Source organism: Streptomyces sp. OR43, from assembly GCF_008042275.1.
GTDB lineage: Bacteria > Actinomycetota > Actinomycetes > Streptomycetales > Streptomycetaceae > Streptomyces.
Map to the genome: position 1 here is coordinate 4,149,094 of NZ_RDBK01000043.1, position 113,033 is coordinate 4,262,126.

Annotated in this window: 103 protein-coding genes (1 of these 103 running past the window's edge); 44 read left to right on the plus strand and 59 right to left on the minus strand. The window is 72.4% G+C overall.

What is annotated here, in order from left to right; translation table 11 throughout:
- Window positions 1-417 (minus strand): response regulator (locus EAO72_RS37755; protein WP_261991766.1); only part of this gene is annotated, 417 nt, incomplete at its 3' end.
- A gap of 251 nt (window positions 418-668) precedes the next feature.
- Window positions 669-1,328, minus strand: a complete 660-nt coding sequence (locus EAO72_RS37760; RefSeq protein ID WP_148021498.1) for a DUF3000 domain-containing protein — start codon at window positions 1,326-1,328, stop codon at window positions 669-671.
- 92 nt (window positions 1,329-1,420) lie between these two features.
- On the opposite strand from EAO72_RS37760, the gene hemE reads away from it, so the two are divergent.
- The gene (gene hemE / locus EAO72_RS37765) at window positions 1,421-2,494 is read left to right on the plus strand and encodes a uroporphyrinogen decarboxylase (RefSeq protein ID WP_148021499.1); all 1,074 of its coding nucleotides are present in this window, start codon (window positions 1,421-1,423) and stop codon (window positions 2,492-2,494) included.
- Between the two features lie 22 nt (window positions 2,495-2,516).
- Here hemE and EAO72_RS37770 read toward each other — a convergent pair whose 3' ends face one another.
- On the minus strand, window positions 2,517-3,899 hold the full coding sequence (locus EAO72_RS37770; RefSeq protein WP_148021500.1) for an FAD-dependent oxidoreductase: 1,383 nt from the start codon (window positions 3,897-3,899) through the stop codon (window positions 2,517-2,519).
- Between the two features lie 84 nt (window positions 3,900-3,983).
- Entirely contained in the window at window positions 3,984-4,934 is a 951-nt protein-coding gene (locus EAO72_RS37775; protein WP_148021501.1) for a DUF4349 domain-containing protein, read from the minus strand.
- 127 nt (window positions 4,935-5,061) lie between these two features.
- Here EAO72_RS37775 and hemG point away from each other — a divergent pair, with 127 nt between their 5' ends.
- The gene (hemG, locus tag EAO72_RS37780; RefSeq protein ID WP_148021502.1) at window positions 5,062-6,561 is read left to right on the plus strand and encodes a protoporphyrinogen oxidase; all 1,500 of its coding nucleotides are present in this window, start codon (window positions 5,062-5,064) and stop codon (window positions 6,559-6,561) included.
- Window positions 6,562-6,565: 4 nt separating this feature from the next.
- A complete protein-coding gene (gene hemQ, locus EAO72_RS37785) occupies window positions 6,566-7,300 on the plus strand; it encodes a hydrogen peroxide-dependent heme synthase (RefSeq protein ID WP_148021503.1) in 735 nt (244 codons plus the stop codon).
- A 134-nt stretch (window positions 7,301-7,434) separates the two neighbouring features.
- Here hemQ and EAO72_RS37790 read toward each other — a convergent pair whose 3' ends face one another.
- The 5 genes from EAO72_RS37790 to EAO72_RS37810 form a co-directional block, all read right to left on the minus strand.
- Window positions 7,435-8,250, minus strand: coding sequence for a TIGR04222 domain-containing membrane protein (locus EAO72_RS37790; protein WP_148021504.1), 816 nt, complete (start codon window positions 8,248-8,250; stop codon window positions 7,435-7,437).
- A 64-nt stretch (window positions 8,251-8,314) separates the two neighbouring features.
- Window positions 8,315-9,346, minus strand: coding sequence for a TIGR04222 domain-containing membrane protein (locus EAO72_RS37795; protein WP_148021505.1), 1,032 nt, complete (start codon window positions 9,344-9,346; stop codon window positions 8,315-8,317).
- 6 nt (window positions 9,347-9,352) lie between these two features.
- A complete protein-coding gene (locus EAO72_RS37800) occupies window positions 9,353-10,768 on the minus strand; it encodes an MbnB/TglH/ChrH family RiPP precursor modification enzyme (protein WP_148021506.1) in 1,416 nt (471 codons plus the stop codon).
- A gap of 123 nt (window positions 10,769-10,891) precedes the next feature.
- Window positions 10,892-11,629 carry a DUF4142 domain-containing protein gene (locus EAO72_RS37805; RefSeq protein ID WP_148021507.1) on the minus strand — a complete coding sequence of 246 codons (738 nt, stop codon included), beginning with the start codon at window positions 11,627-11,629 and terminating at the stop codon, window positions 10,892-10,894.
- A gap of 186 nt (window positions 11,630-11,815) precedes the next feature.
- A complete protein-coding gene (locus EAO72_RS37810; protein ID WP_148021508.1) occupies window positions 11,816-12,562 on the minus strand; it encodes a peptidyl-tRNA hydrolase in 747 nt (248 codons plus the stop codon).
- Window positions 12,563-12,633: 71 nt separating this feature from the next.
- On the opposite strand from EAO72_RS37810, the gene EAO72_RS37815 reads away from it, so the two are divergent.
- Genes EAO72_RS37815 through EAO72_RS37830 form a run of 4 tightly spaced genes read left to right on the plus strand, consistent with a single transcriptional unit; the run spans window position 12,634 to window position 15,045 of the window.
- Complete coding sequence (locus tag EAO72_RS37815) at window positions 12,634-13,311, plus strand: AIM24 family protein (protein ID WP_148021509.1); 678 nt, start codon at window positions 12,634-12,636, stop codon at window positions 13,309-13,311.
- A 59-nt stretch (window positions 13,312-13,370) separates the two neighbouring features.
- Complete coding sequence (locus tag EAO72_RS37820) at window positions 13,371-14,171, plus strand: ATP-binding cassette domain-containing protein (RefSeq protein ID WP_148021510.1); 801 nt, start codon at window positions 13,371-13,373, stop codon at window positions 14,169-14,171.
- On the plus strand, window positions 14,168-14,839 hold the full coding sequence (locus EAO72_RS37825; protein ID WP_148021511.1) for an ABC transporter: 672 nt from the start codon (window positions 14,168-14,170) through the stop codon (window positions 14,837-14,839). The genes EAO72_RS37820 and EAO72_RS37825 overlap by 4 nt, the downstream gene beginning before the upstream one ends.
- Window positions 14,840-14,853: 14 nt before the next feature.
- Window positions 14,854-15,045 (plus strand): hypothetical protein, encoded by a 192-nt coding sequence (locus EAO72_RS37830; RefSeq protein WP_148021512.1) that lies wholly within the window; start codon window positions 14,854-14,856, stop codon window positions 15,043-15,045.
- Between the two features lie 16 nt (window positions 15,046-15,061).
- Here the strand turns inward: EAO72_RS37830 and EAO72_RS37835 are convergent, their stop codons facing one another.
- Window positions 15,062-15,925: a polysaccharide deacetylase family protein gene (locus EAO72_RS37835; RefSeq protein WP_187285424.1), complete on the minus strand. Its 864-nt coding sequence runs from the start codon at window positions 15,923-15,925 to the stop codon at window positions 15,062-15,064.
- A 213-nt stretch (window positions 15,926-16,138) separates the two neighbouring features.
- A complete protein-coding gene (locus tag EAO72_RS37840; protein WP_148021513.1) occupies window positions 16,139-17,512 on the minus strand; it encodes an alkaline phosphatase PhoX in 1,374 nt (457 codons plus the stop codon).
- A 1,162-nt stretch (window positions 17,513-18,674) separates the two neighbouring features.
- Here EAO72_RS37840 and EAO72_RS37855 point away from each other — a divergent pair.
- A complete protein-coding gene (locus EAO72_RS37855; RefSeq protein WP_148021514.1) occupies window positions 18,675-19,028 on the plus strand; it encodes a DoxX family protein in 354 nt (117 codons plus the stop codon).
- Window positions 19,029-19,139: 111 nt separating this feature from the next.
- On the opposite strand, the gene EAO72_RS37860 is transcribed toward EAO72_RS37855, so the two are convergent.
- Both EAO72_RS37860 and zapE read right to left on the minus strand, forming a co-directional pair.
- On the minus strand, window positions 19,140-19,565 hold the full coding sequence (locus EAO72_RS37860; protein ID WP_148021515.1) for an OsmC family protein: 426 nt from the start codon (window positions 19,563-19,565) through the stop codon (window positions 19,140-19,142).
- Window positions 19,566-19,649: 84 nt separating this feature from the next.
- Window positions 19,650-20,744, minus strand: a complete 1,095-nt coding sequence (gene zapE, locus EAO72_RS37865) for a cell division protein ZapE (protein ID WP_148021516.1) — start codon at window positions 20,742-20,744, stop codon at window positions 19,650-19,652.
- 35 nt (window positions 20,745-20,779) lie between these two features.
- Here zapE and EAO72_RS37870 point away from each other — a divergent pair, with 35 nt between their 5' ends.
- The 4 genes from EAO72_RS37870 (at window position 20,780) to msrB (ending at window position 23,996) form a co-directional block, all read left to right on the plus strand.
- On the plus strand, window positions 20,780-21,550 hold the full coding sequence (locus EAO72_RS37870; protein ID WP_148021517.1) for a pyrimidine reductase family protein: 771 nt from the start codon (window positions 20,780-20,782) through the stop codon (window positions 21,548-21,550).
- A gap of 143 nt (window positions 21,551-21,693) precedes the next feature.
- The gene (locus EAO72_RS37875; protein ID WP_148021518.1) at window positions 21,694-22,146 is read left to right on the plus strand and encodes an indole-3-glycerol phosphate synthase; all 453 of its coding nucleotides are present in this window, start codon (window positions 21,694-21,696) and stop codon (window positions 22,144-22,146) included.
- 40 nt (window positions 22,147-22,186) lie between these two features.
- On the plus strand, window positions 22,187-23,581 hold the full coding sequence (gene murC / locus EAO72_RS37880) for a UDP-N-acetylmuramate--L-alanine ligase (protein WP_148021519.1): 1,395 nt from the start codon (window positions 22,187-22,189) through the stop codon (window positions 23,579-23,581).
- A 10-nt stretch (window positions 23,582-23,591) separates the two neighbouring features.
- Window positions 23,592-23,996: a peptide-methionine (R)-S-oxide reductase MsrB gene (gene msrB / locus EAO72_RS37885; RefSeq protein ID WP_148021520.1), complete on the plus strand. Its 405-nt coding sequence runs from the start codon at window positions 23,592-23,594 to the stop codon at window positions 23,994-23,996.
- Window positions 23,997-24,028: 32 nt separating this feature from the next.
- Here msrB and EAO72_RS37890 read toward each other — a convergent pair whose 3' ends face one another.
- From EAO72_RS37890 to EAO72_RS37905, 4 genes are all read right to left on the minus strand, one after another.
- Window positions 24,029-24,490 (minus strand): hypothetical protein, encoded by a 462-nt coding sequence (locus tag EAO72_RS37890; RefSeq protein ID WP_148021521.1) that lies wholly within the window; start codon window positions 24,488-24,490, stop codon window positions 24,029-24,031.
- 98 nt (window positions 24,491-24,588) lie between these two features.
- Window positions 24,589-27,048 (minus strand): GTPase-associated protein 1-related protein, encoded by a 2,460-nt coding sequence (locus tag EAO72_RS37895; protein WP_148021522.1) that lies wholly within the window; start codon window positions 27,046-27,048, stop codon window positions 24,589-24,591.
- Window positions 27,049-27,370: 322 nt separating this feature from the next.
- Window positions 27,371-28,276 carry a hypothetical protein gene (locus EAO72_RS37900; protein ID WP_148021523.1) on the minus strand — a complete coding sequence of 302 codons (906 nt, stop codon included), beginning with the start codon at window positions 28,274-28,276 and terminating at the stop codon, window positions 27,371-27,373.
- Between the two features lie 12 nt (window positions 28,277-28,288).
- Window positions 28,289-30,115: a hypothetical protein gene (locus EAO72_RS37905; protein ID WP_148021524.1), complete on the minus strand. Its 1,827-nt coding sequence runs from the start codon at window positions 30,113-30,115 to the stop codon at window positions 28,289-28,291.
- A 411-nt stretch (window positions 30,116-30,526) separates the two neighbouring features.
- On the opposite strand from EAO72_RS37905, the gene EAO72_RS37910 reads away from it, so the two are divergent.
- Complete coding sequence (locus EAO72_RS37910; protein ID WP_148021525.1) at window positions 30,527-31,423, plus strand: LysR family transcriptional regulator; 897 nt, start codon at window positions 30,527-30,529, stop codon at window positions 31,421-31,423.
- A 54-nt stretch (window positions 31,424-31,477) separates the two neighbouring features.
- Here EAO72_RS37910 and EAO72_RS37915 read toward each other — a convergent pair whose 3' ends face one another.
- Window positions 31,478-32,458, minus strand: coding sequence for a helix-turn-helix transcriptional regulator (locus EAO72_RS37915; RefSeq protein ID WP_148021526.1), 981 nt, complete (start codon window positions 32,456-32,458; stop codon window positions 31,478-31,480).
- A gap of 281 nt (window positions 32,459-32,739) precedes the next feature.
- Here EAO72_RS37915 and EAO72_RS37920 point away from each other — a divergent pair, with 281 nt between their 5' ends.
- On the plus strand, window positions 32,740-35,757 hold the full coding sequence (locus tag EAO72_RS37920; RefSeq protein WP_261991767.1) for a S8 family serine peptidase: 3,018 nt from the start codon (window positions 32,740-32,742) through the stop codon (window positions 35,755-35,757).
- Window positions 35,758-35,833: 76 nt separating this feature from the next.
- Here the strand turns inward: EAO72_RS37920 and EAO72_RS37925 are convergent, their stop codons facing one another.
- The 4 genes from EAO72_RS37925 to EAO72_RS42330 all read right to left on the minus strand — a co-directional run bounded on the left by EAO72_RS37925 (window position 35,834) and on the right by EAO72_RS42330 (window position 38,224).
- Window positions 35,834-36,604, minus strand: a complete 771-nt coding sequence (locus EAO72_RS37925) for an SDR family oxidoreductase (RefSeq protein WP_148021527.1) — start codon at window positions 36,602-36,604, stop codon at window positions 35,834-35,836.
- Between the two features lie 242 nt (window positions 36,605-36,846).
- Complete coding sequence (locus EAO72_RS37930; protein ID WP_148021528.1) at window positions 36,847-37,257, minus strand: RidA family protein; 411 nt, start codon at window positions 37,255-37,257, stop codon at window positions 36,847-36,849.
- 86 nt (window positions 37,258-37,343) lie between these two features.
- Window positions 37,344-37,964, minus strand: coding sequence for an L-threonylcarbamoyladenylate synthase (locus EAO72_RS37935; protein ID WP_148021529.1), 621 nt, complete (start codon window positions 37,962-37,964; stop codon window positions 37,344-37,346).
- A 119-nt stretch (window positions 37,965-38,083) separates the two neighbouring features.
- The gene (locus EAO72_RS42330) at window positions 38,084-38,224 is read right to left on the minus strand and encodes a hypothetical protein (RefSeq protein ID WP_187285344.1); all 141 of its coding nucleotides are present in this window, start codon (window positions 38,222-38,224) and stop codon (window positions 38,084-38,086) included.
- Window positions 38,225-38,401: 177 nt separating this feature from the next.
- On the opposite strand from EAO72_RS42330, the gene EAO72_RS37940 reads away from it, so the two are divergent.
- Window positions 38,402-38,848 (plus strand): MarR family winged helix-turn-helix transcriptional regulator, encoded by a 447-nt coding sequence (locus EAO72_RS37940; protein WP_148021530.1) that lies wholly within the window; start codon window positions 38,402-38,404, stop codon window positions 38,846-38,848.
- A 124-nt stretch (window positions 38,849-38,972) separates the two neighbouring features.
- Here the strand turns inward: EAO72_RS37940 and EAO72_RS37945 are convergent, their stop codons facing one another.
- Window positions 38,973-40,964 (minus strand): RICIN domain-containing protein, encoded by a 1,992-nt coding sequence (locus EAO72_RS37945; protein ID WP_148021531.1) that lies wholly within the window; start codon window positions 40,962-40,964, stop codon window positions 38,973-38,975.
- A 257-nt stretch (window positions 40,965-41,221) separates the two neighbouring features.
- Here EAO72_RS37945 and EAO72_RS37950 point away from each other — a divergent pair, with 257 nt between their 5' ends.
- From EAO72_RS37950 to EAO72_RS37980, 7 genes are all read left to right on the plus strand, one after another.
- Window positions 41,222-41,992, plus strand: a complete 771-nt coding sequence (locus EAO72_RS37950) for a hypothetical protein (protein WP_315986329.1) — start codon at window positions 41,222-41,224, stop codon at window positions 41,990-41,992.
- Between the two features lie 16 nt (window positions 41,993-42,008).
- The gene (locus tag EAO72_RS37955) at window positions 42,009-44,153 is read left to right on the plus strand and encodes a bifunctional serine/threonine-protein kinase/ABC transporter substrate-binding protein (RefSeq protein WP_148021532.1); all 2,145 of its coding nucleotides are present in this window, start codon (window positions 42,009-42,011) and stop codon (window positions 44,151-44,153) included.
- Between the two features lie 6 nt (window positions 44,154-44,159).
- Window positions 44,160-46,262, plus strand: coding sequence for a bifunctional serine/threonine-protein kinase/ABC transporter substrate-binding protein (locus EAO72_RS37960; protein ID WP_148021533.1), 2,103 nt, complete (start codon window positions 44,160-44,162; stop codon window positions 46,260-46,262).
- A 72-nt stretch (window positions 46,263-46,334) separates the two neighbouring features.
- A complete protein-coding gene (locus EAO72_RS37965) occupies window positions 46,335-47,171 on the plus strand; it encodes an alpha/beta fold hydrolase (protein ID WP_148021534.1) in 837 nt (278 codons plus the stop codon).
- A gap of 839 nt (window positions 47,172-48,010) precedes the next feature.
- Window positions 48,011-49,039, plus strand: coding sequence for an L-threonine 3-dehydrogenase (tdh, locus tag EAO72_RS37970; RefSeq protein ID WP_148021535.1), 1,029 nt, complete (start codon window positions 48,011-48,013; stop codon window positions 49,037-49,039).
- A 42-nt stretch (window positions 49,040-49,081) separates the two neighbouring features.
- The gene (locus tag EAO72_RS37975; RefSeq protein WP_148021536.1) at window positions 49,082-50,275 is read left to right on the plus strand and encodes a glycine C-acetyltransferase; all 1,194 of its coding nucleotides are present in this window, start codon (window positions 49,082-49,084) and stop codon (window positions 50,273-50,275) included.
- A 49-nt stretch (window positions 50,276-50,324) separates the two neighbouring features.
- On the plus strand, window positions 50,325-51,245 hold the full coding sequence (locus EAO72_RS37980) for a LysR family transcriptional regulator (protein ID WP_148021537.1): 921 nt from the start codon (window positions 50,325-50,327) through the stop codon (window positions 51,243-51,245).
- 21 nt (window positions 51,246-51,266) lie between these two features.
- Here EAO72_RS37980 and EAO72_RS37985 read toward each other — a convergent pair whose 3' ends face one another.
- Window positions 51,267-53,858: an ABC transporter permease gene (locus tag EAO72_RS37985; RefSeq protein ID WP_148021538.1), complete on the minus strand. Its 2,592-nt coding sequence runs from the start codon at window positions 53,856-53,858 to the stop codon at window positions 51,267-51,269.
- A complete protein-coding gene (locus EAO72_RS37990) occupies window positions 53,855-54,565 on the minus strand; it encodes an ABC transporter ATP-binding protein (protein ID WP_261991768.1) in 711 nt (236 codons plus the stop codon). The genes EAO72_RS37985 and EAO72_RS37990 overlap by 4 nt, the downstream gene beginning before the upstream one ends.
- A gap of 169 nt (window positions 54,566-54,734) precedes the next feature.
- Between EAO72_RS37990 and EAO72_RS37995 the strand changes: the two genes are divergently transcribed.
- Entirely contained in the window at window positions 54,735-55,964 is a 1,230-nt protein-coding gene (locus EAO72_RS37995) for a sensor histidine kinase (RefSeq protein ID WP_148021540.1), read from the plus strand.
- Window positions 55,952-56,611: a LuxR C-terminal-related transcriptional regulator gene (locus EAO72_RS38000; RefSeq protein WP_148021541.1), complete on the plus strand. Its 660-nt coding sequence runs from the start codon at window positions 55,952-55,954 to the stop codon at window positions 56,609-56,611. Before EAO72_RS37995 ends, EAO72_RS38000 begins: the two co-directional genes overlap by 13 nt.
- Before the next feature lie 6 nt (window positions 56,612-56,617).
- Here EAO72_RS38000 and EAO72_RS38005 read toward each other — a convergent pair whose 3' ends face one another.
- Window positions 56,618-57,004 carry a VOC family protein gene (locus EAO72_RS38005; protein ID WP_148021542.1) on the minus strand — a complete coding sequence of 129 codons (387 nt, stop codon included), beginning with the start codon at window positions 57,002-57,004 and terminating at the stop codon, window positions 56,618-56,620.
- Window positions 57,005-57,061: 57 nt separating this feature from the next.
- On the opposite strand from EAO72_RS38005, the gene EAO72_RS38010 reads away from it, so the two are divergent.
- The gene (locus tag EAO72_RS38010; RefSeq protein ID WP_148021543.1) at window positions 57,062-57,703 is read left to right on the plus strand and encodes a nucleoside/nucleotide kinase family protein; all 642 of its coding nucleotides are present in this window, start codon (window positions 57,062-57,064) and stop codon (window positions 57,701-57,703) included.
- Between the two features lie 68 nt (window positions 57,704-57,771).
- Window positions 57,772-58,902 carry an aminopeptidase P family protein gene (locus tag EAO72_RS38015; protein ID WP_148021544.1) on the plus strand — a complete coding sequence of 377 codons (1,131 nt, stop codon included), beginning with the start codon at window positions 57,772-57,774 and terminating at the stop codon, window positions 58,900-58,902.
- Between the two features lie 10 nt (window positions 58,903-58,912).
- On the opposite strand, the gene treZ is transcribed toward EAO72_RS38015, so the two are convergent.
- Window positions 58,913-60,673, minus strand: a complete 1,761-nt coding sequence (gene treZ, locus EAO72_RS38020; RefSeq protein ID WP_148021545.1) for a malto-oligosyltrehalose trehalohydrolase — start codon at window positions 60,671-60,673, stop codon at window positions 58,913-58,915.
- Between the two features lie 225 nt (window positions 60,674-60,898).
- Window positions 60,899-61,834, minus strand: coding sequence for a GNAT family N-acetyltransferase (locus EAO72_RS38025; protein WP_187285428.1), 936 nt, complete (start codon window positions 61,832-61,834; stop codon window positions 60,899-60,901).
- Window positions 61,835-62,029: 195 nt separating this feature from the next.
- Here EAO72_RS38025 and EAO72_RS38030 point away from each other — a divergent pair, with 195 nt between their 5' ends.
- Both EAO72_RS38030 and EAO72_RS38035 read left to right on the plus strand, forming a co-directional pair.
- A complete protein-coding gene (locus tag EAO72_RS38030) occupies window positions 62,030-62,596 on the plus strand; it encodes a DUF1707 and FHA domain-containing protein (protein ID WP_148021547.1) in 567 nt (188 codons plus the stop codon).
- Window positions 62,597-62,967: 371 nt separating this feature from the next.
- Window positions 62,968-63,960, plus strand: coding sequence for a cytochrome P450 (locus EAO72_RS38035; protein WP_148021548.1), 993 nt, complete (start codon window positions 62,968-62,970; stop codon window positions 63,958-63,960).
- On the opposite strand, the gene treY is transcribed toward EAO72_RS38035, so the two are convergent.
- Window positions 63,950-66,331 (minus strand): malto-oligosyltrehalose synthase, encoded by a 2,382-nt coding sequence (gene treY, locus EAO72_RS38040; protein WP_148021549.1) that lies wholly within the window; start codon window positions 66,329-66,331, stop codon window positions 63,950-63,952. The two genes, EAO72_RS38035 and treY, sit on opposite strands and share 11 nt — an antisense overlap.
- 110 nt (window positions 66,332-66,441) lie before the next feature.
- Window positions 66,442-68,619, minus strand: coding sequence for a glycogen debranching protein GlgX (glgX, locus tag EAO72_RS38045; protein ID WP_148021550.1), 2,178 nt, complete (start codon window positions 68,617-68,619; stop codon window positions 66,442-66,444).
- 386 nt (window positions 68,620-69,005) lie between these two features.
- On the opposite strand from glgX, the gene EAO72_RS38050 reads away from it, so the two are divergent.
- A complete protein-coding gene (locus EAO72_RS38050) occupies window positions 69,006-70,238 on the plus strand; it encodes an SAV2148 family HEPN domain-containing protein (RefSeq protein ID WP_148021551.1) in 1,233 nt (410 codons plus the stop codon).
- A gap of 78 nt (window positions 70,239-70,316) precedes the next feature.
- Window positions 70,317-71,063, plus strand: a complete 747-nt coding sequence (locus tag EAO72_RS38055) for a 3'-5' exonuclease (RefSeq protein ID WP_148021552.1) — start codon at window positions 70,317-70,319, stop codon at window positions 71,061-71,063.
- 9 nt (window positions 71,064-71,072) lie between these two features.
- Here the strand turns inward: EAO72_RS38055 and EAO72_RS38060 are convergent, their stop codons facing one another.
- Complete coding sequence (locus EAO72_RS38060) at window positions 71,073-71,939, minus strand: phosphotransferase enzyme family protein (RefSeq protein WP_148021553.1); 867 nt, start codon at window positions 71,937-71,939, stop codon at window positions 71,073-71,075.
- A 126-nt stretch (window positions 71,940-72,065) separates the two neighbouring features.
- Here EAO72_RS38060 and EAO72_RS38065 point away from each other — a divergent pair, with 126 nt between their 5' ends.
- The 5 genes from EAO72_RS38065 to EAO72_RS38085 all read left to right on the plus strand — a co-directional run bounded on the left by EAO72_RS38065 (window position 72,066) and on the right by EAO72_RS38085 (window position 77,199).
- Entirely contained in the window at window positions 72,066-73,016 is a 951-nt protein-coding gene (locus EAO72_RS38065) for a carbohydrate ABC transporter permease (RefSeq protein ID WP_187285345.1), read from the plus strand.
- Window positions 73,013-73,852 carry a carbohydrate ABC transporter permease gene (locus EAO72_RS38070; RefSeq protein ID WP_148021554.1) on the plus strand — a complete coding sequence of 280 codons (840 nt, stop codon included), beginning with the start codon at window positions 73,013-73,015 and terminating at the stop codon, window positions 73,850-73,852. The genes EAO72_RS38065 and EAO72_RS38070 overlap by 4 nt, the downstream gene beginning before the upstream one ends.
- The gene (locus EAO72_RS38075; protein ID WP_148021555.1) at window positions 73,852-75,141 is read left to right on the plus strand and encodes an ABC transporter substrate-binding protein; all 1,290 of its coding nucleotides are present in this window, start codon (window positions 73,852-73,854) and stop codon (window positions 75,139-75,141) included. Before EAO72_RS38070 ends, EAO72_RS38075 begins: the two co-directional genes overlap by 1 nt.
- Window positions 75,142-75,389: 248 nt before the next feature.
- Window positions 75,390-76,592, plus strand: a complete 1,203-nt coding sequence (locus EAO72_RS38080) for a S8 family peptidase (RefSeq protein WP_148021556.1) — start codon at window positions 75,390-75,392, stop codon at window positions 76,590-76,592.
- A 208-nt stretch (window positions 76,593-76,800) separates the two neighbouring features.
- Window positions 76,801-77,199: a nuclear transport factor 2 family protein gene (locus tag EAO72_RS38085; RefSeq protein WP_148021557.1), complete on the plus strand. Its 399-nt coding sequence runs from the start codon at window positions 76,801-76,803 to the stop codon at window positions 77,197-77,199.
- A 12-nt stretch (window positions 77,200-77,211) separates the two neighbouring features.
- Here the strand turns inward: EAO72_RS38085 and EAO72_RS38090 are convergent, their stop codons facing one another.
- Together EAO72_RS38090 and EAO72_RS38095 are read right to left on the minus strand one after the other, a co-directional pair.
- Complete coding sequence (locus EAO72_RS38090) at window positions 77,212-78,042, minus strand: ABC transporter ATP-binding protein (RefSeq protein ID WP_148022272.1); 831 nt, start codon at window positions 78,040-78,042, stop codon at window positions 77,212-77,214.
- Window positions 78,043-78,062: 20 nt separating this feature from the next.
- Window positions 78,063-78,932, minus strand: a complete 870-nt coding sequence (locus EAO72_RS38095; protein ID WP_148021558.1) for an aldo/keto reductase — start codon at window positions 78,930-78,932, stop codon at window positions 78,063-78,065.
- A gap of 97 nt (window positions 78,933-79,029) precedes the next feature.
- On the opposite strand from EAO72_RS38095, the gene EAO72_RS38100 reads away from it, so the two are divergent.
- Entirely contained in the window at window positions 79,030-79,617 is a 588-nt protein-coding gene (locus EAO72_RS38100) for a TIGR03086 family metal-binding protein (RefSeq protein WP_148021559.1), read from the plus strand.
- A gap of 66 nt (window positions 79,618-79,683) precedes the next feature.
- Window positions 79,684-80,316 (plus strand): mycothiol-dependent nitroreductase Rv2466c family protein, encoded by a 633-nt coding sequence (locus EAO72_RS38105; protein WP_148021560.1) that lies wholly within the window; start codon window positions 79,684-79,686, stop codon window positions 80,314-80,316.
- Window positions 80,317-80,350: 34 nt separating this feature from the next.
- Here the strand turns inward: EAO72_RS38105 and EAO72_RS38110 are convergent, their stop codons facing one another.
- The 14 genes from EAO72_RS38110 to EAO72_RS38170 form a co-directional block, all read right to left on the minus strand.
- Window positions 80,351-81,109, minus strand: coding sequence for a sirohydrochlorin chelatase (locus tag EAO72_RS38110; protein WP_148021561.1), 759 nt, complete (start codon window positions 81,107-81,109; stop codon window positions 80,351-80,353).
- Window positions 81,110-81,116: 7 nt separating this feature from the next.
- Window positions 81,117-82,040, minus strand: a complete 924-nt coding sequence (locus tag EAO72_RS38115) for an ABC transporter permease (protein WP_148021562.1) — start codon at window positions 82,038-82,040, stop codon at window positions 81,117-81,119.
- On the minus strand, window positions 82,027-82,815 hold the full coding sequence (locus tag EAO72_RS38120; RefSeq protein ID WP_148021563.1) for an ABC transporter ATP-binding protein: 789 nt from the start codon (window positions 82,813-82,815) through the stop codon (window positions 82,027-82,029). The genes EAO72_RS38115 and EAO72_RS38120 overlap by 14 nt, the downstream gene beginning before the upstream one ends.
- Window positions 82,816-82,848: 33 nt before the next feature.
- The gene (locus EAO72_RS38125) at window positions 82,849-83,964 is read right to left on the minus strand and encodes an aliphatic sulfonate ABC transporter substrate-binding protein (RefSeq protein WP_148021564.1); all 1,116 of its coding nucleotides are present in this window, start codon (window positions 83,962-83,964) and stop codon (window positions 82,849-82,851) included.
- A gap of 243 nt (window positions 83,965-84,207) precedes the next feature.
- Window positions 84,208-85,551 carry a sulfate adenylyltransferase subunit 1 gene (locus EAO72_RS38130; protein WP_148021565.1) on the minus strand — a complete coding sequence of 448 codons (1,344 nt, stop codon included), beginning with the start codon at window positions 85,549-85,551 and terminating at the stop codon, window positions 84,208-84,210.
- 1 nt (window position 85,552) lies between these two features.
- The gene (cysD, locus tag EAO72_RS38135) at window positions 85,553-86,488 is read right to left on the minus strand and encodes a sulfate adenylyltransferase subunit CysD (protein ID WP_148021566.1); all 936 of its coding nucleotides are present in this window, start codon (window positions 86,486-86,488) and stop codon (window positions 85,553-85,555) included.
- Window positions 86,485-87,030, minus strand: coding sequence for an adenylyl-sulfate kinase (gene cysC / locus EAO72_RS38140; protein WP_401961581.1), 546 nt, complete (start codon window positions 87,028-87,030; stop codon window positions 86,485-86,487). Before cysC ends, cysD begins: the two co-directional genes overlap by 4 nt.
- A gap of 23 nt (window positions 87,031-87,053) precedes the next feature.
- Complete coding sequence (locus EAO72_RS38145) at window positions 87,054-87,770, minus strand: phosphoadenylyl-sulfate reductase (protein WP_148021568.1); 717 nt, start codon at window positions 87,768-87,770, stop codon at window positions 87,054-87,056.
- Window positions 87,767-87,946, minus strand: coding sequence for an IS1 family transposase (locus tag EAO72_RS38150; RefSeq protein WP_148021569.1), 180 nt, complete (start codon window positions 87,944-87,946; stop codon window positions 87,767-87,769). The genes EAO72_RS38145 and EAO72_RS38150 overlap by 4 nt, the downstream gene beginning before the upstream one ends.
- Window positions 87,943-89,640 (minus strand): nitrite/sulfite reductase, encoded by a 1,698-nt coding sequence (locus EAO72_RS38155; protein ID WP_148021570.1) that lies wholly within the window; start codon window positions 89,638-89,640, stop codon window positions 87,943-87,945. Before EAO72_RS38155 ends, EAO72_RS38150 begins: the two co-directional genes overlap by 4 nt.
- Before the next feature lie 114 nt (window positions 89,641-89,754).
- Window positions 89,755-89,838 (minus strand): putative leader peptide, encoded by an 84-nt coding sequence (locus EAO72_RS43900; protein ID WP_309486338.1) that lies wholly within the window; start codon window positions 89,836-89,838, stop codon window positions 89,755-89,757.
- 206 nt (window positions 89,839-90,044) lie between these two features.
- Window positions 90,045-90,653 (minus strand): GNAT family N-acetyltransferase, encoded by a 609-nt coding sequence (locus EAO72_RS38160; RefSeq protein WP_148021571.1) that lies wholly within the window; start codon window positions 90,651-90,653, stop codon window positions 90,045-90,047.
- An 81-nt stretch (window positions 90,654-90,734) separates the two neighbouring features.
- Window positions 90,735-91,925: a GAF domain-containing protein gene (locus EAO72_RS38165; protein ID WP_148021572.1), complete on the minus strand. Its 1,191-nt coding sequence runs from the start codon at window positions 91,923-91,925 to the stop codon at window positions 90,735-90,737.
- 352 nt (window positions 91,926-92,277) lie between these two features.
- A complete protein-coding gene (locus EAO72_RS38170) occupies window positions 92,278-93,915 on the minus strand; it encodes an acyl-CoA dehydrogenase family protein (protein WP_148021573.1) in 1,638 nt (545 codons plus the stop codon).
- 74 nt (window positions 93,916-93,989) lie between these two features.
- Between EAO72_RS38170 and EAO72_RS38175 the strand changes: the two genes are divergently transcribed.
- Together EAO72_RS38175 and EAO72_RS38180 are read left to right on the plus strand one after the other, a co-directional pair.
- Window positions 93,990-95,099 (plus strand): YihY/virulence factor BrkB family protein, encoded by a 1,110-nt coding sequence (locus tag EAO72_RS38175; protein WP_148022273.1) that lies wholly within the window; start codon window positions 93,990-93,992, stop codon window positions 95,097-95,099.
- A gap of 153 nt (window positions 95,100-95,252) precedes the next feature.
- Window positions 95,253-96,002: a helix-turn-helix domain-containing protein gene (locus tag EAO72_RS38180; protein WP_148021574.1), complete on the plus strand. Its 750-nt coding sequence runs from the start codon at window positions 95,253-95,255 to the stop codon at window positions 96,000-96,002.
- Between the two features lie 4 nt (window positions 96,003-96,006).
- On the opposite strand, the gene EAO72_RS38185 is transcribed toward EAO72_RS38180, so the two are convergent.
- The 4 genes from EAO72_RS38185 to EAO72_RS38200 all read right to left on the minus strand — a co-directional run bounded on the left by EAO72_RS38185 (window position 96,007) and on the right by EAO72_RS38200 (window position 99,864).
- Window positions 96,007-96,408, minus strand: a complete 402-nt coding sequence (locus tag EAO72_RS38185; protein WP_148021575.1) for a VOC family protein — start codon at window positions 96,406-96,408, stop codon at window positions 96,007-96,009.
- A 116-nt stretch (window positions 96,409-96,524) separates the two neighbouring features.
- Window positions 96,525-98,072 carry a 3-hydroxyacyl-CoA dehydrogenase gene (locus tag EAO72_RS38190; protein WP_148022274.1) on the minus strand — a complete coding sequence of 516 codons (1,548 nt, stop codon included), beginning with the start codon at window positions 98,070-98,072 and terminating at the stop codon, window positions 96,525-96,527.
- A 50-nt stretch (window positions 98,073-98,122) separates the two neighbouring features.
- Window positions 98,123-98,899 carry a CoA-transferase subunit beta gene (locus EAO72_RS38195; protein WP_148021576.1) on the minus strand — a complete coding sequence of 259 codons (777 nt, stop codon included), beginning with the start codon at window positions 98,897-98,899 and terminating at the stop codon, window positions 98,123-98,125.
- 47 nt (window positions 98,900-98,946) lie between these two features.
- Window positions 98,947-99,864: a CoA transferase subunit A gene (locus EAO72_RS38200; RefSeq protein ID WP_148022275.1), complete on the minus strand. Its 918-nt coding sequence runs from the start codon at window positions 99,862-99,864 to the stop codon at window positions 98,947-98,949.
- Between the two features lie 184 nt (window positions 99,865-100,048).
- Between EAO72_RS38200 and EAO72_RS38205 the strand changes: the two genes are divergently transcribed.
- A complete protein-coding gene (locus EAO72_RS38205) occupies window positions 100,049-100,951 on the plus strand; it encodes a LysR family transcriptional regulator (RefSeq protein WP_148021577.1) in 903 nt (300 codons plus the stop codon).
- 150 nt (window positions 100,952-101,101) lie between these two features.
- Entirely contained in the window at window positions 101,102-102,328 is a 1,227-nt protein-coding gene (locus EAO72_RS38210; protein WP_148021578.1) for an acetyl-CoA C-acetyltransferase, read from the plus strand.
- A 61-nt stretch (window positions 102,329-102,389) separates the two neighbouring features.
- Here EAO72_RS38210 and EAO72_RS38215 read toward each other — a convergent pair whose 3' ends face one another.
- From EAO72_RS38215 to EAO72_RS38230, 4 genes are all read right to left on the minus strand, one after another.
- Window positions 102,390-103,856 carry a sialate:H+ symport family MFS transporter gene (locus tag EAO72_RS38215; RefSeq protein WP_148021579.1) on the minus strand — a complete coding sequence of 489 codons (1,467 nt, stop codon included), beginning with the start codon at window positions 103,854-103,856 and terminating at the stop codon, window positions 102,390-102,392.
- 64 nt (window positions 103,857-103,920) lie between these two features.
- Entirely contained in the window at window positions 103,921-104,601 is a 681-nt protein-coding gene (locus EAO72_RS38220; RefSeq protein ID WP_148021580.1) for an N-acetylmannosamine-6-phosphate 2-epimerase, read from the minus strand.
- A complete protein-coding gene (locus EAO72_RS38225) occupies window positions 104,598-105,563 on the minus strand; it encodes an ROK family protein (RefSeq protein WP_148021581.1) in 966 nt (321 codons plus the stop codon). The genes EAO72_RS38220 and EAO72_RS38225 overlap by 4 nt, the downstream gene beginning before the upstream one ends.
- Complete coding sequence (locus EAO72_RS38230) at window positions 105,560-106,519, minus strand: dihydrodipicolinate synthase family protein (protein ID WP_148021582.1); 960 nt, start codon at window positions 106,517-106,519, stop codon at window positions 105,560-105,562. The genes EAO72_RS38225 and EAO72_RS38230 overlap by 4 nt, the downstream gene beginning before the upstream one ends.
- A gap of 149 nt (window positions 106,520-106,668) precedes the next feature.
- Here EAO72_RS38230 and EAO72_RS38235 point away from each other — a divergent pair, with 149 nt between their 5' ends.
- Entirely contained in the window at window positions 106,669-107,364 is a 696-nt protein-coding gene (locus EAO72_RS38235; protein ID WP_148021583.1) for a FadR/GntR family transcriptional regulator, read from the plus strand.
- A 184-nt stretch (window positions 107,365-107,548) separates the two neighbouring features.
- Here the strand turns inward: EAO72_RS38235 and EAO72_RS38240 are convergent, their stop codons facing one another.
- Window positions 107,549-108,139 carry a TetR/AcrR family transcriptional regulator gene (locus EAO72_RS38240; RefSeq protein ID WP_148021584.1) on the minus strand — a complete coding sequence of 197 codons (591 nt, stop codon included), beginning with the start codon at window positions 108,137-108,139 and terminating at the stop codon, window positions 107,549-107,551.
- A 116-nt stretch (window positions 108,140-108,255) separates the two neighbouring features.
- Between EAO72_RS38240 and EAO72_RS38245 the strand changes: the two genes are divergently transcribed.
- Together EAO72_RS38245 and EAO72_RS38250 are read left to right on the plus strand one after the other, a co-directional pair.
- Complete coding sequence (locus EAO72_RS38245) at window positions 108,256-109,380, plus strand: ABC transporter permease (RefSeq protein WP_148021585.1); 1,125 nt, start codon at window positions 108,256-108,258, stop codon at window positions 109,378-109,380.
- Window positions 109,377-110,060 (plus strand): ABC transporter ATP-binding protein, encoded by a 684-nt coding sequence (locus tag EAO72_RS38250; protein ID WP_148021586.1) that lies wholly within the window; start codon window positions 109,377-109,379, stop codon window positions 110,058-110,060. The genes EAO72_RS38245 and EAO72_RS38250 overlap by 4 nt, the downstream gene beginning before the upstream one ends.
- A 15-nt stretch (window positions 110,061-110,075) precedes the next feature.
- Here the strand turns inward: EAO72_RS38250 and EAO72_RS38255 are convergent, their stop codons facing one another.
- The 3 genes from EAO72_RS38255 to EAO72_RS38265 all read right to left on the minus strand — a co-directional run.
- Entirely contained in the window at window positions 110,076-111,257 is a 1,182-nt protein-coding gene (locus EAO72_RS38255; RefSeq protein ID WP_148021587.1) for an FAD-dependent monooxygenase, read from the minus strand.
- Between the two features lie 108 nt (window positions 111,258-111,365).
- A complete protein-coding gene (locus EAO72_RS38260; protein WP_148021588.1) occupies window positions 111,366-112,802 on the minus strand; it encodes an exo-alpha-sialidase in 1,437 nt (478 codons plus the stop codon).
- 65 nt (window positions 112,803-112,867) lie between these two features.
- A protein-coding gene (locus EAO72_RS38265; protein WP_148021589.1) for a GDSL-type esterase/lipase family protein crosses the window boundary here: on the minus strand, window positions 112,868-113,033 show its 3' end. The gene runs 1,118 nt beyond the window's last position; 166 of the gene's 1,284 nt are visible here — the last part of the coding sequence; its start codon lies off the right edge, out of view; it ends in the stop codon at window positions 112,868-112,870.

Consider the following 113,033-nt stretch of genomic DNA (forward strand, 5'->3'; position numbering starts at 1 on the left):
ACCGGAGGCGCGCTCGGCGTCCACGGCCACCGGGCCGGAGCCCGCGGCGAAGGCGGCGATCACCCGGGCGGCTACCGCGAACTGTCCGGCCGCGAGGGCGTTGCGCACCGCGCCGATGTCATCGGCGGCGGAGAGGGCGAGGCCGTTCGGCCAGCCGGCGGCTCGGGTTTCGGACAGCAGGGTCAGCCCGGAACCGTCGGGCAGGTGGACGTCGGCTACGCAGATGTCGCGCGGGTTGCCGACGCGGGGGCGGGCCTCCGCGATGGACGACGCCTCGATGACGTCACGTACTCCGAGTGCCCACAGATGGCGGGTGACGGTGGAACGGACGCGCGGGTCGGCCACGACGACCATGGCCGTCGGCTTGTTCGGGCGGTAGGCGACCAGGCTTGCGGGCTGCTCGAGGAGAACGGACACCAGGCCTCCTGGGGAGTGGCGGGACGGGCCGGCTCGGGGATGAAGCCGGGGCGAACCGTGCTTGAAGGGTCATTGACTCCTTCGGCAGCAGACCCCTGCTCCTTTAGAGGAAGATCACGATTTGGTGAGTAACAATTCGGGCAAATAGGACGCGCGATCGATTGTACGAAAAGAGAGCCGGTGGCTGTACGAGGTTTTGTGACGCAGCGTCACGGGGAACCTGGGGGCGGCGGGACGGGCAGGCGAGCGTCCTACGGAACCTGCGGGCCGCGCCGCTGCGGCAGCGTCACCACCGCCGCGTCCACCGGCTCCGAGGGCGGCAGACCGGCGATCTGGCACAGCAGGTCGCCCCACGCCATCAGATGCGCCGCCGTGTCCGGCACGCCGCCGCGGCCCTCGCGCGGGGTCCACGACGCCCGGATCTCGATCTGTGTCGCCGGACGCCGGCTCGCCAGCTCACCGAAGGAGTGCGAACTCGCCCGGGTGACCGTGCCGCCCGCCGCCCCGTACGACAGGCCGCGCGCCTCCAGCGCCCCGGTCAGCCAGGACCAGCACACCTCCGGTAGCAGCGGGTCGGCGGCCATCTCCGGCTCCAGCTCGGCGCGCACCAGCGTCACCAGCCGGAAATTGCCCTGCCAGGCCTCGTGCCCGGCCGGATCGTGGAGCAGGACGAGCCGGCCGTCGGCAAGATCGTCATCGCCGTCGACGACCGCCGCCTCCAGCGCGTACGCGTACGGGGCCAGACGCTTCGGTGGGCGTGTCGGCTCCACCTCCAGCTCGGCCCGCAGCCGCGCCGAGCGCAGCGCGTCCACCGCCGAACGGAACGCGGGCGGGACGGAACCACCCTCCGCACTGTCCGTGCCGTCAGCACCATCGGATTGATCGGAGAAGTGTCCCTGCGCCGGAGCCATGCGGGGAAGAGTAGGCGGAACCGGAGCCTCGCGCGCGGAAGGACACCCGTGCGGGGCAGGGCTCATTCCGCGCGCATGCGAAGATTCGGTGCGTGAGTGCCATTGACCGCCCCTCGGGCCACCAGACGAAGACCTCCGCCACCCACGACTCGGTGTTCCTGAAGGCGTGCCGCCGCGAACCCGTGCCGCACACGCCGGTCTGGTTCATGCGCCAGGCGGGGCGCTCGCTGCCCGAGTACCTGAAGGTGCGCGAAGGCATCCCGATGCTCGAGTCCTGCACGATGCCGGAGCTCGTCGCCGAGATCACGATGCAGCCCGTCCGCCGCCACAAGGTCGACGCCGCGGTCTACTACAGCGACATCGTCGTGCCGCTCAAGGCCATCGGCATCGACCTCGACATCAAGCCCGGCGTCGGACCGGTGATCGCCGAGCCGATCCGCACCCGCGCCGACCTCGCCCGGCTGCGCGACCTCACGCCCGAGGACGTCCCGTACGTCACCGAGGCCATCGGCCTGCTCACCGCCGAACTCGGGTCCACCCCGCTGATCGGATTCGCCGGCGCCCCGTTCACGCTCGCCAGCTACCTCGTGGAGGGCGGCCCGTCCCGCAACCACGAGCACACCAAGGCCCTGATGTACGGCGACCCGGAGCTCTGGGCCGACCTGCTCGACCGCCTCGCCGAGATCACCGGCGCCTTCCTCAAGGTCCAGATCGACGCCGGCGCCTCCGCCGTGCAGCTCTTCGACTCCTGGGTCGGCGCCCTGGCCCCCGCCGACTACCGCCGCTCGGTGCTGCCCGCCTCCGCGAAGGTCTTCGACGCCGTCGCGTCGTACGACGTCCCGCGCATCCACTTCGGTGTCGGCACGGGTGAACTGCTCGGGCTCATGGGCGAGGCCGGCGCGGACGTCGTCGGCGTCGACTGGCGGGTCCCGCTCGACGAGGCCGCGCGCCGCGTCGGCCCCGGCAAGGCGCTCCAGGGCAACCTGGACCCCGCCGTGCTGTTCGCCCCGACCGCCGCGGTGGAGGCCAAGACCCAGGAGGTACTGGACGCCGCCGCCGGTCTGGAGGGCCACATCTTCAACCTGGGCCACGGTGTGATGCCGAACATGGACCCGGACGCGCTGTCACGGCTCGTCGAGTACGTCCACACCAGCACCGCGCGCTGAACGACGGGAAGGCGGGCGCCGCTCAGGCGGTGCCCGCCTTCCGCAGCGCCGTCACCGTCTTGCGGGCCGCCACCAGGACGGGGTCCCAGACCGGGGAGAACGGCGGCGCGTAGCCCAGGTCGAGCGCCGTCATCTGCTCCACCGTCATCCCGGCGGTGAGCGCCACCGCCGCCACGTCCACCCGCTTCGCCGCACCCTCCCGGCCCACGATCTGCACGCCCAGCAGCCGGCCCGTGCGGTACTCCGCGAGCATCTTCACCGTCATGGCCCGTGCCCCCGGGTAGTAGCCCGCCCGGCCCGTCGACTCGATCGTCGCCGTGACGAAGCGCAGGCCGACCGCGCGGGCGTCCTTCTCACGCAGGCCCGTGCGGGCGATCTCCAGGTCGCAGACCTTGCTCACCGCCGTACCGACCACGCCCGGGAACGTCCCGTAGCCGCCGCCGACGTTGGACCCGATGATCTGGCCGTGCTTGTTGGCATGGGTGCCCAGGGCGATGTGGCGGGTGCGGCCCGCCACCAGGTCGAGGACCTCGACACAGTCGCCGCCCGCCCAGATGTTGTCGTGGCCCACGACCCGCATCGACAGATCGGTGAGCAGCCCGCCGTGCGGGCCGAGCGGCAGCCCGACCGCCCGGGCCAGCGTCGTCTCCGGCTCGACGCCGATGCCGAGCACCACCACGTCCGCCGGGTAGGACACGCCGGCCGCCTCCACGGCGGCGACCCGGCCGTCCGGCCCGGTACGGATCGCGGTGACCGCGGCCCCGTTCACCGTCGTGATCCCGAGCCCGTCCATCGCGTCGTGGACGAGGCGCCCCATGTCGGGGTCGAGCGTCGCCATCGGCTGCTCGCCGCGGTTGAGCACGGTCACCTCGAAGCCGTGCTTCAGCATCGCCTCGGCCATCTCGACGCCGATGTACCCGGCGCCGACGACGACCGCGCGCCGCCCGGTCGCCCGGTCCAGGGTGTCCAGCAGGGCCTGACCGTCGTCCAGGGTCTGCACACCGTGGACGCCGGGCGCGTCCACCCCGGGCAGGGCGGGCCGTACCGGGCGGGCGCCCGTCGCGATCACCAGCTTGTCGAAGCCGGTCCAGGAGGTCTCGCCCGACTCCCGGTCCAGGGCGCGCACCCGCTGCCCCGCGACATCGATCTCCGTCACCTCGGTGCGCATCCGCAGGTCGATGGCGCGGGCCCGGTGCTCCTCGGGGGTGCGGGCGATCAGGTCGTCCCGCCGCTCGACGTCGCCGCCGACCCAGTACGGGATGCCGCAGGCGGAGTACGAACTGAAATGGCCCCGCTCGAAGGCGGTGATGCTCAGCTCCTCCGGGCCCCTGAGCCGGCGCGCCTGCGAGGCGGCGGACATGCCCGCCGCGTCACCGCCGATGACCACCAGTCGTTCCGCCGCCATGCCAGGTCCCTTCGACGTCCCTGCGAAAGGCCTACGCTACGGCGCCGCCGGCCCCGGGGGCGCGGCGGCGCCCCCGGGGAACGCTCAGCCGCCCGCCGGCGGCCGCTGCCCCGCCTTTCCGCCCCGGCGACGCGGCAGACGCCGCCACAGGATCACCAGGACGGCCGCGACGGCCAGGAACGGGGCCGCGGCACCCACCGCCATCGCGAGCCACCGCAGCATCGTCAGGAAGGCGTGCCAGCCACCGCTCAGCGCGTCCACGAACCCCGGATCGTCGTTGTCGTCCTCGGGTGCCGACTCCGGCTCCATCAGATCGAGCGTGATCGTCGCCAGCGTCGTACGGTCCTTGAGCGAGGCCTGCTGGGCGAGCAGGGACTCCAGCGAGGCCTGACGGCTGCTCAGTTCGCCCTCCAGCGTGACGACATCGGCGAGCTTGTCGGCCCGGTCCATCAGCTTGCGCACCCGCGCCACGCTGGCGCGCTGGGTGGCGATCCGGCTCTCCACGTCGACGACCTGGTCGGTGACGTCCTTGGCGGCCGACGAGCGGGAGATCAGTTTCCCCGCCCCGGACAGCTCCCGCAGCACACCGTCGTACTCGGCCTGGGGCACGCGCAGGACGAGATGCGAGGAGTCGTGCGTGTCGTCCACCTGCTCGGTGGACTCGTTGGCGACCAGTCCGCCCGCGTTCTGCACGACCGTACGGGCGGCGGCCGCCGCTCTGGACGCGCTCTTCACCTCCACGGACAGGGAGGCGGTGCGGATGACGTGCGTGGCGGCCGCAGGATTCGGCTTCTTCGGCGTACCCGGCTCGGCCGCGCCCTCCTTGAGGTCCGCGGCCGCTTTCCCGGCGGAGGCATCCGACTTGTTCTGCGCGTCGGCGGAAAGGGCCCGCTCGTCGGACGAGGAGGCGCCGTCGCCGGCGCCGCAGCCGCTCAGCGCCAGGACGGCGGTGAGCAGCCCGGCGGCGAGCCCGGTGCGGGTGCGGGTGCGGCGGGCTGTGCGTCTGTGGGTACGGGTGATGGGTGCTGCCTGCATAACTGTCCCCCCAGGACGGGTGATTGATGGCTCCGGTTCGACGTACGAGGTGGTGGAACGGGTTTCGGGATACCGGTTTCGAAGCGGTCACGGTCAGGACTCGGACAGGGTTTGAGAGAGTGGGGGCATGCAGCGTTCAACACACCGTGCGGACAGGGCTCCCGGCCACGTCGTCGTCATCGGCGGCGGCATCGCCGGACTCGCGGCCGCCCACCGGCTCCTCGGCGCCGGTCTGGGGGTCACCCTCCTGGAGGCCACCGACCGGCTCGGCGGCAAGCTCATGACCGGTGAGGTCGCGGGCGTCCAGGTCGACCTCGGCGCCGAGTCGATGCTCGCCCGCCGGCCCGAGGCGGTCGCCCTGGCCCGTGCCGTCGGCCTCGGCGACCGGCTCCAGCCGCCCGCCACCGCCACCGCCGCGCTGTGGACGCGGGGCGCGCTGCGCCCCATGCCCAAGGGCCATGTGATGGGCGTACCGGGCGACCCGTCGGTCCTCGGTGAGGTGCTGTCGCCCGAGGGCCTCGCGCGCATCGCCCAGGAACGTGATCTGACCCCGACCGCCGTCGGGGACGACGTGGCCGTCGGCGCGTACGTGGCGGACCGGCTGGGCCGCGAGGTCGTGGACCGGCTGGTCGAGCCGCTCCTGGGCGGGGTGTACGCGGGCGACGCCTACCGGATCTCGATGCGCGCCGCCGTACCGCAGCTCTTCGAGGTCGCCCGGCAGGCGGGCTCCCTGCTCGACGGCGTCGCCCGGATCCAGGAGCAGGCCGCCGCCCGGCAGCAGACCGGACCGGTCTTCCAGGGGATCGCCGGCGGCCTCGGCACCCTGCCGGGCGCGGTGGCCGACGCGGTACGCGCCGGAGGCGGCGAGATCCTCACCGAGACCCCCGTGCTGGGCCTGACCCGTACCGCCGAAGGCTGGGACGTGCGCACGGACGCCCGGGTGATCACCGCCGACGGCATCGTCCTCGCCACCCCCGCCTGGTCCGCCTCCACCCTGCTCGCGGCGGAGTCGCCGGCCGCATCCGCCGAGCTCGCCGGCGTCGAGTACGCGTCGATGGCCCTGGTCACCATGGCCTTCCGGCGCTCCGACGTGACGGGCTCCAAGGCCTTCGACGGCCGCTCCGGCTTTCTCGTGCCCCCGGTCGACGGCCGCACCATCAAGGCCGCCACCTTCTCCACCCACAAGTGGCAGTGGGTCGCCGACGCGGCTCCGGACCTGTTCGTCCTGCGCACCTCGGTGGGCCGCTACGGCGAGGAGGACCATCTGCACCGCGAGGACGCCGAGCTGGTCGACGTGTCGCTGAGCGACCTCGCCGCGGCGACCGGACTGGGCGCGAAGCCCGTCGCCACCGAAGTCACCCGCTGGATCGGCGGACTGCCCCAGTACCCCGTGGGCCACCTCGGCCGCGTCGCCCGGATCCGCGAGGAGGTCGCGAAGATGCCCGCGCTGCGCGTCTGCGGCGCGGTCTACGACGGAGTCGGCATCCCCGCCTGCGTCGCGAGCGCGCACCGGGCCGCGGACGAGATCGCCCGGGACGTCGCGGGAGGGAGCGGCGGGGAGAACGACGGAGAGATCATCGCCACGGGGACCCTGGTTCAGGGCACACGGAGCGAGGCGGGACAATAGCCGTATGAGTGCTCCTGAGACTGTGACATCAAGCAAGGCCCCCAACGCCGGCAAGAAGGCGAAGGACCTCAACGACGTCGTCCGCTACACGCTGTGGTCCGTCTTCAAGCTGCGCGACGTGCTGCCCGCGGACACGGACCGCGCGGCGTACTCCGGCGAGGTCCAGGAGCTGTTCGACCAGCTCGCGGCCAAGGACATCACCGTGCGCGGCACCTACGACGTCTCCGGCCTGCGCGCCGACGCCGACGTCATGATCTGGTGGCACGCCGAGACGTCGGACGCGCTGCAGGAGGCGTACAACCTCTTCCGTCGCACCCGCCTCGGCAAGAGCCTCGACCCGGTCTGGTCGAACATGGCGCTGCACCGCCCCGCCGAGTTCAACAAGTCGCACGTCCCGGCGTTCCTCGCCGACGAGACGCCGCGCGACTACATCAGCGTGTACCCCTTCGTGCGCTCCTACGACTGGTACCTGCTGCCCGACGAGGACCGTCGCCGCATGCTCGCCGACCACGGCAAGATGGCCCGCGGCTTCCCCGACGTGCGTGCCAACACCGTGGCCTCCTTCTCCCTCGGCGACTACGAGTGGGTGCTGGCCTTCGAGGCCGACGAGCTGCACCGCATCGTCGACCTGATGCGTCACCTGCGGGCCTCCGAGGCGCGGATGCACGTCCGCGAAGAGGTCCCCTTCTACACCGGCCGGCGCAAGTCGGTCGCAGACCTGGTGGCCGGGCTCGCGTAGCGAGCGGGTTCCGACCACCCCAACCCGGAAGATCAGACGGCGGAACCCCCGGCACCCTGTGCCGGCCGCCGTTCCAGCGACACCGGGTTCGGCTCCCGGTGCGGCGCGCTTCCCGCGCGCCGCACCGGCGTCTTCTACGGCACGTTCCGCGTGCCCCGGCCGCCGAGCGCGGCCCGCAGCGCCGGGTCGGCCACCGCGCGCACGCCCCGCACGGCGACCGCCATCAGCACATCGCCCTCCGGGCCGCCCGCGGCGGCCGTGCGCCTGTCCAGCAGCCGCTGTCCGGCGGGGGAGGCCCAGGAGCTGTACGGATGCACCTCCATCCGGGCGATGGCCAGACAGCCCAAGGTCAGCACGAGCGGCAGCCCGAACCAGACGAGCACGGGTATCCCCGAGCCGCCCGGGCCCTCCTCCCGGCCGGGTGTGAGCAGTGCCGCGGTGCCCATCGCGGCCACCAGCAACGCGGCCCCGCGCACCGCCCGTACCGCCGACACGAGGTCCGTCCCCGCCCCGCCCGGCAGCGCCAGCCCCGCGGCGACCAGCCGGTCGGCGAGGGCGCGCACGGCGTCGGCCGCGGCCGCGGCAGCACGGACCGGCGGGATGGGGGACTGGCCCTGCGGGCCGATGGCCCGGATCACCGTGCGCTCCACGTCGTCGTGGCCGGCCGGGTCGACCACTGTCGCCCAGCCGGTGTGCGCGAGCAGCAGCCGGCGGCGCAGATGCATGGTGACGAGCGCGAGATCGGCGACCCGGTGCGGGCCGCCGGCCAGGAACGCGGTCTCGTACAGCGTGAGTTCAGGGCCGTCCGCCGCACGCCGAGGCTCGCGCGGCAGCGCGCCGCGCGGCAGCGCGCCGCGCGGCGGAGCCAGGCGGGCGGCAGCGAGGCAGAGCCGTACGCAGGAGACGGCTGCCGCACCCCATGCGACCAGCAGAAAAAGAACCCAGAGCATGCCGGAGTTCTATGCGAGCCGGGCCCGGAGCGCCAGAGGATTTCAGGATGCGGACGGCGACCGCTCAGGAACTGCTGCCGCAGCTGGACCCCGAACTGCCGCCGCAGCTCGATCCGGAACCGCAACTGGATCCCGAGCCGCAACTGGATCCGGAGCCGCAACTGGACCCGGACCCGCACCCGGAGCCCGACCCGCACCCGGAGCCGCKCCCGCCTCCGCCGCTGTTCCCGGCGGAGCTGCCGCAGCCGCCGTCGCCGGGGCTCGATCCCGCGCACCACACCGTGGGCACGAGCAGCAGCCCCGCGGAGTCGGACGCGTGGTGCGAGGGCGAGGGCATGGGCGGTCCCGCCGGCCGCATCCGCGCCGCCGTGACGAGATGCGCCCGCAGCGCCGGGTCGCGGAGTGCCCGCGGCCCGGCCGTGGCCACCAGATGGGCCGTTCCCGTCCCCTGCCCGTAGGCGATCCGGAACGCCGCCGCGGCTCTGCGGCCCGCCTTGGTGATCCGGGCGCGGGCGGCGCCCGCGACGACCAGCCCGACGACGGCCCCGCCGAGCAGCGCCGGGAGCACCTTGACGATGAACGGCGCCGGCGTCTCTCCGAGGCTGTCGGACGAGGTGAACTCGGCGATGGTCAGCGCGAAGCAGACCGGCAGGCCGAGCAGGCAGGTCACTGCCTGCGTCATGCCCCAGCGACGCCACGTCCGGTTCGCCCCGGGCACGTTCAGCAGACCGCGCGCGGCCAGGCCGTCCCCGACCTCCTGCACGGCGGGATGGCGCATCACGGCGTTCCGCAGGGTGTGCAGGGCGCCGCTCGGAGCGGCGGCCTGCTCATGGAGCACCGCCCGCTCCACCGGGTCGTGGGCGACCGGCCGCTGGACCGCGACGATCCCCGGACCGCCGACGAGCAGCCGGCCGTCCTCCAGCATCGCGGCGAGCGCGGTGTCCACCACGCGGCCGGGCCCGCCGTTCAGGAACGCCACCTCGGACAGGTCGTGGACGACTCCGTCCGTACGGGGCCGCGCGCGGCCGGCTCCCACGATCAGCAGCGTCGAGGAGACCACCACAGCCAGTGTCAGGACCAGGGCGAAAACGCTCATGCCCCGTCACCTCCCTGCGAGTACGGAACGGGCCGCCCGGACCAGCCGGGCGGTGCGGCGGGGTGGCCGGGGAGCCGTCCGGTCCTGCCACCAGTGGGTCAGCCGGCGGCGGGCCGCCTCGTCCGAGGGGCGGCCGGCGATGAGCAGCTGCTCGGCGAAGTCCAGGGCGTCGCGCCGGTATCCGGCGGACATCGGGCGGTTCCTGGCGTACGCGAGGAACGCGCCGCGGTAGGCGGGGCCGAGGATCCGCGCGAGTTCAGGGGCCACCTTGGCGACGACGTCGGCGCGCTTGGCGGCCAGGGCCCGGCTCTGGACGCCGAGCCGGCGGTGGTCGAAGCCCTCGGGGGCGGGGGTGCCCGCGACGAGGGCGGACAGCAGCGAGGTCTGCGCGACCGCGACCCCGTCACGCAGCGCCTCCGGGTCCCCGGGGCTGTGCGCCGGGGGCGTGGTCCTCGGCGCACGGCGGACGGACCGGGGCACGCCGCCCCCGCCCCCGGCCGTGTCCGTGGCCGGGTCGAGTGTGGCGGGGGCGGACCGGCGCGCGCCGTCCGGGTTCGTGTCGAGCGTCGCGGAGACGGACCTGCGCGCGCCGTCCCGGTCCGCTGCCGCGTCGAGCGTGGCGCGGATCGTGTTCAGTTCGCCCGCCAGCTCGGCGGCCGGCGGGAAGTCGTCGTCGCGCTCCAGCAGGACGCCGGGCGGCGCGATACGGGAGCGGAGCTCGGCGAGGACGTCGAGGACCGGAGCGGTGACCGGGTGGGCGTGGGTGTCGTGCCAGACGCCGTCCTTCTCCACGCCGCCCGCCACATGGACGTACGCGATGGCCTCCACGGGCAGTTCGTCGAGGGCCGTCGCCGGGTCCTCGCCCCGGTTCACGTGGTTCGTGTGCAGATTGGCCACGTCGATGAGCAGCCGCACCCCCGTGCGCTCGACCAGCTCCGCCAGGAACTGGCCCTCGGTCAGCTCCTCGTCGGGCCAGGAGATCAGCGCCGCGATGTTCTCCAGCGCCAGGGGCACCGGCAGCGAGTCCTGCGCCACGCGCACGTTCTCGCACAGCACGTCCAGCGCCGCCCAGGTACGCGGCACGGGCAGCAGGTGTCCCGCCTCCAGCACCGGCGACGCGGTGCGCGCCCCGCCGGCCCGGACGAACGCGATGTGCTCGGTCACCAGGGGCGTGCCCAGCGCAGTGGCCCGCGCCGCGAGACCGGCGAGCCGGCCGGGGTCGGGGCGGTCCGCGCCGCCGAGGCCCAGCGAGACCCCGTGCGGCACCACGGTGACGCCGCGCTCCCGCAGCCGTGCCAGGGAGGCGGGCAGATGATCGGCGCAGAGGTTCTCCGCGACCGCTTCCACCCAGTCGATCCCCGGCAGCGCCTCCACCGCGTCGGCGATCTCCGGCCGCCAGCCGATCCCGATTCCCAGCTCCATGGTGTCCCCCTTCGCCGCTCTGTGCAGGGGTCATGACCCCGCCGCACCGCGCTGAATCCGAAGAGGGGGACGTTCAGAGCTCGATTTGAGGTTCCCGCCGCGCTGCCGGGGCGGTGCGTTCTCTCAGGGCATCGGGGCCGTGGAGGGCCGTGAGGTGAACGACTGGTCCCCGGTCGGTGCCGCCGGAACCGGCTGCGGAAGGACCGAGCCGCGGGGCGCCGCCGGAGGGCCGGTCGGGCTGGCCGTGGCCGCTCCGGCCGCCTCGCGGGCCAGGGCGTCGAAGTCGACGAAGCCGGTGCCCTCCAGCATGGTGATGTGGTCGAGCACGGTCACGTTGGCATCGGTCGCCAGCTGCCGGATCAGCGTGTTGCGGGTGGTGTGCCGGACCTGGGCGATCAGCGCGAACACCTTGCCGTGCGCGTMGCGCAGCAGATTGGCGAACTTGCGCTCGTACTCCTGGCCGCTCGCCGCGGTCAGCTCCCGCAGCCAGCCCTGCTGCTGCTCGGTCGGCTGGTTCGGCAGCTCCACACCCAGCTTGGCGGCGACCTCACGCGCCCTGCGGTCCAGATCCGTGTGCCCGACGACCAGATGGTCCCCGGCCGCCTTGATCGCCTCGGTCGGCGCCCGCTCGATCGCCTGCTGCCCGGCGGGCAGCTCCCAGAGCCCGGCGAGGCGGACCTTCACCAGGAAGTCCCGGTCGGTCGCGGAGAGCGGACCCCACTGGGTCGAGGTGGACGACGCGTCGAGGTTGGCCTCCCCGGTGCCGGAGCGGTCGGCGTACGACCAGACCGGGTAGGCGAGGGCGCCGAGCGTGGCGACGAGCGCCGCGATGATGAGGGCCGTTCCGTTGATGCGTCGCACAGAGGATTCTCCCGGGCCGAGGCGTGACGGCGTCCAATCAACCGCCGTGGCAACGGCCGGGCGCTGACCGGCCGTTCAACCTACTGGGCAGTATCGCCAGTGCGACGGTGTCAGGAGGTACGTATCGGCGGACCGGGTTGTTCACGGCCGGGGGGAATCCATGAGGGCGGCGCGACCGCCCGTCCGTCAGCGGCGCAGGGCCGGATGGTCGGCGACCACCGTGCACGAGCCCGGAGCGATCTCGGTGAACCCCGCGTCCTGTACCACCGGCAGCCCGCTCACCGTGAGTTCCCGCCAGCGGTCCGCGTCAGGGGTGGCGACCGAGAGCGGGAAGCCCGCCTCGCGCCAGGCCTTGCGCTCCGTCTCCGACAGCTCCCACCAGGCGAGCTGGGCACCGTGCCCGGCCTGCGCCATCTCCTTGCCCGCGGACATGCCGAGCTCCGGGTTCAGCCAGAGGACCGGGCCTGTGAGGTCGGGTGCGGCCGGGGGCTCGGGGTCGTCCAGATCCGTGCCCGAGACCTGGAGCTTGGCGAGCTCCTTCGGCCAGCCGTCGAGCGGCACCGGCGGGTAGACCCGCACCTCCGCCTCATCGCCCGTGACCGTGATCCCGGGCAGCGCGGAGGCCTTCCGCCACTCCGCGCCGCGCGCCCGGCGCACCACCTTCCGGATCCGGGCGTCCTGCCAGTCGCGCATCACCCGCGCCCACTCGCCCTCGCCCGTCGACCGCTCGTCGGAGAGCATGACCAGTACCGCCCGGGCGGCCGTGCGCAGGGCGTCGGTACGGGCCGGGGGCGCCGCCTTCTCGATGTGCACCACCAACGGGAGGACGTACTGAGGCGCTTCGTCACGGTTTGTCCGCTCGGAACGGAAAGGGCTGTCCGCCGGCATGCCTGCGGGAACGGACGGGGACTCGGAGGTGTCGTGGCTGCTCACCCGTCCAGTCTGCCAGCCGCCCCGAAACGCGTTCTTGGCGGAATGAAACCCTCCGGGTGAGGATGCACCGCATGAAGAGCGATCTCTTTTCCAGCGAGCACATGGCACAGCAGGCCACCGCCCCCGGGATGACCTTGCAGAACGCCAAATCCATCAAGTACGCGGTCAACGGCGAGATGCACGCACGGCAGGGATCGATGATCGCCTTCCGGGGTGACCTCCAGTTCGAGCGCAAGGGCCAGGGCCTCGGCGGCATGCTCAAGCGTGCCGTCACCGGCGAGGGGCTGCCGCTGATGGCGGTGCGCGGCCAGGGCGAGGCATGGTTCGCGCACGAGGCGGCCAACTGCTTCATCGTGGAGATGGAGCAGGGCGACGTCCTCACCATCAACGGCCGCAACGTCCTGTGCTTCGACGCCACGCTCGCGTACGAGATCAAGACCGTGAAGGGCGCCGGGATGACCGGCGGCGGACTCTTCAACAGTGTCTTCACCGGCTACGGGAAGCTCGGCCTGATGTGTGAGGGCAATCCCATAGTGATCCCCGTCTCGCCTCAGCAGCCGGTCTGCGTCGACACGGACGCGGTCGTCGGCTGGAGCGCCCATCTGAACACGTCGCTGCACCGCTCGCAGAGCGTCGGCTCGATGCTGCGCGGCGGCTCGGGGGAGGCGGTCCAGCTGCGGCTGGAGGGCGAGGGGTTCGTGATCGTACGGCCCAGCGAACTCAAGACAGAGAAGGCGTCGTCCAACTGAGTACGGACGTCCTGCGACTGGACGCGGTCGGCCGGCGGTACGGCCTCGCCGGACCCTGGGTGCTGCGCGGGGTCGACCTCGCGCTGCCCGCCCGCTCCCTCGTCCGCGTCGAAGGGGCCAACGGCACCGGCAAATCCACCCTGTTGCGGCTCCTCGCCGGGATCGACGCCCCCACCGAGGGCCGGATCACGGGCGGCCGGCCGCGCACGGCGTACGTCCCCGAGCGGTTCCCGGCGGCGCTGCCCTTCACCGCCGCCGGCTACCTCGTCCATCTCGGCCGGATCCACGGACTGCGCCGGACCGAGGCGGCCGCGCGCGCCCAGGAGTGGCTGACCCGCTTCGGAGCCGCGGAACACGCCAGGACCCCGCTCGCGGAGCTGTCCAAGGGCACTGGTCAGAAGGTCGCCGTCGCCCAGGCGCTCCTGGCCGAGCCGGAGTTGCTGGTCCTGGACGAGGCATGGACCGGGCTGGACACCGCGGCGCGGGACGAACTGGACCGGGCCGTCGCGGCACGGGTGGCCGCGGGCTCCACCGTCGTCTACGTCGACCACGATCCGCACCGGCTCGCGGGCGCGGTCGGCATGACCCTCCGCGTCGAGGGCACGGGGCTGGTCGCGGCGCCCCCCGCGCCCGCCGGGACGACCGCCGGCCCCCGGGTCCGGATCGAGGTCACGGGTCCGCCCGGCGCCCCGCTCCCCGCCGGACTGCCCGGCGCGCCCGAGAAGACCGCCGCCGACGACGGAGGCGTGCGCCTCACCGTCGACGCCGGGCACTCGGACGCCTTGCTGAGCGCCCTGCTCACGGCCCGCCCGCCCTGGCACATCAACCACCTCTCCACCGCCCCCGACGAGGCGGCATGACCGCGCTGATCCGCTACCAGGCCGCCCTGCTGCTGCGCTCCCAGCGCTGGCTCGCGCCCGTGCTCCTGTACGCGGCCTTCCTCGGGGTCGGCGTCCGCTCGGGCCAGCCCGTGCTGGACTCGCTCGGTTACGCCGCGGCCGGGCTGCTCCCCGTCACCGCCTGGCTCGTGCGGGTCTGCGTCACCCAGGAACCGCCCGCCGCCCGGACGGTCGTCGCCGCGGCCGTGGGCGGGCAGCCGCGGGCCCACCTCTCCGCCCTGCTCGCCGCGTCGGGGTGCGCCGGACTCCTGGGCGCGGCCGCCACCGCGGTCGTGCTGCTGATCAGTGAGCCGGCGAGCACGGACCACACGGTCGACGTCCCGTTGCCGTCCGCCGGCCTCGCCGGACTGCTCGCCGCCGCCTGCTGCGTCCTGCTGGGAGCGGCCGTCGGGGCGCTGTGCGCCCGGCCCCTGCTGCACCGGCGCGGCTGGTCGATCGCCGCGACCGTGCTCGCGGCGCTGCTGGCCCTGGTGACGAGCGGGTCGCCCGCGAAGTTCGCGGTGACGGGGCTGGTCACCGGCTCGCACACCGGCACCGTCCACGTGCCGGTCCTCCCGCTCCTCGGCGCGGTGGCCGTCGCGACCGCGGCGGCCGCGCTCGCCTGCCGGCTCACGTCGGTGCGCGGCTGAGTAGGCTCGTCCGCATGAACGAACCCGCGCACGAGCCGTCCTGCGAAACGCCGGCCGTACCGACGCCCGGCACCGCCGAAGGCCCGCCGTACGCCGAGTGCGTGCTGTGCCGGAAGCCGACCGAATACGCCGAGTCGGTCAAGGGCATCACGCTCTGCCCGGTCTGCGCGTGGCAGGAGGCCCAGCGCACGGCCTGCTCCGGCTGACGTAGGCCGTTCGGTGTCAGCCGGCCATCAGCTCCGACACTCGCACGAAGCGGTACCCACGCTTCCGCAGCTCCGGAACCACCTGGTCCACCGCCTCGTCCGTGACCGGAGCCGCGCTGCGGGTGCAGTGCATGACGACCAGCGATCCGGGCCTCACCCCGTCCAGCACCTGCTGCGCCACCGCGTCCGCGTCCGTCGCGAAGGCATCACCGCTGACGACGTCCCACTGCACCGCGGTCACCTTCTCCGGCGCGAGCGCGCGCAGTGCGGCATCGTCGTAGCAGCCGCCGGGGAAGCGGAAGTACGGCACGACATTCCGGGCGCCGGTCTTCCGGATCGCTCCGAAGGCCCGCGCCACCTCGTCGTGGACCGCCCCCTCCTCCACGGTCGGCAGCCCGTAGCAGGGCGAGGTGAAGGCGTAGTGGCTGTACGAGTGGTTGGCGATCTCGAAGAGCGGGTCCGTGCCGATCGAGCGGGCCTGGGCCGGGTACTCCTCCGCCCACCGGCCGGTCATGAAGACGGTCGCCGGCACCTTCAGCCGGCGCAGCAGCGCGATCAGCCCGGGGTTGTCGAAGTGCTCACCCGCGGCCGCGCGCGGCCCCTCGTCGGCGGTCATGTCGGCGTCGAAGGTGAGCGCGACGACCTTGTCCGTACGGTTCGGCCCGCGCTCGAGGACGGGGGTGAGGCCGGCGGGGCCGGGTGCCATGGTGGGCGGCTTCTTCGAGGGCCGGGGCGTCGCCGATGGCACGTGGACCGGCGCGCGTGCGGCCGCGGTCGTACGGTCCGCATCCGCGCGCCGGTCACCGCGGGAGCCGTCCGAGGCCGCGCAGGCGACGAGCCCGCCACCGAGGACCGCTCCCAGGACGGCCATAGCCGTCATTTTCTGTACAAAGTTGGTCACTCACGGAAAATAGCCGATCATCCGACCGGGATCGGCCTGCGCCGTGAAGCGTTCGGCCGGGCGAGTGGCGCTCCGCGCCGCCGCACCGGCGCGCCCACGCCGGTCGGACCCGACCGCATCCACGTGCCGTCCGCATCGGAACGGGGTGCGCCGCCTCTGTGCTCAGCCGGCCGGTGCCGGAGCGTCAGCGCGTCAGCGCCACGGCCCCGTCACCGCGAACGTCGTCCCCGGCGTGTAGCAGTTGACGAACATCGTCTCCTGGTCCGGTGCGAACGTGACCCCGGCGAACTCGCCCCACTCCGGCTCCTCGGCCGTCCCGATGTTCTGCCGGCCGCGCGCCATCGCGTACACCTCGCCGCCCCGCGTCAGACCGAACACGTGCTGCGCCCCGCCGCCGTCCTCGCACACCATCAGTCCGCCGTCGGAGGCGAGACAGATGTTGTCCGGGGACTCGCCCGGCAGCTGGATGTCCGTGTCCGGTCCGAAGGCGATGACCAGGGTCAGCCGGCGCCGCTTCGGCTCGTACCGCCAGACCTGTCCGAAGTGGTCGGCGGCCGAGCCCTCCGCGCTGTGCGCGAAGCTGGAGACGAAGTAGACCGAGGAGCCGCCCCAGTAGCAGCCCTCCAGCTTCTGGCCGTGCGTGATGCCCTTGGGTCCGAAGTCCTGGAAGCGGATGGCTGTTTCGGCGGCCAGCGGATCCGGTACGGGAACCCACTCGATGCCCTCGAAGCTCGTCCCGGTCTCCTGGACCGCGGAGAGGTCGGGGACCCCCGGCACCCGCATGGCCTCCAGCCGGCCGCCGGCCCGCAGCGAGCCCGTGCCGCCGAGCGGCTTCTCCGGAAGGAAGCGGTAGAAGAGCCCGAACGGCTTCTCGAACGCGTCCTCGGTCTCGTACACGACGCCGCTGCGCGGATCGATCGCGATCGCCTCGTGCTGGAAACGGCCCATGGCGGTCAGCGGTACGGCGCCGGTACGGTGCGGATTCGCGCCGTCCACCTCGAAGATGAAGCCGTGGTCCTTGGTGTAGCCGTTGGTGCCGGCCTTGTCCTCGGTCTCCTCGCAGGTCAGCCAGGTGCCCCAGGGGGTACGGCCACCGGCGCAGTTGACCGCGGTGCCGGCGATGGCGACGCGTTCACCGAGGACGTGGTTGCGGCCGTCGAGTTCCAGGGCCGTACAGCCGCCCTTGCCCATCGGGTCGTAGGTGAGCCCCTTGACGGTCGGCACGGCGATCTTCCCGGTGACCCGGTTCTCGTGGTTGCGCACGAGGGTCACATGCCCGCGACGGCCGACGAACGCGGCCATGCCGTCGTGGTTGCTGGGGACCGGGCCCTCGCCGGAGCGGAGCGGGTCGCCCTCCCGGGACAGCACCCGGTAGCGGAAGCCCTTCGGGAGGTCGAGCAGTCCTCCCGGGTCGGGCACCAGCGGGCCGTAGCCCGCGTGACCGCGGGCGGCGGACGTGCCCGCGAAGAGTTCGGTGAAGGCACCGGTGAAGGCGATCGCGGCGGCTGCGCCGCTGGTGGCCAGGACCTGGCGGCGTGTCGCGAGAGGTCGGGACGCGGTTGACATGTGGCAACTCCCTGTTGGCGGACAGGTGACATGGCATTGTCAAAAGCAGGCCTGCCCGTTCGAGGCCTTCGGTGAACGTTGTCACGGCCGACTGGCCGGTCCTGCCCCGACGCTCCGGGGCAGAAGCAGACGGAAGGTCGATCCCGCGCCCGGCCGGGTGTCGAGTTCGAGCCGGCCCCGGTGCGCCTCGGCGATGCTGGAGGCGATGGACAGGCCGAGAGCCGGACCGGGCTCGGGGCCGCCCGCGCCCGTCATGGGCCGCCGACCGACCGGAACGCGGAGGGAATGGCTCGACCCGGTTGAGGCAGGAGGCGTGTGGAGGAGCGGCGGACATGCCAGTGCGGGTGCCAGGCCGGCCAGATCCTGGCCGGCCTGGGAGGCGGAGACCGGCCAGGATCTGGCCGGCCTGCGGAGGCGCAGACCGGCGCGAAGCAGGTGTCGGCCGCCTGCCGGGCGATGGCCCGTTGTGACCCGGCCGCCCCCGGGCGCGGTGGAGTGCTGGTCGCCGTGGCCACGACGGCCGCCCGCACCCCGCCGGGACCGCCGTCCGCACCGGCCTCGCGTACCTCCGCCGCCGCCGGCCGCACCGCAACCGCCGTCCCCGTCAACTGCCCACCTGCCACGTCCAAGGGCATGGCGGACCGCCGGCGCGTCCGGCAGGATGGAGCCCGTGCCGAAGCCACCCCGGAACCGATACAGCACCACCTGCGCCAGGGCCTGAGCGCCATGCCCGCGAGCGATGGCCGCAGACGGTCGCCCTCAGGGTCTGCTGCCGTGCAGGATTTGCTTACGTGGCAGCCGAATTGCCCGGCGGGCACAGCCTCCCGCTGTGTCGCCTGCGCTTGACCGGCGTGCTGCACGCCGGGGCTTCGCGCTCTGTCCGGCCGGCAACGACAGCTGCGAGGACAACATCCTTCCCAGCGGACTACCCGCCTGCTCCTCGGAGGGAGCCCTCGACCGCGAAGGCGACCGCTGCCTCACCGCGCTGTCCTCCTGACCGACGCCCCTGAAGAACCGCCCGGCAATCGTGACACCCGATCAGGGGCCCGAATCAAAGGAATGCCTGACGCACCACCCGGGGGAAGATGTCGCATTTCGCGGCACCGTCCTGTCCCACCAGGTCACACTCAACGACCGGAACCATGTCCCCGAAGGACTGACCATGATCCAGCCCTGGTGGCCGCTCGCCGGCCTCGCCGTCGTCCAGCTCGCCGACGCGGTGCTGTGCGTCAAACCAGCCGACTTCATCCGTGACTGCCTCCAGGACGTGGGGTTTCCCCGCCGGTTGTGGCCCCTCCTGCCCCTCATCAAGGCCTCCGCGGCGGCAGGACTCGTCGCAGGCATCTGGTTCACCCCGCTCGCGGTGCTGACCGGCGCCGCTCTGGTCTGCTACTTCCTGGTCGCGATCACCCTGCACGTTCGGGCCCGCGACCTGAGCCGCAATCTCTTCCTCAACGCGACCGGCATGCTCCTGCTCAGCGCTGCCACGTTCGCATTCACCCTCCAGGCAGCCTGAGCTCGCGTCAGCCCATCCACGCACTCCTGCGGGACTGTGCGATGGCCGGGGGCGGACAGCACCGCCCCCGGGCGGCAGGTGCCGGCCCGGGGGCGGTGGGGGAGAGGGCGGTCAGGCGAGCGAGGCGCTCAGCGTGATCGTCGTGCCCGTCAGCGCCTGGCTGACCGGGCAGTTCGCCTTCGCGTCCTCGGCCGCCTTGACGAAGCCCGCCTCGTCGAGACCCGGCACCTCGCCCTGGACGGTGAGGTGGATGCCCGTGATGCCGGTACCGGGCTGGAAGGTGACCTCGGCCTGGGTGTTCAGCCGGGTCGGCGGGGTGCCGGCCGTGGCGAGACCGTTGGAGAGCGCCATCGAGAAGCAGCTGGAGTGCGCCGCGGCGATCAGCTCCTCCGGGCTGGTCTTGCCGTTCGCCTTCTCCGCGCGGGACGGCCAGGAGACCGGGTACTCCCCGATCCCCGAGGAGTCGAGGGTGACGACACCCTTGCCCTCGATCAGGTTGCCTTCCCAGACCGTGTGCGCCTGACGCGTGGTAGCCATGCTGGTTCCCTTCAAACGGAATGCGCGGTTGTACGGGGGTGGCGAGGCACTCCGTCGTGCCTCCCCGGTGTTACGTCCCCGAACCTACTGCGCCACCATCCCCTTTGCGTCACGCGCCAGCGCCGTCAGCCGGGAGATTGCCCGGAAGTACTTCTTCCGGTACCCGCCGTTCAACATGTCCTCGCTGAACAGGCGGTCGAACGGCATCCCGGACGCGAGCACCGGAACCTCCCGGTCGTACAGCCGGTCCGCGAGCACCACGAGCCGCAGCGCGGTCGACTGGTCGGGCACCGGCTGCACCTCGGTGAGGCACACCGCCCGGACGCCGTCCGTCAGCGCGCCGTACCGGCTCGGATGGACGCGGGCCAGATGGTCGAGCAGCGCGGGGAAGTCGTCCAGGCTGGCGCCCTCGGTCGCGTACGCGGCCTTGGTGACCTGCTCCTCGGAGTACGGCGGCGGGGCGTCGGGCAGGCCGCGGTGGCGGTAGTCCTCGCCGTCGATGCGCAGCGGGCGGAAGTGGGAGGACAGGCCCTGGATCTCCCGCAGGAAGTCGGCCGCGGCGAACCGGCCTTCGCCGAGCTTGCCCGGCAGCGTGTTGGAGGTCGCGGCGAGCGCCACCCCCGCCTCGACCAGCCGGCTCAGCAGCGAGGAGACCAGCACGGTGTCGCCAGGGTCGTCGAGCTCGAACTCGTCGATGCACAGCAGCCGGTGGCCGCTCAGGGTCCGCACGGTCTGCTGGAAGCCCAGCGCGCCGACCAGGTTGGTCAGCTCCACGAAGGTGCCGAAGGCCTTCAGCGAGGGCGCCGCGGGCGTGGCGTGCCAGAGCGAGGCGAGCAGATGGGTCTTGCCGACGCCGTAGCCGCCGTCGAGATAGACCCCGCGCGGGCCGCTGGGCGCCACGGCCTTCCTGCCGCCGAACCACTTGCGCTTGCCGGCGCCCGTCGCGTGCGCCCCGCCCAGCCCGGCCGCGAAGTCGGAGAGGACCTTGACGGCCTCGGTCTGGCTCGGCTGGTTCGGGTCGGGGACGTAGGTGTCGAAACGCACCGAGTCGAAGCGCGGCGGCGGCACCATCTCGGCGACCAGACGGTCGGCGGGGACGTGCGGCTCGAGGGCGCACAGGGACAGCGGGGCCGTTTCGGCTATGGGGCTGGACCCCGGCACGGCGGTGGAGGAGGACACAACTCCCCAGCTTAGGGCGTGCCAGACTGCGGAACATGCGACGCCTGTTCCCTGTGACTGATCCGACAGCGGCCGACGACCCGGGCGAGTGGAGCCTGGACGCCCTCGCCGACGCCTACGCCTACCCCGGAGCGGACGGCCCCTGGCTGCGCGCCAACATGGTGTCGACCCTCGACGGCGCCGCCCAGCACGACGGCCGCTCGCAGCCGATCTCCTGCGACAGCGACATGCGGATCTTCGGGACCCTGAGGGGCCTGGCCGACGTGGTGATCGCGGGGGCCGGGACGGTACGGCTGGAGGGCTACCGTCCCGCCCGGGCCCGGGAGGCCTTCGCGGCGCGCCGGGAGGCCGCCGGACAGGGCCCCGCGCCGGCGGTGGCCGTGGTGAGCGGCAGCCTGGACCTGGACTTCTCGCTGCCGCTCTTCGTCTCGCCGCTGGTCCCGACGCTCGTGCTCACCGGCGCGGGCGCGCCGCCCGACCGGATCGAGACGGCCCGGAAGGCGGGCGCCGAGGTGGTGATCGCGGGGGAGGGATCACGGGTGGACCCCGCCCGTGCCGTGCGGGAGCTGGCCGACCGCGGGCACCGCCGGCTGCTGACGGAGGGCGGGCCCCGGCTGCTCGGGCAGTTCGTGGCGGCGGACGTGCTGGACGAGCTGTGCCTGACCCTGGCCCCCATGCTTACGGCCGGTGACGCGCAGCGGATCGCGGGAGGTCCGGCGGTGGCCGTGCCGGAACGATTCTCCCTGGCATCACTGCTGGAAGAGGCCGGTTTCCTGTTCGCTCGGTACCGTCGGATCCGACAATGAGCGGAATTTACCGTTCCGCTTAGCGTTCGGTGGGCAGAATGGATCTCGCAGACCCCGTGCGAGCACGGGGAAGGATGGTTTCCGCAGTGGCCGGCGACGGTCACTGAAGCAGAAGGGCCCCTGTGGTGTTCACCAGCGTTTTGATGATCGAGAAGCCCCTCACTTCCGAGGACGTCGAGTTCGTCACCACCCTGCACGGGGAGGAGCAGACCTCCTTCGTCGTGCTCATGCAGCCGCGTGGTGACCAGGCGGATGTGCTGTTGCGGGCCATCGACGACCTGGCGATGGGCGAACTGAAGGAAGCGGCCCGGGAGAGCGAGGAGCCGGAGGGCAAGAACGCCAGACAGTCCGCCGAACTCGCGCTCGAGGTGTCCCTGGAGGCCCTGCGCCAGGCCGGCTCGGAAGCCGTCGGACAGGTGATCGAGGACCACCCCCTGGACAAGCTCACGTCCGTCGTCGACGAGGCGGCGGCCGACGAGGTCATCGTCCTGACCGCGCCGCACTACGTGGAGGAGTTCTTCCACCGCGACTGGGCGTCCCGCGCCCGGCACAAGGTGGGCGTACCGGTGCTCAAGCTCTTCGCGCACAGCGAATAGGCTGGGAGCCCCTACCCGTACCACCCTGGGAGACACACGCATGGCACCCGGTATTCCTGCCGCCATGGAACGGCCGCACTTCATCGGCATCGGCGGCGCCGGAATGTCGGGCATCGCGAAGATCCTCACCCAGCGGGGCGCGAAGGTCGCGGGCAGCGACTCCAAGGAGTCCGCCACGGCCGAGGCGCTGCGCGCGCTGGGGGCGACCGTCCACATCGGGCACGCCGCCGGCCACCTGGCCGACGACGCGACCTGCGTGGTCGTCTCCAGCGCCATCCGCGCCGACAACCCGGAGCTGGTGCGGGCCGGGGAGCTCTCGGTCCCCGTCGTGCACCGCTCCGACGCGCTCGCCTCCCTCATGGAAGGGCTGCGGTCCATCGCTGTCGCGGGCACCCACGGCAAGACGACCACCACGTCGATGCTGGCCGTCGCCCTCAGCGAGCTGGGCCTCGACCCCTCGTACGCGATCGGCGGCGACCTCGCCGGACCCGGCACCAACGCCACGCACGGCGACGGCGCGATCTTCGTCGCCGAGGCCGACGAGAGCGACCGGAGCTTCCAGAAGTACGACCCCGAGGTCGCGATCGTCCTCAACGTCGAGCTTGACCACCACGCGAACTACGCCTCGATGGACGAGATCTACGACTCCTTCGAGACCTTCACCGGCAAGATCGTCCCCGACGGCACCCTGGTGATCTCCGCCGACCAGTCCGGCGCCGTCGAGCTCACCCGCCGGCTCCGCGACCTGTCCGCGCTCAAGGTCGTCACCTACGGCGAGTCCGAGACGGCGGACGTCCGCGTCCACAAGATCACCCCGCGCGGTCTGACCAGCGAGGTCACGGTCGTCCTGAACGGGAAGTACCTCACCTTCACCGTCTCCGTCCCCGGCCGCCACTACGCGCTGAACGCCGTGGCCGCCCTCGCCGCGGGCGTCGCCCTCGGCATCCCCGCGCACAACCTCGCCTCGGCCCTCGGCAAGTACACCGGGGTCAAGCGCCGCCTCCAGCTCAAGGGCGAGGCGGCCGGCGTCCAGGTCATCGACAGCTACGCCCACCACCCGACCGAGATGACGGCCGACCTCGAAGCGATGCGCGGCGCGGCCACCGACGCCCGCATCCTGGTCGTCTTCCAGCCCCATCTCTTCTCCCGCACCCAGGAGCTCGGCACCGAGATGGGCCAGGCCCTCGCGCTGGCCGACGCCTCCGTCGTCCTGGACATCTACCCGGCCCGCGAGGACCCGATCCCCGGCATCACGAGCACCCTGATCATCGACGCCGCGAAGGCCGCCGGCGCCGATGTCACCGCCGTGCACGACAAGGCGACGGTCCCCGAGGTCATCGCGGGAATGGCGAAGCCCGGCGACCTCGTTCTCACCATGGGGGCGGGCGACGTCACGGACATCGGCCCGCAGATCCTGGACCACCTGTCGAGCTGAGGGAGCCACCGTGCCGTACGACATCGAGAAGCCGGACGAGCAGTGGCGGGAGGAGCTGTCCCCCGCCGAGTACGCCGTCCTGCGCAAGGCGGGCACCGAGCCGGCCTTCGTCGGCGAGTACACCGACACCAAGACCACCGGCGTCTACTCCTGCCGCGCCTGTGACGCGGAGCTGTTCCGCTCCGACACGAAGTTCGAGTCGCACTGCGGCTGGCCGTCCTTCTACGACCCGAAGGACACGGACGCGGTCGAGCTGATCCAGGACCGCAGCCACGGCATGGTCCGCACCGAGGTCCGCTGCGCCCGCTGCGGCTCGCACCTGGGCCACGTCTTCGAGGGCGAGGGCTACCCGACCCCGACCGACCAGCGGTACTGCATCAACTCGATCTCGCTCCGGCTGACGCCGGACGCCTGAGAACCGGCCCGGAAGAGGACTGGCGCGCCGCGTCAGTCCTCTTCCGGCGTTTCCGGCTTCAGCAGCGGATGCACCACACCGGGGAAGACCCGGGCCCGCACGACCGACTCGGCCGAACCACCCTGGATCACCGTCTCCGCGACACCCCAGGGCCGGCCAGGCAACTGCACGATCAGCGTGTACGAGGCGGAGCAGCCCAGGCACTCGTACCGGTCGACCCACGTCTCCACGTCCGTGGCACTGCCCGGGTACCGCGCCACGTGCCGGTGCAGCGCGTGGCACCGCTCGCAACGCTCGCCCGGCTCGCACGTGCCCCCGCAGGGACACGGCACGTCGAGCGACTCGGCCGGACGCCAGCGCTGCGTGAGGACGGCCTCACGCGTGGCGCCCATGTCCTTCATCGCCTTGAGGTTGCGGGCGGCCACGTTGTACGACTCACCGGTCGCCGCCATCCGGTCGCGGATCACGTCCTTGCGCCCACGGTTCGTCGTCATCTGTTGCTCCTCCTGGGGTTCACGCAGCCCGCCAGGAGCCCATGAGATCGGTAAGGACCAAGGTACCCGGCGCACCGCGCCCCCGACGACTCGCGCGGTCAGCCCCGGCGCACACGGCCCGCGATCCGCCGGCTGATCCGCCCCAGGGCGCCCCGGCCCCGTCGGTTCCAGTCGTGGAAGGCCTCCGCCCGACCGCTGCTCCCCGAGCTGCCCACGGCCTCCTCCACCGCCGCGACGTCTTCGGCGGAGAGCGTGCGCACGGCGGGGCGCAGCACCTCCTCCAGCAGGGCGTCCGCGGTCCGGCTCCACTCCGCCCCGGCGTGCGGATGCGCGGTCCAGACGGCGAAGCAGTCCGCGGCGTACGCCGGTTCCGCCTTCAGGCGGGAGCGGACGCCGGGCCCGCGCGCGGCCCGTTCGTACGCGGCGATGAGATCGCGGTCGCCGCTGTGCACCAGGGCGTACAGTTCGGCCTCCGGCCGGTCCGGCGCGAGCAGCCGCGTGGCCAGCGCCCCGTAAGCATGGCCGAGCACCTCCGGCTCCAGCGGCTCGGCGTCCGCGCGCAGCGCGCGGGCCCGCTCCGCCCACTCCGGCGCCGCCGCGTCCGACCGGATCTCGCGGGCGAACTCCAGGAGCAGCAGGGCTCCGCGTTCCCGTCCCGCGATCTCCTGCGGGAAGCCGCGCAGCAGGTCATGGGCGAGTTCCGGCGCCCCCTCGTCGGCGGCGGGGGCACCGAGCGCCGCCGCGACCAGGTGCGACCAGGTGCCGGCCGTCCGGTGGGCGTCCGACGTGGCGGCCTCCAGCAGCAGTCGTGCCTCGCCCGCCGTCATCGGCCCGTTCCCCGCGCCGGCCTCCCACACCAGCCCCACGGCCGTCCGCAGCACCAGCGGCTCCGCGAACGGCGACACCCCGGCGGCCCGGAGCACCCGGTGCACCGCGCCCACCCGGTCCGCCCCGCAGCCGGCCTTGGCCTCCGGCGCCTCGGCGCACATCCGCAGATGCGGCAGCGACTGGGTGCCCGTGAACGGCAGCGGGACCCGGCCCAGCAGCCGCTCGACCCCCGACGGATCCTGCGGCGCGATCCGGTCCAGCGCACCGAGCAGGGCCGTACGGACGTCGAACTGCTCGTCCATCAGCTCCAGCAGCGCGGGCGCCCAGCCCGGCTCGCCGTCCCCGGGCTCCAGCAGCGCCGGCGCGAGGCGGCGGACGACCGCGGGCAGCAGTTCCGCGCAGTCCACGCCGAGCAGCCGGGCCACCCGCAGCAGCTGCACCGTCCGGGCCACGTCGAGACCGACGCCCGCGCCGCTCAGCTCGGTCAGGATCTCCGGGCCCAGCACCGAGGCGACGGCCGCGCCCTCCGGACCGCTGAAGGCGCTCCGGCCGGGCAGCTCCACGGAGCCGTTGCCGCCGCGGACCGCCTCGGTGACCAGCATCGCGGCCAGCGGGGCCGTCGTCGACGCGGGGGAGCGGCCGTCGAGCGCGGCGAACAGCCGTCCCGCGGCGTCGAACTCGGGGCCGGTGCGGTCGTCGACCCCGGGCGCGGTCAGCGCGTCGACGAGCTGCCCGGTGCGCTTCGCGTCCAGCGCGTAGGGACGCTCGGCGGCCCAGCCGGCCGCGGCGGCGCGCCCGCCGGTGCCCAGCGCGATGCCCGCGCACAGGGCCGTCACGGCCACCGGCCCGGCGGCGAACGGCTCCCCGGGCAGCTCGGCGGCCTCCCGGAACAGCTCCGGTGCGCGGCTGCGCCAGATCCGGGCGGCCGTTTCGGCCCAGGCGTCGGCCACGGTCCCTTCCGGGCGCGGCCCGGTGCAGGTGTGGACGTGGAAACCGGGGGCCGTCAGCGCGTGCGCGTCCTGCGGCAGCACACCGACGATCTGCTGCGGCGCCCGCCGCGGGTGGCGGGTGTACGTGGTGAACGTCAGCCGTTCGGCGAGTTCCCGGGGCAGCGCGACGCAGGCCAGCGCGATCCACCGGGCCACGTCCGCGCTCTGCCGCTCGACGAGCACGACCCGGCCGGCGCCGTCCCGTCCGTACAGCCGGCGCAGGTCGGCCAGCACACCGGCGAGCCAGGGTCCCCGGGAGACGGCGAAGTCGTTGAGCGCCTCGCGGTCCCGCGCGTGGCCGGTGGCGGGCAGGGCGGCGAGCGGGCCGGGCAGCGTACGGTCCGGTGTCGTGGCGGCCCAGCGGGCGGACCGGCAGGCGGTGATCGGGAGCGCGCCGCCCGGCAGCCGGGTGCCGGCGGGGAGATGGACCGCGTGCGCGTGGAAGCCCACGTCGGAGCCGGGCGCGGACCGGACCGCCACGGTCCTGGCCAGCAGATGACTGCCGTCGGACAGGACGCTGAAACTCAACGCCTCGGGCAGCGCGCGCAACGCGGCGTCCCCGAGCCGGGGTTCCATTCCGGCGGGCGTCCCGTACGCCAGGAGAGGTCCCGCCTCGGTGAGCACGGACGCGGGTATCGCGGCGTCAACTGCCGTGAATCGGGCCGGTATCGGTTCGGCCTCGCCGGTGCCGGAACCGTCCCCGCCGGTTGCGGAGGTGTAGTGCAACTGCGCGAGGCTCATAGGTCGGCTCTCTTCGTCCCTGCCGTGAAGGTCCCCCCTGCCACCCGCACCCTCCGTCGCGTGGTGGCAGCGCCGTCCCGGCAGAGCGACGACCCCGGCGGGAGTGTTCCGCAGTCGCTGGGGCGACGCTATCAAGGACTGGGGGCACCCGAGGTCGCGAAGACGGGGGCCGCGACACGCAGCTCCGGTCGCCGCCTTGACGCGGGCGACGCCGCGCTGCCGCGCGCCGGGATCGGTGAGGTCCCCGGCCCGCCCGGCACCGGTCGATCCCGGTGCCGGGCGGCACGTGCCCGGCCCTGCACGGCAGATCGCTGACGCGCGTTCAACTCCCGTGCAGAAGCATCGCTATACCGCCGACGGGCCGCTCGTCCCTGTACTGGGCGATCTGGAAGGGGACGAAGGTCCCCCTTCCCACCTCGTCGGTCACGACGACCAGCAACTCCATCTCGCGCTGCTCCCGCGGGCCGAGTGTCAGCGTCCGGGTCACTGCGTCCTGGCCCTGGACCTCGTCCGCACCGGCAGTGCTGGTCAGGGACAGCCATGCCGAAGCCTGCGTCGGCCGGAGTCGTTCATCGGTGGCCAGATTGGCCCACAACTCCCGTGGCATGGCCCGGACATCGATCTGGTACGTGACTTCCTGATCCATCGGGTTCGTCGCCAGGAACGCGAACGGCTGGGGCGGTGAGGCCGGCATGGCGGTCAGGTTGTGCTGCGCCCAGTGCCTGTCGTTGACGGGATCTGCCAGCCCTCCGGCGGCCACGTTGTCCAGCGGATGCCAGACCTTGGCCAGCAGGCATATGTGGTTTCCCGAGCTTGCGGGAATCCGCGCGGTGACGGGAGAGGTTTCTGCCCTGCCTCCATGGGGCGGAACTTCGACCGGCGAGAATCCGATGAACTTGGAGGGATCGGGGATGACGGGTCCACTCACCGGCCTGGACCACCACACGCCGACGTAGGCCAGCGAAGCACTGTTCCCGCCCTGCCAGTTGCCGACGGACACCTGGACCGTCAGGTCTTCTCCGGGCTCGAACGGCGTCAACGGCTGGATGCCGGAGCACAGATACCAGCAGACCTCAGGGGGTACGGGCCGTTCACCGATGTCCTCCTCCGCATAGGGAAGGGCGGGCGGCGGGTAGCTGTGGATGTACAGGAACGGCCGGTCGTTCGCCTCGCCCCGCGGTTGCTGCTTGCCGTTCGGCCGCTGATCGCGGCCTCGGTCCACGTCCATGGCTGTCGGTCCTTACTGGTCCGGGTAGGCGAGAACGTCCACACCTACCGGGTCGTCGTCGATGGAGCCGACGGTGGACCAGCACGGATGGGCCACACCCCGGTCCGCGTCGAGGTCGAGGTTCCGGGCGCCGGGCGAGCCGTCGGCGATCTCTTCCCACCTCCGAACGCAGTCGGGGACCGCGACAGCGAGGAATCGTCCGGGATCGGCGCCGACGGGAACGTGTGCGGAGAAATCCACCGGGTTCTCGAGCTCGGTCTGCGGATACCGATAGAACGTGTGGACGTCGTCCAGCTCGGGACGATGCGGCTGCACGGTGTCATTCGGGACCGTGAGGAACTGACGGTAGAGAGGGAACTCCAGACGTCCCTCCGGGTAGATCAGTCCACACCCGGAAAGGAATGCGCTCGCCTTGCCCAGGGCCTCCCACAGACGAACCTGTAGGTCGAACAATTGGGAGACGAGTTCATCCATCTGAGGAACTCCTGCCGCAGTGGTGAAATTGCTCGCGGTGAGGGGCTGGTTCTGTGCGGCCAGCGCATCCTTCTCTTCCTGGCTGAGATCGATGGTGAATGCGTTTCTCCAGTTCTCCGCGACATGCTTTTCCCAGAAGGTGCAGGATTTGCCGTCGGCCCATTCTCCCCAGCAAGGGCCTCCCAGCAGGCCGGCGAAGGCGAGGAATGCCAGCACGGCGATGCAGAAGCTTCCGCAGGCGCTCTCGCTGTCGGCCGTGCTGTCCGTCGCGGTGGGCGGGGGCTTCTGCCCGGCGCCGAACCCGGGGCCACCGGAGAACGTGGTCGGCACCACACCGGGCCCATGGGCGTACGCGGGCGTTGCGGTTTCCGGCGTGGTGGGCGACTGCGGCGGATGCGCGGGGTCGGAGAACATCTTCGTGATGAACTGGGGCGCAGGCAGCGCCGGCGTCGGTGGCTGACCGAACGTATCGAGAAGTTCCAGCTGCCTGACCAGGCGCTCGTACCCTTGCCCGAGGTCGGGCACCGCGGCCAGTCGCGACAGGTCGTACGTCGCCCCGAGCGTGCGGGTGAGGAAGTCGATCGCCTCCCCCGGCAGCGTCCCGTCCGGAACTCCGGTGAAGCGGAGGGAGTCCGCTATCCCGCGACAGCTCTTGACGTCCGGGTATCGTTCGCCGAACCACGACCCGACCGCGTTCCGCGCTATGCGGTCCCGGAATCGGTGGGAACGGCGAGGTCCGCCGACGACCTGCGTGAGGTACGTCGATCCGTGGACGTTCGTCGAGTAGCCGGACAGGATTCCGAAGGCCATGGCACGGGTTTCCGCCGTGCCGGCCTCGCTGAACGCGGCACGTGCGAGCGCATCGGTTCTGCGGGCGAGAAAGACGTCCCCCCAGCCCCACTGGGACAGGGGCTCATCCTGTTGCCGTGGATGCCGCGGAATATGGGACATTTTCCGCAGCCTCTTTCCGAGACTGTCCATCTCGGTGAACGTGGTCTTTGCGTTGTTCATGAGGTGACGGAAGCTCAAGGTGGCATCGCAGAACCTCGATGCGGAACCCGGGGCCGACGGATCGACCAGTGCGGACTCGATCGCACTGCGAATGCGGCCGACCTCGTTGTAGAGCGCGACGCCTTCCGTCCACATTTTCGACGCTTCCGCGAGCAGATCGACCTCCGCGCCGTCCGAGGCCGCGTGGTGCAGCACCTGGTCGAGCAGGGCCCCCAACCGTGCGTACGCGCGGTGGTCGGCGCAGTCGGCCACGAGCTGGTCCCGGGCTGCCCCGAGTCGAGGGTGAACGGGCGCGGCGGCCAGCGTGTCGATCTGATGAGACAGCGCGACGACATGGGTTCGAGCGTCAATCATGACGCGTATCCCCTTTTGGGTGTCGGTGATGATGTCCCCCGACAGAACTCTGGGATGGATCTGCTGCCGGCGCCGACGCCGGCGTCGGCACGTTCGCGCAGTCCTCGCACCCGCCCGGGCTTTCGACCCCGCATTGCGGGATGTCCGAAAGGGCCTTTGCCCCCAGGATCGCGCCGATCCACCCGTGCGGCAACTCAGTCGGGAGCGACTCCGGGGCGAGTCGGCGGAGTTCGTGGCCTGTCGGCCTGTCGGCCTGTCTGCCTGTCTGCCCGTCCCGGACACCGGCCGAGACAGGGACACCCGCAGCCGGGAAGCGGAATATATCGGGGCACCCCCCACGATGTAACCGCTGTCAGTACAACGATGGCCGCGGTGTGACCGCAGCCCATCGCCGGGAGGGGACAGGAGCAGATGAGCCTTCGCCAGTTCGAGTACGCCCTGGCCGTTGCCGAGGAGGGCTCGGTGACCGCGGCGGCGGAGCGGCTGCGCGTCGCCCAGCCCTCGGTGTCCCAGCAGATCCGCGGCCTGGAGCGCGAGCTCGGCGTGGAGTTGTTCGCCCGCACCCCCACCGGGCTCGTCGCCACCGCGGTCGGCCGCGCGTTCCTGCGGGAGGCGGAGGTCGCGGTGAGCGCGGCGCGGAAAGCCAGGGCGACCGCGCGGGCCGGGGCCGACGAGCTGCGGGGCGAGCTGGTGGTCGCGGCGCAGATGGGCTTCGGTACGCGGCAGTTGCCGGGCGCCCTGGACGCGCTGCGCCGCCGCTACCCGCGCCTGGAGGTGACCGTCTTCGAGGAGCCGAGCTCCGCGGAGCTTGAGCGGCTGTGCCGCCGGGGCGTGCTGGACCTGGCCCTGATGGCGGCGTGCGAGCGGAGCCCCGCCGACGCCCATCGGCTCGGCGACGAGGAGTTCGTCGTGGTGCTCGGTGCCGGGGACCGGCGGCTCGCCGCGGACCGGGTCGATCTGCGCGAGATGGAGGGGGAGTCATGGGTGAGGTTCGACCGCGACAGCGCGCTCGACGGCGTCCTGTCCCACGTGCTGCGGGACAACGGCCTGCCCCCGGCCACCGCCGCCCGTGTGTCCCAGACCGCGACGGCCGTGCGCTGGGCCGCCCACGGGCTGGGGCCCACGCTCGTTCCCGCCTCCGCGGTGCCGTACGGCCACGAGCATCTCGTCCGGCCGGTGTACCCGGCCGTGTACCAGCCCGTCATCGCGGTGCTCCGGCAGGGAGCCGGTCCGGGGGAGACGGCCCTGCTCGAGCTGTTGCGCCGGGAGACGTGGACCGAGTCCGCGTCCTTCGCGCCGGCGTCCTGACGGGTGGGTGAGGACGAGGACCGCTGAGTTCCCGGCGCCGGTGGGCGGTCCTTTTCAGACCCAGCCGCGTTCCCGCGCCGCCACCCCGGCCTGGAACCGGGTACTCGCGTCCAGCCTCCGCATCAACGCCGCGACCCGACGCGTCGCCGTGCGCACGCTCACGCCCAACTGCCTCGCGATGGCCTGGTCCTTGAATCCGGCGTACAGCAGGCGCACCAGCATCAACTCCTCCTCGCTGGGCCCCTCCACCACGCCCAGGCCGTCGGAGAGCAACGGCTCGGCCCTTTCCCAGTACGCCTCGAACAGCTCCATCAGACCGTCCAGCAGCCCCGACGGATGAACGAGCACGATGGAGTCCTCGCTTCCTCCCGCCAACGGCACCACGGCGACCCGCCGGTCCACGATCCGTGCCTTGAACGGAAGATGGGGCAACAGCCGTGACTGCTCGCCGAGCTCGGCGAGATGCAGAATCGACTCCAGCCGCCCGGGCGGCTCGGTCGACTCCAGGCAGTACACGCCCCTGACATCTACCCCGCGCTCGAGCCACTCCCGAGTCGTCGCCGTCTCCTGCTCGTTGTGGTGCGGCTGTCCCACCGGCTCCAGGTAGGGCGGCTTGTCGAGCGTCCAAACGTGCGTGGTGACGGAGCGGCTCAGCTCTCCGACCTTCCGTGTCATCTCCTCGCGACCGGTGAGTACTTCCACCAGGGCGCCCGGGTCCGACTGCAACTGCCCGCTCCGATGCAGGCGCAGCAGCTCGGCGAACTCCGTCTCCACCCCCGCGAACACCGTCTCCGATTCCGCCCGGCGCCGGTGCAGCAGGGCAGCCAGCGCCGGCTGCGGGCTCACCGCCTCCCACTGTCCCCGAGCCACCTGCCGCACCAGCCCCAGAGCGGCGAGACGCCTCAACGCCGTTCCCGTACGCGCCGCCCCGGCCCCCGCGGTCTCCGCGAGATCGAGCACCGCGCTCCGGGGGGCCGCGAGCACGGCCCGGTACACGTCCTCGTCGAAAGCCCTTACGCCTACTGCTTCCAGCACTGCCAACCGTCCCTGTCACACGTGTGGGGTCGCCCCGGACAGGTACGGGCAGGCAGCTCGCCGACCGATGGTCCCCTCGCAGGTGGCGCGTTTGGTCACCGCGCCAAACACGCCATCAGATTATCTGGACACCAAGTGATCGCACAGCGTTCACTTCTCTCGAATCGCCTATCGATCACCCCACATCAACGGCGTTTCGTCGTCACCAAGTCGCCGACTCACACCCGGGCGAGTACCCCCGCTCGCCTCTCCGGCATGCCCGAACACCTGTGAGGAAACCCGTGACATCCCAGCCACGAAGAGCGTCCCGCGTCCGACGCGGCACCATCGGTGCTCTGCTCACCACCACCCTGGCCGCCGTCAGCCTCCCCCTCGCCACCCCCGCCGCCGCGAGCGTCCCCACCAACGCCCTCGCCGCCGGCAACTACCTGATCACCCTGGCCGACCAGCCGCTCGTCACCTACGACGGCGGGGTCGACGACATCCCGGCCACCAGGCCCGCCGAGGGCGCCAAGCTGGACGTCACCGCCGCGAAGGCCAAGCGTTACCGCACCCATCTGACCGACGAGCAGAATCACGTCGCCAAGAAGGTCGGCGCCACCGTCCGGCAGCACTACGCCGTCACCACCAACACCTTCAGCGCCCAGCTCAGCGCCGCCCAGCTCGTCCAGCTGGCCCGCACCAAGGGCGTCATCCACATCGCCCCGGACCGGTTCCACCAGGCCACCGACGACAAGAACTCCACCGACTTCCTCGGCCTCTCCGGCCGCAAGGGCCTGTGGGCGGCCCTCGGCGGTACCGCCGAGGCGGGCAAGGGCATCGTCATCGGTGACATCGACACCGGTATCTGGCCCGAGAGCGCCTCCTTCAAGGCCCCGGCGCTCAAGGCCGGGAAGTCCGCGGGCAAGCCTGGCAAGAAGCCCGGCAAGCCTGGCAAGGAGGACCGTTACCGGCCCTACCTCGACGGCACCGCCACCGTCATGAACAAGGCCGACGGCAGCACCTTCACCGGCACCTGCCAGACCGGCGAGAGCTTCACCGCCACCGCCTGCAACGAGAAGATCATCAGCGCCCGCTACTTCGCCGACGGCTGGCTCCGGCAGGTCCCCGAGTCCAACCGCGGCGGCTATCTCTCCCCCCGCGACAGCCAGGGCCACGGCACCCACACCGCGTCCACCGCCGCCGGCAACGCCGGGGTCCGGGCCACCGTCGACGGCAAGGACTACGGCACCGTCTCCGGGGTCGCCCCCGCCGCCACCGTCGCCGTCTACAAGGCGCTCTGGCAGAGCAAGGACGGTACGAAGGACGGCGGCCTGACCAGCGACCTCGTCGCCGCCATCGACCAGGCCGTCGCCGACGGGGTGGACGTCATCAACTACTCCCTGGGCGGGGAGTGGGAGAGCCCGTACGACGACCCGGCCCAGACCGCGCTCCGCAACGCCGCCGCCGCGGGCGTCTTCGTCGCCACGGCCGGGGGCAACGCGGGCCCCACCGCCGCCAGCCTCGACAACACGGCTCCCTGGACCACCACCGTCGCCGCCGGGACGATCGCCCCGTACACCGGCACGGTCACCCTCGGGAACGGGAAGAGCTACACCGGTATCAGCACCACCGTCCGCGACACCGTGCCCTCGGCGCCCCTCGTCCGTGCCGCGGCTGTGAAGTACGCGGACGCCGACACCGCCGAGGCCGACGCCTGCGTCGCGGGCACACTCGACCCCGCACGCGCCGCCGGGAAGACGGTCGTCTGCGACCGCGGCGTCAACGCGCGTGTCGACAAGTCGGCAGAGGTCAAGCGGGCCGGCGGTATCGCCATGGTCCTGGTCAACCTCCGGAAGGAGAGCAGCGACGGCGACCTGCACTCCCTGCCGACCGTCCACCTGAGCGGTGCCGAGGCCCTCGCCGTACGCGACTACGCCGCCACGGACAACGCCACCGCCACCCTCACGAGCGGCGGTAAGGGCGGCCCGTACCCCCAGGTCGCCGGGTTCTCCTCCCGCGGTCCCTCGCTCGCCGGCAAGGGCGACCTGCTCAAGCCCGACCTCACCGCCCCCGGCGCCACCATCCTCGCCGCCGTGGCCCCGCCCGGTAACCAGGGTCACGACTTCGACTTCTACTCCGGCACCTCCATGGCGACCCCGCACATCGCGGGCCTGGCGGCGCTCTACCTCTCCGAGCACCCCACCTGGTCGCCCATGAGCATCAAGTCGGCCATGATGACCACCGCTTCGCCCACCAAGACGGCTGACGGCAAGAACAACGGCGACCTCTTCGCCCAGGGCGCCGGTGAGGTCGAGGCCGGGGCCATGCTGCGGCCGGGACTCGTCTACGACTCCCATGAGCAGGACTGGCTGGCCTACCTCGAAGGGGTAGGCGTCGACACCCGGACCGGCACCGAGGCCATCGACCCCAGCGACCTCAACTACCCCTCCATCGCGATCGGTGAGCTGTTCGGCACCCAGACGGTCACCCGCACCGTCACCGCCACTTCGGCCGGCACCTACCGGGCCAAGGTCGACCTGCCCGGCGTCAAGGCGACCGTCTCCCCGTCCGTCCTGCACTTCAGCCGCGCCGGGCAGAAGCGCACCTTCACCGTCAAGCTCGACGTGACCACCGCACGCTCGGGACTCCTCGACACCGGTTCCCTCACCTGGACCTCCGGCCGCACCACCGTCCGCAGCCCGATCGCCGTCACCCCGCAGAGCGTTCACGCCCCCGCCGAGATCAAGGGCAGCGGCACCAGCGGCGAGGCCACCTACTCCGTCACCCCGGCCACCGGCACCCTGACGGCGCTCGCCCACGGCCCGGTCTCCTCGCCGCTCACCGAGGCGACCTTGACCGGTACCGCCGCTGAGACCCACTACGAGACGGACATCCCGGCCGGCACCGAGGCCTCCCAGATCACGGTCCGCTTCGACGCGGCGCCCGACACCGTCGTCGGTGTCGTCTGGGGCCCGATGGTCGACGGCGTCCCGCAGTCGGCCGCATTCGCCGACCCCGACAGCGACGGGGTCGCCACGATCAGTGTGGCGCAGCCGAGCGTCGAGCGGATCTTCGTCGCCGTGGTGTCCCTGGGCAGCACCGATGACACCGTCACCCCGTACACCTTCCAGGCGAACAACGTCTCCAAGAACAGCCCGGCCACCGGCACGGTCACCGTCACACCCGACCACGCCCGTGTCACGCCCGGCGCCCCGACCGACCTGACCGCCACGTGGTCCGGCGTTCCGTCGGGTGTCCGGTCCACGACCTGGATCGAATACCCGAACGGCGCGGGAACCATCCTGACGCTCAACTGACGCCCGTACGAGGAAAGCGGCGGCGGCGCCTGGGCGCCGCCGCCGCTTTCCTCTGTACTCCGGAATTCCGTATGCGTCAACTCCTGGGGAATTCCCCGCCGTCCACCGTGAGAATGTTGCCGGTCACCCAGCTCGCCCGGTCGGAAATAAGGAACAGCACGGCGTCGGCGATGTCGTCGGGACGGCCTATGCGGCCCAGCGGCACGCCGCTGTTGTCCGCGCCCGACCCCGGGACCATGCGCGCCCACTCCTCACGCGTCGCCTCGCCGCCGGGGGTCTCGGTCCTGCCGGGGCTGACGATGTTGACCCGGACGCCGGACGGTGCCAGCTCCAGAGCCAGCCCGCGGCTGTAGTTCTCCAACGCGGCCTTCGCCGCCGTGTAGTGCAGGAACGGCGGGGGTGTGAACGGGGTCGCGGCCGAGGACACGTGCACGATCGTCCCCGAACCCCGCTCCCGCATCCCCGGCGCCAGCAGGGCGTCCAGCCGTACGGAGGCCAGGTAGTTCAGGTCCAGCTGGTTCTGCCACTCCTCGTCCGGGATGTCCCCGGTCTGCCGGAACGGCCCCGCCCCGCCCGCGTTGTTGACCAGGATGTCCACCCCGCCGAGCGTCTTCCGCGCCGCCGCGGCGAGTGCCTCCGCACCGGCCCGTGTCCGCACGTCTGCCTCGACGAAGGTGACCCCGTCCGGCACCGCGTCCGGAGCCGACCGGGCGGTGGTGAGCACCTCGGCCCCCGCGTCGCGGAGCCGGCGCACGACGGCCGCCCCGATTCCGCGGGAACCACCTGTGACGAGGGCCCGCTTTCCGGCGAGTTCCCGCGTTCCCGATCCGTTTTCCGTCGTGCTCATTTCCGCTGTTCCTCTCGGTGAAGTCGTACGCTTCCGCGTTGTTTTGAAGGTACGACCGGGAGAGAAGGCGAGGCAAAGACCAAAGGGCAGCAGGCGCTATAGGGGATTCCTATAGCGCCTGCGACAGGAAACGGACCGTGGGCTCAGCCCTGGACGGCGTACGCGACGAAGTGGGTCCAGGCGGTGGGGGAGAGGGCGGGCTAAGGGGCCTGTCCGAGCTGTACTGAGCAGCCGCGCCGGCGTCAGGCGTCGAGGACGGCGGCGACCGACTCGATCTCGACCAGCTGGTCGTAGTAGCCGAGCACGGTGACGCCCATCAAGGTGCTGGGCACGTCGTGGTCACCGAACGCGGCCCGGACCACCTCCCAGGCGGTCACCAGGTCCTCCTGGCGGGTGGAGGCGACGAGTACGCGGGTGCTGATGACGTCGTCCAGGGACGCGCCCGCGTCCTTGAGCGCGGTCCGCAGGTTCTCCACAGCCTTCGCCGCCTGGCCCGCGTAGTCGCCGACCGCCGCGGTGGAACCGTCCTCGTTCAGCGGGCACGCGCCCGCGAGGAAGATCAGTCGTGCCTCGGCGGGGGCCGTGGCGGCGTAGGCGTACTCGGCGACGTCGGACAGAGAGGCGGAACGTATGAGGGTGACGGCACTGGGCATGGTCGGTCAGGTCCTCCGGTGTTGAGGCTGGCAGGGAATCGGGCCCGGCGGGCCGGGAACGTGGACCCGGCCCGCGCGCAGGGTCTCTACTCGAAGCGGGAGGGGTCGCCCGCTCCGCGTCGTACGATCTCCAGCTCGCCGCTGGAGAAGTCGATGACGGTGGTCGGCTCGGTGCCGCAGTCGCCCGAGTCGACGACGACGTCCACCTCGTGGTCCAGGCGCTCCTTGATCTCCCAGCCCTGGGTCATCGGCTCCTCCTCGTCGGGCAGGAGCAGCGTGCTGGAGAGCAGCGGCTCGCCGAGTTCCTCCAGCAGCGCCTGGACGACGGCGTGGTCGGGGATGCGGACGCCGACGGTCTTCTTCTTCGGGTGCAGCAGCTGGCGCGGCACCTCCTTCGTCGCCGGAAGGATGAAGGTGTACTGGCCGGGCGTCGCGGCCTTGATGGCGCGGAACACGTCGTTGTCGATCTGTACGAACTGCCCGAGCTGGGCGAAGTTCTGGCACATGAGCGTGAAGTGATGACGGTCGTCGAGGTTGCGGATCGCGCGGATGCGGGAGATGCCGTCACGGCTGCCGAGCTGACACCCGAGGGCGTAGCAGGAGTCCGTCGGATACGCGACGAGTGACCCGGAGCGGATGCTTTCGGCCACGTTGGTGATGGTGCGCCGCTGGGGATTTTCGGGGTGTACGTCGAAATACTTCGCCATCCGGCGAGTCTACGGCCGGGGCGGGGGGCGGTTCGAGGCAATTGCAGGTTGTCCCCCCGCCGGGAGGACAGGACAACCGTTTCGGGTGGTGAGGCGCTGCTCAAACCTTTTCGGCCATGTCAGACCTTCGCCGCGGCGACCGCGGGCTCCGCGGCGGCCGGGCCCGGCTCCGTCGATTTCCGTACGGGGACGAGGGCGGCGAGGACGGCGGTGAGGCCGACAACTCCGCCGGAGCGGGCTGTGGGCCGGGTCTGGTTCACGGGTACTCCTGTCGTGCCGCCTGGCCATGACGGGGTGCGCGATGCATTCAGGTATGCACGGCACACTAAAAGTGCATGATGCACAGCAAGTGCATGCTGCACACCTGTGGTATATATGTACAAAAGAGGTCGCCCGCCCTGCGGGGAGGCGAGCCCGGCAGTCGAAGGAAGCCTCGCGTGGACATGCCTGTGGACCGTATCGAGTTCGAGACGATGCTGCTCGGGCGGCATATGAGTCTGCTGACCTCGCGAGGCGGCGGGCGGCTCGACCGGAGTGCCTACATCCTCCTCAGCCGCATCCGGGCCCAAGGCCCGATGTCCATCGGGCAGCTCCGGGACGCCTTCGGTCTCGACACCTCCACGCTGAACCGGCAGACCGCGGCGATGCTCCGGGTCGGAGTCGTCGAGCGCATCCCCGACCCGGACGGCGGGATCGCCCGGAAGTTCGCGATCACGGCCGAGGGCGAGCACCGGCTGGACAAGGACCGCGCCGAGAACCGGGACGGCCTGCAGCGCGTCCTGGCCGAGTGGACCCCGCAGGAGGCGGCGCAGCTCGCCGACAGCCTCGCCCGCCTCAACCGCGACATCGAGCGCCTCGACGGGCGTCCCTGGCCGCGGGACTGATCAGGGCGGCGGTGACGCGAGCGGGCCCCGGTGCCGGCGGGGCGAACGGGGCCGGACGGCGGTGACGCGAACGGGGCCGGGGACCTTTCGGCACCCGGCCCCGCCCCTGTGTACCGCGGTCCCGTCAGGACAGCTTGGTGAAGGCCCAGGTCTGGACCGCGGTGGTGGAGGGCGCCTGCTGGGTGAGCAGCGCCCCGTTCGTGGTGGAGGCCGCGGTGAGCAGCAGTCCGCTGGACTTGCTCGTCAGCTTGTAGCCCCCGGTCGCGGGAGCGGCCGTCCAGCGCTGGTTCGCGTCGCCGCTGCACGCCCACTGGTCGATGGCGGCCCCTGCCGTCTTGGAGTTCTGGTAGACCTCGGCGCACAGGCCGCTCGTGACGTTCTTCAGGGTGTACGTGCCGTCGGTGTTGGCCGTGACGTTCCACTTCTGGTTGTCGCCGCCGTTCCAGGTCCAGCCGACCAGCTGGGTGCCCTGGACCGTGGAGTGCGCCGGTACGTCGATGGCCTGGTTGCCGGCGGAGATCCGGTTGATCCCGGCCGTCGGAACCGTCGGCTTGACGCAGGTGGTGGACGACTGGTGCGCGCCGCGGTCGGGCACGCAGCCGGCCGCGACCGGGCCGCCGAAGTAGTCGCGTGCGCCCGCGTTCGCCACGACCGCGCCGTTGGCCAGGGCGGAGGAACCCGCCTGCAGCCGGTAGCCGTCGGCGTCCGTGCGGGAGGTGGCCGAGCCGGGGGCCGTCAGCTTCGGGTCCGTCGTCACCTTGTTGGCGTCGGCCGGCTCGCCGGCCGGGTGGGTGCCGTAGAAGACGTTCGCGTTGTAGCCGAGCCCGGCGGCGTTGACGTAACTCGCGTCGGCCGTCGCCACGTGGAAGATGTTGTTGGTGAACGTGGCGTTCTCCGCCGTCGAACCGTTCGAGTTGCTGATGACCTCGACCGGCTTCGAGAGGTAGAAGGTGTTGTTGTGGATCTGCGTGTTGGTCGTCTTGGCGCAGACCATGTCGAAGAGCTGGCCGCCGTCGTTCTGGCTGATGTTGTACCGGACGATGTTGTCGGCGGTCGTCGACCCGCCGCCGTTGCACAGGAGGATGAAGCCACCCTCGTTGTCATGGCTGTAGTTGTACTGGTAAATGGTGCGGATGTTGCCCTCGTCGAGGTCGAGCCCCTGCCCGTCGCAGGTGCTCTTGCCGCCGCTGACCTCGTTGAACTGGTACAGCGTGTCCAGGGTGTTCCACCCCCAGATGCCGGCCGCGCAGTGCGCGGGCTCGCGCTCGCGGAAGCCGTCGACCTTGTTGTACTCGACGAGCGCCCCCGCGGTGTGATGCGGCACGATCGCGTCACCGCCGATGTCGGTGACGGTGTTCCCGCGGATGACGACCCGGGTCTGGGGCGTCCATGCCCCGCAGGTCGTACCGCAGTTGGCGTTGGCGAGCTCGGGACGCTGCATCCACCGGGTCCAGAAGTGGATCCCGTAACGGTCCACGGTCCGCACCGTGTTGCCGCTGATGACGACGTCGTCGAACTTCGTGGGCGTCGTGTTGCCCAGGACCTCGAAGAAGATGCCGGCGCTGGCGTCGTCGTCCTTCTTGGTCTGGTTCCCGTTGACGTCATGGATGTCGAGACCCGTGAGCCGGTAGTAGGTGCCGGTGCCGGAGTCGGTCCTGGTGACGTGGACACCGCGCCGGGTCGCCGCGGCGGCGCCCTTGTTGGAGACGTCCAGGTTGCGGATCTCCCAGTACTGCTGGTCCGCGAGGCGTACGACGTCGGTGACCTGGCCGGCGCCGGCCAGTGCGGGCTTGGCGCCCGTGCCGTACGCGTCGACCACGGCCGGCGCTCCGGCCGCGCCCGATCCCTTGGGGGACAGCGACTGGCCCGTACAGGTCGAACCGCGCCTGAGGAGGATCGAGTCGCCCGGCTGGAAGGTGTGGGAGTTCACCGGGGCCAGTGCGTTCCAGGGTGCGGCCTGGGTTCCGTCGCCCGCGGCGGCGGCGCCGCAGTCGACGTAGAAGGACTGTGCGGCGGCCTGTGCGGCGCCCTGTGCTGCTGTGGTGGGGGCCGCGGTCAGCAGAGATGCCAGCGGTAGCGACAGGGCGGAGAGGAGCAGGGTACGTCTTCCGGTCATGGATCGACTCCATATTCTGAAAACGGACAGCAGACGTCTGATGCCCGCTCACCTTAGGGAGCCGTTACGCCAGTGGTCAAGACCTGTTCATGTCAATCGGCGGCGGGGTGCTGGCGCCTCAACGTCCGGATGACGCAACAGTTTTGACGCCTCCTGCCACTGAGCGGTCCGCGATCATAGGATCGGGGCGGCCTTCGGGGGAGACGGGGTGGTCGGTCGTGGTGCGCGCAAGGGCGATACGCGGATACGGAGTGCTCGTGCTGGCTCCACTGGTACTGGTGGCCTGTTCCGGCAGCGGTGGAACTCCTGGCGGGGAGAGGGCGAGCGCCTCCGCCACCGGCAGCGTGACGGCGGAGCCGAGCGCGAGACCCGAGGACTCCGGCGGCATCGACGTGGACCCGGCCGGACTGCCGACCACCCGTAAGGAAGCGCTCGACCTCATCGGCCGGGTCATCGCGGAACCCGCCGCCTTCGGCCCCGGCGTGGTCAAGCGGAGCCCGTACGAGAGCGATCCGGCCACCTGGCCCGTCCTCGGCACCGATTGCGTCTGGCGGCAGGAGAAGCCGGCGAGCAGCGTCCTCGCCACCCTGAGCCGCTCCTTCGAGGTGCCGGCAGCGGACGGCAAGGGGCCGATGCGGCTCGCCGCCGTCGTCACCGTCCACCGCACCCGCGACGACGCCCGCTGGGAGATGGCCGAATCCGTGGAGGAGACGATGCGGTGCCCCACCCAGCAACTGCGGCAGGGCGAGGTGATCGGGTCGATGATCGCGTCCTCGCTGGGGCGGCAGAAGGGCGTCATGGACAGCGCCGAGGACTTCCTGCTCGAGTCCGGGGAGTACCGGAACGAGGAACTCGGCGGCGGTCCCTACCCGTACTCCTGGTACCTGTCGCAGAGCCTCCAGTTCACCGTCGCCGTGACGGGCAAGGGAGCCGAGGGCCGGAGCGAGCAGGAGGTCGACGCGCTGGCGAACCAGGCCCACGCCACGATGCTGCTGCGGCTCGGGGCCGCAGTCGAGAAGCAGAGCTGAGAGAGCGGAGAGCGTGATGGAGAAGCTGCGCCCCTCCGACCCCCCACGGATCGGCGGACACCGGCTGCTCGGGCGGCTCGGCGCCGGCGGCATGGGAGTCGTCTACCTCGGCCGCACGGACGCCGGGGCCCTCGCCGCGATCAAGGTCATCCTGCCCGAGTGCGCCGCCCACGACGATTTCCGGACCCGCTTCCGGCGTGAGGCCGAGGCCGCCCGGCGCGTGGACAGTCCCTGGGCCGTGCCGGTCACCGGCGCCGACACGGAGGGCGAACAGCCCTGGCTGGCCACCGCGTTCGTGCCCGGACCCGCGCTGTCCGAAGCCGTCGCCCGGTGCGGGCCCCTGCCGCCCCGCAGCGTCCGGGTGCTCGGCCGCCTGTTGGCCCGCGCCCTGACCGCCGTACACACGGCAGGACTGGTCCACCGCGACGTCAAGCCCGGCAACGTGCTGCTCACCGTCGACGGGCCGCGCCTGATCGACTTCGGCATCGCGCGGGCCGCCGACGCCACCGCGCTCACCGCCACCGACCTCGTCGTCGGCACCCCGGGCTTCCTCTCCCCGGAACAGGCCACCGGGGGCGGCACGGAGGCCGGACCCGCGAGCGACGTCTTCTCCCTCGGCTGCCTCCTGGCGTACGCCGCGACCGGGCGCCCCCCGTTCGGCAGCGGGGCCGTCGACGCGCTGCTCTACCGCACCGTCCACGACGAGCCCGACCTCGCGGGGGCCGGCGATCGTGAACTCCACGCCCTGCTCGCCGAGATGCTGGCCAAGGACCCCGCTGCGCGGCCCACGGCGGCGGACCTCGACACGCGGATCACGGAGGACGCGCCCCACGGCACCGTCGACTGGCTGCCCCCGGAGGTCGTGGCACTGATCGCGGACCGGTCCGCCGCCATGCTGGAGCTGCCCGGCATCGACCCGACGGTCGCCGGGAGCACACCGCAGCCCGGACCGGGGCGGCGCCAGGCACTGCTGTTCGCCGGTGCCGGCCTCGTGGTCGCGGCCGGTGGCGGATTCGCCGTACGGGAATGGCTGACCGACGACACGGACGGCTCCGCCGCCCAGTCCGGCGAGCGGGCCTGGACCATCGGCGTCCAGGCCGATCTCTCGGGTCCGCGGAAGGCCGCGGGACAGGCTCAGGAACGCGGGGTGCGGCTGGCCGTCGAGCAGTTCAACGCCCGTAAGGGCAAGCCCTTCACGCTCACCGTCAAGACCATCGACGACGGGGGTGACACCACACGCGCGGCGCAGGCCGCCGAGCGGTTCGCCCGCGACCAGGACGTGCTGGCCGTCGTCGGCCCGACCGGTGACGCCGCCACGGAGGCGGTACTCGGCGCGTACGACGAGGCGATGCTGCCGCTCATCTCCGTGTCCTCGCTCCAGCTCACCTATGCCGCCCGGTCCAGGAAGTCCTTCTTCCAGGCGGCCCCGGCCGACGCCGTGCTGGCCCAGCCGATCATCAGACGACTGGTGCTGCGGCCCGATGTCGAACGGCTCGGGGTGCTGCTCGACCGGGTCGGCGGCCAGTCCGCCTATCAGCTTGGCTACCTCACCAATATGGCGACGGGCCAGATCACCACCGGAACCACCTATCCCCGTGTGATCCCGGCCGGCACACAGGACCTGGCACCCGTGGTCGAGGACATGCTCGCGCACGACAGCGACGCCTTCCTCTACGCCGGTGACGCGGCCGGCGCCGCCCGCACCGCACGCGCGCTCGCGGCCACGGCGTTCAAGGGCCCCCGGATGGCCATGCACACGGCCATGGACGCGCGCTTCCTCAAGGACGCCGGGCCGGCCGCCGAACGCTGGGAGTTCACCGCGCCCTACATCGACCCGGCGGCGCCCGCGGCCAAGAAGTTCGCCGCGGCCCACCGCACCGCCTTCGGCACCGCGCCCGCGCACTGGGCCGCCGAGGCGTACGACGCCGCCGCGATGGTGATCGCCGCCGTCACCGCTCTCGGCGTCGAAACCACGGCCGGACCCAAGCGCCCGTCGCGCAGCGCACTCGTCGCGAAGATCGCCGCATCCACGTACAAGGGCGTCTCCCGCACGTACACCTTCGACGAGGACCACCGGATCCAGGGCGACGACGCCTACCTCTACGGTGTGCGGAACGGGCGCTACGTCCACCTCGGCGCCGCGCCGAAGGCCACGGCCTGATCCGGCATGCACCCGCTCACCTCGGACGACCCGCGCACCATCGGCGCGTACCGCACCCTCGTCCGGCTCGGCGCGGGCGGCATGGGCGTCGTCTACCTGGGCCGCTCCTCCGGCGGCACGCTCGCCGCCGTGAAGGTGATCCGCTCCGAGCACGCCGCGGACCCCGGATTCCGGGCCCGGTTCCGTCGCGAGGCCGAGGCGGCGGCACGGATCACCGGGCCATGGGTGGTCCCGGTGACCGGGGCGGACACCGAGGCCCCGGAGCCCTGGCTCGCCACCGCGTTCGTGCCCGGCCCCTCACTGGGCGAAGTCGTGGAGGATCAGGGGGCGTTGCCCACGCCCACGGTCCGGGCGCTCGGCTCCCGCCTGGCCGAAGCGCTCACCGCCGTGCACGACGCGGGCCTCCTGCACCGCGACGTCAAGCCCGGCAACGTGCTCCTCGCGCTGGACGGCCCCCGGCTCATCGACTTCGGCATCGCCCGCCACGAGGGCGCCACCGCGCTCACCGCCACCGACTCGGTGATCGGCACGCCCGGCTACCTGGCCCCCGAACAGGCTTCGGCCGGGCCGCTCGGGCCGGGCTGCGACGTGTTCTCCCTGGGCTGCGTGCTCGTGTACGCGGCGACCGGGCGGCCCCCGTTCGGCCGGGGCACCCCGGCCGGAGTGCTCTTCCGTACGGTGCACGAGGCGCCGGACCTGGAAGGGGTGCCGGCCGCGCTGCTGCCCCTGATCACGGCCTGCCTGGCCAAGGACCCGGCGGACCGGCCGGGCGCCCGGGCGGTCGCGCGGGAACTCGCCGGGAGCGGTGCCGACTGGGAGGTACCGGGCCTCGCCGCCGCGGTCGCCGCCCGCTCCGCCGCCGCACTGGCCCTCCCCGACCCCGAACCGCCCACGGTCGTCCAGGACTCCGGGCCGCCGCGCCCGACCCGGCGGACGGTGCTCACCGCGGGGGCCGCCGGAGCCGTGCTCCTCGCCGGCGGGGCGACGGCCGCCTGGGTGGCCGCCACCCGGCGCGGCGGCACGGGAACGGCGCCCCGCACTCTTCCCGCCTACCGGATCGCCCTGCACGCGGACCTGACCGGACCGGGGAAAGCCGTCGGCCTCGCCCACGAGCGCGGTGCCCGGCTGGCGATCGACGACCACAACGCCCGTACGGACAAGGCGTTCACGCTCTCGCTCCGCACCGAGGACGACGCGGGCGACGCCGAACGCGCCCTCGACGTCGCCGACCGGATCGCCGCCGATCCCCGGGTGCTCGCGGTCATCGGTCCCACGGGGGAGGTCGCGGAGGGGACGGTGGTCAGCCGCTACGAGAAGGCGGGGCTCGCCCAGGTCGTCGTCGCGGCCGGTGCCACCACGGCCGAGTGGGTGGAAACCAAGTCCCTGTGCCTGCTGCGGCCGTTCGACGAGGTGCTGGCCATCGGACTGAACTACTACCTGTCCCGGGTCCGGCCGGCCGGCCGGGTCGTCGTCATCGAGGACCCCGCGGACCCGCAGAGCAGCTGGGCGGTCAGGAGCCGGCTGCCGAACGCCGACGGGGCCACGTACACCGTGCACAGCGTGACGGCCACCGCCCGAAGTTTCGTGCCGGCCGCCCGGGCCGTGGTCGCCGCCGGAGCAGGGGCGGTCGTCTACGCCGGATCGTCGGCAGCCCGGGGTGCCCGCTGCGCCAAGGACCTGGCCGCCGCCGGCTTCACCGGCACCGGCCTGTCGACCGGTCCCGTGCTCAGCCCGGCCTTCCTCCGGGACGCGGGCGAGGCCGCCGAGGGCTGGGTCTTCGCCGAGGCGTACACCGACCCGTCGGCCCTGTCCTCCGCCATGGCGTTCACCGCCGCGCACCGCAAACGGTTCGGGGCGGCGCCCGCCACCTGGGCGGCCGAGACGTACGACGCCGTGGGGCTGATCGCGCAGGCCGGCCGCACCACCAGCGCCGCCGACGCCCCGCGCGTCGGGGTTGCCGCGCGGATCTTCCGTAGCAGCTACCGGGGCATGACCCGGCAGCTCTTCTTCGCCGGCACCACGCACGGGGTGGACCAGGCGACGGGCATCCTGCTCCACCGGGTCGACAAGGGGCGGCTCCGCTTCCTGGGACCCGCCGCGTCGGTGTGAGCCGAAGCGTCCCTCCCCGCTGCTGAGTACGGTGGAGCGGCGGCTGGAGGATCCACCGAAGAGGAGCACCACATGCCCGAGTTGGAGCTTTCCGCAGGTGTCGTGGAGTTCGAGGACACCGGCGGGAGCGGGCCGGTCGTGGTCCTGCTCCACGGTGTGGCGATGGACGGCTCGCTGTGGCGGCACGTCGTCGCGGATCTGCGGGACGGCCATCGCTGCATCGTGCCGACGCTGCCGCTCGGCGGTCACCGGCGGCCGATGAGGCCCGACGCCGACCTTTCGGTCCTCCGCGTGGCGCGGCTGGTCGCGGAGTTGCTCGAAGCTCTCGGCCTCACCGATGTCACCCTGGTCATGAACGACTGGGGCGGCGCGCAGGCCCTGGTCGCGGACGGCCGGGACCAGCGGATCGGCAAGCTGGTCATCACCTCCTGCGAGGCGTTCGACAACTTCCCGCCCGGCCTGCCCGGCAACAACCTGTACGCCTCCGCCAGGATGCCCGGCGGCCTGAACGCGGCCTTCACCCTGTTGAAGCTGGGGCCGATGCGGCGGCTGCCGATGACCTGGGGCCGGATGAGCAAGCGGCCGGTACCGGCCGCGGTGATGGACGCCTGGTTCCGGCCGTTGTGGACCTCGCCGGAGATTCGGCGCGACCTTCGGAAATACGTGCTGGGCGTGCCGCCGAAGGCCGAGCTCCTGCGCTGGGCCGAAGCGCTGCGCACCTTCGACCGGCCGGCGCTCGTCGCCTGGGCCGCGGAGGACCGGGTCATGCCGCCGGAACACGGTCGCCGGCTGGCCGACATGCTGCCCCAGGGCCAACTGGTGGAGATCGCGGACAGCTACACCCTGATCCCGGAGGACCGGCCGGCAGAACTCGTACGGCATCTGCGGGAGTTCCTGCGGAAGGGGTGACGACGCGCCCTACCGGGTGAGCACCCCGTCCAGGACTCCTTCCGCCGGCGGCCCAGGAGTGCGTGGAAGGCGGTGGCGCCGTGCGGATGAGCGTCCGGGTTCGCCCCAGCCGATGGCCCTCCGGCAGGCACAGCCGCAGGGCCCGTTCGACCCGGTCGTGCGGGTCCCGGGCGGACATACGGGTGTGCGGGTGGCCGCCGCTCGCCTCGTCGGCGGCAGGAGGCTGATGAAGGCCGCCGGCCGGACGGAGATGCCAGATGAGCACGCCCAGGACGCCGGCGAGGGCGGTGCCTTCGCCGGCCGCCCGTTCGATCTGGCGCACGTTCTCCGACCGGCACGCCATCGCGGCCGCGGTCCTGGAGACCGACGCCGGCCCGGCGGGCGATCCCGCAGAGCGGGGCGTCCAGACCCTGCGAGGCGTAGATCTCCCGGGCGGCGGAGATCAGGGCGGCCCGGTTGCCGGCGGCGGCCTTCGGTCCCCGGTTCGCCGGTCTGCGCGCGGCCGGGGAGCGGCGGGGGCATCCGGGTCAGGGTGAGGGGCGGCACCGGGCCGCGGCCGGGCCGCTTCGGCCCCGTCCCGTCCGCCGAACGGAGCAGGCGGACCTCACGCCCGTACGGCGGGGCGTGAAGCCAAGCTGCGGGCGCGCTTAAGAAAACCTCGATGGACCTGGGGCGCGGGGTACGGCAGATTGCTCCGTGACGGCGGAGGATGGTGCGCGGCAGCCGGTCGAACGCGCTGCCACGCAGTCCCTCTCATACTTCCCCGGGCCGCAGGCTTCCTTCGGCATGCCCCCGGCCCGGGGACATCAACGCCGCACCAGGTACAGGGAGCCGCAGCCGTGAAGGCACTCGTGAAGCAGAAGGCCGAGCCGGGACTCTGGCTGATGGATGTGCCCGAGCCGGAGACCGGCCCCTCGGACGTGCTGATCAAGGTGCTCCGCACCGGCATCTGCGGCACCGACCTGCACATCCGTAACTACGACGGCTGGGCGCAGAACGCGATCAGGACCCCGCTCGTCCTCGGCCACGAGTTCGTCGGAGAGGTCGCCGCGATCGGCTCCGACGTCGTCGACATCGCCGTCGGTGACCTGGTCAGCGGCGAGGGCCACCTGGTCTGCGGCAAGTGCCGCAACTGTCTGGCGGGACGCCGCCACCTCTGCCGCTCCACGCTGGGACTGGGCGTCGGACGCGACGGGGCCTTCGCCGAGTACGTCGCGCTGCCCGCGTCCAACGTGTGGGTCCACCGGGTCCCCGTCGACCTGGACATCGCCGCGATCTTCGACCCGTTCGGCAACGCCGTGCACACCGCGCTGTCGTTCCCGCTGGTCGGCGAGGACGTACTGATCACCGGCGCCGGACCGATCGGCATCATGGCCGCCGCCGTCGCCCAGCACGCCGGCGCCCGCAACGTCATGATCACCGACGTCAGCGAGGCCCGCCTGGAGCTCGCCCGCAAGGTCGGTGTCAGCCTCGCCCTCAACGTCGGCGAGCAGACCATCGCCGATGGCCAGCGGGAGCTCGGGCTGCGCGAGGGCTTCGACATCGGCCTGGAGATGTCCGGCCGCCCCGAGGCGATGCGCGACATGATCGCTAACATGACACATGGCGGCCGCATCGCGATGCTCGGGCTGCCGTCCGAGGAGTTCGCCGTCGACTGGTCCCGCATCGTCACCTCCATGATCACGGTCAAGGGCATCTACGGCCGAGAGATGTACGAGACCTGGTACGCCATGTCCGTCCTGCTGGAGGGCGGCCTCGACCTCGCCCCCGTGATCACCGGCCGGTACGGCTACCGCGACTTCGAGGCGGCCTTCGACGACGCGGCGAGCGGACTCGGCGGCAAGGTCATCCTCGACTGGACCGTCTGAGACCGGATCGCCCGACCTTTCGACACCCTTAAGGAATCCCGCATGTTCGACTCCGTACGCGACGATCTGCGCACCACTCTCCAGGAGATCGAGGCCGCCGGGCTGCACAAGCCCGAGCGCGTCATCGGCACCCCGCAGTCCGCGACCGTGGCCGTCACCGCGGGCGGCCGCCCCGGCGAGGTGCTGAACTTCTGCGCCAACAACTACCTGGGTCTCGCCGACCACCCCGACGTGATCGCCGCCGCGCACGAGGCGCTGGACCGCTGGGGCTACGGCATGGCGTCCGTCCGCTTCATCTGCGGCACCCAGGAGGTCCACAAGGAGCTGGAGCAGCGGCTCTCCTCCTTCCTGGGCCAGGAGGACACGATCCTCTACTCCTCCTGCTTCGACGCCAACGGCGGAGTCTTCGAGACCGTCCTCGGCCCGGAGGACGCGGTCATCTCCGACGCCCTCAACCACGCCTCGATCATCGACGGCATCCGGCTGTGCAAGGCCAGGCGTTTCCGCTACGCCAACCGCGACATGGCCGACCTGGAACAGCAGCTCAAGGAGGCGTCCGGGGCCCGCCGCCGTCTCGTCGTCACCGACGGCGTCTTCTCCATGGACGGGTACGTCGCCCCGCTGCGCGAGATCTGCGACCTCGCCGAGCGCTACGACGCCATGGTCATGGTCGACGACTCGCACGCCGTCGGCTTCGTCGGCTCCGGCGGGCGCGGAACGCCCGAACTGCACGACGTGATGGACCGCGTCGACATCATCACCGGCACCCTCGGCAAGGCGCTCGGCGGCGCGTCCGGCGGCTATGTGGCCGCCCGTGCCGAGATCGTGGCGCTGCTGCGCCAGCGCTCGCGCCCGTACCTCTTCTCCAACTCGCTCGCCCCCGTCATCGCGGCGGCCTCCCTGAAGGTCATCGACCTGCTGGAGTCCGCCGGCGACCTGCGCGAGCAGCTCAACGCCAACACCGCGCTCTTCCGTACCCGGATGACCGAGGAAGGCTTCGACGTCCTGCCCGGCGACCACGCCATCGCCCCCGTGATGATCGGGGACGCGGCGAAGGCAGGCCGGATGGCGGAGCTGCTCCTGGAGCGCGGTGTGTACGTGATCGGGTTCTCGTACCCGGTCGTCCCGCAGGGCGCGGCCCGCATCCGCGTCCAGCTCTCCGCCGCGCACTCCACGGCGGACGTGAACCGTGCCGTGGACGCCTTCGTCGACGCCCGGGCCGCGCTGGGGGAGTAGGGCGACGGGGGCGTCCCGGACGCCCCCGCGACCTGGGACAATAGGGCACATGATCGATGCACGGCGGCTGCGCATCCTGCGTGCGGTGGCGGACCACCGCACGGTGACGGCCGCGGCCGCCGCGCTGTATCTGACCCCGTCCGCCGTCTCCCAGCAACTCGCCGCACTGGAGCAGGAGACCGGCCACCGGCTGGTCGAGCGGAACGCCCGCGGCGCCCGGCTCACCCCCGCCGGGGAGATCCTGCTGACCCACGCCAACGCGGTGCTGGCCCAGCTGGAACGGGCGGAGGCGGAACTGGCCGCGTACGACGCCGGTGACGCCGGTACGGTCACCGTCGCCGCGTTCGCCACGGGCATCGGCCTGGTCCTCGCCCCCGCGATCGCCGCCCTGAACAGGACCGCGCCCGGCATCAAGGTCCGGGTCCAGGACGCGGAGGGCGACGCGAGCGTGCCCATGGTGCTGGACCGGCAGGTCGATGTGGCGGTCGCCGTCGAGTACCGCGGCGCACCGGGCGAGGACGACCGGCGGCTCACCCGCGTACCGCTGTACTCGGAACCGTTCGACGCGGTGCTCCCGGTGGGGCACCGGCTGGCCGGCCAGGAGCAGGTGGCCGTCGCCGACCTGGCGAAGGACGCGTGGATCGGCCCCTACCCCGGCAACCCGTGTCACGACGTGGTCGTCCTGGCCTGCGAGTACGCCGGTTTCGCACCGAACCTCGAACACTCCTCGGACGACTTCCACGCGGTGGTCGCACTCGCCGGCGCCGGCGCCGGAGTGGCCCTGGTCCCGCGTTCCGCGCTGCGCGGGGTGGCCCTGGCCGGTGTGGTGGTCCGCCCGGTGCAGGGCAGCGCGCCCACCCGCCGGGTCTTCGCGGCGGTGCGGCGGGGCGCGGAGGCCCATCCGCTGATCGCCCCCGTGCTGGAGGCGCTGACGGGGGCGGCCGGGGACGACGTCCTCAGGGCGGGCTGAGGGGTCCCGCTCCCCGGCGCCTCACCCGAGGGGCCGGCCCGGAGGACCGCCGCCCCGCGCGCCCGGGAACAGTGTGCCCACGGCCGCCGCCACCGTGACGGCCAGCGCGAGCACCCCGTACTGCGCGGGCGGCAGATACGGCAGCCCGCCCGTCGCCGGGAGCGCGAACGCGAGCAGCGGGACGGCCGCGACCACGGTTCCGATGGTCAGTCCGGCCACCGTCACCAGGCCCGTCTCCAGCACCCGCATCCGCAGCAGTTGTCCGCGTCCCGTGCCGACCAGCCGCAGCAGGCGGAACTCCGGGCGGCGGCCGACCGAGATCAGGGCGAGGGTGCTGACCACGGCGAGCAGCGCGAAGCCGCCGATCACACCGACGCCGATGACGATCAGGGCGTCGTCCCGGTCCGGGGACGACGGGGCGATCCGCACGTCGTCCGCCGTCGCCGCGCGCACCCGGAGCCCCTTGTACGGTGCCAGCGCGGCCCGTACGGCCGACGTGGCGTCCCCGTCCCGCGAGCGCACCAGGACCTGCCGGTCGAGCGGAGCCGACACGTGTCCGGCCAGGGCCTCGCGGGGCAGCATGAACTCGCCCAGCGCCAGGGACCGTTCATAGAGCGCCACCACCTTCAGCCGTGCCCGCGTACCGTCCCCGAGGCGCAGCGCCACCTCGTCCCCGACACCGACGCCCAGATCGTCGGCCCGGTCCTCACCCACGGCGACCGTGCCCCGGCCCGTGAGCGCGGCCGGGTCGCCCGCCGTGATCCGCGCGTCGAGCGTGCCGGACAACTGGGCCGCGGTGACGCCCAGCACCGGGAAGCGGTCCAGCGCCGGGTCGCCGGTCTCGCGGTGGGCGAGGACGACGGACGACCGCAGCAGCCCCGTCGCGGCCGCCACCCCGGGCGCCCGGCGCACGGCCTCGGCCGCCTCCGCCGGGACACCGGCCGCCGGGCCCGTCACCACCAGGTCCGCCCGCAGGGCGTCGGCCGCCTGCCGGCCGGCGGCCCGCTCCAGCGTCGTACCGGCCGCCAACTGGACGCACACGAACGCGACGACCAGCACGATCGGGGTCAGCGCCGCACCCAGCCTGCGGTGGTGCGCGGCGGCGGACCGGGCGGCCAGGAAACCGGAGGCGCCGCCCGCGCGCCGGACCGGTGCGCCGAGTACCCGCATCGAGATCCGGGCGGTCCACGGACCGAGCAGCGCCACCGCGATGATCAGCGAGGTCGCCGCACCCGACGCGGCGAGCGCCGCGGCCTGACCGCTCTGCGCGGCGGCCGTACCGGCCGAACCGAGCCCCGCGACCACCAGCAGCACCCCGGCGCCCGTGCGCAGCCGCCCCGGCTCGCCCGGCTCCGGCGACCGCGCCGCGCCCATGGCCGCCGCCGGCCGCATCCGGGTCACCGCACGCGCCGCGAGCAGTGCCACCGGCCGGGCGGCCAGGGCGACGAGCAATGCGCCCACGACGCCTGCCACGACCGGCAGCCACACCGGGACGGGCAGCGGCAGCGGGTCCGTGGTCAGCAGCGACCGCATCAGCAGCCCGAGCGGTACGGAGCCGATCGCGCCCAGCACCGCGGCGGCGACCGCGACCCGGCCCGCCTCACGGCCGACCGCCGAGCTGAGCTGCCGGGGTGTCGCCCCGACCGCCCGCAGCAGCGCCAGTTCACCGGAGCGCTGGTGCACGGCCTGGGAGACCGTGGTGGCGATCACGAGCAGGGCCACCATGACCACCGTCCCGGCGATCGACGCCAGCATCGCCAGCAGATCTCCGCGCCCGCCGAGCGCGTCGACGTGCTCCGCCTCGCCGCGCCCGGCGCCCGTCAGCACGCGCGGCCCGCGCTCGCCTCCGCCCGGTCCCGCCACGGCCCTGTCCAGCGAGGCCCGCAGCGTGCCGGCGGACACGCCCGGCTCGGCCACGACGCCGATCGCGTCCACCGTGCCGGGGTGCCCGGCCAGTGCGGTGAGCCGGGGCTCGGTGAAGAACACGGCGGGCGTGCCGCCCCGGTGACCGGTCGCGGCCACCCCGCTGACGGTGTACTGCCGTGCCGCGCCGCCCACGTGAAGCGTGACGCGCCCGCCCGCTACCGCCAGCGCCCGGTCCACGACCACCTCGGACGCCGACCTCGGGGCGCGTCCCTCGGACAGCTCGTACGAAGTGAGCGCGGCGGACGGCCAGGAACGGCCCACCGCCGGTAGCCCGTCGCCCACCGTCACCGGAACCGAGTCGTCCGCGACGGCGCGCGCCACGCCGTCCGCCGCTGCCGCCCGCGCCACCACGGATCGCTCCAGCCGTACCCGTTCCGGCAGATAGGCGGTGGCCGTCCGCGGTTCGCTGCCCCACGGCTTCGCCGTGTACGTCACCCGCTGATCGGCCACCACCACCGCATCGGCCCCGGCGTAGCGCTCCACCGGCGGCCCGGCCAGCAGCAGCGAGCCGAGCACCAGCGCGAAGGCGCCGAGCAGCGCGGCAGCGGCCGCRGCCGCGACGAACACCGCGGTCCAGGCCCGGCGATGGGACGTCAGCGAGCGGCGGGCCAGAAACGCCGAGGCCCGCCGGCTCCCGGTCCGCACGCTCGGGCGCACCGGCTTCTTCCGTGTTCCGGCGACCGTCATCGCAGCCGGCCCCCGTCCATCGTCATGACCGTGTCCGCCCAGCTCGCCGCCACCGGGTCATGGGTGACCATGACGACCGTGCGGCCGTCGAGCCGAACCGCGTCCCGCAGCAGTCCCAGCACCAGGGCCGCCGACTCCGGGTCCAGGGAGGCCGTCGGCTCGTCCGCGAAGAGCACATCGGGTTCGGTCACCAACGCCCTCGCGACCGCGACCCGTTGCTGCTCGCCGCCCGACAGGGCCGCCGGGCCCCCACCGCCCCGGCCGGACAGCCCGACCCGCTCCAGCAGCCGACGCCCACGGTCCAGCACATCTGCGGCCCCGGGATCGGCGCCGGCCAGGACCAGCGGCAGCACGACGTTCTCCTCGATGCTCAGGGACGCCACCAGGTTCAGCGCGTGCGACTGGAAGACGAAGCCGATCCTGTCCCGGCGCAGCCGGGTCAGCGCGGCCTCGGAGAGCGTGCCGAGATCGGTCCCGGCGATCCGTACCGTGCCCGACGACGGACGGTCCAGGCCCGCCGCGCACTGGAGGAACGTGCTCTTGCCCGACCCCGACGGGCCGGCCACCGCGGTGAAACTCCCCACGGGGATCACACAGCTCACCGCGTCCAGCGCGACGGCCTCCCGGCCGCTGCCGCGCCGCCCGTGGCGTCGGCTCACCGCCTCCAGCTCCAGCGCCGCCGTGCGCACTGCCGTGGTTGTCTCCACCGTGGTCCCCTCGCCTCTTTCGTACTTTCTGACCTGCGTAAACGCTATGAGCGCGGGGGTGTGCGGGCGAGGGTGCGCGCTCCCGGACCGGGGGTGTAGCCGGCACCACCACCGCCCGGGGGGACGGCTCCACTCCGGGGGCGGCCGAGCCCCCGTAACGTAGTGCGGCATGAGCACCGCCCCCGTCCCGCTGACCGTCGCAGTCCGGCGTTCCTGGCATGCCTCGCGCTACCTCTTCATCGGCATCCCGATCGCCCTGGTCGCGTACGTCGCCACGTTCCTGGTGGTGGCGGCGCTGCTGTTCGCGGTCGTGGTCATCGGACTGCCGGCGCTGCCCGAGGCGGCCAAGGCGCTGCACCGGTTCGCGGAGTCCGAGCGGCGCAGGGCGGCGGCCTACCTCGGAGTGCCGTCGCGGCCCACGCCGTACCTCCCGCTCGACGGCGGCGAACTCGCCGCGCGGGTCAGACATGTGCTCGCCGATCCCGTCGTCCGGCGCGAGGCGGTGTGGCTGCCGTTCCAGGCGCTGGCCGGCAATCTCGTCGGCTACGCCACGATGGTGCTGTGGCCGGTGGGGCTGCTGGTGGACGGGATCGTGCTCAGTGCCGTGCACCTGCTGGACCGGCGGAGCAGTGACGAGTACGGCACACCGCCGCCCGAGCGCCCTGGTCTGGTCCTGCGCTGGCACCCCGTGCTCGCGGAACTGTCCGCGAGCTGGACGAGGACCCTGCTGACGCCCCCGCACTCCGCCGAACTCGAGGAACGCATCACCCAGTTGACGGAGAGCCGCGCGGGAGCGGTCGAGGCGCACGGCGCCGAACTCCGCCGTATCGAAAGGGACCTCCACGACGGCGCGCAGGCCCGCATCGTCGCCCTGTCCATGCGCATCGGCCTGGCCAAGCAGATCCTGGACCGGGACCCGGCCGCCGCCCGGCAGCGCCTCGACGAGGCCCAGGACGGCGTCGACGCGGCGCTCGCCGAGCTGCGGCACGTGGTCCGCGGCATCCACCCCCCGATCCTGACGGACCGAGGACTCGCCGGAGCGGTACGGGCGTTGGCCGCGGACTCCGCAGTCCCCGTCACGGTGGAGCTCGACGGCGTCGAGGACGGGCGCCGGCTGCCGGCGGCCATCGAGGCCGCCGCCTACTTCGTGATCGCCGAGGCACTCACCAACATCGGCAAGCACAGCGGCGCCACGACCGCGCGGGTACGCATCGACCGGGCCCGTGACGCCCTGCTCGTGGCCATCGGCGACGATGGGCACGGCGGCGCGGACGAACGCGGCGGCAGCGGGCTGGTCGGGATCAGGCGGCGGATCGCCGCCCTGGACGGCACCACCCGCATCAGCAGCCCCACCGGGGGGCCGACGGACATCGAAGTGGAGCTGCCGTGCGGATCGTGATCGCCGAGGACAACGCCCTGCTGCGGGAGGGACTGATCCTGCTCCTCACCAGCTCGGGCCACGAGGTGGTGGCCGACGCCGCGGCCGGCCCCGAGGTACTGCCCGCCCTGCTGGAGCACCGCCCGGACGCCGCCGTGCTCGACGTACGGCTGCCGCCCACGTTCCGCGACGAGGGACTGCGCGCCGCCATCGCCGCCCGCGAGGAGATGCCCGACCTGCCGATCCTGGTCCTCTCCCAGTACGTCGAGGAGACGTACGCCGCCGAGCTGCTCGCCCAGGGAGCCCGGGGCATCGGCTACCTGCTCAAGGACCGGGTGGGCCGCGTCGACCAGTTCCTCCAGGCCCTGGACCGGGTGGCATCCGGCGGCACCGCGCTCGACCCCGAGGTGGTCAGCCAGCTGCTGACCCGCAAGGCGTCCGCGAAGCCGCTGCTGAGCCTCACCCCCCGGGAGCGGGAGGTACTGGAACTGATGGCCCAGGGCAAGGCGAACGGCACGATCGCCACCGAACTCGTCGTCACGGAACGGGCCGTGAGCAAGCACATCGGTTCCATCTTCGCCAAGCTCGGCCTCGAACCGGACGACGGATCGGTCCACCGCCGGGTCCTCGCGGTCCTGGCGTACCTGGAGGGCAACGGTTCGCGCTGAGCGCGCTCACGCGGGCTGGAGCAGATCCCAGCGGTTGCCGTACAGGTCCTCGAAGACCGCGACCGAGCCGTAGGCTTCGTGCCGCGGCTCCTCCAGGAAGCGGACCCCGGCCGCCCGCATGCGCGCGTGGTCGCCGGCGAAGTCCTCGGTGTGCAGGAAGAAGCCGACCCGCCCGCCGGTCTGCGCCCCGACACTGGCGCTCTGCGCCTCGTCCTTCGCCCGGGCCAGCAGCAGCCCCGTGCCCTCGGTTCCGCGCGGACGCACCACGATCCAGCGGGAGCCGTCGCCCCGGTCGGTGTCCTCCACCAGCTCGAAGCCGAGGGCGCCGGTGTAGAAGGCGAGCGCCTCGTCGTAGTCGCGGACGACCAGGGTGACCAGAGCGATGTGGGACATGGGAATCCTTGCGGGACGGAAGCGGAACGGGAGGCTCTCAGCGGGACAATATCCGCCATGGACACCAGTGACCTCACCGGGCTGACGGCCCGCGCCCGCCGCCTCGCCCTGGCCGCGGACCGCCGCATCCTCGGAATCGCCGGGCCGCCCGGTGCCGGGAAGTCCACCCTGGCGGAGCAGCTCGTCGACGCGCTCGGCCCGCTCGCCGTCCTCGTGCCGATGGACGGCTTCCACCTGGCCCGGGCCGAACTGGAACGGCTCGGCCGGGCACAGCGCATGGGCGCGCCCGACACCTTCGACGCCGCCGGGTACGTGGCCCTGCTCCGGCGGCTGCGGGCGCCCGAACCGGGAACCGTCGTGTACGCCCCCGCCTTCGACCGGTCCCTGGAACAGCCGGTCGCGGGATCCGTCCCCGTACCGCCGGACGTCCCGCTGGTCGTCACCGAGGGCAACTACCTCCTGTACGGGGAAGGGGACTGGGCGCCCGTGCGGGGGCTGCTCGACGAGGCGTGGTTCCTGGAACTCGACCAGGACGTACGGATCCACAGGCTCGTCGACCGGCATGTGCGATTCGGGAAGCCGCGGCCCCACGCGGAGCGCTGGGTGGCCGGATCCGACGAGGCCAACGCGCGGCTCGTCGCGGCCGGTCGCGACCGCGCCGACCTCGTCGTACGACTCACCACCGGCACACCGCCCTGACCGCTCGCGGCCGGGCCCCCGGACGGGCAGGATGCAGAGAGCCGTTCCGCGCCGCCAGGAGGTTCCGCATGTCCAGCCCGAACCAGCCCGTACCGTTCACCGCCGACGACTACCGGGCCCGGATGACGCGGGCCGCCGAGAGCGCCGCGGCCGCCGGACTCGCGGGTGTACTGGTGGCCCCCGGACCGGACATGGTCCATCTCACCGGCTACCGGCCCACCGCGGTCACCGAGCGGCTGACCCTCCTCGTCCTCACCGCGGGCCAGGATCCGGTCCTGGTCGTGCCGACCCTGGAGGCCGCGGACGCCGCGAAGGCCGTCGGCGCGCCCGCGCTGACCCTGCGCGACTGGACCGACGGCAAGGACCCCTACGCCGTCACCGCCCCGCTGCTCGACGGCCGGGGCCGGTTCGGCATCAGCGACAACGCCTGGGCGATGCATCTGCTCGGCCTCCAGCAGCTGCTGCCCGAGACCTCGTACGCCTCCCTCACCGAAGTGCTGCCGATGCTGCGCGCGGTGAAGGACGCCCACGAACTGGACCGGCTCGCCGCGGCCGGAGCGGCCGCCGACGCCACGTACGAGGAGATCCTGAAGGTCCGGTTCTCCGGCCGCAGGGAGACCGACGTCGCGGCCGACCTGGCCCGGCTGCTCACCGAGTCCGGGCATTCCCAGGTCGACTTCACCGTGGTCGGTTCCGGACCCAACGGCGCCAACCCGCACCACGAGGCGGGCGACCGCACCATCGAGCACGGCGACATGGTGGTGCTCGACTTCGGCGGCCTCAAGCACGGGTACGGCTCCGACACCTCCCGTACGGTCCACGTCGGCGAACCCACAGCCGAGGAGCAGCGGGTCCACGACATCGTGCGGGAGGCGCAGGCGGCCGGCTGCGACGCGGTACGGCCCGGTGTCGCCTGCCAGGAGATCGACCGGGCCGCCCGCGCCGTCATCACCGAGTTCGGCTACGGCGAACGCTTCATCCACCGCACCGGCCACGGCATCGGCGTCACCACCCACGAACCCCCGTACATGATCGAGGGCGAGGAGCAGCCGCTCGTGCCCGGCATGTGCTTCTCCGTGGAGCCCGGCATCTATCTGCCGGGCCGCTTCGGCGTCCGCATCGAGGACATCGTGACCGTCACCGAGGACGGCGGCCGGCGCCTCAACGCCACCGCCCGCGAACTGGCGATCGTCGAGTAGGAGCGCGTTCTCAGTCGTCGGCGAGCACCACGCACGACTCCGGCGGCAGATGCAGGGCCCCGTCAGGGCCCGGCGCGTCCACGGGCAGCCAGGCGGCCAGTACCCGGCCTCCGCCACCGCGGTGCCGGCCGCCGCCCAGCGGGATCGTGGCCGGCTTCTCGTCGAGGTTGACGGCGATCCGCAGATCGCCCCGGCGGAACGCCAGCCAGCGGGCGTCGTCGTCGTACGCCGTCTTCACCGTCGCCAGATCGGGGTCGCTGAGATCGGGCAGGGAGTGGCGCAGCGCGATCAGTTCGCGGTACCAGGCGTGCAGGCGGGCGTGCGGCTCGCGCCGCGGCTCGCTCCAGTCCAGACACGACCGGTCCCGGGTGGCGGGGTCCTGCGGGTCCGGGATGTCCTCCTCGGCCCAGCCGTGCGCCCCGAACTCCCGCCGCCTGCCGGTGCGTACGGCCTCGGCGAGCTCCGGATCGGTGTGGTCCGTGAAGAACTGCCAGGGCGTACGGGCGCCCCACTCCTCGCCCATGAACAGCATCGGAGTGAAGGGGCCGGTGAGCACGAGCGCCGCCGCGCAGGCCAGCAGGCCGGGGGAGAGGGAGGCGGCGAGCCGGTCGCCGAGCGCCCGGTTGCCGATCTGGTCATGGGTCTGGGCGTAGCCGACGAAGCGGTGGGCGGCGCTGCGCGTGACGTCGACGGGGCGGCCGTGCGTACGGCCGCGGAAGGTGGAGTACGTGCCGTCGTGGAAGAAGGCGCTCGTCACGGTCTTGGCGAGCCCGGCCAGCGGGGCGGCGGCGAAGTCCGCGTAGTAGCCCTGGGCCTCACCGGTCAGCGCGGTGTGCAGACAGTGGTGGAAGTCGTCGTTCCACTGGGCGTGCAGACCGAGACCGCCGGACTCGCGCGGAGTCGTCGTCCGCGGGTCGCAGAGGTCGGACTCGGCGATGAGGGAGAGCGGACGGCCCAGTTCCGCCGAGAGCGCGTCGGTGGAGGTGGACAGCTCTTCCAGGAACGTCAGCGCCCGTGTGTCGGCCAGCGCGTGCACCGCGTCGAGCCGGAGCCCGTCGAGCCGGTAGTCGCGCAGCCAGGCGAGCGCGCTGCCCAGCAGGAAGGCCCGCACCTCGTCGGAGCCCGGCGCGTCCAGATTGACCGCCGCGCCCCAGGGGGTGTGGTGCGTCTCGGTGAAGTACGGGCCGAAGGCGGGGAGGTAGTTGCCGGACGGGCCCAGATGGTTGTGGACCACGTCCAGGACGACCGCGAGCCCGAGCCCGTGCGCCGTGTCGACAAAGCGCTTCAGTCCTTGGGGGCCGCCGTACGGCTCGTGCACGGCCCACAGCGAAACGCCCTCGTACCCCCAGCCGTGGACCCCGGGGAACGGGCAGACCGGCATCAGCGACACATGGGTGATGCCCAGCTCGGCGAGATGTTCCAGCCGGGCCGCCGCCGCGTCGAACGTGCCCTCGCCGGTGTACGTACCGATGTGCAGCTCGTACAGGACCGCGCCCGGCAGCCCGCGGCCCGCCCAGTCGGTGCGCCAGGTGTACGCGTCATGGTCGACGACGGCACTCTCGCCGTCGGGTCCGTCCGGCTGGCGGCGCGAGCGGGGATCGGGGCGCACCGGGCCGCCGTCCAGGGCGAATCCGTAGCGGTCGCCGTCCCTCGCCTCCGCGTCCGCGGTCCACCAGCCGGCCCGGTCCGGATCACGCTCCATGGTCCGCAGCTCACCCGACAGCCGCAGGGCGGCCACATCCGCGTCCGGTGCCCATACCTCGAACAACATGCAGCGCTCCCTCGTTTCCGTGTACCGGCCCATGGTCGGCAGAAGGCGCGATCTTCGACCCGCGACACCGGATCGAGCCCGATACTGGCGATTAAGGTCTGATTCTGATCATTGCCCTGCCGGCTTCTGACCTACGCACTCCCTCTTACGGCTGTGGAAGCCGATAGGGCCATGCCGCCGTTCCCTCGGGCGAGAGCTGACATGAGCCGCCCGCCGGGCCCCGTGTCAGTGGTCCCACACCATGTCGAAGGCGCGCTCGAAGTTGACGTAGCCCAGACGTGCGAAGGACTTCGCCATCGGCACGTTGCCCAGGTCCGTCGACGCCCGGATGCGCTCCACACCGTCCTGCCCGGCGAGCACCCGGGTTCCCTCCGCGAGGAGTTCGTCGATGTAGCCGTGACCCCGTCGCGCCGGCACGACCCCGATGTACGCGATGATCGGGTGGTAGTTGTTGCGGGCCGGGACCACGAAGCCGACCGGTTCGCCGTCCGGGAGTTCGGCGACGCGCCACCACTCCCGAGGGGTCGAGTAGTGGGCGAGCTCCTCGTCGTAGTGCTTCTCCGCGGCCTCGCGCGCCGACAGGCCCGACGCCATGTCCTGCTGTCCGTGCGCGTCGAGCGTGCCCTCCATCACCGGCGTCATCAACGCCAGGAGATCCTCGCGCCCCGACACCGGGCGGAACCGCAGCCGGCCGCTGTCGGCCGGAACGGGCGTGCCCGCACGCCACTCCAGACGCAGCCGCTCCACGAGCATCCGGGCACCGCCGCGTTCCATGACCCGGACGCGCGCCTCCACGACGTCACGGGCCGCCGGGTCCTCGCGCCAGTCGGGCGGCACGTAACGTCCGTACTCGGGACGCGGGGCACCGGCCGGAACGACGGCGGCCGTCGCCGTCTCCAGCAGCCGCGCTCCCGCCTCGCCGCGCTCGGGCTCGGGAAGCGTGTCGTCCAGGTCGAAGACGTCGAGGAGCAGCGGCTGCCTGCCGTCCTTGCTCCACCAGGCGATCCGCGCCACCACCCGGTCGCCCCGCAGGGCCACCCACATCCACTCCGGGCGGCGACGCCCCGCCGCCAGGTCGTCCGCGAGTTCGTGATCCAGGACGTAGGACAGCCGGCGGAAGAGACCGAGCTCCTCCGGCCCGCTGATCGGACGGACCGTCATGCCGAGTGGCGCGTCGAGCACAAATCCCCCACAGGTGTACGGGCTCGCCCGGCGGTCGCCGGAGCGGCACGGCGGCCGACAGTAGCAACGCCCGGCGCGCGGTGTCCCGGACATTTCCGGGGCCGCGCAGGTCAGGAGGGCGGAAAGCGGAGATGTTCTGGACACTCCGGGGCGGTCGGCCCGACAATTGGCCCTGTGACATCCTCCTTCGAGTCCCACACGTATCCCGCGCGGCTGTCCGACGCCCAGCGCGACCGTGTTCTCGGTGCGCTCAGAGAGGGTGCGGCACAGGGCAAGCTCTCCCACGACACCTTCATGCGGCGGATGGAACTGGCCCTGACCGCCAGCCGTTCCGAGCAACTGGACGCGCTCACCGCCGACCTGGAACACGAGGGCCGGTGGTCGCGGCCGCTGTTCCGGGCCGTGAGCGGGCTCTCCGGCTTCCCCGAACGGATACGCAGGGCATGGCGGGCCGAACGGCTGCCCAAACTGCTGCTCCCGGCACCGAGTCCGCACCCGCTGCGCATCGGCCGCGACCCGGGCAACGGACTGCGCCTCAGCCACGAGACGGTGTCCCGGGCGCACGCCGAACTCACCGCGGACGGCGGCCTGTGGGTGCTGCGCGACCTCGGCTCGACCAACGGCACCTGCGTCAACGGGCAGCGCGTCACGGGCGCGGTCCCGGTGCGGGAGGGGGACCAGGTGAGCTTCGGCAGGATGACCTTCCGGCTCTCCGCGCCCGCGCTCCGGCCGCCCGCCTGACCGGACGCGGTCACGCCTGCCGGTGCCGTCCGCGGCGCGCCGGCCCCGGATACGGGAGCTCGCGGTCTTCTCCCGCGCCGGGCTGACCGCCGCGGCCTCCGCGTTCACCGAACGGCCGTCCGCCTGCTGAACTGCCTTCCTCCTGCCGGACTGCCGTTCGCCTGCTTGCCGCCCGGACGCCCGGACGCCCGGACGCCCGGACGCCCGGCCTCGACGGTGACCGCCCCGCCCCGGGCCGCCGCCCGGGAGCCCCGACGGTGACCGCCCTTTCACCCGTACGGCCGCACGCCGGCTGCGGCGGGACCGTTCAGGTGATCCCCTGGCAGGGAGCGCGCCGCGCACCGGCGCACCGGACACCCCGGGGGTACGCCATGCAGGCAGACACGCCCGGAGACATACCCGCCCCGACGCCCTCGCCCGAACGGCGCGGCAGCACGGGCGCGCCCACACGGCCCCGCCGTGCCGCCCGGGCCGGCGGCGGCCCCAGTCTGCTCGCGCCCGGCGCGGCCCACGACCCGTACCGGCTCTACCGGGTGCTCCGTGAGGAGTACCCGCTCTGCTACGACGCGCCGCTCGGCGCCTGGCTGGTCAGCCGGTACGACGACGTGGCCACCGCCCTCACCGACCCGCGGTTCGCGGGCTTCCCGCACGACGGGGCGCCCCGGGGCGGCCCGGCGCCGCTCGGCCTCTGCCACGGGAACTTCCGCTGTCTGCCCAGCGACCCCTATGCGGTCGCGCCCGGCACCGTGCCCGCGCACCTGGCCGCGCGTGTCGAACGGACCGCCTACGTGCTGGCCCGGCGCATCGCCACGCGCCCGCAGGCCGACCTCGTCGAGGAGTTCTGCCGCTGGCTGCCCACCGGCGCACCCGCCGACGCCCCCTGCACCCGGCGCACCGCGCTGCGCGAGACGGCGCTCGCCTCGTTCCTCGCCAATCTGCTGGACGACCCGGACCTGATGGCCGTCATGCGGATCGAACCCGCGCTCGCCGGGCGGGCCTGGACCGAGTCGCTGCGCCGCGACCCACCCGTCCAGATCGTGCTGCGCCGCACCGTCGCCGAGGTCACCCTCAGCGGCGGCACCCTGCCGGCACGGGCCCCCGTCGCCTGTCTGATCGGCTCGGCGGGCCGGGACCCGGAACGGTTCGCCGCACCGGACGTCTTCGACCCCTTCCGCCGCGACCAGGACCGCTCCACACCCGGTCCCGCGGGCTGCCCCGCCGTGCTGCTCGGCCGGCTGGAGGCCGAACAGGGCCTGCGCGCCCTGCTCGACGCGATGCCCGCCCTGCGCTGGGCGGAGGGCTTCCGCCCGGCGGCCACCGGCCTCCTCACCCGGGGCCCGCGTTCCCTCCTCGTCAGGCCATAGAGCGTCCGGCCCGGCTGAGCAGCGCCACCGGCCGCTCCGCGAACAGCTCCGCGGCCGGCACCGCGCCGCCGGAGAACTTCCGGCCCGGCGTCAGCAGGTCGTGCCACACCTCCTCGTCGGGCAGCCTCAGTTCCGTCCCGCGCCAGCCGCCCGACTCGGCCAGCCGCAGTGACAGCCGGGTCACCGCGGTGACCACCTCGCCGGAACGGCAGAAGGCGAGCAGGTGCGCCGAGGCCGGACCGGAGGCGGTCAGCGGGGCATACGTGCCCGATTCGCCGAACACCCCGGGCCGCTCCCGCCGCAGCCTCAGCGCCACCCCGGTGAGCTCGCTCTTCTCGTCGTCGGGCGCCCCGTCGGGCGGCTGCCGGAACGGCTGCCGGTTGTCCGGGTCGACCAGCGCCAGATACTCCCGCTCCGTGCCCTGGTAGAGGTCCGGCACCCCCGGCATCGTCAGGTGCACCAGCGCCGCGCCCAGCGCGTTGGCCCGTACATGCGGGGTCAGCGTTCCCGCGAACCGTTCCAGGAGCGCCCGCACCGGCCCGGTGCCGGCGGCCGGACCGGCGGCGACGAAGTCCGTCGCCACCCGCTCGTACACCGGATCGGGCTCGGTCCAGCTCGTGAACAGCCCCGACTCGCGGACCGCCTTCAGCAGCGCCGGCTCCAGCCGCCCTTCCCGCTCGCCCGGCGGGAACCCCACACAGCCGACCGCCGTCTGCCACGCCTGCCAGGCGAGCTGGGGGTCGGGGGCGGCGGGGGCCGTCCGGGTCAGCTCGGCGACCAGCTCCGTCCAGGGTCCGGGGCACTGCGACAGCACCGCGATCGCCGCCCGGACGTCGGCGCTGCGCTTGGTGTCATGCGTCGTCAGGGCCGTGCCGGTGGCGGGCCAGTCGCGGGCGAGCCGCGCGCAGAAGTCGTGGAACTCCTCCGGAGCCACCGCCGGCTGCCCCGGGTCGCCGCCCACCTCGTTGGCCGAGATCAGCGGCACGTACCGGTAGTACGCGGTGTCCTCGACCGCCTTGGCGCGCAGCGCGGACGCGGTCTGGGCGAACCGGGCGCAGAACGCCGCCCGGTCCCCGCCCCCGCCGAGCCGGCCGAGGGCCAGTTCCCGCACCACGTCGACGGCCGAGGCCTCCTCCCGTACCGCGAACGCGGCCTTGGCGTCGCTCACCGCGACGGGGTCGAGCGTCGCCTCGGCCGTCTCGGTGCAGGGGCCGCCCGCCGTCACGTACGGGCGGTAGACCGGGAGGCGGACCAGCAGTTCGCGCACGGCGGTGTGGAGCGCCCAGGGGGCGTGGTCGCGCAGCGCGGGGTCCTCGGCGCAGATGCGGGAAGCGAGCCGGGTCAGCAGCTCCGTCTCGGCGGCCAGCTCATGGGTGACCACCCGGTACGCGGCCCGGCGCACCGTCGCCGTCCAGTAGCCGCCGCGGTCACCGGCCGGGGCGGCGGACTCGCGGTAGCCGCCGAGCAGCTCGGCGGCGCCCACCGGGTCGACGAAGAGCCCGTCGATCCGGTGCAGCGCGTCGTACCCGGTCGTCCCGGCGACGGCCCAGCCGGCGGGCAGCGGCTCGGGGCCGGTGAGGATCTTCTCCACCACCGTCCACACCCCGCCGCTCGCCACGGAGAGCCGCTCCAGATAGCCGGCCGGGTCGGCGAGGCCGTCCGGGTGGTCGATCCGCAGGCCGTCCACGACCCCGTCCCGGACCAGCTCCAGGATCTTGGCATGGGAGGCGGCGAAGACCTCGGGATCCTCGACCCGCACCCCGATCAGGTCCGAGATGGTGAAGAAGCGCCGGTAGTTCAGCTCGGTGCGGGCCAGCCGCCACCAGCCGAGCCGGTAGTGCTGGGCGTCCAGCAGTTCGGGCAGGTCGAGGTGGGCGGTGCCGTCCCGCAGCGGGAACTCCTGCTCGCCGTAGCGCAGCACGTTCCCGTCGACCCGCAGCCGGCCGGTCTCCTCGCCGATCCGTCCGGCGAGGACGGGCAGCAGGATCCGCCCGTCGCCCGCCGCCCAGTCGATGTCGAACCAGCGGGCGTACGGCGAGGCGGGCCCCTCGCGCAGGACCTCGCGCAGCGCGTGGTTGTGGCGGGGGTCGGCGGCCATGTGGTTCGGCACGATGTCCAGGACGAGCCCGAGCCCGTGCTCGCGGGCGGTGCGGGCCAGCCGGCGCAGCCCCTCCTCGCCGCCCAGCTCGGCGCGTACCCGGCTGTGGTCGACGACGTCGTAGCCGTGCCGTGAGCCGGGCACGGCTTCGAGTACGGGCGACAGGTGCAGATGGGAGACGCCGAGCGAGGCGAGATACGGCACGGCGTCCTGGGCGGCCGAGAACGGGAACTCCGGCTGCAGCTGGAGCCGGTACGTGGCGGAAGGCGTCATGGGAACGTTCGTACCCAGATCCGGGCCGCCTCTGTCATCCGGACACGCACGAGTGCCCGGTCGGCGTCCCCCGCGACCGCCGCGCTCCCGCTGCGGCGCCCGTTCCTGCCTTACGCCGGCCGCTGCAGCACCACCATGCTCCGCCCCACCAGCGTCACCCGATCGCCCGCCGCCACCTTCGGACCAGCCCCGGTCAGCACCCCGTCAGGGCGGGCCGTGTCGACCACCGCGAGCCACTGCCTGCCGTGATTGACCGGAACGGCGAATTCCAGCGTCTCGGCGCTCGCGTTGAACATCAGCAGGAACGAGTCGTCGGAGATCCGCTCCCCGCGCGGGCCGGGCTCCGAGATGGCGTGCCCGTTCAGGAAGACGGTGAGCGCCTTGGCGTGCGCCGCCTGCCAGTCCCGCTGGGTCATCTCCTGGCCCTCGGGCGTGAACCACGCGATGTCCGAGAGCTCGTCGTGCGTCCCTTCCACGGGACGGCCGTGGAAGAACCGCCGGCGCCGGAAGACGGGATGGTCGCGGCGCAGCCACACCATCGCCCGGGTGAACTCCAGCAGACTGCTGCCGAGCCCGCCGCCGTCCTGCCCGGCCCGCTCCTCACCGTCGCCCTCGCCGTCGCCGTCCGCCGTCCGGCCCGGGTCGGGCCAGTGCACCCACGACAGTTCGCTGTCCTGGCAGTAGCCGTTGTTGTTGCCCCGCTGCGTCCGCCCGAACTCGTCGCCGTGACTCAGCATCGGCACGCCCTGGGAGAGCATCAGGGTGGCGATGAAGTTGCGCATCTGACGCTCACGCAGCGCCAGCACCTCGGGCCGGTCGGTCTCGCCCTCCACACCGCAGTTCCAGGACCGGTTGTGGCTCTCGCCGTCCCGGTTGCCCTCGCCGTTGGCCTCGTTGTGCTTGTCGTTGTACGAGACGAGGTCGTGCAGCGTGAACCCGTCGTGGCAGGTGGCGAAGTTGATCGAGGCCAGGGGCCTTCGCCCGTCGTCCTGGTACAGGTCCGAGGAGCCCGTCAGCCGGCCGGCGAACTCGGCCAGCGTCCGCGGCTCACCGCGCCACAGGTCCCGTACCGTGTCCCGGTACTTCCCGTTCCACTCGGTCCACAACGGCGGGAAGTTCCCCACCTGGTAGCCGCCCTCGCCCACGTCCCACGGCTCGGCGATCAGTTTCACCTGGCTGACCACCGGGTCCTGCTGCACGAGGTCGAAGAACGACGACAGCCGGTCCACCTCGTGGAACTGACGGGCCAGCGTGGCCGCCAGATCGAAGCGGAAACCGTCCACGTGCATCTCGGTCACCCAGTAGCGCAGTGAGTCCATGATCAGCTGGAGCACGTGCGGGGAACGCATCAGCAGGGAGTTCCCGGTCCCCGTGGTGTCCATATAGTAGCGCTGGTCGTCGGCGAGCCGGTAGTACGAGGCGTTGTCCAGCCCCCGGAAGGAGAGCGTCGGCCCCAGGTGGTTGCCTTCCGCCGTGTGGTTGTAGACCACGTCCAGGATCACCTCGATGCCGGCCTGGTGCAGGGCGCGGACGGCCTGCTTGAACTCCAGGACCTGCTCACCCCGGTCGCCCCAGGAGGCGTAGGCGTTGTGCGGGGCGAAGAAGCCGATGGTGTTGTAGCCCCAGTAGTTGGCGAGCCCCGCGTCCGCCAGCCGGTGGTCCTGGACGAACTGGTGCACCGGCATCAGTTCGATGGCCGTGACACCGAGCTCCGTCAGATGCGCGATGACCTCCGGATGGGCGAGCCCCGCGTATGTACCGCGCAGCTCCTTCGGCAGCCCCGGATGGAGCATCGTCAGGCCCTTCACATGGGCCTCGTAGATGACCGTGCGGTGGTAGTCCGTACGCGGCCGCCGGTCGTCGCCCCAGTCGAAGTACGGGTTGACCACCACCGAGGACATCGTGTGGGGCGCCGAGTCCAGGTCGTTGCGCGCGTCGGGCCGGCCGAACGGATAGCCGTACACCGCCTCGCCCCACTGGATCTGCCCGGCGACCGCCCGTGCGTACGGATCGAGGAGCAGCTTGGCGGAGTTGCAGCGGGCGCCGCGCTGGGGTTCGTACGGCCCGTGGACCCTGAACCCGTATCGCTGACCGGGCATCACCCCGGGCAGATAGGCATGGCGGACGAAGGCATCGGTCTCCCTCAGCTCCACCGCCGTTTCGGAGCCGTCGTCGTGCAGCAGGCACAACTCGATTCGGTGGGCGGCCTCCGAGAAGACCGCGAAGTTGGTCCCGGCGCCGTCGTACGTGGCACCGAGGGGGTACGCCTGTCCCGGCCAGACCTGCATAGATTCGACTCTTCCCCTTCTGATGCGGTTGCCTGGGGATTGCGGGCTCCCTGGGGCAGATCTTCCCCGAAAGAGCGGCCCTTACCTAGGACCGGCCGGTTAACGGGGGCGGCGTCGTGGACGCCGCGCGGCCCGGTCAACATCGGGCCCCTTCGCGTCGCCCGGAACCGGAATCCGGCACCTCGCCCGGCCGGTTGTCCGGAATGCGGCTTGAGGTGGGGTGTTTAATCACTATGAATCCGCTCACTCCGGCAGATCTCGGCGCACGGAACATGCGTGTGCCATAGGGGAGTTGGGAAAGGAGCCTGTGCATCCGGCTGCACCGGCTCCCGCTCGCGGAGTACCCTTCCTTGATCGTTGGTGGGGGAGTGGAAGGCGGTGCGCGGGTGAGCTCGGGAGGGTTCGAGCTGCCCCCAGGTGACACGGGTCACGAGGGGGATCAGGCCGATGTCCCGCCCGGGGCGGTCTCGCTGGCGCAGCCCCTGGAGATCGGTGCGGAACTGGACTGGGGCGCGGACGCCTGGAGCGAGGTGCGCACGCGCGCCCAGCGGGCCGGGCGCGCCTACATCTGGCTGAATCTCGTCGAGCAGCGGCTGCGCGCCGTGGTCGCCGCGGTGCTCCGGCCGATCTACGAACCGGTCCACGGCGAGGACTGGGTGGTGGCCGCGGCGGGACCCGCCGGCCAGGAGTGGGTGCAGCGCGCCGTCGCCGTACGCGAGGTGTCCCGGCGCAAGGGCTATCTGCTCGACCCGGCCGACGACAACGTCCTGAGCTTCCTCACGCTGCCGCAGCTGCGTGAGCTGATGATCCAGCACTGGCCCTGCTTCGAGCCCTACTTCGACGACCGCCGCGATGTCGAGCTGGCGCTGGACGAGCTGGAGGTCGCGCGCAATGTGGTCTCCCGCAACCGCGCCCTCAACGAGGCGGTGCTGGCGCAGGCCGAGCGGGCCTCCGCCCGGCTGCTGGAGATCCTCGGCAGCGGCGCCGCCGTCCCGTCCGCCGACCGGCTTCCGGTCGACGCCGTGGAGGAGCTCGTCGGCGACCGCTACGCGGACGTGGTCTCCGTCCACCCGGACCGGGTACGGCTCCAGCGTCAGCTGCCCGCCGAGGACCTCTTCGGCGGAGCGCGCCGGCTGGACGCGGTCGGGATAGGGCTCAACCTGCTGGTGCAGAACTTCTCCGGGCGCCGGCTGATCCGGCTGGCCGAGTCGGGCTGCCGGATCCGGCTGCTCTTCATCAACCCGGCCAGCAGCGCGGTCAAGCGCCGGGAGCGGGAGCTCGGGCTCAAGAAGGGCGAGCTGAGCCGGTCGGTGGAGATGAACATCCTTCACATGCGCCGGGTCCGCTCCAAGCTGCGTGACCCCGGTGCCTTCGAGATCCATGTCTTCGACGAGACACCGCGCTTCACCGCCTACCTGGTGGACGGCGACGGTGCCGACGCCGTGGGGGTCGTCCAGACGTATCTGCGCCGGGCACGCGGCATGGAGGCGCCGGTGCTGGTGCTGCGGGGCGGTGGACGGGCGGTGGTCCGGGCCGGCCAGGACAGCGAGCACGGGCTGTTCGAGACGTACCGCGAGGAGTTCGAGTCCGTGTGGACGGACTCCCGGCCCGTCTCCTGAGGGGCCGTCCCTCCTCGTTGTCAGTGCCCCGTGCGAGGGTGGTCGTCATCTGGGGGAGCACCACGAAGGAGGTACGGGATGAGCTGGCACCGGCATGCGCTGGTCGGCTTCGACCTGGAGACGACGGGTACGGAACCGCTGGAGGCCCGGATCGTGACGGCCGCGGTCATCCGTGTCGACGGTCAGGACGGTGAGCCGGTGAGCCGGCACACCTGGCTGGCCGATCCGGGGATCAGGATCCCCGCACAGGCCTCGGCGATCCACGGCATCAGCAGCGAGCGGGCGGCGGCGGAGGGCCGGCCGGTGCGCGAGGTGGCCGACGAGATCGCCGACACCCTGACCGGGTACTGGCGTCGCGGCATCCCGGTCGTCGCGTACAACGCGGCCTTCGACCTGACGTTGCTGACGGCCGAGCTGCACCGCCACGGGCTGCCCTCGCTCAGCGACCGGCTCGACGGCGCGGGGATCGGGCCGGTGATCGACCCGTACACGATCGACCGGTCCGTCGACCGCTATCGCAAGGGCAAGCGCAATCTCGAAGCGGTCTGCATCGAATACGGCGTGGTCCACCAGGGAGCGCACGACGCGGCGGCGGACGCACTGGCGGCGGTGCGCGTGGCGTACGCGATAGCGGCCCGGCACGGCTCGGTGGCGGCGCTGTCGGCACAGGAACTGCACGAGCGCCAGATCGTCTGGTACGAGGAGTGGGCCGCCGACTTCCAGCGGTTCCTGCGCCGCAAGGGCACGGCGGACGCGGTCATCGACGGCCGCTGGCCGGTCCGGGAGCCGGCGCTCGAAGCGCGGTCGACCCCCTTCGGCGATTAGCGGGCCGGCTCAGAACGGATACCACCGCACGGCCGGGTCGCCGTCCCGCAACGACGCCACCCGGCGGCGGAACTCGGCGAGGGCCTTCGGGTTGGCCGGGGCGTGCTGCGCCACCCATGCGCAGCTGGCCGTCTCCCGCGCCCCGCGCAGCACCGCGCAGCCGTCCCACTCCCGCACGTCCCATCCGTACGCCGAAGTGAACGCGTCGTAGGCCTCGGCCGCCAGGCCGTACCGGTCGCGGGACAGGGCGAGCACCACCAGGTCGTGCTCGCGCAGATCCGCGGAGAAGGTCTCCAGGTCCACCAGGACCGGCCCGTCCGGACCGACATGGACGTTGCGTGCGAGCGCGTCGCCGTGGATCGGGCCCGGAGGCAGCTGAGGGACGAGGCCGGCGGCCGCCGCCGCGAAGCCGTCGCGGCGCTCGCGCAGATACGCGGCGTCGGCCGGATCGATCGCCTCGCCCGCCAGGCTCAGCCACCGCTCGACGCCGCCCAGCAGCTCCCGCCGGGGCAGAGCGAGGCCCTCCGGGTCCGGCAGGGCGTGCACCGCGCGCAGCAACGGCGCCAGATCCCGCGGCTCGGCGGGCCGCACCGCGTCCGGCAGCCGGTGCCACAGCGTCACGGGGTGGCCCCCGACCAGCCGGGCCTCCGGCTCGGCCGCCCGGACGGCGGGGACGCCGGACGCGGCGAGCCACCGCGCCACGGCCACCTCGCGCTCGGCCCGGTCCCGCAGTTCCGGGCTCCGCACGGCGTCCCGGCCGATCTTGACGACCAGGTCGCCCACGGCGAACACCGCGTTCTCGCCCAGCGCGATCAGCTCCGCGTCACCGGGCAGTCCGGCGGCGTTCAGCACCTCGCGCGCTCGCATCTCGTTCATGGATCCGATTTTCGCATCCGTGCAGGTTGTCTTGACGAACCGACGGCCCGTCAGCACGATGGCGGAGGCCACCTGAGCGGCCAGAACGGTATAAAGCCGGTCGAATGACGCAAGGGGGTCGTATTCATGACATTGGCTAGTGCAACCGTGCGGTCCGGGCGGCATGGTCCGCCGGGCGGTCCGCGCGAGAAACGGTCCGGGCCGCTCATCCGGAACGCCGGAACCTGGTTCCTCGTCCTGCCCGCCCTGATCCCCATCCTGATCCTCAGCGTCGGGCCACTCCTCTACGGCATCGCGCTGGCCTTCACGGACGCCCAGTCCGGTCGCACCCGGTCCACCCAGTGGGTCGGTGTACTGAACTTCCAGGACCTGCTCCACGACGGCCTGTTCTGGGAGTCGTTCCGGATCGGACTGGTCTGGGCCGTCGGCGTCACCGTCCCGCAGTTCGTGCTGGCCCTCGGCCTCGCCCTGCTGCTCAACGAGAACCTCCGGATGCGCTGGCTGGCCCGCGCCCTGGCGATCATCCCGTGGGCGATGCCCGAGGTCGTCGTCGGCATCATGTGGCGCCTCGTCTACAACCCGGACGCCGGCATCCTCAACGAGACCATCCGCGACCTGGGGCTCGGCGACGGCCGGGACTGGCTGACCGGTCTGGCCACCGCACTGCCCGCGGTGATCCTCGTCGGCGTCTGGGCCGGCATGCCGCAGACCACGGTCGCCCTGCTGGCCGGACTGCAGAACACCCCGCACGAACTCCACGAGGCCGCCGCCCTGGACGGTGCGGGCGCCTGGCGCCGGTTCCGTACCGTCACCTGGCCCGCGCTCAGGCCCGTCGCGCTCTCCATCACCGCGCTCAACTTCATCTGGAACTTCAACGCCTTCGCCCTGGTCTACGTGCTGACCAACGGCGGCCCCGGCGGCCGCACCCGGCTGCCGATGCTCTTCGCGTACGAAGAGGCCTTCCGCTACGGGCAGTTCGGCTACGCCGCCGCGATGGGCTGTGTGATGGTCGCGGTGATCTCCGTGATCCTCGCCGTGTACCTCGCCGGACGGCTCAGGGGAGGCGAGGAGCGATGAGCCCGCGAACCAGCCGGCCGGTGCGCGCCGGACAGTACCTCGCACTCCTCTGCTATCTGGTCTTTCTGGCCTTCCCGTTCCTGTGGCTGATCTCCACCGCCTTCAAGCCGCCGGCCGAACTCGGCTCCCTGCATCCCACCTGGATCCCCGAGAACCCGACGCTGGACAACTTCCGGCAGGCCTTCGACGAGCAGCCGCTGCTGCGGGCCGCCGCCAACTCGCTGATCGCCGCGCTCTCCGCCGGTGTCATCGCCGTCGTCATCGCGACCCCGATGGCCTATGTGATGGCCCGCCACCGCTCACGGCTCTCCACGGCCGCCACCGGCTGGGTCGTGGTCAGCCAGGCGTTCCCCTTCGTCCTGCTGATCATTCCGCTCTTCCTGGTCCTCAAGAACCTGCATCTGATCAACACCCTGTGGGGGCTGATCATGGTGTACGTCGTCTGGGCCCTGCCGTTCGCGCTGTGGATGCTGGTCGGCTACGTACGGGCCGTACCGCCCGAACTGGAGGAGGCGGCGGCGGTCGACGGGGCCGGCCGGCTGCGGACCCTGCTCTCGGTCACCGCTCCACTGCTGGCACCCGGGATCGTCGCCACCGCGCTCTTCGCCTTCATCACCGCGTGGAACGAGTTCTTCTTCGCGCTCGTCCTGCTCAAGACACCGGAGAAGCAGTCCTTGCCGGTCGTACTGACCCACTTCCTCGGCGCTGAGGGCGCCAGCGACCTCGGACCGCTCGCCGCCGCCGCGTTCCTCGCCACCCTTCCCTCACTCGTCCTCTTCGCCGTCATCCAGCGGCGGATCACGGGCGGCATGCTCGCAGGGGCGGTGAAGAGCTGATGCGCGCACTGGCACGTACGGCAGCGGCGGCGGCGACCGCGCTCGCCCTGCTGCTCACCGGCTGCTCCGGTGAGGACGACGGCGCGGACGGGAAGATCCGGATCCGCTTCCAGTCGCTCGCCTGGCAGAAGGAGTCCGTGGACATCAACAGGCAACTGGTGAAGGAGTGGAACGCGAGCCATCCCGGTGTCGAGGTCCAGTACGTCCAGGGCAGCTGGGACAGCGTCCACGACCAGCTCCTCACCTCCTTCGAGGGGGACGAGGCACCCGACGTCATCCACGACGCGTCCGACGACCTCGCGGACTTCGCGTACGGCGGCTATCTCGCCGATCTCCGCACGCTCCTGCCGGACCGGCTCCACGACGACATCCCCGCACAGAGCTGGCAGACCGCCACCTTCGACGGCGGGGTCTACGGCGTCCCGTTCCTCCAGGAGCCGCGGGTCCTGATCGCCAACACCAAGATCCTCAGGGAGTCCGGGGTCCGCATCCCGACCCCGGAGCGGCCCTGGAGCTGGCCGGAGTTCCGCCGGATCACCAAGGAGCTGACGGGCAAGGGCCGTTACGGGATCGCCTGGCCGCTGAAGGAGCCGGTCTCCGTCACCCTCAACCTGGGCCTCTCGGCGGGCGGCGAACTGTTCCACCGCGACGCCGACGGAAAGGTGACGATCGAGTCGGGCGAGGGCGACCAGGTGGTCCCGGGCACCGTCCACGACCAGGTCAACACCGACCACAGCGCCGCCCGTACCGCGCTCGGCATGGGCGGGGGCGACACGCTGCCCGGCCTCTTCGGCGGGAAGTACGCCATGGTGCCGCTCGGGTTCTCCTACCGCCAGCAGGTCGCCGAACAGGCCCCCAAGGGCTTCGAGTGGACCGTGCTGCCCGCTCCGGCCGGCAGCGGGGGCCTGGCTCAGGGAGTGAGCCCGCAGACCCTGTCCGTCGCCGAGGACAGCCCGCACAAGAAGGAGGCCGTGGAGTTCATCGACTTCCTGCTGCTGCCGGCGAACATGGTGCGCCTGGCCAAGGGGGACTGGATGCTGCCGACCGGTACGGCCGCGCTGGCCGACCCCTCGCTGCATACGACGGACCTGGGCTGGGCGACCGGCGCCGCGCTCGCGACCGCGCTGCGCCCGGCGCCGGCGCAGTCCGTGCGCGGATATCCCGAGTGGAAGGACAAGGTCGCCACGCCCGCCCTCCAGGAGTACTACAGCGGGGCGATCGGGGCGGACGAGCTGAGGAAGCGTCTGGTGGACGACGGCAACCGGGTCCTGGCGCGCTATCAGCGGTGACACCGCCGGCGCCGCGCCGCACACCGCGGCCCCCGGCCCGCGGTGTGCGTCCGGTAACGGGCAGTGATTGTGACGGACTTGGGTGCGGGTGGTCGACTTCCTGTGACGAAACCGTGGTCCGGACGGCTCAGGCGCAGAGCAGGTCTTGATCTGCGCGCGTCAATCGGTAAGGGTTTCGAATCAGCCCCCGGAGATCTTCCGGCCGAGGGCCAATCCCCCCACAAAGAATGACGAGGAGATCCCTCTTCATGGCAATTCACAAGCGTGCACGCCGGTTCAAGCTGACCGCCTCCATCACCGCGGTGGCCGCCGCCGCCGGAGTCACCCTGATGGCCAGCCCGTTCGCGGGAGCGGCACCCGCTCCCGCGACGGGCAAGATCTACGGTGCCGACGCGGCGACCGCCGTCTCAGGCAGCTACATCGTGATGCTGGACCACAAGGCCGACAAGGCGAAGCTCGCCAAGGAGTACGGCGGCAAGCTGAAGCGCAACTACAGCTCCGCCATCAACGGCTTCTCCGCCAGCGGCCTTTCGGAGACCGAGGCCAAGCGCCTCGCCGCCGACCCGGCCGTCTCCAAGGTCGTCCAGAACAAGAAGTTCCACGCGAGCGCCACCCAGGACAACCCGCCGTCCTGGGGCCTGGACCGCATCGACCAGGCGGAGACCGCCGGGGACAACGCGTACACCTACCCGGACAGCGCGGGCGAGGGCGTCACCGCGTACGTCATCGACACCGGGGTCCGCACCACGCACCAGGAGTTCGAGGGCCGGGCGAGCTCGGGCTTCGACGCGGTGGACAACGACGACAGCGCCGACGACGGCAACGGCCACGGCACCCACGTGGCCGGCACCATAGCCGGGGCGACGTACGGCGTCGCCAAGAAGGCCAAGATCGTCGCCGTCCGTGTCCTCGACGACTCCGGCTCGGGCACCACCGAGCAGGTCGTCGCCGGCATCGACTGGGTGACCGAGAACCACCAGGGCCCGTCCGTCGCCAACATGAGCCTCGGCGGCGGCGCGGACGAGGCGCTCGACGCGGCCGTCCAGAAGGCCATCGCCTCCGGAGTCACCTTCGCGGTGGCCGCCGGGAACGACTCGAGCGACGCCGGCGAGGGCTCCCCGTCCCGCGTCCCGGAGGCGATCACGGTCGCCTCCTCCACGGTGGACGACGAGCAGTCGTCGTTCTCCAACTACGGCTCGGTCGTGGACATCTACGCCCCGGGCTCGGACATCACCTCGTCGTGGAACGACAGCGACGACGGTTCCAACACCATCTCCGGCACGTCCATGGCGACCCCGCACGTCGTCGGTGCCGCCGCCGTCTACCTGGCGGGCCACCCGGAGGCCACCCCGGCGGAGGTCGCCACGGCGCTCACCGAAGGAGCAACTCCGGACGCCATCGGCAACGCCACCGAGGGCACGGCGAACAAGCTGCTGAAGATCGTCGAGTAGACACGGGCACCCGCTGACCCGGCGGCCGCCGCGCTCTCCCCCACGGGGCGCGGCGGCCGTACGGCTCGGGCAGATCGTCCTATGGTGTGCCCATGATGATGTACGCGGTGCCGTCACCCGGAACGAGCGGGAGCGGCCACCGGAGGCCCGCCGCGGCCGGGCCCCGCACGCTGCCCACCGGACCGGCCGCCACCCCCGGACGCGGCGCATGAGCGAGCCGACCCCCGGAGTGGCCGCGGCGGTCGAGGGCGAACTCCGCCTCATGGACCCGATGGTCCGGGCCTCCACCGAACTCCTCGTCCAGGTCCTGCACCCCGACTTCCACGAGGTCGACACGACCGGCCGCCACTGGGACCGCGCGATGGTCATCACCTCGCTGATCTCGGACGAGGCCCCACGGCCCGGACAGCTCACCGCCTCACGGATGCGCGGCGTCCAGCTCGCCGACGAGCTCGTCCACGTCACCTTCGACACCGAGGCCAAGGGAAAACGGGCCCACCGCAGTTCGTTGTGGCGGCTCACCGAGGCGGGCTGGCTGCTCTACTACCACCAGGCCACCCCCTTCGTCACCCCGGCGGACGCCGACGAGCCGGAGGCCGGCAGGTGACCTCGCGGGCCGTCAGCCCCGGGCCGGCCGCTGGGCACGCGCCGTCCACCGGCCGTCCGTGCGGGCGATCCGTACGGGATGACCGAAGCAGTCACTGACCAGGTCCGTGGTCACCACCTCGTCGGCAGGCCCCGAGGCCGTACAGCGCCCGCCGCGCAGCAGCATCGCATGCGTCGTGGAGGCGGGCAGCTCCTCCAGATGGTGCGTGACCAGCACCGTCGCCAGTTCCGGATTCTCCTCGCGCAACGCGTCCAGACTGTCCAGCAACTGCTCCCGGGCGGCCAGATCCAGGCCGGTGGCCGGCTCGTCGAGCAGCAGCAGCCGGGGCTGCGGCATCAGCGCACGGGCGATGAGCGTACGGCCGCGCTCGCCCTGGGAGAGGGCCGGCCAGCGCGCGTGCGTCTTCCCGCCCATCCCCAGCATCCTCAGCAGCCGCTCGGCCCGCTCCCGCTGCTCCGCCCCTGGCGCCCAGCGCGGCAGCGGCTCGACGGAGTTGGTCAGGCCGGTCAGCACCACCTGGCTCACGGTCAGCGGAGAACGCAGCGGATGACGCGGATCGACATGGCCCAGCAGGGTGCGCAGCTCCCGCAGATCCACCCGGCCGAGCCTGCGCCCGAGCACCTCCACCGTGCCCCGGGTCGGGTGGGCGACCGCGCCGAGCAGCTTGAGCAGCGTGCTCTTGCCCGCCCCGTTGGCACCGAGCAGGGCCCAGTGCTCCCCGCCGCGCACGGTCAGCGAGACCGAGTCCAGCAGGACGTTCCCGTCGCGTACGAGCGAGACGCCATCGGCCCGGATCACCGGTACTCCGGCAGCCGGGGCGGGCCGGTCGTGGGCGGCGGTCATGGTCACGTGCGGGTACTCCTTCATGCGGGTGCGAGCGCCTCCAGGCGGCTCATGTCCTCGGTCGTCAGCCGGACCTCCCGCGCCCCCAGGTTCTCCGCAAGATGGACGGGCGAACCGGTGCCCGGTGTCGGGCACAGCACGGGGGAGCGGTGCAGCAGCCAGGCGAGGGCGATCTGCCCGCGGGTGGCACCGTGGCTCCGCGCGACCGTGTCGAGGGCGGCGGCGGCCTCGCCCGTCAGCGCGCCGTTGGCCAGCGGGAACCAGGGGAGAAACGCCAGGTCATGGGATTCGCACACCTTCAGCACCGCGTCCGAGCCGCGGTCGAGGAGGTTGAAGCGGTTCTGCACCGAGGCGATCCCGGTCAGGGAGAGCGCCTGCTCCAGCTGGTCGGCGGTGAGGGTGTCCAGACCGATGCAGCGGATCTTACCTTCCTGCCGCAGCGCGTCCAGGGCGCCCAGCTGCTCCGCCATCGGCACCCGGGGGTCCAGCCGGTGCAGCTGGTACAGGTCGATCCGGTCGGTCCGCAGACGGCGCAGGCTGGCCTCGCACATCGCCCGCAGCTGCTCCGGCCGCCCCGCGATGTGCCAGGCGTCGTCACCGGTCCGTACGACCCCGCCCTTCGTCGCGATCACGAGGTCGTCGCGGTACGGGTGCAGTGCTTCGGCCACCAGCTCCTCGGCCACGCCGGGGCCGTAGTTGTCGGCGGTGTCGATCAGCGTGACGCCCTGCTCGACCGCCGACCGGAGCACCGCCAGCGCGTCCCGGCGCTCGCCGCGCGGGCCCCAGTAGCCGGGGCCGGTCAGCTGGGCGGTGCCGTAGCCGAGACGGCGCACGGGCAGTTCGCCGCCGAGGAGGAACGAGCTGCTGGGGGAGGTGGGCGATGCGGGCATGAAGGAACAGTAGTCCGGCGGCCCCGCACCCCCGCCGGCCGGTCGCTGTCGCGTTTTTTCAAGACCGGGCGCGGTGATCCTTCCTAAGCTGACGAGCATGAAGACCGAGCACGCCCATATGACCGAATGCGCCGCCGAAGCCGCCCGTGTGGCCCGCGGCATCCGCCCCGAACAGCTCGACGCCCCCGGCACTCCCTGCGCCGGCTGGGACGTCCGCGGCCTCGTCAACCACTGGGTGCTCTACACCTCGCACGGCATGGAGCACCGCGCCCTGCGCACGGAGATCCCCGAGGAACTCACCACCCGGGACTTCACGGCGGACGCCGACTGGGCCGAGCGGTACGCGGCCCAGCTGGACCGCGCCGTCGCCGCCTGGTCGGACCCCGCCGTCTGGGAGGGCGAGATCGGCAGCGGTGACTCGGCCACCCCGGCCGCGGACACCGCCGCGATGCTCATCGAGGAGACGGCCCTGCACGGCTGGGACGTGGCCCGGGCCACCGGCCAGGAGTTCCGGCTCTCCGACGAGGCGGCCGCCCACGTCCTGGCGATCGTCGAGAGCACCGCCGCGCTCTACCGCCAGTACGAAGGCTTCGCCGACGAGCTCACGGTCGGCCCGGGGGCCGACGACTTCACCCGCGCCCTGGCCCTGAGCGGCCGTGATCCGCAGTGGACCGCCGCGCAGTGAATGGCCCATTCCCGCGGGTGCCGAATGGCCCGCGGGAATGAGCCACCGGCTGGCTAGGCTCCTCGCATGACCTCTCACCGCACCCCGGGCACGGGCAGGGCCGTCGTCGACTTCTACTTCGACCCGGCCTGCCCGTTCGCCTGGATCACCTCCCGCTGGATGCTGGAGGTGGAGCAGCAGCGCGACATCGAGCTCCGCTTCCACGTGATGAGCCTCTACCTGCACAACACGGGCAACGAACTCCCCGACTGGTACCGCGCCCTCGTCGACAAGTCGATCGGCCCGGTACGCGTCGCCGCCGCCGCGTCCGGACTGCGCGGCGAGGCCGTGCTGCGCGACCTGTACACGGCCTACGGAACGCGGATCCACCAGCAGAAGAACGAGGACTTCGACGAGGTCGTCGCCCAGTCCCTCGCCGAACTGGGCCTGCCCGCCGAACTGGCCGGGGCCGCGCACGATCCGGCCTACGACGAGGCGGTGCGGCGGAGCCACGACGCGGGCAAGGACCCGGAGGCGGACGGATACGTGGGCACGCCCACCCTCCATGTCGACGGGACCGTGTGGTTCGGCCCCGTGCTGCGGGCGGTGCCGCGCGGCGAGGAGGCGGCGCGGCTGTTCGACAGCTTCCGGGTGCTCGCCGGCCACGAGGACTTCTTCGAGCTCAAGCGGACCCGCACGGGCAGCCTGGACATGGGCTGAGCCAACAGCCTGGACAGGGGTCGAGCGAAAGGGCCTACGCGCTGACCCGGGCGGTCCGGGCCACCCGGGCACGGGCCTCGTCGTACCGGTCGAGCAACAGCCGCGCCAGCTCCGGCGACGGGCCCAGCACACCGGCCAGCACATCGGCCCCGGCCTCGGCCGCCCCCGCCGCGATGCGGTCCGGGAGGCGGCCGGGCGCGATCACGTACGGGGCGACCGCCACCCGGCGCACCCCGTCGGCCCGCAGGGCCCGCACCGCGTCCTCGGTGCGGGGTTGAGATGCGGAGGCGAACGCAGGCCGCACGGAACACCAACCGGTGTGCCGCAGCTCCCGCGCGATTTCAGCGATCACTGCGATCGCCTCCGGGTCCGTGGAGCCCGCCGAGGCCAGGACGAGCCCGGTCGAGCCTCTGTCGCCGGGGCGTACCCCGGCTTCGTGCAACCGCCGCTCCAGGGCGGCGTTCAGCAGCGGCGACGGGCCGAGCACCTCGGCCTGCCGCACCCGCAGCCGCGGCAGCCGGGCGCGCGCCTCCCGCAGGACCGCGGGGATGTCGGACTTGGCGTGGAAGGCCCGGGTGAGCAGCAGCGGAAGCGCCACCACCGCACCCGCCCCTTCCGCGTCCAGCCGTTCCAGGACCCGTGGCACCGACGGCGCGTTGAAGTCCAGGAACCCGGTCTCCACCCGCAGCCCCGGCCGCAGCGCCCGTACCCGCGCGGTGAGCGCGTGCACGGTCGCCGCGTGCCGCGGATCGCGGCTGCCGTGGGCGATGACGAGAAGGACCGGAGAAGGCATCAGAGGCTCAGTTCTTGACGAGGAGACCGCGGCTGCGCAGCACCCACCGCTCCAGCGGACTGAAGATGAGCAGATCGATCGCGATGCCGACGAACAGGATCAGGAGGATGGCGAGGAAGATCCCCGGCATGTCCGCGTTGTTGCGGCCGTTCTCCAGCAACTGGCCGAGCCCCAGACCGAGGTCGGGCGACGAGGCGATGATCTCGGCGGCCATCAGCGAGCGCCAGGAGAAGGCCCAGCCCTGCTTCAGACCGGCCAGATAACCGGGCAGGGCCGCCGGCATGACGATCAGCCAGGTACCGCGCAGACCGGTCGCGCCGAGGGTCCGGCCCGCCCGGAGGAAGAGCGGTGGCACCTGGTCGACACCGGACACCAGACCGTTGGCGATCGACGGCACGGCGCCCAGCAGGATCACCGCGTACATCATCGAGTCGTTGAGACCGAGCCAGATCACGGCCGGCGCCACCCACGCCACGGACGGCAGGGACTGCAGCCCGGACAGGATCGGGCCGATCGCGGCACGGACGAACTTCACCCGGGCCACCAGCAGTCCCAGCGGCGTTCCGATGGCGACCGAGAGCAGGAAGCCGAGCAGACCGCGCGAGACGCTGGTCCACACCACCTCCAGCAGCGTCCCCTGCCGCCACATGTCGCTCAGACTCTCCGCGACCGCGGAGGGCGAGGGCAGCTTGTAGTCCTCGGTCACCTGCGCCCAGACGAGCAACTGCCAGACGACGACGACCAGGGCGACCGCCAGCAGCGGCGGCAGGACCTTGCGCAGCAGTACCTCGCGCACCGGCGCACGGTGCACCTGCACGGCGTCCAGCGCGTCCAGGCCGGCCTCCAGACCGGCCAGGTCGTCCGGCTTCACCGCATCCGGCCCGGCCCCGCCGGACCCCGGTGCGCCCGACGTGATATCAGTGCTGGCCATGACGGCGGATCTCCCCACGCAGTTGTTCGGTGATCTCGACGGACAGTTCCGCGACCGCGGTGTCCTCGATGCGGCGCGGCTGCTCGATGTCGACCGTCCACTCGCGGGCGATCCGGCCGGGGCGGGAGGAGAGCAGCACCACGCGCTCGGCGAGACGTACCGCCTCGCGCACGTTGTGCGTGACGAACAGGACCGAGACGTTCGTCTCGCGCCAGATCCGGGTCAGCTCGTCGTGCAGCACATCCCGGGTGATGGCGTCGAGCGCGGCGAACGGCTCGTCCATCAAGAGCAGCTGACTGTCCTGGGCGAGCGCTCGGGCCATCGCCACCCGCTGCCGCATGCCGCCCGACAGCTCGTGTACCCGCTTGCCGTACGCCCCGCCCAGCCGCACCAGCTCCAGCAGCCGCTCCGCCTCCGTACGGCGTTCCGACTTCGGCACGCCGCGCAGACGCAGGGCCAGCTCGATGTTCTTGCCCGCGGTCAGCCACGGGAACAGGGCGTGCTCCTGGAACATCAGGGCCGGCCGCCCGCCGGGGGTCTCGATGGTCCCCCCGGTCGGGCGGTCGAGTCCGGCCACCAGATTGAGCAGCGTCGACTTACCGCACCCGGAGGCTCCCAGGAGGGTGACGAACTCGCCCGGAGCGACATCGAGCGTGATGTCGTCCAGGACCAGCTGCGCTCCCGTGGGTCCGGCGAAGGACTTCGAGACATGTGCGATGCGGGCGGCGTGCCCGGCCTCGACACGGTCCTCGGCCTTGGTGAGGGTGTTCGCCATGGTCGTCACCTCCTGGGGTCTTCGAGCGGCTGGTTACTTGACGCCGAGACCGGCGTCGGCGACCTCGGGCTTGCCCGCGGCCTTGAGGATCTTGTTCAGCGGCTTCAGGTCGTAGATGCCCTTGAGGTCGGGCTCCTCCAGCAGACCGGCCTTCACCGCGTGCTCGGCCTGCGCGTCGAGCGTGGCGGCCAGCGGGTCGTCGGTGATCTGGATCGACTTCCAGGCCGGGTCGATGATCTCGGCCGGCAGCGCCTTGCCGGTGAGCTTCTTCAGCGCGGCGTTCGCGGAGGCCTTCGCCTTGTCGGGATTGGCGTTGATCCAGGCGTTCGTGTTCACCGAGCCGCGCAGCACGGCCTCGACGACGTCCGGGTGCTCCTTGAGGAACTTCTGCGACACGATGATGTTCGTGATCACGAACTTGTCGTCGGGCCACAGCGTCGACTCGTTCAGCAGTTCCTTGGCGCCCTCGGCGACCAGCTTGGAGGCGGTCGGCTCGGGGACCCAGGCGCCGTCGATGGAACCGGACTTGTAGGCGTCCGGGGTCACCTTGTTGTCCGTACGGACGACGGAGACGTCACCCTTGCCGCTCTGGGCGTCGACCTTCCAGCCCTTCTCGGAGATCCAGTTGAGGAAGGCCACGTCCTGGGTGTTGCCGAGCTGCGGGGTGGCGATCTTCTTGCCCTTGAGGTCGTCCAGGGTCTTGATCTTGTCCGGGTTGACGACCAGCTTCACGCCGCCGGAGGCGGCACCACCGATGATCCGCAGGTTCTTGCCCTGGGACTTGGTGTAGCCGTTGATGGACGGCGAGGGGCCGATGAAGCCGATGTCGATCGAGTCGGCGTTCAGGGCCTCGATCTCGGAAGGACCGGCGTTGAACGTCGAGGTCTTGAGCTGGGTGCCGCCGAGCTCCTTCTGGAACAGACCCTCCTGGTCGCCCACGAGCGCGGTGGCGTGGGTGAGGTTCGGGAAGTACCCGATCCGCACGGTGTCGGCGGAGAGCTTCTTTCCGTCGGCGGCGACGTTCGCCTTCTTGGCGTCGTCGTCCTTCGCGTCGGAGCCGTAGCCGCAGGCGGTGAGCGCCACGGCGAGCAGCGGCAGTGCGGCGGCAGCGGCGAGGCTGCGGCGAAGCGTGGTACGGGGGGCAGACACGGGAGGTCTTCCTCTCGGAGGCCCGGTGCTCACGTCCCTCGGAAGTCCGGGGACGCGGCCGGGAGGTCGGCAGGTCTTCGTCTGAACTGGCGGTACAGGCGGTGCGGTTGGTGCTGCCGGGCGCGCAGGCAGTGCGCGTACGTCAACGCGCACATCGCGCAACCCCGCCCTGGCCGCTGCCGAGGGCGCCGCTGCCGACGCGGCCGCCCTCCTTCGCGAAGGTCGAAAAGACGTCGCGACTCATCAGAAGTCCCACTCGGCGTCGTCGTCCACCGGGGTCCCGGTCTCCGGGACGGCGGCGAACGAGGCGCCCGCCATGCCGGCCGAGAGCGTGGTGCCGTCGGCCGGGTCGATCAAAAGGAAGGACCCGGTGCGGCGCGAGTCGGCGTACGCGTCGAGCGCGAGCGGCTCGGCGGTACGGATCACGACGCGGCCTATGTCGTTGGCGACGAGCCGGCCGGGTGCCGGGTGCTGCGAGAGGTCGTCCAGCGTCAGCCGGGACGGGATGTCCTTGACGATCGCCTTGACCGTGCGGGTGGTGTGCTTGAGCAGCACCCGCTGGCCCACGGTGAGCGGCTGGTCGGCGACGTGGCAGACGGTCGCCTCGACGTCCTGGGTGACGGCGGGCGAGTCGTCCGCCGGGGCGATCAGGTCGCCGCGCGAGACGTCGATGTCGTCGGCCAGGCGCAGGGTGACCGACTGGGGGGCCCAGGCGATGTCCACGCTGTCGCCGAGCAGATCGATGCCGGCGACCGTCGACGTACGGCCGGAGGGCAGCACGGTGACGGGTTCGCCGACGCGGAACACACCGGCGGCGATCTGGCCCGCGTAGCCCCGGTAGTCGGGGAGCTCGGCGGTCTGCGGACGGATCACGTACTGGACGGGGAACCGGGCGTGGCAGGCGGTGAGGTCGTGGCTGACCGGGACCGTCTCCAGGTGTTCCAGGACGGTCGGGCCGCCGTACCAGTCCATGTGCGCCGACGGCTCCACGACGTTGTCGCCGGCCAGCGCGGAGATCGGGATGGCGGTGATCTCCGGGACACCCAGGGAGGCCGCGTACGCGGTGAACTCCTCGGCGATGGCGGCGAACACCGGCTCCGCGTACGCGACCAGGTCCATCTTGTTCACGGCCAGCACCACGTGCGGGACGCGGAGCAGCGCCGCGACGGCGGCGTGCCGGCGGGTCTGCTCGACGACGCCGTTGCGGGCGTCGACCAGGACCACGGCCAGCTCGGCCGTGGAGGCGCCCGTCACCATGTTGCGGGTGTACTGCACATGGCCCGGGGTGTCGGCGAGGATGAACCGGCGGCGGGTGGTGGCGAAGTAGCGGTAGGCGACATCGATGGTGATGCCCTGCTCGCGCTCGGCCCGCAGCCCGTCGGTCAGCAGCGCCAGGTCCGGCGCCTCCTGGCCGCGCTTGCGGGACGCGTCCTCGACGGCCTCCAGCTGGTCGGTGAGGACCGACTTGGAGTCGTGCAGCAGCCGTCCGACGAGGGTGGACTTGCCATCGTCGACGGACCCCGCGGTGGCGAACCGCAGCAGGGTGGTGGTCGACAACTGCTCGGCCAACTGGGTGGGTGTGGTCATTTTAGAAGTACCCCTCGCGCTTACGGTCTTCCATCGCGGCCTCGGACATCTTGTCGTCGGCGCGGGTCGCGCCCCGCTCGGTGAGCCGGGAGGCGGCGATCTCGGTGATCACGGCGTCCAGCGTGGTGGCGTCGGAGTCGACGGCGCCGGTGCAGGACATGTCGCCGACGGTGCGGTAGCGCACCTGACGGGTCTCGACCGTCTCGTGTTCCTTGGGGCCGCCCCAGTCGCCCGCGGTCAGCCACATGCCGGAGCGGTTGAAGACCTCGCGCTCATGGGCGAAGTAGATCTGGGGGAGCTCGATGCCCTCGCGCTCGATGTACTGCCACACGTCGAGCTCGGTCCAGTTGGAGATCGGGAAGACCCGCACGTGCTCACCGGCGGCGTGCCGGCCGTTGTAGAGCTGCCACAGTTCCGGGCGCTGACGGCGCGGGTCCCACTGGGAGAACTCGTCGCGCAGCGAGAAGACCCGCTCCTTGGCGCGCGCCTTCTCCTCGTCGCGGCGGCCGCCGCCGAACACGGCGTCGAAGCGGTGCTGCTGGATCGCCTCGGTCAGCGGCACGGTCTGGAGCGGGTTGCGGGTGCCGTCGGGCCGCTCGCGGAGCTTGCCGGCGTCGATGTACTCCTGGACGGAGGCGACGTGCAGGCGCAGCCCGTGCTCGGCGACCGTGCGGTCGCGGTACTCCAGGACCTCGGGGAAGTTGTGCCCGGTGTCCACGTGCAGCAGCGTGAACGGCACCGGCGCGGGCGCGAACGCCTTGAGCGCCAGGTGCAGCATCAGGATGGAGTCCTTGCCGCCGGAGAAGAGGATCACCGGCCGCTCGAACTCTCCCGCCACCTCACGGAAGATGTGCACGGCCTCGGACTCCAGGGAGTCCAGGTGGCTGAGTGCGTACGGATTGTCGGTGCCTTCCGACACAGTCGCGACGGTCGTCACGCTGCACCCCTCTCGCTCAGCAGCGCGTACAGCTCCGCCGCGGACTCCTGCACGGTCTGCTGGTGCGACTCGATCCGCAGATCGGGCGACTCGGGCGCCTCGTAGGGGTCGTCCACCCCGGTCAGCCCGCTGATCTCGCCCGCCGCCTGCTTGGCGTAGAGCCCCTTCACATCGCGCACCGAGCACACCTCGACCGGAGTGGCGACATGCACCTCCAGGTAGGCGGTGCCCTCGGCCTGGTGCCGCTTGCGGACCGCGTCGCGGCTGTCCGCGTACGGGGCGATGACCGGGACCAGCACCTTCACGCCGTTGGCCGCCAGCAGTTCGGCGACGAAGCCGATCCGCTGGACGTTGGTGTGGCGGTCCTCGCGGGTGAAGCCGAGGCCCGCGGAGAGGAACTCGCGGATCTCGTCACCGTCGAGCACCTCCACCCGGTGGCCCTCGCCGCGCAGCCGCCCGGCGAGTTCGTACGCGATGGTGGTCTTGCCCGCGCTCGGCAGACCGGTCAGCCAGACGGTGGCTCCCGTCTCCGTCACGCTCATCGAAGTCTCCTGATCAGTCGTCATCAGTCGTGCAGCCCGCATTCGGTCTTGCCGCGCCCGGCCCAGCGTCCGGCCCGTGCGTCCTCGCCCTCCAGCACCCGCCGGGTGCAGGGGGCGCAGCCCACGGAGGCGTAACCGTCCATCAGCAGCGGGTTGGTGAGCACCCCGTGCTCGGCGACGTACGCGTCGACGTCGTCCTGGGTCCAGCGGGCGATCGGCGAGACCTTGACCTTCTGCCGCTTCTCGTCCCAGCCGACCACCGGGGTGTTCGCCCGGGTGGGGGACTCGTCGCGGCGCAGCCCGGTGGCCCAGGCCGTGTACGAGGTCAGGCCCTTTTCCAGGGGCCCGACCTTGCGCAGCTTGCAGCAGAGGTCGGGGTCGCGGTCGTGCAGTTTCGGGCCGTACGCGGCGTCCTGCTCGGCCACGGTCTGCCGCGGGGTGAGTGTGATGACGTTGACGTCCATCACCGCGTCCACCGCGTCACGGGTGCCGATCGTCTCGGGGAAGTGGTAGCCCGTGTCGAGGAAGACGACGTCCACCCCGGGCAGCGCCCGGGAGGCGAGGTGCGCGACGACCGCGTCCTCCATCGACGACGTCACACAGAACCGCTTGCCGAAGGTGCGGGTGGCCCACTGGAGGATCTCCAGGGCGGAGGCGTTCTCCAGCTCGCGGCCCGCGCGCTCGGCCAGCTCCCTGAGCTCGGCCGCCGAGAGCTTGTCGGCCTGCAGAGTGTCCGTCATATCCCGTCCCCTTCACCGTTGTTGCGCTCCAGCCCCCGGGCCAGCAGGCCCAGGAACTTCAGCTGGAACGCCCGGTTGCAGGAGGCGCATTCCCAGGCTCCGTGACCGGCCTCGTGCGGGAGCAGGTCCTCGTCGCCGCAGTACGGGCAGTGGAACGGTGCGGCGCGCTCGCTCATGACAGCGACTCCGCACTGGCCCGGGCCGCCCAGGTCGCGAAGCGCTCGTCGTCCTCGCGCTCCTTCTGGAAGTTCCCGAGCACCCGCTCGACGTAGTCGGGCAGTTCGGCCGACGTGACCTTCAGGCCGCGGACCTTGCGGCCGAAGCCGGCCTCCAGGCCGAGCGCGCCGCCCAGGTGGACCTGGTAGCCCTCCACCTGGTTGCCCTCGTCGTCCAGCATGAGCTGGCCCTTGAGGCCGATGTCAGCGGTCTGGATACGGGCGCAGGCGTTGGGGCAGCCGTTGATGTTGATGGTGAGCGGCTCGTCGAACTCCGGGAGGCGGCGCTCCAGTTCGTCGATGAGCGAGGCGCCGCGCGCCTTGGTCTCGACGATCGCCAGCTTGCAGTACTCGATGCCCGTGCAGGCCATCGTGCCGCGGCGGAAGGGTGACGGCTTCACCTGGAAGCCGAGCTCCTCGAGGCCGGCCACCAGGGAGTCGACCTGATCCGGCTCCACGTCGAGGATCAGCATCTTCTGCTCGACCGTGGTGCGCAGCCGGTCCGATCCGTGCGCGGCCGCCAGATCGGCGATCTTGGTGAGGGTGGGACCGTCGACCCGGCCGACACGGGGCGCGAAGCCGACGTAGCGGCGGCCGTCCTGCTGCTCGTGGACGCCCACGTGGTCGCGCCAGCGGCTGCTGGGCTGCTCGGGCGCGGGGCCGTCGAGCAGGGGACGCTTCAGGTACTCGTCCTCCAGTACCTGACGGAACTTGACGGGGCCCCAGTCGGCCATCAGGAACTTCAGCCGGGCACGGGTGCGCAGCCGCCGGTAGCCGTAGTCCCGGAAGATCCCGACCACGCCGGCCCAGACGTCGGAGACCTCGTGCAACGGCACCCAGGCGCCGAGGCGTTCGGCGAGCCGCGGGTTGGTCGAGAGGCCGCCGCCGACCCAGAGGTCGAAGCCGGGGCCGTGTTCGGGGTGGACGACGCCGACGAAGGCGATGTCGTTGATCTCGTGGACCACGTCCTGCACGGGCGAGCCGGAGATCGCGGTCTTGAACTTGCGCGGCAGGTTGGAGAACTCCTTGCTGCCGATGTAGCGGTCGTGGATCTCGTCGACCGCCGGGGTCCCGTCGATGATCTCGTCGGCGGCGATCCCCGCCACCGGGGAGCCGATGATCACTCGGGGGCAGTCGCCGCAGGCCTCCGTCGTGGACAGGCCGACGGCCTCCAGCTTCTCCCAGATGGCCGGAACGTCCTCGATGCGGATCCAGTGCAGCTGGATGTTCTGCCGGTCGGTGACATCGGCGGTGCCCCGCGCGTACTTCTCGGAGACCTCGCCGATCGCCCGCAGCTGGGCCACGGTCAGCCGGCCGCCGTCGATCCGGACCCGCAGCATGAAGTAGCGGTCGTCCAGCTCCTCCGGCTCCAGCACGGCGGTCTTGCCGCCGTCGATGCCGGGCTTGCGCTGGGTGTACAGCCCCCACCAGCGCATGCGTCCGCGAAGGTCGTTGGGGTCGATGGAGTCGAACCCGCGCTTGGAGTAGATCGTCTCAATGCGTGTCCGCACGTTGAGACTGTCGTCGTCCTTCTTGAACTGCTCATTGCCGTTCAGCGGGGTGTAGTGCCCCAGGGCCCACTGACCTTCGCCACGGTGGCGGCCCGCTTTACGGCGGGGCGCGGCGGGCGCGGGCTGTTCCGGGGTAGCGGCCATGACAGTACGTCCTTCGGGACTGCAGGAGGGCGGCTCTGAACTGCACACTCGCGTCTGGGCGCGGCGGTGCGCAGGGTTTGCAGAGAAAGGGTGATCGCGGCGGTGCTGGAACTCTCAGCTCGCCGGACAGATGGCGCTGGACATGCGGCCGAGGTCGACGTGGCGTCGACTCACCAAGGCAATTCCAGTTCCAGACATGACGGAAGCGTGTCACGCGGGTCTCCGGGCAGTCCACCACTATCCATGATGTGGACGAGACTGTCCCGACACGTGAGATGATGTGGCGCCCGTCACGTGGATGACGGGCGCCTGGTGGCCGGAATACCGGACAACCATGTGCATTTCTTACATGTCTTACAAGCGCTTCTTCCGGGCGCTCCGATGAAGGGTTCCTGCGAGAGGTCCTACAGAAGCGGCGCCCGGCCGGACTCGGGCCACGGACCCGGGGTGGCGACGTCGGGCTCCAGCTCCGTCCTGGTGTCGAACAGCCGGAAACCGCGGCGCAGGTAGTTGCCCATCGCGTGCGGCCCGTCCTTGGAACAGGTGTGGACCCACACCCGCTTCGTCGCGGGCCGCTCCGGCCACCGCTCCGCCAGGTCCCAGGCGCGGGCGACCCCGTACGAGAGCAGATGCCCGCCGATCCGGCGGCCCCGGAAGGCCGGGAGGAGACCGAAGTACATGATCTCGACCGCGCCGTCGTCCTGCGGGTCCAGCTCCACGTACCCGGCCGGCGTCCCGTCCACGTACGCCACCCAGGTCTCCACGCCCGGCCGGTCCAGCACCTCCTGCCACTGCGCGTACGTCATCGACAGCCGGTCCGTCCACTGGATGTCGCCGCCGACGGCCGTATAGAGGAAGCGGCTGAACTCGGGCAGCGGCACCTCCGACCTGACGATCCGCACCTGCGGGCCGGGCACGGCCGAGGGCTGCAGATCGTCGGGGGAGGTCTGCTCCAGGGACCAGACGGTCACCTCGGCGAGGGCGGGGTCGGAGGGACGCTCGGGGTTGCTCATGACGGCCAGAAAACCATGCCCCGCCTGCCCGGCCCAAGCCGGTACCGGCCCCAGGCGCCCCGGGCCTGCGGGGACACGGGTTCATGAGGCGCTGCGGGCCGCCACCACCACCGGCGCCTTCGACCGGGGGAGCAGATCGCCCGGATGCTCCGGACCGATCACCTCGACCTCGACGCCCTCCCCGAAACGGTACGGGCGGTGGGCCAGCACCTCCGCGAGATGGCGGCGCAGCCGGGAGATCTCGGCCCGGACCGTCACCGTCCTGGTCGGATCGCCGAAGATGTCCTCGGCCAGCTCGGACGCCGTACGCCCCTCGGGGCACCGGGCCAGCGCGTACAGCAGCTCGGCGTGGCGCGGGGACAGCCGCTGCGTCCACGTGCCCACCGGGCTCACCACGTTCACCGTCAGGCGGCCCGGCATGCTCAGATCCAGCACGACCCGGCGCGGCGGGGTGTCCATCGCACCGTCGGCCACCTGCACCAGCCACCCGCCCGGCAGCGGTTCCACCCGGCACATCCCGAGCGAGGGCAGCCACACACGGCCAGGCTGCACGGACTTGGGCAGTGGCAGCCGGTCCACCGGCGGCATCCCGGTCACCGCGGCCAGCCAGCCGTTCGCGTCCACTGCCAGCGCCCGGCCCCCCAGCCGGCACAGCATCGGCGCCGCCACCGAACGCAGCCGGTCGATGGCCTGGAGGTGCCGGGTCCTGATCTCGCTCTCGGCCAGCCGGGCCACCGACCCGACCAGGGCGAGCGTCGTGGGATGGAAGGTGTTCGCCGGACCGCTGATGTCGACGATCCCCATCAGGCGGCCGTCGCGCGGATCGCGCACCGGGGCCGCCGCGCACGTCCACCCGTGCAGACTGCGGACGAAGTGCTCCGCGGAGTGGACCTGCACCGGGGCGCGCGAGGCGAGCGCGGTACCGATCGCGTTGGTTCCGGTGATCTCCTCCGACCAGGCGGCGCCCTCGGCCAGACAGATGTCGTCCGCCCGGCGCAGGATGCCCGTGTTGCCCTGGCGCCACAGCACCCGGCCCTCCACATCGGTGACCACCATGATCTGCTGCGAGGCGTCGGCGATGCTCACCAGGCCGTCACTGAGCAGCGGCATGACCTCGCCCAGCGCGGAACTCCGGCGCCGGTGCTCGATCTCCTCCAGCTCCAGCAGCACGCTCTGCGTGGTCTGCTCCGGATCGATTCCGCTGCGCAGCACCCGGTCCCACGAGGCCCCGATCTCCGCCCGCGGCTGGACCGGCATCCTCTGGCCGGCCATCCGCGCCTCCCGGGCGCGGTGGAGCAGGCGCGTGGCCCGCTCCTCCCGCCCGGCAGGGCGCCTCACATCGACAGGACTTGTCTCCACGTCCGGATCCCCCTAGGTGCCAGTGCCAGCGTCAGAACCAGGACCGTGCCAAGGGCCACGGGGTCATCCTGCCGCGTCGCGGTTCCCGGTGTCGCAACTCCACACAATGGTTGCAACCCTCTGCAACTCTGGCGACGGTCCCCCGGCCGTACGAGAGTGGCGGTACACCGCACGGTGGGGTTTCGGCCCCGAAGTCCGGTGTGTACAGCATGGGGGGTGGTGCCGTGTCGGCGCAGCACCACCCCCTGTTGCTGCCCCGCCCGGATCAGCGCTCCACGGGCCGGGCCCGTTCCACGACCGAGGCCAGGTCCAGCGTGTGCGGCAACGTTCCGAACGCCGCACCCCACTCCCCGCCCAGACGTGACGCGCAGAACGCGTCGGCGACCTCCGGCGGGGCCCAGCGCACCAGCAGCGAACCCTGCAGCACCAGCGCCATCCGCTCCACGAGCCGGCGGGCCCGCGCCTCGATGCCCTGCAGATCGGCGAGCTCGGTGAGCAGGTCCCTGATCGCCCGGTCGAGCCGGTGGTCGGCGCCCCGAGCCCGCCCGACCTCCTGGAGGAACGCGTTCAGCGCCAGCGGCTCACGCTGCAGCGCACGCAGCACATCCAGCGCCTGTACGTTCCCCGAGCCCTCCCAGATCGAGTTCAGCGGCGCCTCGCGCAGCAGCCGGGGCATCCCCGACTCCTCCACATAGCCGTTGCCGCCCAGGCACTCCAGCGCCTCGGCCACCAGCGGGGCGCACCGCTTCGTCACCCAGTACTTCGCCGCCGGCACCGCGATCCGCAGGAACGCCGACTCGTCCTCGGTCCCGGCGTCGTACGCCGCGGCGAGACGCATCGCCAGCACCGTCGCCGCCTCCGACTCCAGCGCCAGATCGGCCAGCACGTTACGCATCAGCGGCTTGTCGGCCAGCGGCCCGCCGAACACCCTGCGGTACGTGGAGTGGTGGACCGCCTGCGCCACCGCCTGCCGCATCAGCGCCGCCGAACCGGTCACACAGTCCAGCCGGGTCGCCGCCACCATGTCGATGATGGTGCGCACCCCGCGCCCCTCCTCACCGACCCTGCGCACCCACGTACCGTCGAACTCGACCTCGGCCGAGGCGTTGGACCGGTTGCCCAGCTTGTCCTTGAGCCGCTGGATCGCGAACACGTTGCGGGTGCCGTCGGGCAGCACCCGGGGCAGCAGGAAACACGTCAGCCCGCCGGGGGCCTGCGCCAGCACCAGGAACCCGTCGGACATCGGAGCCGAGCAGAACCACTTGTGCCCGGTGAGCAGATACTCGCCCTCACCGGACAGCGGCTCGGCGCGCGTCGTGTTGGACCGCACGTCCGTGCCGCCCTGCTTCTCCGTCATGCCCATCCCGAGGAGCGCCCCGGCCTTCTGCCCGGCCGGCCGCAGCTCCTCCTCGTACACCCGGGAGGTCAGCAGCGGCTCCCACTCCTGCGCCACCGCCGGATCGGTCCGCAGCGCGGGTACCGCCGCGTGCGTCATGGAGAGCGGGCAGCCGTGGCCCGCCTCGGCCTGCGTCCACACCAGGAAGCCGGCGGTCCGGCGTACATGCCCGCCCGGCCGGTCCCAGGCGTCGGTGAGACCGGCGGTGACGGCGTGGCCGAGCAGCCGGTGCCAGGCCGGATGGAACTCGACCTCGTCGACGCGGTTGCCGTAGCGGTCATGGGTGCGCAGCCGCGGCGGATTGTCGTTGGCCTGCGTCCCCCACTCCGCGGCCTGGGCGGATCCGGCGGACCTGCCGAGCTCGGCGAGACCGCCGCGCGCATCGTCGAGCAGGTCGGCCGGGAGGTGCCGTTCCACGGCTTCGGTGAGGACCCGGTCCGCGCCGAAGACGTCGTAGCCGAGGAGGGGAGGGGCCTGGTTGGACACTGTGTGGGTGGTGGCTGCCATGCCGATACGGTAAGGACGTGCAGGCAGCAAATGAAACACCCGAGCGGCCACCGGGCCGGCTCCACCGGGCCAGAGTGCTCTACCGCAACGTGTCCAAGCGGCAACTGGCCTGGCAGTTGCTGAAGGACACCGTGAACTCGTGCATGGAGTACCGCATTCTGGGACTCGCCGCCGAGGCGGCGTTCTTCACCCTGCTGTCCCTGCCCCCGCTGCTCCTCGGACTCATCGGCCTGCTCGGGTACGTCGACGAGTGGACCAGCACCGCGACGGTGGCCTCCATCGAGCGCAACATCCTGAGCGCCGCCCACACGGTGCTCTCCGAGCGCGGCGTCAACGACTTCGCCAAACCGCTCCTGGCGGACGTCACCACCGGGGCCCGGCCCGATGTCATCTCGATCGGCTTCGCGATCGCGCTCTGGTCCGGCTCCCGCGCGGTCAACGTCTTCATCGACACGATCACCGTCATGTACGGGCTCGACGGCCAGCGCGGCATCGTCAAGACCCGGATGCTCGCCTTCCTGCTGTACGTGGTGGCGCTGCTGCTGGGTGCGGTCGTACTGCCGCTGCTGGTCGTCGGTCCCGACCGGGTCGTGGAGTTCATCCCCTGGGGCACCGAGCTCATAAGCGTCCTGTACTGGCCCCTGGTGATATTGCTGTCCATCGCCTTCCTGACGACGCTCTACCACGTCTCCGTCCCCGTCCGCTCGCCGTGGATCGAGGACATGCCGGGCGCCCTGATGGCGCTGGCGATGTGGGTGCTCGGCAGCTTCCTGCTGCGGATCTACCTCACCAGCACCGTCGAGGGGCCCACGATCTACGGATCCCTGGCCGCTCCCATCGCGGTCCTGCTGTGGATCGGCATCTCCGCGTTCGCGGTGCTGGTGGGCGCCGCGGTCAACGCGGCCATCGACCGGGTGTGGCCCTCGGTGGCGACAGCGGCGGCCCGCGCGGCCAACGACCGGGTGCGCGCGGCCCAGGCCGCCGAGTTCGTGGCCCGTACCCAGGCGGAGAGCCGGTACGGCGACTGGGACGACGAAGGGGACGGGGACGAAGGCGACAGCCCGTACATGCCGTCCGAGTTCCCCGAGCGCTGGTCCCGGTTCCTGCCGCCGGACGACGTGAAGTCCCGGCTGCAGCCGAGCCGCGAGAAGGAAGCGGACAAGCCGCAGCCGCACGGCGACTGAGCCCCGCCCCGTCCGGCCGCGCAACCGGAGCATCCCGGCCGGCCCCGGCTGTCACCGTCGCGGCGCTGCGGGCGGTGAACTCCATCGGCGCCGCCATGACCGCCCCGGGATGACCGTTGCGCCCGCTCCCCGCCGGTCGGCGACACTGGTGCCATGGGCGATCGTTACGAAGAGCGCGGGTCACGGGTGGACGGTGCCAAGGTCTGGACCCTGACCGTGCCGCGGGGAACGTTCCACCCGGTGCTCCCCGATGGCTGCATGGACCTGCTCTGGATCGGCGGCAGGCTCCTCGTCGCGGGCCCGGACACCCGCGCGGAAGCCCCCTCCGGAGCGGACGGCGGCAGCTACGCGGGCATCCGCTTCGCCCCCGGCACGGCGCCCGCCCTGCTGGGCGTGGCGGCGCACGAGCTACGGGACCGCCGCGTCGCCCTGGCCGATCTGTGGCCGTCGGCCCTGGTCCGGGAGCTCACCGAGCGGGTCGCCTGCGCCGCCGATCCGGCCGCCGCGCTGGAGGACATCGCCGTGCGCCGGGCCGCGCACACCCGGCCGCCGGACCCGGCGATGCGGTCCGTCGCCGCGCAACTGGACGGCGGCCGCACCGTCGCACAGACCGCGCAGACGGTCGGCCTCGGCGCCCGTCAGCTCCACCGCCGCTCACTGGCCGCCTTCGGCTACGGCCCCAAGACGCTCGCCCGGGTCCTGCGGCTGCAGCGGGCACTGGCCCTCGTCCGGGCGGGGAAGCCGTACGCCGAGGCCGCTCTCCTGGCAGGCTGCGCCGACCAGGCACATCTCGCCCGGGAGATGCGCGAGCTTGGCGGTACCACCCTGACCGCGTACTTCGCGGATGCTCCCCAGGTTCTGGATCAGGCCGGACCGCCCGAGCCCGGCGTGATCCGAACGTAAGGCCTCAAGGGGTCCCGTCGGCGGCGGCGAACAGCGACACCGCGCAGCCGTCCGGGTCCAGGACCACCGCGTACCGCTGTCCCCACTCCGCGTCCCACGGCTCCAGATGGCCCCGGTACCCGGCGCCGGTCAACTCGGCGTAGACGGCGTCGACCTCCGCCGGGCTGTCGCAGAGGAAGGCGAGACCCAGCCGCTCCCCGCCGTCTGCCGCCGCCCACCGAGGATCGAAGGAGCGGACGACGTCCTCGGTGTCCCACAGCAGCCGTTGCCCGCCCGGAAGCGTCACTTCGACATGGGGTGCGGACTCCGCGCCGAGCGGAATACCGAGGCCCAGCCGGCGGTAGAAGGCGAGTGACGCGGCCAGATCCGCAGTCGTGAGGGAGAAGGCGTCGAGTCGTGGTGTCATGGGACGACCGTAGGCCGGGGTCCGGCCCACGGTCTTGAACGAATCGGACGCCTCACCCGGCCCCCAGTCCTCACACTGCGGGGCCCCGCTCCCCGATCCGGTCGAAACGGCACGCCTCAAGCCTCCAGGCAGTCCGCCGGCGAGGTGCCCGGGTCCGTCAGCGCCAGCCCCAGCGCCGCGCGTTCGGTGACCCAGCGGGTCGGGCGGTGGCGCGGGTCGCCCGTCGTGGCGTGCAGCGCCCGGTGCAGCTCCAGCATCCGGGCAGCGCCGATGCGGTCGCCCCAGGCCAGCGGGCCCACCGGATAGCCGAGACCGGTCGTCACCGCCAGATCGATGTCGCCCGGCGTCGCCAGCGCGCGTTCCGCGATCGACGCCGAGACCGACACGATCGACGCGAGCAGCCGCTGCGCGACCGAGCCCGCGGTGTCCCGGACCACCGACACCGCGAACGGCTCGCCGCCGTCCGAGGCCCGCGCCAGCACCGCGCGGGCGTCCCGTGCCGCCGCGGCCTCCACGGCCGGAGTCACGGCCAGCACCCGGCGGCGCCCGGCCGGCGGCAGCGGGTCCACCCCGAAGGTGCGCCCCGCGGGCAGCCCGTGCGCGGCCACGGCCGAGGCGACCGTGGTGCCCCAGACCGGAACCAGGACCAGCGCCCCGGCAGGCACGTCGGCGCCGGTCACCACCGTGGCGCCCGCCGCCGACAGAGCCTCCCGGAGGGCCACCGCGTCGTCCGTGGCCGGGGACGCGGCGACGATGTGCACCGGCCGGTCCCGGTCACCGGTGACCGGGGCCTCCGATGCGGGCGCGGCGGCCTCGGGTCCGTACGGGAACCAGCCGCGTCCCGTCTTGCGCCCGTGCAGCCCGGCCGCCACCCGGTTCGGGGTCAGATACGAGGGCCGGAGCCGGTCCTCGTGCCGGAAGCCGTCCCAGATCGAGTCGATGACGGCGGCGGTCACATCGAGTCCGGTCAGGTCCATCAGCTCGAACGGACCCATGCGCAGACCCAGCACGTCCCGCGCGACGCGGTCGATGTCCGCCGGGTCGGCGACCGTCTCCTCCAGCAGCGCCAGCGCCTCCGTCACCAGCCCGCGCCCGGCATGGTTGACGAGGAAGCCGGGCGTGTCGGCGACCGTGACGGCACGGTGCCCGCAGCTCTCCACGAGCGCGGTCAGCAGCGGCGGGATCCCGGGCCGCGTCGCGGCACCGGGCACGACCTCGACGATCCGCATCAGCGGGACCGGATTGAAGAAGTGCAGCCCGGCCAGACGCGTCGGGTCCTTCAGCGCGGCGGCGATCCGGGTCACGGAGAGCGAGGACGTGTTGGTGGCGAAGACGGCCGACGCGGGCAGCACCGCCTCCAGCCTGCCGAAGACCTCCGTCTTGGTGGCCAGGTCCTCCCGTACGGCCTCGATGACCAGCTCGACGTCCGGGCCTGCGGCCCACGGGTCGTCCAGCGCGACCAGCCGCTCCAGGGCGCCGGCCGCCTCCTCGGCCGTCATCCGGCCCTTCCGCACGGCCCGTTCCAGCATGGACCGTACGAAAGCGGCCGCCTCCGCCACCGCCTCCGCCCGCACGTCGCACAGCTCCACGGTGTGTCCGGCGACGGCCGCCCACTGGGCGATGCCGCGGCCCATGGCTCCGGCGCCGACGATCCTGATACGCATGGTGGTCATGGTCCTCTCGATGGGGCGGGTGACGGACGGGCGACTGCGGATCAGCGCAGGTACACGCGGTCCGGGTCGACATCCTCGCGCAGCAGCCGCAACTCCGCCGCGGTCGGGGGTGGCACCTCGTCGACCGTGTCGGCGGCCCGCAGCTCCCAGCCGGTCGCGGCCCGCACCTGCTCCACGGTGACCCCCGGCTGGACGGCGACCAGCCGCAGTTCCTCTCCGACGCCCTCGCGGGCCAGGATGCCGAGTTCGGTGATGACCCGGGTGACGCCGGAGCCCAGTGGGCGGATGCCGTCGGCGAGCGCGCGGTCGGGCCCCGGAGTGGTGCAGAAGTCGAGCTCCGCGGGGAAGGAGCGCGGATGGTGACGGCGCATCACCACGAAGACCTCGCGGGAGTTCGCCATCACCTCGACACCGCCGCCCGACCCGGGCAGCCGGACGGCCGGGGCGGCCCAGTCGCCGATCACCGACGTGTTGAGGCTGCCCCAGCGGTCGATCTGCGCGGCGCCGAGGAAGCCCACGTCGATGTGACCGCCCTGCAGGACACAGCCGAAGAGCATCGGCATCGAGATCACCGCCTCCGCCCCCGTGATCAGGACGGCGTCGGCGATGGTCTCCGGCAGTCGCGCGGGGTGGGCGCCGCAGACCCCGGACTCGTACACCACCTCGATGTCCGGGGCGACCGTCAGATGGGCCAGTTCGGTGGCCAGGGTCGGCAGTCCGATTCCGGCGAACACGGTCCGGCGCGCGGCCAGTTCGCGGGAGGCGACGACGGCGAGCAGCTCGGACGAGGTGACGGCGTCCGGTGCGGTGACGGTCACGGCCGGTCCCTTCCCGTGCTCTGCGGCGGCAGTTCCTCCGGAGCCGCTCACAGCCGGCGCCCGTAGTCGACCGGCTCGCTGAGCGCCTCGCCCACCGCGAGCCCCGCCCAGAACTCCTCGCCCAGCCGGTCGACGTACTCCGCGTGGTCCGCCGTGCCGCGCACCCACTCGTCCAGCCAGTCCTGGAGCCGCCGCGGGTCCTTGCTGATGTGCGACCAGGCCCGGTAGAAGGCGTTGTCCCGGTCGTAGTACCCCTGGGCGAAGGAGGGATGCGCCCCGCGCGGGCAGCAGACCACCGCGTCGACGGCGTGCGCGGGGACGAGCGTGCGGTTGGGGTCCGAGCGGATCACCTCGTCGGCCACGATCTCCTCCACGACGACGACCGCCTTGTCCGCCGCGTACACCGCCTCGGCCTGGACGCCCGTCAGTCCCCATATCTGGGTGTTGCCCCGGCGGTCGGCGCGCTGGGCGTGGATGATCGTCACATCCGGGTTGACGGGCGGTACGACGTAGATCTGCTCGGGCTCGCCGTCCGGGCCGGGATAGGGCGAAGTGACCTTGCGGATATCGCTGTTGACGGAGGGAAGATCGCTGCCGCCGTAGGAGCGCAGCGGGTGGAACGGCAGCCGCTGCGCGCCGGCGAGATAGCGGCAGATCATGCCGTAGTGGCTGTACTCCTCGAACGCGAGGGGCGCCGGGTCCGCGCTCTCCACCCGTCGGCGGAGCTCACCGAGCGATCCCGCCGAGGAGTTGCCGACGAACGAGGAGACCAGCCGCGTCACACAGCCCGCTGCGATCATCTGGTCCACGACGATGTCCGCGGTCATCCGTACGACGGTGAGGTCGCGGCGGCCCTGGCGGATGATCTCGTGACCCGCGGCGGTCGGGATGAGATGCGTGAAGCCTTCGAGGCAGACGGTGGCGCCGTCCTGGACGAAGGCGGCGATCGCCTCCTTCATCGACATCGACTTGTCGGTCCGGTCCGTCAGGGCCACGGTGCTCCTCTGCGTGTGCGGGCGCGCGCGTCGCCCCACGGTGCCAGCGCTCATTGTTCGGCGTCCAATACCGAATTAAGCTCGGATCAAGACGAACGAGCTATCAATGGGTGCCAAGCTGCCAAGCTGCCAAGGTGTCGAGGGAGGTACGGGCATGGAACTGCGCCATCTGTTCGCGTTCGTCGCCGTGGCCGAGGAACTGCACTTCGGCCGGGCAGCCAAGCGGTTGCAGATGGCCCAGCCGCCACTGAGCCAGCAGATCCGTCAGCTGGAGAAGGAACTGGGCGTCCAGCTCTTCGAGCGCAATACCCGCTCGGTGCGGCTGACCAGTGCGGGGGAGTCCTTCCTCCAGCCGGTGCGGACCGTGATCGAGGACCTCGACACCGCCGTACGGGCCGCGAAGGCGGCCGGCCGCGGCGAGTACGGGCGGGTCAGCATCGGCTTCGCGGGAGCCTCCAGCCACGAGACGCTGCCCCGGCTGACCCGGGCGGTGCGCGCGGCCCACCCCGGGATCGAGCTCGTGATGACCGGCCAGACGTACGCCAACGTCGCGCTCGCCCGGGTCGCGGACGGCTCGCTGGACCTGGGGTTCGTGCGGCTGCCGGTGACGCAGCCGGGTGTGACCTTCCGGGTGATCGACGAGGAGGAGCTGGTGTGCGCACTGCCCTCCGACCATCCGCTCGCCGCCCGGGACAGCGTTCCGCTGGAGGTGCTGGCCGGGGAGCCGTTCGTCTCGTTCCCCGCCAACACCGGCTCCACCGTCCGCGACGCCATGGTCGGGGCCTGCGAGGCCGCCGGGTTCAACCCGCGGGTGGTGCAGGAGGCCCCCGACTCGTACACGATTTTGGCCCTGGTCGCCGCGGGCGTCGGGGTGACCCTCACCGTCACGTCCGTCCAGCACATCCAGCAGAGCGGTCTCGTCTACCGGCCTCTCGCCGGACCGCCGATCAGACGGCAGGCGGCTCTGGCCTGGCGGGCCGACAACCCCTCGGCCGCCCTGCGCGCGGTGCTCGCCGTGGCGGAGGACGCGCTGCCCACCCCTCGCCCGGCCGATTGAGACGCGCAGCGTCTTGAATCAGGGGGAACTGGATATTGGACCGACTCAGTCGCGGGTGCGAGGGTCGTGTCAGACCTCTGTCTTCTTCTGTCCCGCTCCCGGACTCTGTCCTGCTTCCGGACTCCGTCCCGCTCCCGGAAAGGCCCCGCTGTGCCCGACCCGAACGATGTCGTGATCTGCGAACCGCTGCGTACCCCCATCGGCCGCTTCGGCGGGGCGTTCGCCGGGCAGAAGCCCGCCGCCCTCGCCGCCCGCGTCATCGCCGAGGTCGTCGCCCGCACGGGGATCGATCCCGACCGGGTCGACGAGGTGATCCTCGGACACGCCTACCCGTCCTCGGACGCCCCTGCCATCGGCCGGGTCGCCGCTCTGGACGCCGGGCTCCCGCAGACGGTCACCGGCCTCCAGACCGACCGCCGCTGCGGCTCCGGTCTCCAGGCCGTCCTCGACGCGGCGATGCAGATCAGGGCCGGGTTCAGCGAGGTGGTGATCGCCGGCGGCGTCGACGTGATGAGCGCGGCCCCGTACTACACGCACGACGGCCGCTGGGGCATCAAGGGCCCCGGCCTCCAGCTCCACGACTCCCTGGCGCGGGGCCGGGTCACCGCGGGCGGCGTCCACCACCCGGTGCCCGGCGGCATGATCGAGACGGCGGAGAACCTCCGCCGTGAGTACGGCATCAGCCGCGCCGACCAGGACGCCCTGGCCCTGCGCTCGCAGCAGCGCGCCGGCCGCGCCATGGCCGAGGGCCGGTACGAGGCGGAGACCGTCCCCGTCACCGTGAAGACCCCCAAGGCCGAAACCGTCGTCACCGCCGACGAACACCCCCGCCCCGACACCACCGCCGAACAGCTCGCCGGGCTCCGCCCCATCCTGGCCAAGTCCGACCCGGAGGCCACGGTCACCGCGGGCAACGCCAGCGGCCAGAACGACGCGGCGGCGGCCTGCCTGGTGACGAGCGCGGCCACCGCGGAGCGCCTCGGCCTCACCCCGCTGGTCAGGCTGGTCTCGTTCGCACGCGCGGGCGTGCCCGCCGCCACCATGGGCATCGGCCCCGTCCCGGCCACCCGCACCGCGCTCGCCCGCGCCGGACTCACGCTGGCCGACCTCGACCTGATCGAGCTCAACGAGGCCTTCGCCGCCCAGGTGCTGGCCTGCACCCGCGAACTGGGCCTCGGCGAGAAGGACCACGAGGAGCGGATCAACGTGAACGGCTCCGGGGTCTCGCTCGGCCATCCCGTCGGCGCCACCGGCGCCCGCATCCTCGCCACCCTCACCAGGGAACTGCACCGCCGCGAGGCCCGCTACGGCCTGGAGACCATGTGCATCGGCGGCGGCCAGGGCCTCGCCGCGGTCTTCGAGCGCCTCGCGGTCTGAGACCTGCCGAGCCCGGCGGCGGACCCGTCCGCCCCGGGCCCGGACTCCTCGGGCTTGCGGATCAGCGCTTCGCCGGCACGCGCGCGCCGGCCGCCGGCGCCGGTGCCACGTCCGCCAGGTGGTCCCGTTCCGCGTCCGGGTCCGTCAGCCGGTTCAGCCGCGCCGGTACGTCGAAGCCCACCAGCAGCACCACGATCAACGTGCCCGCGAACGTCAGCACCGCCAGCGCCTGCCCCAGGTCCATCCCGGAGGCGAGATGCGCCCCGAGGACCGGGGCGACCGCCCCGCCGAGGGCGCCCACGTTGTACGTGAAGCCGAGTGCCGCGCCCCGGCTCGCGGTCGGGAAGTGGCCGCCGATGTAGCGGGGGAGCAGCCCGGAGATGCCGAAGCTCGTCGCCTGGAGCAGGAAGAGCAGGATGCCGAGCAGCATCAGGTTGTCCCGTACCGCGAAGACCGGATAGACGAAGGCGAGTGAGGCCAGCAGCGTCAGCGCGTACGCCTTCTTCGTGCCGATCCAGTCGCCCAGGAAGCCCGCGACCCAGCAGCCGGCCATCGTGCCGAAGCCGGCGAAGTACAGGACGTCGGTGACCTGCTCCGTGGTGTAGCCCAGCTCGGTCTTCAGATACGTGGGCAGCAGGGCCTGGATGGGCCACGAGTACAGGAACGCGAAGAACAGCGTCACGATCATCGACAGGTACAGCACCCAGCCGCGCTTCCCGCCCAGCTGCACCGCGAAGGCGGCGAGCGAGAGTCCGGCGATCACGGAGAGCACCGGCACCATCCCGGCCCCGCCCGGGGTGAAGACGAGGAACAGCGAGACCGTGGCGAGGACGACCAGGACCGTGTTGGCGGTGGCCCGGGCCCGGGTGAGAAACAGCGGCCGGAACGGATGGGGCTTCGCGCCCTTGTCCGCGACGGACTCCGTCCACTCCTCGGCTTCCGGCAGCGCGCGCCGCATCCACAGCGCGATGGCGATCGGGATGAGGCCCAGGTAGAACATCCAGCGCCAGCCGAGTGAGGGGACCACCCAGTCGTAGACCTGGGCGGCGAGCACCGAGCCGACCGAGAAGCCGGAGATCAGGAAGCCGCTGGCCCGGTTGCGCAGGGCGGCGGGCCAGCTCTCCATGACGTACGTGGAACTGGCGCTGTACTCACCGGCCATGCCCATGCCGATGGCCAGCCGGGCGGCGAACAGACTGGTGTAGTTCCAGGCGAACCCGCAGGCGAAGGTACCCACCGAGTACAGCAGGATGCTGAGCACCATGGAGAGCTTGCGGCCGTAGCGGTCGCCGATGGCGCCGAGCACGGCGCCGCCCAGCCAGCGGGTGATGAACGCACCGGAGATCAGGCTGGCCGCCTGCACCGTGCTCAGGCCGAACTCGTCACTGATCTCGGTCAGGACGAGGGTGATCAGCACGAAGTCGAAGCCGTCGAGGACATAGCCGATCCAGGCGGCGAAGAACGACTTCCACTGGGTGCGGCTGACCTGGCGGTACCAGGGGAGCGTGGGGGGTGACGAGGTCTGCACGGTGACTCCAGGGTGCGGGACGGTGCCCGGTCATTTGAACAGCCGTCCCGCGGGTGGGGACAGGTCAGGGCCGGGTGATGCCTGCCACGAAGCGGGCGGTCAGAGCCGTGGGAGCGGTGATGGCGGTGCCGACGACGACGCTGTGGGCGCCGCGTGCCAGGGCCTCGGCCGCTTCCTCGGGGGTGTTGATACGGCCTTCGGCGACCACCGGTACGTCGATGGCGGCGGAGAGCGCCGCGACCAGTTCGAGGTCCGGGCCGGTCTGCTTCGGCGTTCCGGGGACGTAGCCGGACAGGGTGGTGGAGACGAAGTCCGCACCGAGCGAGGCCGCCGTAACGCCCTCGGCGAGGGTCGAGACGTCGGCCATGACCAGAGCGCCGGCCGCGTGGACCGCCTCGACGAGCTCGGCGAACGTCGAGCCGTCGGGGCGCGGCCGGTCGGTGGCGTCGGCGGCCACCACGGCCGCGCCCGCCTCGGCGACGGCCAGGGCGTGCCGGACGGTCGGGGTGATGAAGACGCCGACGTCGCCGTCCTTCCACAGACCGATGACCGGCAGGTCGACGACGGCGGTGATCGCGGCCACGACCTCCGGATCGTTCGCCCGGATCGCGGAGCCGCCACCGGCGACGGCCGACAGCGCCATCCGCACCAGCGTGGACGTCTCCCGCATCGGGTCCCCGGGGGGTGCCTGGCAGGACACGATCAGCTTGCCCCGGAGGGTGGTGGCCAGTTCCTGCGCGGTCATCGGAGAGCTCCCGGGTGGTGGAGGGGAAGGGTGGTGGTGAGGGAGGCCGCGCCGAGCACGGCCGCGTCGTGGCCGAGCAGCGGGGCCTGCGGGACGAGCCTGCGCAGCGGCCCCATCAGCTCCGCTGCGAACGCGGCGCGCAGGGCGTCCTCGTAGAGCGCGCCGATCCGTGGGACCCCGCCGCCGATCACGACCCGGTCGGGGCCGAACGCGTTGGCGAGCCCGCCGAGGACATGGCCGGCGGCGGCCGCACCGGTGGTGATGGCGGTGACGGCGTGGGCGTCGCCCCGCGCGGCGCGCGCGGCGACGGTTTCCAGACGGTCCACGGGGGCGCCGTTCAGCCGTGCGTAGTGGGCGGCGATCCCGGGCCCGGAGGCGATGACCTCCAGATGGCCGGTGGCACCGCAGGTGCAGGGCAGCCCGGCCGCCTCGGGGCTGGGCAGGTGGCCGACGTGCCCGGCGATGCCGGCCGCGCCGTGCAGCATCCGGCCGTCCACGGCGATGGCGCCGCCGACCCCGGTGCCGATGGCGGCGAAGAGCAGCGAGCCGTGGCCCTCCGTCTCCGCGTTCAGCGCGGCGAGTTCCGGCCCGGCGGTGGCGCGCACGTCGTTGTCGCAGGCCACCGCGTAGCCGGTGCGGTTGGCGAGCCCGACGCCCAGCGGGGTGCCCGCCCAGCCGCGCAGCGAGTCGGTGGCGCTGGTGACCATGCCGGTACGGGGGTCGATGACGCCGGCCGCCGCGATGCCGAGCATCGCGGCGCTGTGGCCGGGGTCGACTTCGGCGGCGGCCGCGGCGAGCGCGTCGAGCACCGCCGCGGCGCCTTCCCGTGCCGGGGTGGGCCTGCTGTGCCGGGCCAGGACCGTGCCGTCCGCCCCGAGGAGCGCGGCGGCGATCTTCGTACCGCCGAGGTCGAGGCCGACGACGGGCCCCGCGGCCGGTGCCGGCCGTGCCGAGGCGGTCATCGGACCGGCGGCAGACCGGCGTCGCGCAGCCGTCCGGAGACGAGCGCGACGGATTCGGCGGACAGCTGGATCTGCGGGAACGCGGTGTCGCCGCACTCGATGATGCCGAGCAGCTGGAGCGCCGACTTGAACGAGCCGAGCGCCGAGGAGCTGCGGCCCATGTCCGCCTCGGGGCCGACGTCGACCATGGCGAACAGTTCGATCAGCCGCTCCTGCTCCTTGGCGGCCAGCGTCCAGTCGCCCGCCCGCGCGGCCTCGTAGAGCCGTACGTAACCGGCCGGGTCCACGTTGCCGATGCCGGGGACGACACCGTCGGCGCCGGCGAGCAGGGCCGCGTCGACGGTCAGTTCGGAGCCGGTGAGGATGCTGAAGTCCGGGACCGGGCCGTCTCCCCGGCCCTCGCGGCCGCCGAGCTCGACGATGAGACGGCGCAGTCCGCCCTCGTCACCGCTGCTGTCCTTGAGCCCGGCCAGGGTGCCGTCCTCGGCGAGTTCGCGGACCAGGGCGGCGGACAGCTTGCTGTGCACGGCGACCGGGATGTCGTACGCGAACAGCGGCAGGTCCACTTCGGCGCGCAGCCGGCGGAAGTGCCCGGCGATCTCCTTGGCGTGGGTGCGGGTGTAGAACGGTGCGGTCGCGACCAGCGCGTCGGCGCCCAGGGCGGCGGCGGACTTGGCATGCTCGACGACCCGGGCCGTGGTGGTGTCGATGACTCCGGCGAGGACGGGGACGCGGCCGTCGGTCGCGTTGACGACGGTCTCCAGGACCGTGGCGCGCTGTTCGTCGGTGAGGTAGGCGACCTCGCTGGTGGACCCGAGTGCGAAGAGTCCGTGCACGCCCCCGCCGATGAGGTGCTCGACGAGGCGGACGAGCGACGTGGTGTCGATCTCCCCGCGGGAGTCGAGCGGAGTGCAGACCGGGGGGACGACGCCGCGCAACGGTGCGGTCAGAGACATGGTGAGGCTCCAGCTGATGGGGACACCGATCCGCGGCCTGAGTGGCTACCCGGATCGAGACGTGAGACGTAAGATGTCCTATGTCTGACTCACCTTAAACAGATGCTCCTGGGAACGGTCAAGGGGCAACGGCACCTCAGGAGGACGTTGTGGCGCGGCCCACCATGGCTCAGGACATCGAGCGCCGGATCAAGGAACTGATCCTGGAAAGACGGCTCGCGCCGGGCGACGCACTGCCCACGGAGTCCGAACTGATGGACCTCTTCGAGGCCGGCCGGGTGTCGGTGCGCGAGGCCCTCAAGTCGCTCCAGGCGGTCAACGTCGTGGAGATCCGCCGGGGTTACGGCACCTTCGTCGGCTCGCTCTCCCTGTCACCGTTCGCCGAGGCGCTCGCCTTCCGCGCGGCCGTCCGCCACCGCCAGGGCGAGCCGGGGCTCGCCGAGCTGATGAAGGTGCGCGAGGCGCTGGAGGCCGGGCTCGTCGGCACCGTCGCGGCCGGCGTCCCGGACGATGACCTCGACGTCCTGCGCGCCCTGGTCGCGAAGATGGAGGAGGAGGCGGGCGCGGGCCGGGTGGCGCGCTCCACCGACCGGGCGTTCCATCTCGCGCTCTACGCCTCGCTGGACAACCACCTGCTCAGCGAGGTGCTCGACGCGTTCTGGGCGGCCATGGACCGGGTTCGCGAGGACTTCGACGACGGTCACCAGGACCCGTCGGTCACCTGCACCCAGCACCGCGAGATCGTCGAGGCGGTCGCCGCGGCGGACGGTCTGCGGGCGGTACGGGCGATGCGTACGCACTTCGACGGCATCCGCGACCGCCTGGAACCGGCCCCGGTCCGCTGAGCCCCCGGCCGCTCAGCGCTCCGGCGTCGTTCCGGTGGGCCTGCCCGGGCATCACGGCTTCGGGGTCGTCCCGGTGGGCCTTCAGCGCTCCGGCATTGCGCGGGCATCACGGCTCCGGCATCGTCCCGGTGGGCCCGAGCGCGCATCACGGCTCCGGCATCGTCCCGGTGGGCCTGCGGGGCCTTCAGCGCTCCGGCATCGTCCCGGTGATCGCGGTGACGGCCATGCGTACGGCCCGAGCCGTCACCGCGGCCGCGTCGTCGCCGTTCTCGATCGCCGTCGTGGCCGCGTTGACGATTCCCTGGAGGAGCACCGCCGTGCGCCGCGGATCCTCCTCGCCCAGCTCCGTCAGCGCGCCGGTCAGCGGTGTCAGCAGCTCCCGGTGGACCCGCACCGCGCTCTCCCGCACCACCGCCGCGTCCCGCACCCCCGCCAGCGCCTGGGCGATCCGGTGCTCCCCGCCGCGCACCAGATCCAGCTGCGACGACACGTAGGCGGCGATCTTCTCCTCGGGCGTACCCGCCGCCGACATGCCGGCCCGGATGGCGTCCGTCCAGCGCGGCATCACGTCCTCGACGACCGCGGCGAGCAGCTCCGGGCGGCCCGGGAAGTACTTGTACACGCTGTTACGGGCGAGGCCCGTGGCCTTGGCGATCGCGGTGAAGGTCACGGCATCCGCGTCGCCGCCCTCCAGGAGTTCGCGCGCCGCCCGCACCAGCGCCCGTCGCTGCTGGGCGTGGTGCTCGGCAACCGTGGCGGCTCGGATCCTGGGCACCGCCCCAGTCTAGAAGCCCGGATCTCCGGACCGGACCCCACTTGGGGACGGCGCGTCCCCATCATCTATGTTGGCGACACACCGTCCCTAACCTCGATCCTCCGAAGGGAACCGCCGTGTTCCTCGCTCTGCTGGAGCTGCGCGCCGCCCGAGGGCGCTTCCTGCTCATGGGATCCGTCGTGGTGCTCGTCGCCGCACTCGTCGGCATCGTCTCCGGCTTCACCACCGGCCTGGGTGACGACACCATCTCCGCGCTGCGCCGTCTGCCCGCCTCGCAGCTCGTCTTCTCCTCGGACGCCCGCTCCGACCAGTTCGCCCGCAGCCTCCTCGACGAGAAGACCGCGGCCGCGTGGAGCAAGGACGCCGGCACCGAGACGACCCCGCTGGGCGTCTCCATCACCCGCGGCACGACGGACCGCGGCGCCGAGGTCGACCTCGCCGCCTTCGGCGTCGAACCCGGCTCCTTCCTCGCACCCTCCGTCACCGAGGGCGACGGACTCGCCGGCGCGCCCGCCAACAGCATGGTGATGTCCGCCAAACTCGCCGACGAGGGCGTGCGCGTGGGCGACACCCTCGTCATCGACCGGCTCGGCATCGAACTGCGTGTCGTCGGCAGCACCGAGCGCTCCAGTTACGGCCATGTGCCCGTCGCCTACGTCCCGTTGAAGACCTGGCAGCAAATCCGCTTCAGCACCCCGGGCGCCCCGGCGTCCGCGACCGCCGAGATCCCCGGCCAGTTCAGCGCCCTCGCCCTGCGCACCGGGCCGGACGGGACCTCCGCCGCCGCCCTCGACGCGCGGTACTCCACCACCACCCTCACCAAGGAGAAGGCGTACGAGGCAGCCCCCGGATACACCGGGGAACGCCTCACCATGAACTCGATCCAGGTCTTTCTCTACCTGATCGCCCCGCTCGTGGTCGGCGCCTTCTTCTCCGTGTGGACCGTGCAGCGGCAGCCCGAACTCGCCCTGCTGCGCGCCATGGGCGCCTCCCGCCGGCGGCTCCTCACCCACACCGTCCTCCAGGCGGCCCTGGTGGTCGTCCTCGGCACCGCGGCCGGCGCCGGGCTCGCCGGGGCGGTCGGGCTGCTGGTCGGCGAACAGGTCCCGTTCAGCCTGCCCGCCGCCACCCTCACCCTCACCATGTGCACCGTCGCGGCCGTGGGCCTCGCGGGCACCGCCCTGACCCTGCGCCGGGTCACCCGAGCCGACCCGCTGACCATGCTGGGAGCCAACCGATGAGCCTCGAACTGTCCGGCGTCACCGTCACGTTCGGCCGCACCGACGACCCTGCCCCCGTCCTCGACGGCCTCGACGTCACCTTCGAACCGGGCCGCATGACCGCTCTCGTCGGCCCGTCCGGCTCCGGCAAGTCCACCCTGCTCGCCGTCGCGGGCGCCCTGCTGCGGCCCACCGCGGGGCAGGTCCTGCTGGACGGCGAGGACCTCGCCGCGCTCACCGACTCCCAGCGCGCCAAGGCCCGCCGGGAACGCATCGGCTACATGTTCCAGAGCGGCAACCTGCTCTCCGGCCTCACCGCCACCGACCAACTGCTCGCCGCCGTCTACATCAGCGGCGCACGCCCGCGCGCGCACCGCTCCCGCGCCGAGGAGGCCCTGACCCGGGTCGGGCTCGGCCACCGGCTGCGCCACCGCCCCGAACAGCTCTCCGGCGGAGAACGCCAGCGGGTGGCCCTCGCCCGTGCGCTCTTCCTCTCGCCGAAACTGCTGCTGATCGACGAACCGACCGCGGCCGTCGACCGTTCCCAGGCCGGTGACCTGGCCGCGCTCCTCGCCGAACGGGCCCACCAGGACCACTGCGTCACGGTCGTGGCGACGCACGACCCGGTCGTGGCGGAGGCCGCCGACCGGGTCGTGGACATGGCCACCCTGGCCACGGACGCGGTACCGGCCGCCCGCTGAATTACCCCCGCGACGTCACCCTCGCTGGACGCTGCCGTACAGATAGCTGCCGGCGCCGTCCAGCGTGGCACGGCTCCACTCCGCGACCTCCGTCGGGCCCATCCCGGCCCAGTCCGGCGTCCGTTCGACCATCGCGTGGCCCAGCCTCCGGCCCAGGGCGACCAGGCGGGCGCCCTCGTCCGACCGCTCGTCGGCGTACCGTGCAAGCGCCTCGGCGGCCGACGACGAGGCGCGCAGGACCCGCTCCAGGCAGAGCGCGTCCTGCAGCGCCTTGGTCGCGCCGCTCGCGGTGTGCGGCCGGGTGATGCTCGCCGCGTCGCCCGCCAGCAGGAACGGCGGCTCAGCGACCCGGGGCACATGGAAGTCGGCCACGTCGTGGCAGGCCAGGGAGGTGTGCGCGCCGACGCCGACGATCTCGGCCCAGCCCGCCGGGAAGTGCTCCTCGGCGACGCGCCGCACGTATTCTTCGCGCCCGGCGGTCCACGACGGCGGGGGAGGAGGGCCGTAGATGGCGTAGGCCAGCAGCCGGGAACCGACCACGGTCCCCGGGATCAGGTAGAACACGCCGTGCCCGCCACGGAATCCCAGGGTGATCCAGGCAGTCCGCACCAGTCGGAGCTGGTCCGGATGTCCGGCGAGCGCGTCGAGCGGCAGGGTGCCGCGCCACACCACGTACCCCGCCGGAGCCGGCCGAACGCCCGGCGCGAGGGCCGCCCGGGTGACGGACCGCGGCCCGTCCGCCCCGACGACGACGTCGTACCGCTCCGCCGACTCCGCCGTACGGATCACCGCGCCGCCGTCCGGATGGCGCAGCACCTCCGTGACCGGGCGGCCCCGGTGATACGTCACCCCCTCGGCGTTGGCCCGCAGCGCGCGCCACAGCAGGCCCCAGTGACAGGGCGTCACCGCCGCCTCCTGGCGCGCCAGTTCACGCGCGGACCGCTGCCCGGGTTCCCGGGCGAGCCAGACGCGCGAAGGCACCGGAGCCGTCGGCATCGCCGAGTCCAGATAGCCGGCCGCGACCAGCTCCGCGTGGAGCGGCGGCGGGACGACGATGCCGAAACCCCGGTCCTCCAGCGCCCCGCCGCTGCGCTCGTACACCGTGACCTCGGCCCCGGCCCTGGCACCGGCGATCGCCATCGCGCAGCCGGCGACACTCCCGCCGACCACTCCGATGCGTAATCCGGCTCCCGCCATGTCCGCCACCGTCCTTCCCCGTCACTGTGCGTGGCGCCCATTGAACGGGGTGGCGGCAACCTGCGTCCAACCGCCCCGTGGCGACTGGACGCAGGGCCATCCTTCGGGCTACGGAGTGACCGTCACCGTCGTGCTGCCGGATGCCTGCTTGCCGTCCGCCCGGTACGTGGCGGTCAGTGTGGCGTTCCCCGAAGCGCCCGCCGGCACGGTGACCGGGACCTTGACGTTGGCGCCCTCACCCGGACGCGTCGCCGGGATCGCGGTCCGTGTGGCCGTCCAGCCGCTCGGCACGGTCAGATCGACGGTGCCCGCGCTGCGGGTCACGTCCATCCGGTTGACGACCCGGACCGTCACCTCGGTGCTCGTCCCGGCCTTGAGCGCCGCCGGCGGGGTGATCGTGATGTCGGCGCAGGTGCCGCCGAGCCACTTCAGGTCGAAGGAGGAGTACGTGATGTGCTCGTAGTTGCCCCGTTCGTACAGCAGTCCGAGCCGCCCGTCGGGCAGCCGGGTCAGCGTCGAGTAGGCCGCGGCCCCCGCGTCGACGACCTTCTTGATCGGCCAGGACTTCCCGTTGTCGCAGGACATCTTGACCGTGAGGTTCTTGCGCGACGTGGCCTCGGTGTTGCTGAACAACAGCCAGGACGACTGCGGGTTCGAGGCCGGGGCGTCGGGGGCGTACCGCATGATCGAGCCGTTGTTCGCCGGGTCGGGGAGCTCGGTGTCCTGGACGAACGGGGTGTAGGTGACCCCGCCGTCCTTGGAGTACGCGATCGTCCGGTAGGGCGCCGAGCGGTTGTTGAGCATGATCGTGCCGTCGTTGAGCTCGACGGTCTTGTTCTCGTCGCCGCCGGGCCCGACGGGCGTGCCCATCTTCCAGGTCGCGCCGTGGTCGTCGCTGTACGCGCTGACCGCGTAGTTGGCCCCGTTGTTGCGAATGGCGTACTGCTGGACCAGTCGGCCCTTGTGGGCCCCGTTGCGCAGCTGGATGCCCTCGCCGGACGAGGCGAACATGCCGCCCCACGCCGGGTTCTTGATCTGCTGGGTGATGCGGCGGTGGGTCCAGGTCAGACCGTCGTCGTCCGAGTAGCTGTAGTCGGCCTGCAGGACGTTCGGGTCGCTCTCGTCGTTGCCGGTGGCCGAGCCGAAGAAGCCCTGGTTCACCCCGGCCGCGTAGAACATGAAGATCCGGCCGGTGGTCCGGTCGACGAGCAGGCTCGGGTCCCCGTATCCCTGGGGCGCGGCGTCCTTGCGGACCACCTGCTGCGCCTGCCAGGTCGTACCGCCGTCGGTGCTGCGCCGCAGTACGACGCCGATGTTGGACGGCAGGTCGCCGAGGGTCGGGCGGGCGTCGTACGCCGCCAGCACGGTGCCCTTGACCGAGGTGGTCAAGGCCGGGATCCGGTAGTAGGGGGAGCCCACGCCGTTGACGGTCAGGTCCTGGGAGGTGAGCGTGCCGGGGGCGGGTGACGCGGCCTGGGCGGTACCGGTCGTGGTGGCCACCAGGAGGGCGGCACCGAGCAGGGCGACAGGAACGGTTCTCTTCATGGACGATCTCTCTTCTCGGAAGGGGTGGGGCTTCTCGAAGGGCGGAGACGGACGAAGGCGCCGGGCTACGGGACGTTCAGGGAGCAGACCGCGCTGCTCGCGTCGAAGATCCGCAGATCCTTGATCATCTTGAGCGCGATGCGGTGGTGGCCCCGTTCGTTGGGGTGGAGCCCGTCGCTGAGCAGGGACAGGGGGACCTGGCCGCCGTTGCCGCTCAGCCAGTCGTTGTAG

What these genes read in the sequence shown, in the direction of transcription:
- EAO72_RS37760 (WP_148021498.1), bottom strand. Translation starts at nt 1,328, where the DNA reads ATGGCTCCGGCGCAGGGACACTTCTCCGATCAATCCGATGGTGCTGAC.
- EAO72_RS37770 (WP_148021500.1), bottom strand. Translation starts at nt 3,899, where the DNA reads ATGGCGGCGGAACGACTGGTGGTCATCGGCGGTGACGCGGCGGGCATG.
- EAO72_RS37775 (WP_148021501.1), bottom strand. Translation starts at nt 4,934, where the DNA reads ATGCAGGCAGCACCCATCACCCGTACCCACAGACGCACAGCCCGCCGC.
- hemG (WP_148021502.1), top strand. Translation starts at nt 5,062, where the DNA reads ATGCAGCGTTCAACACACCGTGCGGACAGGGCTCCCGGCCACGTCGTC.
- hemQ (WP_148021503.1), top strand. Translation starts at nt 6,566, where the DNA reads ATGAGTGCTCCTGAGACTGTGACATCAAGCAAGGCCCCCAACGCCGGC.
- EAO72_RS37790 (WP_148021504.1), bottom strand. Translation starts at nt 8,250, where the DNA reads ATGCTCTGGGTTCTTTTTCTGCTGGTCGCATGGGGTGCGGCAGCCGTC.
- EAO72_RS37800 (WP_148021506.1), bottom strand. Translation starts at nt 10,768, where the DNA reads ATGGAGCTGGGAATCGGGATCGGCTGGCGGCCGGAGATCGCCGACGCG.
- EAO72_RS37815 (WP_148021509.1), top strand. Translation starts at nt 12,634, where the DNA reads ATGAAGAGCGATCTCTTTTCCAGCGAGCACATGGCACAGCAGGCCACC.
- EAO72_RS37825 (WP_148021511.1), top strand. Translation starts at nt 14,168, where the DNA reads ATGACCGCGCTGATCCGCTACCAGGCCGCCCTGCTGCTGCGCTCCCAG.
- EAO72_RS37830 (WP_148021512.1), top strand. Translation starts at nt 14,854, where the DNA reads ATGAACGAACCCGCGCACGAGCCGTCCTGCGAAACGCCGGCCGTACCG.
- EAO72_RS37835 (WP_187285424.1), bottom strand. Translation starts at nt 15,925, where the DNA reads ATGACGGCTATGGCCGTCCTGGGAGCGGTCCTCGGTGGCGGGCTCGTC.
- EAO72_RS37840 (WP_148021513.1), bottom strand. Translation starts at nt 17,512, where the DNA reads ATGTCAACCGCGTCCCGACCTCTCGCGACACGCCGCCAGGTCCTGGCC.
- EAO72_RS37855 (WP_148021514.1), top strand. Translation starts at nt 18,675, where the DNA reads ATGATCCAGCCCTGGTGGCCGCTCGCCGGCCTCGCCGTCGTCCAGCTC.
- EAO72_RS37860 (WP_148021515.1), bottom strand. Translation starts at nt 19,565, where the DNA reads ATGGCTACCACGCGTCAGGCGCACACGGTCTGGGAAGGCAACCTGATC.
- EAO72_RS37870 (WP_148021517.1), top strand. Translation starts at nt 20,780, where the DNA reads ATGCGACGCCTGTTCCCTGTGACTGATCCGACAGCGGCCGACGACCCG.
- EAO72_RS37875 (WP_148021518.1), top strand. Translation starts at nt 21,694, where the DNA reads ATGATCGAGAAGCCCCTCACTTCCGAGGACGTCGAGTTCGTCACCACC.
- murC (WP_148021519.1), top strand. Translation starts at nt 22,187, where the DNA reads ATGGCACCCGGTATTCCTGCCGCCATGGAACGGCCGCACTTCATCGGC.
- EAO72_RS37890 (WP_148021521.1), bottom strand. Translation starts at nt 24,490, where the DNA reads ATGACGACGAACCGTGGGCGCAAGGACGTGATCCGCGACCGGATGGCG.
- EAO72_RS37895 (WP_148021522.1), bottom strand. Translation starts at nt 27,048, where the DNA reads ATGAGCCTCGCGCAGTTGCACTACACCTCCGCAACCGGCGGGGACGGT.
- EAO72_RS37900 (WP_148021523.1), bottom strand. Translation starts at nt 28,276, where the DNA reads ATGGACGTGGACCGAGGCCGCGATCAGCGGCCGAACGGCAAGCAGCAA.
- EAO72_RS37905 (WP_148021524.1), bottom strand. Translation starts at nt 30,115, where the DNA reads ATGATTGACGCTCGAACCCATGTCGTCGCGCTGTCTCATCAGATCGAC.
- EAO72_RS37910 (WP_148021525.1), top strand. Translation starts at nt 30,527, where the DNA reads ATGAGCCTTCGCCAGTTCGAGTACGCCCTGGCCGTTGCCGAGGAGGGC.
- EAO72_RS37925 (WP_148021527.1), bottom strand. Translation starts at nt 36,604, where the DNA reads ATGAGCACGACGGAAAACGGATCGGGAACGCGGGAACTCGCCGGAAAG.
- EAO72_RS37930 (WP_148021528.1), bottom strand. Translation starts at nt 37,257, where the DNA reads ATGCCCAGTGCCGTCACCCTCATACGTTCCGCCTCTCTGTCCGACGTC.
- EAO72_RS37935 (WP_148021529.1), bottom strand. Translation starts at nt 37,964, where the DNA reads ATGGCGAAGTATTTCGACGTACACCCCGAAAATCCCCAGCGGCGCACC.
- EAO72_RS37945 (WP_148021531.1), bottom strand. Translation starts at nt 40,964, where the DNA reads ATGACCGGAAGACGTACCCTGCTCCTCTCCGCCCTGTCGCTACCGCTG.
- EAO72_RS37955 (WP_148021532.1), top strand. Translation starts at nt 42,009, where the DNA reads ATGGAGAAGCTGCGCCCCTCCGACCCCCCACGGATCGGCGGACACCGG.
- EAO72_RS37960 (WP_148021533.1), top strand. Translation starts at nt 44,160, where the DNA reads ATGCACCCGCTCACCTCGGACGACCCGCGCACCATCGGCGCGTACCGC.
- EAO72_RS37965 (WP_148021534.1), top strand. Translation starts at nt 46,335, where the DNA reads ATGCCCGAGTTGGAGCTTTCCGCAGGTGTCGTGGAGTTCGAGGACACC.
- EAO72_RS37975 (WP_148021536.1), top strand. Translation starts at nt 49,082, where the DNA reads ATGTTCGACTCCGTACGCGACGATCTGCGCACCACTCTCCAGGAGATC.
- EAO72_RS37980 (WP_148021537.1), top strand. Translation starts at nt 50,325, where the DNA reads ATGATCGATGCACGGCGGCTGCGCATCCTGCGTGCGGTGGCGGACCAC.
- EAO72_RS37995 (WP_148021540.1), top strand. Translation starts at nt 54,735, where the DNA reads ATGAGCACCGCCCCCGTCCCGCTGACCGTCGCAGTCCGGCGTTCCTGG.
- EAO72_RS38005 (WP_148021542.1), bottom strand. Translation starts at nt 57,004, where the DNA reads ATGTCCCACATCGCTCTGGTCACCCTGGTCGTCCGCGACTACGACGAG.
- EAO72_RS38010 (WP_148021543.1), top strand. Translation starts at nt 57,062, where the DNA reads ATGGACACCAGTGACCTCACCGGGCTGACGGCCCGCGCCCGCCGCCTC.
- EAO72_RS38015 (WP_148021544.1), top strand. Translation starts at nt 57,772, where the DNA reads ATGTCCAGCCCGAACCAGCCCGTACCGTTCACCGCCGACGACTACCGG.
- treZ (WP_148021545.1), bottom strand. Translation starts at nt 60,673, where the DNA reads ATGTTGTTCGAGGTATGGGCACCGGACGCGGATGTGGCCGCCCTGCGG.
- EAO72_RS38025 (WP_187285428.1), bottom strand. Translation starts at nt 61,834, where the DNA reads ATGACGGTCCGTCCGATCAGCGGGCCGGAGGAGCTCGGTCTCTTCCGC.
- EAO72_RS38035 (WP_148021548.1), top strand. Translation starts at nt 62,968, where the DNA reads ATGCAGGCAGACACGCCCGGAGACATACCCGCCCCGACGCCCTCGCCC.
- treY (WP_148021549.1), bottom strand. Translation starts at nt 66,331, where the DNA reads ATGACGCCTTCCGCCACGTACCGGCTCCAGCTGCAGCCGGAGTTCCCG.
- glgX (WP_148021550.1), bottom strand. Translation starts at nt 68,619, where the DNA reads ATGCAGGTCTGGCCGGGACAGGCGTACCCCCTCGGTGCCACGTACGAC.
- EAO72_RS38055 (WP_148021552.1), top strand. Translation starts at nt 70,317, where the DNA reads ATGAGCTGGCACCGGCATGCGCTGGTCGGCTTCGACCTGGAGACGACG.
- EAO72_RS38060 (WP_148021553.1), bottom strand. Translation starts at nt 71,939, where the DNA reads ATGAACGAGATGCGAGCGCGCGAGGTGCTGAACGCCGCCGGACTGCCC.
- EAO72_RS38065 (WP_187285345.1), top strand. Translation starts at nt 72,066, where the DNA reads ATGACATTGGCTAGTGCAACCGTGCGGTCCGGGCGGCATGGTCCGCCG.
- EAO72_RS38070 (WP_148021554.1), top strand. Translation starts at nt 73,013, where the DNA reads ATGAGCCCGCGAACCAGCCGGCCGGTGCGCGCCGGACAGTACCTCGCA.
- EAO72_RS38075 (WP_148021555.1), top strand. Translation starts at nt 73,852, where the DNA reads ATGCGCGCACTGGCACGTACGGCAGCGGCGGCGGCGACCGCGCTCGCC.
- EAO72_RS38080 (WP_148021556.1), top strand. Translation starts at nt 75,390, where the DNA reads ATGGCAATTCACAAGCGTGCACGCCGGTTCAAGCTGACCGCCTCCATC.
- EAO72_RS38085 (WP_148021557.1), top strand. Translation starts at nt 76,801, where the DNA reads ATGAGCGAGCCGACCCCCGGAGTGGCCGCGGCGGTCGAGGGCGAACTC.
- EAO72_RS38090 (WP_148022272.1), bottom strand. Translation starts at nt 78,042, where the DNA reads ATGACCGCCGCCCACGACCGGCCCGCCCCGGCTGCCGGAGTACCGGTG.
- EAO72_RS38095 (WP_148021558.1), bottom strand. Translation starts at nt 78,932, where the DNA reads ATGCCCGCATCGCCCACCTCCCCCAGCAGCTCGTTCCTCCTCGGCGGC.
- EAO72_RS38100 (WP_148021559.1), top strand. Translation starts at nt 79,030, where the DNA reads ATGAAGACCGAGCACGCCCATATGACCGAATGCGCCGCCGAAGCCGCC.
- EAO72_RS38105 (WP_148021560.1), top strand. Translation starts at nt 79,684, where the DNA reads ATGACCTCTCACCGCACCCCGGGCACGGGCAGGGCCGTCGTCGACTTC.
- EAO72_RS38110 (WP_148021561.1), bottom strand. Translation starts at nt 81,109, where the DNA reads ATGCCTTCTCCGGTCCTTCTCGTCATCGCCCACGGCAGCCGCGATCCG.
- EAO72_RS38115 (WP_148021562.1), bottom strand. Translation starts at nt 82,040, where the DNA reads ATGGCCAGCACTGATATCACGTCGGGCGCACCGGGGTCCGGCGGGGCC.
- EAO72_RS38120 (WP_148021563.1), bottom strand. Translation starts at nt 82,815, where the DNA reads ATGGCGAACACCCTCACCAAGGCCGAGGACCGTGTCGAGGCCGGGCAC.
- EAO72_RS38130 (WP_148021565.1), bottom strand. Translation starts at nt 85,551, where the DNA reads ATGACCACACCCACCCAGTTGGCCGAGCAGTTGTCGACCACCACCCTG.
- cysC (WP_401961581.1), bottom strand. Translation starts at nt 87,030, where the DNA reads ATGAGCGTGACGGAGACGGGAGCCACCGTCTGGCTGACCGGTCTGCCG.
- EAO72_RS38145 (WP_148021568.1), bottom strand. Translation starts at nt 87,770, where the DNA reads ATGACGGACACTCTGCAGGCCGACAAGCTCTCGGCGGCCGAGCTCAGG.
- EAO72_RS38150 (WP_148021569.1), bottom strand. Translation starts at nt 87,946, where the DNA reads ATGAGCGAGCGCGCCGCACCGTTCCACTGCCCGTACTGCGGCGACGAG.
- EAO72_RS38155 (WP_148021570.1), bottom strand. Translation starts at nt 89,640, where the DNA reads ATGGCCGCTACCCCGGAACAGCCCGCGCCCGCCGCGCCCCGCCGTAAA.
- EAO72_RS43900 (WP_309486338.1), bottom strand. Translation starts at nt 89,838, where the DNA reads ATGTCTGGAACTGGAATTGCCTTGGTGAGTCGACGCCACGTCGACCTC.
- EAO72_RS38160 (WP_148021571.1), bottom strand. Translation starts at nt 90,653, where the DNA reads ATGAGCAACCCCGAGCGTCCCTCCGACCCCGCCCTCGCCGAGGTGACC.
- EAO72_RS38165 (WP_148021572.1), bottom strand. Translation starts at nt 91,925, where the DNA reads ATGGCCGGCCAGAGGATGCCGGTCCAGCCGCGGGCGGAGATCGGGGCC.
- EAO72_RS38170 (WP_148021573.1), bottom strand. Translation starts at nt 93,915, where the DNA reads ATGGCAGCCACCACCCACACAGTGTCCAACCAGGCCCCTCCCCTCCTC.
- EAO72_RS38180 (WP_148021574.1), top strand. Translation starts at nt 95,253, where the DNA reads ATGGGCGATCGTTACGAAGAGCGCGGGTCACGGGTGGACGGTGCCAAG.
- EAO72_RS38185 (WP_148021575.1), bottom strand. Translation starts at nt 96,408, where the DNA reads ATGACACCACGACTCGACGCCTTCTCCCTCACGACTGCGGATCTGGCC.
- EAO72_RS38190 (WP_148022274.1), bottom strand. Translation starts at nt 98,072, where the DNA reads ATGCGTATCAGGATCGTCGGCGCCGGAGCCATGGGCCGCGGCATCGCC.
- EAO72_RS38200 (WP_148022275.1), bottom strand. Translation starts at nt 99,864, where the DNA reads ATGTCGATGAAGGAGGCGATCGCCGCCTTCGTCCAGGACGGCGCCACC.
- EAO72_RS38205 (WP_148021577.1), top strand. Translation starts at nt 100,049, where the DNA reads ATGGAACTGCGCCATCTGTTCGCGTTCGTCGCCGTGGCCGAGGAACTG.
- EAO72_RS38220 (WP_148021580.1), bottom strand. Translation starts at nt 104,601, where the DNA reads ATGACCGCGCAGGAACTGGCCACCACCCTCCGGGGCAAGCTGATCGTG.
- EAO72_RS38225 (WP_148021581.1), bottom strand. Translation starts at nt 105,563, where the DNA reads ATGACCGCCTCGGCACGGCCGGCACCGGCCGCGGGGCCCGTCGTCGGC.
- EAO72_RS38230 (WP_148021582.1), bottom strand. Translation starts at nt 106,519, where the DNA reads ATGTCTCTGACCGCACCGTTGCGCGGCGTCGTCCCCCCGGTCTGCACT.
- EAO72_RS38250 (WP_148021586.1), top strand. Translation starts at nt 109,377, where the DNA reads ATGAGCCTCGAACTGTCCGGCGTCACCGTCACGTTCGGCCGCACCGAC.
- EAO72_RS38255 (WP_148021587.1), bottom strand. Translation starts at nt 111,257, where the DNA reads ATGGCGGGAGCCGGATTACGCATCGGAGTGGTCGGCGGGAGTGTCGCC.
- EAO72_RS38260 (WP_148021588.1), bottom strand. Translation starts at nt 112,802, where the DNA reads ATGAAGAGAACCGTTCCTGTCGCCCTGCTCGGTGCCGCCCTCCTGGTG.